This is a genomic window from Phytohabitans aurantiacus, from assembly GCF_027923225.1.
In the GTDB taxonomy this organism is placed as follows: Bacteria; Actinomycetota; Actinomycetes; order Mycobacteriales; family Micromonosporaceae; genus Phytohabitans; species Phytohabitans aurantiacus.
Genome location: NZ_BSDI01000032.1, coordinates 54243 through 135121 on the forward strand (window position 1 = coordinate 54243; position 80879 = coordinate 135121).

Here is an 80879-nt window from a genome sequence, read left to right on the forward strand (position 1 = left end):
GTACGAGGTGTCGCGCAGCCTCGCCGCCTGTGAGGGTGCCGTGCTGCTGGTCGACGCGGCCCAGGGGATCGAGGCGCAGACGCTCGCCAACCTGTACCTGGCGCTGGAGAACGACCTGCACGTCATCCCGGTGCTCAACAAGATCGACCTGCCGGCCGCCCAGCCGGAGAAGTACGCCGAGGAGCTGGCGCACCTGATCGGCTGCCAGCCGGAAGACTGCCTGCGGGTGTCGGGCAAGACCGGCGAGGGGGTGCCGCACCTGCTGGATGAGATCGTCCGCCAGTTCCAGCCGCCCACCGGCGATGCCGACGCACCCGCGCGCGCGATGATCTTCGACTCGGTCTACGACGTGTACCGCGGCGTGGTCACGTACGTCCGGGTGATCGACGGCCGCATCGAGGCTCGCGACCGCATCAAGATGATGTCCACCGGGGCCGTTCACGAGCTGCTGGAGTTGGGCGTCATCTCGCCGGAGATGGAGAAGGCGCAGGCGCTGGGCGTCGGCGAGGTCGGATACCTGATCACGGGTGTGAAGGATGTCCGGCAGTCGCGGGTCGGTGACACGGTGACGATCAACATCCGGCCGGCCAAGGAGGCGCTCGGCGGATACAAGGACCCGAAGCCGATGGTCTACTCCGGCCTGTACCCGATCGACGGCTCCGACTACCCGGGCCTGCGCGACGCGCTCGACAAGCTCAAGCTCAACGACGCGGCGCTCGGGTACGAGCCGGAGACCAGCGCCGCGCTGGGCTTCGGGTTCCGGTGCGGCTTCCTCGGCCTGCTGCACCTGGAGATCATCCAGGAGCGGCTGGAGCGCGAGTTCGGCCTCGACCTGATCTCCACCGCGCCCAACGTGGTCTATCGGGTGATCATGGAAGACGGCGCGGAGCACACGGTCACCAACCCGAGCGAGTACCCGACCGGCAAGGTCGCCGAGGTCTACGAGCCGGTGGTGCGGGCGACCGTGCTGACGCCCAACGACTTCGTCGGCGCCGTGATGGAGCTGTGCCAAGGCCGGCGCGGCACCCTGCTCGGCATGGACTACCTCTCGGCCGACCGGGTCGAGCTGCGCTACACGCTGCCGCTCGCCGAGATCATCTACGACTTCTTCGACCAGCTCAAGAGCCGCACGAAGGGGTACGCGAGCCTCGACTACGAGCCCAGCGGCGAGCAGAAGGCCGACCTCGTCAAGGTCGACATCCTGCTGCACGGCGAGGCCGTCGACGCGTTCAGCGCGATCGTGCACAAGGACAAGGCGTACAACTACGGCGTCACGATCGCGGCGAAGCTGCGCAACCTGATCCCGCGGCAGCAGTTCGAGGTACCGATCCAGGCCGCGATCGGCAACCGCGTGATCGCCCGCGAGACGATCCGCGCGATCCGCAAGGACGTGCTCGCCAAGTGCTACGGCGGTGACATCACCCGTAAGCGCAAGCTGCTGGAGAAGCAGAAGGAAGGCAAGAAGCGGATGAAGATGGTGGGCCGCGTCGAGGTGCCTCAGGAGGCATTCATCGCGGCGCTGTCCACCTCCGACAGCCCCGACGCAGGCAAGGGCGGCAAGAAGTAGTGTTCTGCCCGCGCTGCGGCCGGAAGCTCGAAAAGGCGCCGCCCACCACGTGTGGCGCCTGCGGGTACGCCCTCTTCGTCAACGCGCGCCCGACCGGCAGCCTGATCGTGCACGAGGATGGGCGGTTCCTGGCGCTCAGGCGCGCGCGAGAACCGCAGGCGGGGCTGTGGGAGACGCCCGGCGGGTTCTGCGACGGCTGGGAGGAGCCCGCGGCCGCCGCCGTGCGCGAGGGCCGCGAAGAGCTCGGCGTCGAGGTGACGCTCGGTGACTTCGTCGGCATGTACATCGGCAGCTACGCCTTCCAGGGCGAGCTTCTGCCGGTACTCGATTGCTTCTACCTGGCCACGCTCGACGGCGCGCGGGTGACCCTCGATCCGGACGAGTCCTCCGAGATGGCGTGGTTCCCGCTGGACCAGCCACCCAAGCTCGCCTTCGAGACGATGGACAAGGCGATCAGGGACGCGGCGCTGCGTTTGGGAACCTGAGCCCGGGGAAACGTTAGGCGGTAACGCTAACCCCCCGGATAAGGAGGCGACCGTGACTGCTAGCGGCATCATCTCCGCTCTGATCATCGGCTTGATCATCGGCGCGCTGGGTCGTCTGGTCGTACCAGGCCGCCAGAACATCCCGATCTGGCTCACCATGCTCATCGGCGTGGGCGCCGCCCTGCTCGGTACCGTCATCGCACGGGCCGCGGGCGTCGCCGACACGGCGGGCCTGGACTGGACCGAGATCCTGCTACAGGTGGTGCTCGCCGCTGTCGGCGTGGCGCTGGTGGCCGGAGTGGCCGGCCGCCGTGGAGTCAGTAGGTATTAACCGATCCCCAACCGGAAACAAACGTCCGCCGCCACCCAAAGACGGGTGGCGGCGGGCACTTTTCATCGGAGCCAGGGAATCCGCCGGTCGAGCAGCCCGCGCGACTTCAGTTCGGCGCGGAGCGGGATCTCGTCGTCGATGTACCCGTCCCAGTTGATGCCCCAGTAGTTGGCGGTGTGGGTGCCCTCGCCGCAGAGCTGCCGCTGCACCGGCGTGCGGCTCGCCCACCACGAGCCGTCCTCGTCGATGTGCAGCTCGTCCAGCGGCCGGATCCACCGGTACGTGTATCCGATGAAGAGCATCTTTCGGGTGACATTGGACAGGTTCGTCGAGCGCGAGTGCCACTGGCGGCGGTCGAAGATGAACGCGTCGCCGGGGTTCGCGGTGATCTCGACCGAGCCTTCCGGGTCGGGGTGGTGCACCGTGAGGTCGGTGGGCCGGGCCAGCGAGTTCCGCAGGTGGCTGCCCGGGATGACCTTGGTGGCGCCGCGGCCGGTCTCCGAGAGATCCGACAGTACGTAGGCGACCTTCAGGGAGAACATCGGGCGCGTCAGGTCCGGGTTCAGCGTCTCGGGGTCCGAGTTCTGCCGGTACCCGTCCTGGTGCCAACCCCAGTACGGCTTCTCCGGCTCCTTCGCCGGCGGGGTCACGTCGAGGTGGTTGTGGTGGCTGTAGATGTTCCACCCCGCGAGGCCCCACATGTACGGGAAGGTGATCGGGTGGGTCAGCAGGTCACCGAAGAGTTCGTCGCGGTCGAGGAAGCCCAGCAGGTGCAGCGGCTCGCCCGGCCTGCCCTCGTCGGTGTAGATCCGGTCGACCGCCCTTTCGAGCGCGACCCGGTGGTCCTCCGTCAACACGTTCCGTAGCAGGAGGAAGCCCTGATCGTGGAATTCCTTACGGTCGACATCGCTGATCGGCTCGTAGCCGGTGCGCCCGTCATAATCGAACACCGCGCTCGGTCCTCCCCCTTTAGTGCGGATTATTGCGCAACGCGGGGATGATCTTAGCCCGCAGGAAGTTGCCTGCTAGAGCTAAGTATGCGGACCTTATGAAAGACTCGTAAAAGGCTGTGAATAAGCTGCGAGTAGCGGGCCTTGTTGGGATAGCTGAGAAGGGCAAGTCCGATTTCGCTAAAGCCGTTTAATAGTCCACGCAACCAAATGCGCTCCGTACGCGTCCAGCCGCTCAGACCTCCTTGTAGACCTCGGCGATGACCTGGCCCGTCTCGGCCGACGACGCGTCGATCCGGGACCAGTTGCCCTCGTCGGCCGTCCACTCTAGATCACCGAATCGCACCCGTTTGACCCCGTGGTCGGTGGCGTGGGAAACCAGCCAGTGCGCGTATCGCCAGCCGGCCTGCGGGCTGCCCGCAGGCACCGCGAGACCGGTGAGCTCGGTCGGCGATCCGACCTCGAGCTTGCCCCAGTCGAGCTTCAGGTTGGCGCCCAGCGCCTGGGCGGCGGCCTGTCCGCGCACCGACGGCTCGCCGTCGACGCTGCAGGCCACCGCGCCGGTGGCGTTGCCCATCAGCGCCTTGGCCAGCACAGCGGACTCCTCGGCCCACTTCTCGTAAGCGTTGGGAAACGCCGAGCGCTGCACCCGCTGTGCCGCCTCGGTGATCCGCATGTTTTCCCAGCCACGCACCTTTTTGAGCGCGGCGTAGAACTTCGTGGACGCGTACCGCGGGTCGCTGATCTGCTCCACCGTGCCCCATCCCTGGCTGGGGCGCTGCTGGAACAGGCCGATGGAGTCGCGGTCGCCGCCGGACAGGTTTTCCAGCTTGGACTCCTGGAAGGCGGTCGCCAGCGCGACGACCACGGCGCGTTCGGGCATGTTTCGCCGGACGCCGACCGCGGCGATCGTGGCGGCGTTGGCCATCTGGCTGTAGTCGAGGGTGACCTGGCCATCGGCCTGGACGGTGCACCGGCGAGCCACCGTGGGGAGCTTGATGTCGACACCCCAGTCGCGCTTACCCACGTAGAGCCCGAGACCGGCGATTGCCGCGAGCGCCACGAAGACCGCCACGCCTGGCCGAATACGCACTGTCACCCCCACATGAGTCGTGCGTCCAGGGTACGCAACATTTGATGAGCGACCGTACAGGTGGGCGCTTTGGCACGTAAAGGGGAGCTACTCGTCGGGTACCCAGCGAGGAGAGCGTTTTTCGCGAAATGCCAGAACGCCCTCGCGGCCTTCATCAGAATCGAAGAATTCAGCCGATAGAGCAGCCAAATCCGCAAGATCTTCACGTACGGTAGCGGCCGCTGGGCGGTGCAGCACCCTTTTGGTACCGGCCACCGCCAGCGGCCCGCCACGCAGCAGGGCGCCACAGTACGAGGCGACCGTCGCGTCCAGCGCCTCGGCGGGCGCGGCGGCCGTCACCAGCCCGATCTCGGCGGCCCGCCGCCCGTCGAAGGCGTCACCGGTCAGGAAGAGCTCCGCCGCGGCGCGCGGTGCCAGCCGGCGCAGCACGGTGGCCGAGATGATCGCCGGCACCACCCCGATGCGAACCTCGCTGAACGCGAACGTGGCCTCCTCGGCACAGATCGCGATGTCGGCGGCCGCGACGAGCCCCAGGCCGCCCGCCCGCGCCGGCCCGCCGACCCGCGCCACGACCGGCTTGGGCGACTCCCAGATGGCCGTCAGGAGGCCGGCGAGCAGATCGGTGGGCGCCACGCCAGCGGCGGTCTCCTTGAGATCCGCCCCGGAGCAGAAGACCGGTCCGGTGTGGCTGAGCACCACCACCCGTACCGTCTCGTCGGCGACCGCGTTGTCGAGCTCGGCGAGGAGCTGGGTCATCAAGGGGGTGGAGAGCGCGTTGCGGTTGGGTGGGGAGTCCAGGGTGAGCGTCGCCACGCCACGTGCCCGGTCCACCTGAATCAGCTCCGTTGCTGCCATGCGGGCAGACTAGATCCCATGCCCGGTCAGCTCCCAGACGGCGACGCCGTACCGGCCGATGGCGCGCTGCCCGACGGCACCGCGCTCACCGGCCGGGGCTTCGGCGTGTACGTCCACGTGCCGTTCTGCGCCAGCCGCTGCGGGTACTGCGACTTCAACACGTACACGGCCGCTGAGCTGGGCGGGGGCGCGAGCCGCGACCAGTACGCGGACACCGTGCTCGCCGAGCTGGCGCTGGCCCGCCGCATCGTGAACCCCCCGCGTGTCGACACGGTGTTCTTCGGCGGCGGCACTCCCACGCTGCTGGACCCGGACGACCTGGGCCGCATCCTGGAGGCGATCGACCGCACCTGGGGGCTCGCCGGCGACGCGGAGGTGACCACCGAGGCAAACCCCGAGTCGGTCACGCCGGAGTCGCTGCGCCGGCTGCGCAAGGCCGGGTTCACTCGGATCTCCCTCGGCATGCAGTCGGCCGCGCTGGGCGTACTCGCGGTACTCGACAGGAAGCACACGCCGGGCCGTGCGCGGGCCGCGGCGCGGGAGGCACGAGAAGCCGGTTTCGACCACGTCAACCTCGATCTGATCTACGGGACGCCGGGGGAGTCCGTCGACGACTTCGCGGCCTCGCTGGCGGCGGCGGTCGGTGCGGGCGTCGATCACGTGAGCGCGTACGCGTTGATCGTCGAGGACGGCACCCGGCTCGCCACCCGGATGCGGCGCGGCGAGCTGCCGTACCCGTCGGACGATGTGGCGGCGGACCGTTACCTGGCCGCGGAGGCCGCCCTCGGCGCGGCCGGCTTCTCCTGGTACGAGGTGTCGAACTGGGCGACGAGCGAGGCGGCCCGATGCCGGCACAACCTGCTCTACTGGACCGGCGGTGACTGGTGGGGGCTCGGGCCGGGCGCGCACAGCCACGTCGGCGGCGTCCGCTGGTGGAACGTCAAGCACCCCTCGGCCTACGCGTCCCGCCTTGCCGACGGCCATTCGCCCGGCCACGCGCGGGAGGTCCTCACCGCCACCGACCGGCACGTGGAAGACGTCATGCTGCGGCTGCGGCTGTCGTCGGGACTGCCGCTGTCGGCGCTGGACGCAGCCGGGCGGGAGGCGGCGGCGCACGCCGTGAAGGATGGCCTGCTGGAGGAGCGCGACGACCGGCTCGTGCTCACCCTGCGGGGGCGGCTGCTCGCCGACGCGGTGGTGCGCGACCTGCTGCCGTGAGGCCCGGGCACTCGAAAGGCCCGGGCCGCACGTCTCACTTCACCAGAGGTGCGCTCATCGGGTACCGGTAGAGCTGGCCGTCGTTGGCCTTCACGCCGCCGATGATGCCGAAGATGATCGCGATGAGCGTCGCGATCGGGGCGAGGATGAAGCCGATCAGGGCGCACGCCAGGATCCAGCAGACGACCGTGATGATCGACCACAGCAGCTGGAAGTTGAGCGCGGCGATCGCGTGGGCCCGCACCGTGGGCGACTGGTTGCCCTTGGCGAGCATGGCCACGAGCGGCCCTACCCAGCCCAGCGTGCCGCCGCCGACCAGCGCGCCGGCAGCGCCACCGAAGTGGGCGACGAGCGCCCAGGTCTTTTCGTCGTTGTTCGCGTAGCCAGCGGGCGCCGGGCCGCCGTAGTAGGCACCGGGTGGCGGTCCCTGCGGCGGGTATCCGGGCTGCTGAGGCGGTGGGTAGCCAGCCCCTCCGAACGGTGGTGGAGGGGATGACGGTGGCGGCTCCGCCGCGGACGGCGGTGGCGGCTCCGCCGCTGACTGCGGCGGCGCGTAGCCGGGAGAGGGATCCTCGCCCGGCATCGAATAGGACGCTGGGGGTGTAGGTGGAGAGGTCGGTTCGTCCTCTCCAGAAGGGCGAGGTGCTTCGGTCATGCAGGTCACGGTAGGGGTATCGATCAACCTGCGCCAGACAACACACACGTCCAGTCATGGACATTATGCCCAAAGTGATCATCGCGGAGGTTGGGGGATGCGCCGTAGACTGGCACTCGTTACAGTCGAGTGCCAGCGACATCCGCGGGAGGTGACATGAGTCTCGATGAGCGCAAGCTCGATGTCCTGCGGGCGATCGTCGAAGATTACGTTTCCACCCAGGAGCCGGTCGGCAGCAAGGCGCTGGTCGAGCGCCACAACCTCGGTGTGTCTCCGGCGACGGTCCGCAACGACATGGCCGTCCTCGAGGAAGAGGGCTACATCCGGCAGCCGCACACCAGCGCCGGCCGGGTGCCCACCGACCGCGGCTACCGGCTCTTCGTCGACCGGCTGTCCCGGATCAAGCCGCTGAGCCCGGCCGAGCGCCGGGCGATCGAGCGGTTCCTCGCGGGTGCCCTCGACCTCGACGACGTCGTGCACCGCACCGTGCGCCTGCTCGCGCAGCTCACCCGCCAGGTCGCGGTCGTGCAGTACCCCAGCCTGGCCCGCTCCTCGGTCCGCCACCTGGAGCTGGTGCCGATCTCGACCACCCGGTTGATGCTCGTCATGATCGCCGATACCGGGCGGGTGGAGCAGCGGCTCGTCGACCTGCCGGTCCCGGTGCCCGACGAGGCCGTGGCCGATCTGCGGCGCATGGTCAACGAAAAGCTCGTCGGCAAGCGGCTTTCCGACACTCCACCCCTGGTGCAAGCTCTGGTCGACGAGGTCGCCCCCGATGCCCGTAACACGATGGCCACATTGGCGAGTGTGTTGCTCGAAACACTTGTCGAGCGACACGAAGAGCGCATCGCCTTGGCCGGACGGGCTAACCTGACTCGGGGTAGCCTTCTGGACTTCCAGGGTTCATTGCGTCCGATCCTGGAGGCGTTGGAGGAGGAGGTCATCCTGCTCAAGCTGCTCGGTGAGGTTGACGCGAGCACCCTGCGGGTGCGCATCGGCGACGAAAACGAGATCGACAACCTGCGGTCCACCTCGGTTGTCAGCACCGGCTACGGCCCAGGCGCCACGATCGTTGGCAGCATGGGTGTGCTGGGGCCGACCAGAATGGACTACCCCGGCAACATCGCCACCGTGCGCGCCGTGGCACGCTACGTGGGCGAGCTGCTGGGCAACAACTAGCTGCTGAGCGACAACTAGGCAGTATTGACGGACGGCCCGGGGACAGCGCGAGAACGACATGAGGACACGGAACGCAGTGGCCAAGGACTACTACGGGATTCTCGGTGTAAACCGGGACGCATCCGACGACGAGATCAAGCGCGCCTACCGGAAGCTGGCCCGCCAGTACCACCCGGATGTCAACCCGGACCCGGAAGCGCACGAGAAGTTCAAGGACATCAACGCCGCCTACGAGGTGCTCTCCGACGATCAGAAGCGCCAGATCGTCGACCTCGGCGGTGACCCGCTCGCGCCCGGTGGCGGCGGGCCGGGTGGCGGCCCAGGTGCCGGACCGTTCGTCGGTTTCCAGGACATCATGGACGCGTTCTTCGGCTCGGCCGGTGCGACCCGCGGGCCCCGCTCGCGCACGCGGCCCGGCGCCGACGCGATCCTCCGGCTCGAGCTCGAGCTCACCGAGACCGCGTTCGGCGTCGAGGCGCCGATCACCGTCGACACGGCTGTGCTCTGCACCACCTGTGCCGGCGCCGGCACCGCAGCCGGCACCCACCTCGCCACCTGCGAGGCGTGCGGCGGGCGCGGCGAGGTGCAGTCCGTCCAGCGCACCTTCCTCGGCCAGGTCGTCTCGTCCCGGCCCTGCTCGGTCTGCCAGGGCTACGGCACGGTCATCCCGCACGCCTGCCCCACCTGCGCCGGCGACGGCCGGGTCCGCACCCGCCGCTCGCTCACCGTCAAGATCCCGGCCGGCGTCGAAGACGGCATGCGCATCCGCCTGGCCCAGCAGGGCGAGGTCGGCCCCGGCGGCGGCACGGCCGGCGACCTGTACGTCGAGATCCACGAGCGGCCCCACGACGTCTACTCCCGCAAGGGCGACGACCTGCACTGCCGCGTCACGGTCCCGATGACCGCCGCCGCGCTCGGCACCCGGCTGACCATCAAGACCCTCGACAGCGAAGAGCAGCTCGACGTCAAGCCCGGCACCCAGCCCGGCGCCACCCTCCGGCTGCGCGCCCGGGGCGTGCCCCACCTGCGCGGCACCGGTCGCGGCGACCTCTTCGTCCACCTCGACGTGCGCACGCCCGCCAAGCTCGATCCCGAGCAGGAACGGCTGCTGCGCGAGTTCGCGAAGAGCCGCGGCGAAGAGGTCGCCGAGCTCAGCAAGCAGGGCGGATTCTTCTCCCGGGTCCGCGACGCCTTCAACGGCCACGCTTGAGGGGCCTTGCTTGAGCGCGCCGCTCTTCCTGGTCGGGTCGCTGCCGGCCGGGGACTCGTGGCGTCTGGACGGCCCGGAGGGCCATCACGCGGCCACCGTCCAACGCCTGCGCGTCGGCGAGGAACTGATCCTCGCCGACGGTCAGGGAAGCACAGCCACCGCGGTCGTCCAGGCCGTCGGCCGCGGCACGCTCGATCTCACCATCGCCTCGCGGGGGTACGCGGACAGACGTCATCCCCTCCTGGTGGTGATCCAGGGCATCGCCAAGGGTGACCGTGGTGAACTGGCGGTGCAGGCGATGACCGAGGTCGGGGTAGACGAAATCGTCCCCTGGGCGGCGGCCCGCTCGGTGGTGCAGTGGCGCGGCGAACGAGGCGTTCGCGCACACGAAAAGTGGGCGGCGACAGCCCGCGAAGCGGCGAAACAGGCCCGGCGGGCGTGGCTTCCCGTGGTGGCGCCCGCCGCGTCCACCCGCGAGGCGGCGGCGCGGGCAACGTTCGTGCTCCATGAGGAAGCGACCGCCCGCCTCTCCACAGTCGACCTACCAGCGACCGGTGAGATCGTCCTGGTGGTGGGTCCCGAGGGCGGCATAGCTCCCGAAGAACTGTCACAGTTCGAGAAGGCGGGCGCGATCCCGGTGCGCCTGGGCGACACCGTCCTGCGCACGTCGACGGCCGGCGTGGCGGCCCTATCCGTCCTGGCCACCCGCCTATCCCGCTGGTAACCCCGTTAGGGGGAGATCCTCGCTGTTAGGTGAGGGGTTGTCAGGGAGTGGGAGGCTTCTACCCGGTACTCGCCCGGGACGGTCTGCCAGCCGTCCTGCCAGATCTGGAAGGTGCGAGCCGGCAACGGGATGCGCACCGTAGCGGTGTCGCCTGGAGCGGCCGTCGCTGCCGCGAAGCCGGCCAGCCAGCGGTCCGGGCGGTTGGGGTCGAGGGGTTCGGGGGCCACGTAGACCTGTACGACCTCGCGACCCGGGCGCTTGCCCGTGTTGCGGACCACCACGACGGCGTCGCCGTCCTCGATGGACAGTGACTCGTACGCCCACGTCGTGTAGCCCAGCCCGTGCCCGAACGGGAAGAGCGGCTCGGCCCGCCACCCGCGGTACCCCACGAAGACGCCCTCGTCGTACGGGAGTGCGCCGTCGACGGGCTCGGTCGAGAGGACCGGGAGGTCTGACACGTGGCGGGGCCAGGTGGTGGGCAGCCGCCCGCCCGGCTCGGCGACGCCAAGCAGGACGTCGGCCAAGGCGGCTCCCGCCTCCTGCCCAGGGAACCAGGTCAGCAGGATCGCCGCCACCTCGTCGGCCCACGGCATCAGTACCGGCGAGCCGGCGTTGACCACGACGACGGTGCGCGGGTTGGCGGCCGCGACGCGGGAGACGAGTTCGTCCTGGCGGCCGGGGAGTGCGAGCGTCTGGCGGTCGAAGCCCTCCGACTCGACCTCCTCGGTGGTGCCCACGACGACCACGGCCACGTCGGCATCGGCGGCGGCGCGGGCCGCCTCGTCGAGCAGCTCCTCCGGGGTACCGGTCGGCGGGGCGTGACCGAGGGTGAACGATACGAAGCCTGGCATGCCGACCCGCTGGGTCAGGGTCACCTCGACGGGCGCGCCGGCGGTGAGCTCGACCGGGAATCGCCGCTCCTCCGATGACAGGAACACCAGCGCCGGGTCGTCTTCGCGGAACACCGGGCCTTCGAAGAGCACGGTGTCTGCGGCGCTGAGCGTGAACTCGCCGAACCCGACGATCGCGAGCTGGTGCATGCCGTCCGCCGCCGGGGTGAGGCGCGCGGTCAGCTCGATCGTGGCCAGCTCGTACGGGTCGACGCCGGGCGGCAGGTCGCCCATCCATCGCACCGTCGCGGTGTGGAGGGGTGTGCGGTACAGCTCGCGGCCGTCCTCCGAACGCAGCGTCGCGACGATGTCGCTCCACTGCGGAGCGGTCGCCGCCGGCACTCTCCGGCGGGGGTCGGCGCCGATCGAGTACGACACGGCGGTGCCGGGGAGGGCGGCGGTGAGCCCGTCGAGGGGTGACACGACGTACGGCGGGTACACCTGCGCGCTGCCGCCACCCTGTACGCGGGCGTCCACGGCGAGCGCACCGGACACCGCCACCCGACCGGCGTTCTCCAGAGGCAGCAGGTCGCCCTCGTTGCGGGCCAGCACGAACGACCTCGTGGCGATCTCGCGGGCCACCGCCGCACCATCCAAAGAGGACAGTGCTGGTTCGGTGGGGGAACCGAGCGCGCCCACCCGGGCGGCGAGCCGCAGCACCCGGCGTACCTTGTCGTCGATCACCTCTTCCGGGACGGTGCCGGCGCGTACCGCCGCGACCAGCTCGTAGCCCCAGGGGTCACCAAAGGCCGGCATGACCACGTCGAGGCCACCGGACGCGCTGGCTTCGGTGGTGCGGGCGGCGGTCCAGTCGGAGACGATGAAGCCGTCGAAGCCCCACTCGCCCTTGAGTACGCCGTTCTGCAACGTGTCGTGCTCGGTCATCGTGGTGCCGTTGACGCTGTTGTAAGCCGCCATGACGCCCCAGGCGCCGGCCTCGACGATCGCCTCGAACGGCGCCAGGTACAGCTCGCGCAGCGCCCGCTCGCCGACCCGTACGTCCACAGTGAACCGGTCGGTCTCGGAGTCGTTGCACACGAAGTGTTTGACGGTGGTGCCGACGCCTTGGTCCTGCACGCCGAGCACGTACTGGATGCCGATCCGGGCGGTCAGCAACGGGTCTTCGGAGTAGCACTCGAAGTGCCGCCCGCCGAGCGGGCTGCGGTGCAGGTTGACGGTGGGCGCGAGGAGCACGTGCACGCCTTTGCGCCGGGCCTCCTGGCCGAGCAGGCGTCCTGCCGTGCGGGCCAGGTCGGGATCCCAGGTGGCGGCGAGCGCGGTCGGGCTCGGCAGCGCGATCGACGGGTCGTCCGGCGTCCAGCCGATGCCGCGTACCCCGATGGGGCCATCAGACATCACGAGCGAACGCAGACCGATCTCCGGCACCGCCGGAAGCGTCCAGAAGTCCTTGCCGGACAGGAGCTTGACCTTGGTTTCCAGGTCGAGCGCGGCGAGCGCCGCTTCGATGTCTGACATCAACCGACCCTACAACCGATCACGTCCGCAGGTACGAGGCTCCGTTGAGGTCGATGATGGTGCCCGATGCCCATTCGGCGGCCGGTGAGGCGAGCCAGTGCACGGCGGCGGCGATCTCGCTGGCGGCGGCCACCCGGTTGAAGGGGCTCTGCGCCCGGATGTCCGCGCCGCGTTCGGATTTGAGGTGCGCGTTGGTCATGTCGGTCTCGACGTAGCCGGGTGCGACGGCGGCCACCGCGATGCCGTACGGGGCAAGGGCGACCGCCATCGACTGGGTGAGCGAGTTCAGCCCGGCTTTGCTGGCACCGTACGCGGCCTGGCCCGGCTCGCCCCGAAAGGCGCCCCGCGACGAGACGTTGACGATGCGGCCGCCGCGTTCGCGCATGTGTCGAGCGGCGCACCAGATGGTGTTGGCGGCGCCGATCAGGTTGGTGTCGAGGGTGCGGCGCCACTCGTGCTGCCATTGCTCGTACGAGGTTTCCAGCACCGGGTGCGGTGTGTAGACGCCCGCGTTGTTGACCAGTACGTCGAGCCCGTCGAGCCGCTCCGCCGCCTCGTCGACCATGGCGCGTACCGCGTCCGGGTCCGTGAGGTCCGCCAGTACCGCGACGTGGCCATCGCCGGGGAGCGAGGGGAGCGGCGCGGACCCCCGGTGGTGGATGGCGACGCGGTCGCCGCTCTCGGCGAACGCGATCGCCACCGCGCGCCCGATGCCCCGGGTCGCGCCTGTCACCAGCACTGATCTTCTCGTCACCGGACCATCATCCACGATCACGGGGCGATCCCCCGGGGGAAGGGAACGCCCCGTGACCGCACCGGGTCAGCCGCCGAGGGACGCGGCGGCCGAGGCGATCGCCGAGGCGAAGGTGCTCACCTCGGTGTAGACGCCGGGGTACCCGGCCCGCGCGCAGCCGTAGCCCCAACTCGTGATGCCCACCTGAACCCAGGCGTTGCTGGCATTACGCCGGAACATCGGGCCGCCGGAGTCGCCCTGACACGTGTCGGTGCCCCCCGACGCGTACCCGGCGCAGATCTCCTCGTTCGGGATGAGGTCGCCGCCGTACGACGAGTTGCAGCTGCTGTCGCTGACGAACGGCACCTGGGCCTTCAGCAGGTACCGCTGCTGCGCGCCGTTTTCACGCGCGGCGCCCCACCCGGCGATCGTGAACGTCCCGCTGTTGTTCGCGGTGTTCGTCGCGATCGGCAGGGTGGCGAGAGTGGTGACGGGGCTGGCCAGGCGGATCAGCGCCCAGTCCTTGCCGCTTCCGTTGTAACCCGGTGCCCGGTACACGTAGTTGGACCGCACCTGGATGCGGCCCGTCGTCGACTGCAGGTCGACGACGCCGAGCGTGGCGGTGATGCTCGTGTTCGTGCCGGTGCCGCCCACGCAGTGCGCGGCCGTGAGCACGAGCCGCGAGCTGTAGAGCGCGCCGCCACAGCCCATCGACAGCCGCACCATGAACGGGAACTCGCCCTGCGCGGCCCGAGTACCACCCACGATGTACGGCCCGATGTCGGCGGAGGCCGGTGCCGTCAGCGCCATTGTGCCCACGGCGGCCGCGGCCATCGCGGCGGCGGCAAGTCTGCGAAGCATTTCTGACCCCTCCCCAGTGTTGATTCACGCGCCTTGTGGGCGCGCTATTGCGGGGAGCGTACGGATTGCGATTCAGGGATGGCAATGAGTCAATGGCATCCCAAGTGCGTCATATCAGCGGCTGAGGTTGACGCGCACCTCGTGAAGGAATCGCACGAACTGCTCGCGTTCGGCACTGTCCAGTGTGGCCAGGGCGCGCTCGCTGAGGGTCGCGGCCTCTTTTGCGATGATGTCTTTCAGTTCCCAACCGCGCTCGGTGAGGCGAAGCCGGACCAGGCGCGCGTCGGTCGGGTGCGGCTCGCGGCGCAGGATGCCGGCGTTTTCCATCCGGGTGGCGGTGCGGGTGACCGTCGGCACCGAGAGTTCGAGCCGGCGGGCCAGCTCGCCCGGCGTGAGGCCGTCTTCCTTCCAGAGCTGATGCAGGATGAACTGCTGGCCGGCTCGGACGCCATGCCGGCTGTACGCCTCTTCGGCGGCGGTCATCACGGCGCGCTTGGCGGCCCAGAACGCGGGCTGGAAGTCGGCGCTCACAAAACCACCTTGTCGAGAGATCGTTAGCCGGCTAACGTAAGTCGTTGTACGGCTAATGATAACTCGGGGGAGACATGCGTACTCTCATCACCGGCGCCACCGGCCGCGTGGGCAGCCGCTACGCCGGCCAGCAACTAGCGCACCGGCAGCCGATCCGGGTGCTGGTACAGACCGAGGACCAGGCCGCCGCCTGGTGGAACCGTGGCGCCGAGGTCATCGTCGGCGACCTGTGCGACACCGACGCGGTGAAGCTGGCCGTGACGGGGGTCGACGCGATCGTGCACCTCGCCGCCGCGCTCGACGACTACGCCACCACCGGACTGGCCGAGGCCGCGCGCGACGCGGGAGTGCCCAGGCTGGTGTGCGTGAGTACCAACCTCGTGTCCGGGCCGGAGCATACGATGAGCTTCGTGACGATGGACTGCCTCTTCTGCCGGATCGTGTCGGGCGAGATCCCGGCGACCCTGGTTCGCGAAACAGACACCACGCTGGCCTTCCGTGACATCATGCCCAAGGCGGTTTCGCACATCCTGGTGATCCCGAAGGAGCACTACGCCGACGTCGCGACGCTCGCGCAGGCCGACGCCAAGCTGGCCAGCGACGTGCTGGAGACAGTCGCCATCGTGGCCGAGCACGAGGGTCTCGTGGCTGACGGCTTTCGGGTGATCTTCAACACCGGCGAGTACGCCGGGCAGGAGGTCTCCCACGTCCACGCGCACGTGTTGGGCGGCGAACCTCTGGGTCCTATGCTCGCTACATGATCAAGGCTGAGCGGCTTGCCCGGAAGGTACAGGCCGAGGCGCGGGTGCCCGCGCTGTCCGTCGCGCTGCACCGCGCCGACCGTCCGTTGTGGCAGGTCCAGATCGGTGCGGCCGAGCCAGACAGCCAGTTCCGGATCGGGTCGGTCACCAAGACCTTCACATCGGTACTGGTCATGCAGTGCCGCGACGAGGGCCTGCTCGACCTCGATGACCCGATCGGGCGGCACCTCGACGTGCCGGCGCAGGGCGATCTGACGATACGGCGGCTGCTGTCGCACACCTCCGGCATCCAGCGCGAGCCCCACGGCGACGTGTGGGACACCCTCATCGCGCCCGACGCGGCGCAGATGCTCGCCGAGCTCGATCGCGTCGAGCGGGTGCTGCCGCCCGGCCGCCGGTACCACTACTCCAACCTCGGGCTGTCGCTGCTCGGGCACCTCGTCGGGCGGCTGCGCGGCGGCACCTGGGCCGAGGTACTCGCCGACCGCGTGCTGCGCCCGCTGGGCCTGACCGGCACCACTGTCGCGCCGACCGAGCGGGCGGTGACCGGGTACCTCGTCGACGCGTACTCGGATCACGCAAGGCCGGAGCCGCCGCTCGACGCGGGCGGCATCGGGCCGGCCTCCCAGCTCTGGAGCACCGCGTCCGACATGGCGCGCTGGGCGGCGTTCCTGGCCGACCCGGCGGCGCTCGATCCCGACGCCGCGGTGCTGCGCCCGGCGACGCTCGACGAGATGCGCTGGCCGCTGACCACGACCGACGAGGCGCTGTGGATGGCCGGGTTCGGGCTGGGCCTGATCCTGGTCCCGCAGGGAGACCGGGTCACGCACGTCGGGCACGACGGTGCGATGCCCGGCTTCATCGCCGGCGTGTACGGGCGGCGGGGCGGCGAGGGCACGGCGGCCGCGATGGGTGCCGCGGCGCTCGGTTCGTCGGGCACCGCCGCCAAGATCTTCGAGCTGCCGCACCAGCTGCTCGCGACCGCCGCCGAAGACGACCCGGCGGACATCGCACCGTGGACGCCCGGCGAGCCGGTGCCCGAGGAGTACCGGTCGGTGCTGGGCCGCTGGTGGAGCGAGGGGTTCGAGTACGTCTTCTTCTGGCGGGACGGTGCGCTGCGCGGGCGCGGCGCGGACGACCCCGCTGGCAAGCCACCGGCGGTGTTCGCGCCGGAGCCGGGCCAGCCGGATGTGCTGCGCACCGCCTCCGGGCGGGAGGCGGGCGAACTGCTGCGGCTGACCCGGAACGGTGCCGGCGTGGTGGAGCGCATGCACTGGTCGACGTACCGCTTCACCCGCGTCCAGGAGACCTTCGAGGGTTTCTCCCCCTCAGCGTGATCAGGGCGTCCCTCAAGTCGTCCTAACGACTTGAGGGACGCCCTGATCACGGGTTAGAGGGTGTGGCGGCCGCCGCCTGTCGGGGTGAACAGGGACTGGGAGGCCTGCTCGTGGGCGGTCTCTCCGTCGATCAGCTCGGTCATCCGGCGCAGCGTCGGGTCGCCCTCGTCGGCCACGTAGTCGTGCTCGCGGGTGCGGTCACGCCCGTCCGGTACCCCGAGCGCCCGCAGCAGCGGCGTCGCGAGCGCGGCCACCACCAGGTTGGCCGCCAGCGCCACCACACCCACGTAGATCGTGCTGCGGGTGTCGAAGCCCACGTTGCTCAGCGGCCACGCGGACCCGCCGAAGTGTTCCCGGACGATGTTGCCGTCGGCGCCGCGCTGCGGGATCTGGTACAGCATCACGAGGCCCGTGGTGAGCCCGCCGATGATGCCCGCGACCAGCGCCCACCGGTGCAGCCAGGCGGTGAAGAGCCCGATGGCGACCGCCGGCAGCGTCTGCATGACGAAGACGCCGCCGATGAGCTGGAGGTCGATGGCGAACTGGGTGTTGAGCATCAGGATGCAGATCACCGCGCCGAACTTCATGGCCAGCGAGGTGATCTTGCTGACCAGGGTCTCCTCGGCGGGGGTAGCCTGCGGGCGGATGAACTCCTTGTAGATGTCGCGGGTGAAGAGGTTCGCCGCGGCGATCGACATGATGGCGGCGGGCACCATCGCGCCCACCCCGATCGCGGCGAACGCCAGCCCCGCACTCCAGTCCGGGAAGTTCGCGTCGAACCACAGCGGCACGACCGTGTTGCGGTCACCGCCGATCGGCTGGATGTCGCTGAGGATCGCCGCGAAACCGACCAGCATCAGCACGCCGAGCGTCAGCGTGTACAGGGGCAGTACCGACAGGTTGCGGCGCAGCGTGGCCCGGTTGCGGGAGGCGAGCACGCCGGTCAGCGTGTGCGGGTACAGGAACAGCGCGACCGCCGATCCGATGGCCAGCGTGACGTAGTTGAGCTGGCTGCTGGAGGCCAGCAGGAGCCCGTCGGTCGTGCTCTCCGACGTGGCGTACTTCGTCTCCGCGACCCGGAAGACCGTCTCCCAGCCGCCGGAGTGCGAGGCCACGATCAGGAACGCCGCCAGCACCGTCCACAGCACCAGCGAGTCCTTGACGATCGAGATCAGCGCCGGCGCCCGCAGGCCGGAGTTGAACGTGTACAGCGCGAGGACGATGAACGCGGCGGTGAGCGGCCACCCCTCCGGCAGCCCCATCACCTTGAACACCGCCTCGATGCCGATGAGCTGCAGCGCGATGTACGGCATCGTGGCCAGGATGCCGGTCACGGCGACGCCGAGCGCGAGCGTCCGGGAGCCGAACCGGGCCCGGACGAACTCCGCCGGCGTCACGAACCCGTGCACGTGGCACACCGACCAGAAGCGGGCCAGTACCACGAAGAGCATCGGGTACACGATCACCAGGAACGGCATCGGGAAGAAGCCGGAGGCGCCGACGCCGAAGACCAGCGTGGGCACCGCCACGAACGTGTAGGCGGTGTAGACGTCGCCGCTGAGGAGGAAGAAGGTGACCCAGTTGCCGAAGGCGCGGCCGCCGAGTCCCCACTCCTCGAGCGTGTGGATGTTGTCTGGGCGGCGCCATCGGGCGGCCCAGAAGCCCATGACGGTCACCAGACCAAACATGAACGCGAAGATCCAAAACTCGACCTGGTGGTCGGCGAATGTGGGCATGTCCCTACTTGTCTTTGGTGGCGACGTGCACGATCGCGATGATCACCGAGGCTAGGAGGGCGAACGCGAGCTGGCACCAGTAGAAGAACGGCAGCCCCAGCAGCGTCGGCTCGATCCGGTTGTAGAGCGGCGTCAGGAGCGGCACGACGATCGGAATAAGAAGCAGCCAGTGCCACGGGCTTGAGTCGGCACGGCGCTGCGGGCGGACCGGTGTAGGCCGGCTCGCCTGGTATTCCGGCTTGTGGGGTGGCCACTGCCCGGGGCGGTTCGGCGGCCACGGGTGGCCCGGCGCGGCTCCGGGGGTACGGCGCTGCTCGGCCACAAGTGCCTCCGTAAGAGTGATTTGTCCAGGAGTGACGCAGGTCACCGCTCGTGATACTGGAAAAGCGTCCGAGATCGCGAATCCACCGTTTGGTGGAGGTGGTATCCACCGAACGTTCTGAAAACATTTCGGTCGCCGTCCGTCACCAAACATCCGTCCGAGCGGAAATGGGCGCGGTAGTGACGGCGTTAAGCCGATAAGATAAGGGGTACTTCAGCAGCACGCGATCCAGCCGTGCACAGAGATGGAAGCGGGTGGCATTGGCCCACGGGCCAGACCTATGACGACAGCATCCCCCACCGGGCAGACCCGCGTGCAGACCAAGATCACGGTTCCTGACTCGCAGATCATGGTGAACCTGCTCGGCGCCGGGGATGAGATCCTTCGGCTCGTCGAGCGGTCCCTGCGAAGCGATGTCCACGTCCGCGGCAACGAGATCACCATTACCGGAGTGCCGGCCGACAACGCGCTGGCCGAGCGCCTGTTCACCGAGTTGCTCGAGCTGATCGAGAAGGGCGAGACACTGACCACCGACGCTGTGCGGCGTACCGTCGGCATGCTCGAGCAGGGCACGTCCGAGCGGCCCGCCGAGGTTCTCACGCTCAACATCCTGTCCCGGCGCGGCCGCACCATCCGGCCGAAGACGCTGGGGCAGAAGCGCTACGTCGACGCGATCGACGGGCACACCATCGTGTTCGGCATCGGCCCGGCGGGTACCGGCAAGACGTACCTCGCGATGGCCAAGGCCGTGCAGGCGCTCCAGGCCAAGCAGGTCAACCGGATCATCCTGACCCGGCCGGCGGTCGAGGCCGGGGAGCGGCTCGGCTTTCTGCCCGGCACGCTGTACGAGAAGATCGACCCGTACCTGCGGCCGCTGTACGACGCGCTGCACGACATGCTCGACCCCGAGTCGATCCCGCGGCTGATGCAGGCGGGCACGATCGAGGTCGCGCCCCTGGCGTACATGCGTGGTCGCACGCTCAACGACGCGTTCATCATTCTCGACGAGGCGCAGAACACCACGCCCGAGCAGATGAAGATGTTCCTGACCCGGCTCGGCTTCGGCTCCAGGATCGTCGTGACCGGCGATGTCACCCAGGTCGACTTGCCGGGCGGCACCACCAGCGGGCTCAAGGTCGTCCGTGACATCCTGGAGGGCGTCGAAGACGTCCACTTCGCGCAGCTCTCCAGCTCTGACGTGGTGCGCCACCGGCTGGTCAGCGACATTGTCGACGCGTACGCCCGGTGGGACGCCGAGCGCGAGTCGAGTGGCCAGGGCGTGCACGCCGTGCCCGGACGCACCGCGCGCGCGGGCCGGCGTCGCTGATTCGATCCGTGGAAAAGCCGTAAACCGGGAGAAAAGCGCGTTGTCCATCGAGATCGCCAACGAGTCCGGCATCAGCGTCGACACCGACGCGGTGCTGGCCGTCGCCAGGCACACCCTCGACGAGATGGGTGTCAACCCGCTCGCCGAGCTGTCCGTGTTGCTTGTCGACATCGAATACATGACCGAGCTGAACCATCGCTGGATGGGCAGCGACGGCCCGACCGATGTGCTCGCGTTCCCTATGGACGAGGGCAGCGTCGACCACGGCCCAGGTGAGGCCGGTTCCGGTGAGCCGGCCCTGCTCGGCGACATCGTGTTGTGCCCGGAGGTGGCGGCCAAGCAGGCGGCCACCGCCGGTCACTCCGCGGCCGACGAGCTGCACCTGCTGACCGTCCACGGCGCCCTGCACCTGCTCGGCTATGACCACGCCGAGCCGGAGGAGGAGCGGGAGATGTTCGCGCTGCAGGCTCGTCTGCTGTCCAGCTGGCGGGCCAGCCGGGCCTGACAATGATTCTTGCGGAGGCCGCCGCGGCGGGTGGCTTACCAGACATCCAGCTCCTGCTGGCCGCCGCCGGGCTGGTCGTTCTCGCGGGCATCTTCGCGATGACCGACGCCGCGCTCGGCGCCGTCTCGCACGCGCGCGCCGCCGAGCTGGCCAGAGAAGGTGTACGCGGAGCGCGTGCCCTCCAGATCGTGGCGTCCGACGTCGTCCGGCACCTCAACCTGCTGCTCCTGCTGCGGTTGCTCTGCGAGCTGACCGCCACCACGCTGGTCGCGCTGGTGGCGGTCGACACGTTCGACGCCGGCTGGACCGCCGCGCTGGTCACGGCGGGCGCGATGACGGTGGTCAGCTTCGTCGTCGTCGGAGTCGGCCCGCGCACGATCGGGCGCCAGCACGCGTACGCCGTCGGGCGCGCCACCGCCCCGCTGGTGCGCTGGCTGGGCCGCGCGCTCGGTCCGCTCGCGTCACTGCTGATCCTGATCGGCAACGCGGTGACACCCGGCCGCGGCTTCCGGGAGGGCCCGTTCGCCACCCAGGTGGAGCTGCGCGAGCTGGTCGACCTCGCCGAGCAGCGCGGCGTGGTGGAGCACGGCGAGCGGCAGATGATCCACTCGGTGTTCGCGCTGGGCGAGACCATCGCGCGCGAGGTCATGGTGCCGCGTACCGAGATGGTGTGGATCGAGTCGCACAAGTCGCTGCGGCAGGCGCTCGTGCTCTTCATGCGCTCCGGCTTCTCGCGCATCCCGGTGATAGGGGAGAGCGTCGACGACGTGCTCGGCATCCTGTACCTGAAGGACGTGGTGCGCCGCACCCAGAGCGGTGACCCGGCGGCCGAGGCGATGGCGGTCGCCGACCTGATGCGCGAGGCGACCTTCGTTCCCGAGTCCAAGCCGGTCGACGACCTGCTCTCCGAGATGCAGGCCGCCCGCACGCACCTGGTGATCGTCGTCGACGAGTACGGCGGCACGGGCGGACTTGTCACGATCGAAGACATCCTGGAGGAGATCGTCGGCGAGATCACCGACGAGTACGACGTGGAGCGCCCGCCGGTCGAGCGGCTCGGCGACGGCGCGGTCCGCGTCACCGCCCGCCTGCCCGTCGAAGACCTCGGCGAGCTGTTCGACGTCGAGCTGCCCGCCGACGAGGTCGAGACCGTGGGAGGTCTGCTCGCACAGGCCCTGGGCCGCGTACCGATCCCGGGCGCGGAGGCTACGGTGGGCGGGCTGCGGCTCGTCGCCGAAGGCACCACGGGCAGGCGCAACCACATCGACTCCGTCCTCGTCCGCCGCGACCTCGATGTCGAGGTCCCGGCCGAAGTACCCGAACAGGAGAGGCAACCCGCAGATGCCTGAGCCCACTGCTGCGCCCGCCGCGCTGGAGGCGGAAGACGCCAAGCTGGTCACGCTCGCCCGCGGCGCGCGGGCCCGGATAGGCGCCGTCGAGGGCGCCGCCGTGCGCGACCAGGACGGGCGCACGTACGCGGCGGCGAACGTGGCGCTGCCCTCGCTCACGCTCACCGCGCTCCAGCTCGCCGTGGCGTCCGCCGTGGCCGCCGGTGCGACCCGGCTCGAGGCCGCGGCCGTGGTGACCGAGGCGTCCACTCTCGACGGTGCCGGTCACGCCGCCGTGCGCGACCTGGCCGCCGAGGCGCCCATCCACGTGGTGGCCCCCAGCGGCACCATCCTCGGCACGGTGACTTCGTGACGTACCGGGCGGGGTTTGCCTGCTTCGTCGGGCGGCCGAACGCCGGCAAGTCGACGCTGATGAACGCGATCATCGGGCAGAAGATCGCCATCACGTCAAACAAGCCGCAGACGACCCGGCACGTCATCCGGGGGGTGCTGCACCGCCCCGAGGCACAGGTCGTACTCGTCGACACCCCCGGCCTGCACCGCCCGCGCACGCTGCTCGGCGAGCGCCTCAACGACCTCGTGCGGTCGACCTGGAGCGAGGTCGACGTGATCGGCCTGTGCATCCCGGCCGACGAGGCGATCGGCCGGGGCGACCGGTTCATCACCGGCGAGCTTGCCGAGCTCAAGGCGTCCGTGCTCGCCGTGGTCACCAAGGCCGACCTGGTCGACAAGAAGCGGCTCGCCGAGCAGCTCGTCGCGGTCAGCGAGCTGGGCGAGTTCGCCGAGGTGGTGCCGGTCAGCGCCGTTTCGGGGTACCAGGTGGAGACGCTGATCGACGTGATCTCCGGGTACCTGCCCGAGTCACCGCAGCTCTACCCCGACGACATGCTCACCGACGAGCCCGAGCAGGTGCTGATCGCCGAGCTGATCCGCGAGGCGGCGCTCGAGGGCGTCCGCGACGAGCTGCCGCACTCGATCGCCGTCGTGGTCGAGGAGATGATGCGCGAGGGCGCGCTCACCAAGATCTACGCCGACGTGTACGTGGAGCGGCAGAGCCAAAAGGCGATCGTGATCGGTGCGAGGGCCAGCCGGCTCAAAGAGGTCGGCACCCGTGCCCGCCACGAGATCGAGGGGCTGATCGGCGGCAAGGTGTACCTCGACCTGCACGTCCGGGTGGCCAAAGACTGGCAGCGCGATCCGAAGCAGCTTCGCAAGCTGGGCTTCTAAATGGGCGGGCGGCTACTCGTCACCGGCTCGGCCGGTCGCGTCGGCCGCCTGCTCCGGCCCCGGCTGGCCCGCCCCGGCCGCGAGCTGCGCCTGCTCGACCTGGCACCCCAGGAGCCGGCCACTCCCGGCGAGACGCTGATCGAAGGCGACCTGACCGACGCTGAGACGCTCGCGCGGGCGGTCGCCAATGTCGACGCGGTGCTGCACCTGGCGGCGTACCCGGTGGAGCGGAGCTGGGCGGACCTGCAGCGACTCAACGTGGATGGCACCCGCGCGGTGCTCGAAGCCGCGCGCGAAGCCGGCGTCCGCCGCGTGTTGCTGGCTTCGACCATCCACGCCGCGGGTTTCTACCCGCGAAGTGACGTGCTGCCGGCGAGCGTGCCGGCCCGGCCAGACACGTACTACGGCTGGAGCAAGGCGGCGGTGGAGTCGCTCGGCAGCCTGTACGCCGACCGGTTCGGCATGAGAGTGTTCGCGCTGCGGCTCGGTGCCTGCTTCGCCCGGCCGCTGGGTGACCTGCTCGACGTGTGGCTCTCCCCGGACGACTGCGCCCGCCTGGTCGAGGCGTGCCTGGCCACCGACCGCACCGGTTACCGGGTGGTGTGGGGGATCAGCCGGAACACCCGCCGCTGGCTGTCGCTGGCCGAGGGCGAGGAGATCGGCTACCACCCGCGAGACGACGCGGAGGCGTACGCCGCGTCGCTGAACCCGGTCGACGGCGATCGGCTCGGCGGCTTCTTCTGCGACCACCCCTTAGGCGACCCCCTCTAACGCCCCCGCCCCGCCGCGTTAGGCGCGGGCCCGTTCGATGATCTCTTCGGCGGTGAGTGGGCTCTTGGGGTGGTGGCTGAGGCAGAGCGGCGCCTGCAGCTTCTGGAACTCGGCCCCTTCGATCGCCGCGTAGAACTGGCCCGTGCCCAGCCGGCCGACGTCGGAGATGTCGCTGCCCTTCGCGCGTGCCAGCTCTCGCGCCGCGCCGATCTGCGTCGGGTGGTTGAGCAGGCCGAACAGTTGGGTGGCGGCGTTGCCGGTGACCCGGTTGTGCAGGCCCTTCGGCGCCTGGGTGGCGAAGATCAGCCCGAGCCCGTACTTGCGCGCCTGCGATGCGAGCGCGAGCGTGCTCTGGGTGCAGGCGGTCATCGCGCCGGACGGGGCGAGCGTCTGGGCCTCGTCCATGACGAGCAGGCCGCCGAGAGGGCGGTCGCCGGCCGGGTGCTGCTTGATCCAGGCGAAGAGCGCGAGCTGGAGCTGGTTGACGAAGCTCTGCCGCTGCTCGTCGTCGGGAAGGCCGATGAGGCTGATCACCGAGACGCGGGCACGCCGCCCCGAGCTGGGTGTCAGCAACACTCCGGGGTCGACCGGCGTGCCGCTGCCGCCGAAGAGCGGATCGTTGACCATGGTCGCCTTCAGCAGCTGGGCCATCTCCGCCGCCATCTTGCCGGCACCGTCGAGCGCGCTCACTCCGTCGGGCAGGTCGTTGAGCAGGTCGACGAAGTCGCCCAGGTCGCTGGCGCCGGTGCGGGCGTAGTACCCGAGTGCCTCGCGCAGGACGGCCTGGCTCTTGGCCGCCTTCGCGGTCGAGCCGTCGGCCTTGGCCCGGGGCGCGAGCGAGGCGGTGGCCGCGTCGACCGCCGCGCCGAACGCGTCGCGGTCGTCGAGGATGCCGGCGAAGTCGGGCAGGGGCCGGAAGGCTAGCGGGCGGCCGCTTTCCCGCCGCGGGGTCCAGATTACGACCTCGGTGGTACGCAGGTACTCCTCGGCGCGGGCGATCTCGGTCGCGTCCCAGCCCTCAGGCGGCGCCGGCCACGCCTCACCGAGGCGCGCCAGGTCGTTGTTGGGGTCGAGCACGATCGCGGAGACACCGCGCAACGCGCACTCCTCGACCAGCCGCCGGATCAGCACTGTCTTGCCGGAACCGGAGCCGGCGAAGATGGCGGTGTGGCGCCGGAGCGCTTCCAGGTCGACGCTGACGGGGCTGGCGTAGTCGGTGTCGAATCCCAGGGTGATCCGCCGCTCGTCGTGGTCGGGCGCCTTCGGACCCGCTTCCGGCACGTCGACGTCGATAGGCGCCGGGGCTTCGGTAAGCGCCGCGCTGAGGAACTCGACCTCCCGGGTCGGCTGCCGGGACGCGAACCAGGGTTGCAGCGTCTCGTACCCGTACCGCTTGATCATGCCCTGCAGCGCCAGCAGGATGGCGATGTCGCGGTCGCCGAAGCGCAGCTGCCTGCCGCCCGCCTTCTCGAAGGCCCGGAGCACCTCCTGCGTGCGAGCGCCCTGCGAGTACTCCGGGTTGCGGAGGAGGAAGAGCTTGCGCCGCGTGACGCCCTCGGTAAGCCCCGCCGCCCGGACGGCGTTGCGGATGCGGTTGAGCGCTGAAATGTGATGCTTGGCGGCGATCGCTCGGAACGCCCAGTGCTCCTCGTCTTCGGTTTCGTCGCCGAACGTACGCCGGAGGCGGGCGTGCAGTGCCGGCTTGCCACCGGGCTGCGGGTCGTTCCAGTAGGCGTCGCGCGCGTCACCCCGTTCCGCGATCCATGCGGTGAGACCGGCTTCGAGGAGCGCCGGCAGCACGGTGTCTTCGGAGCGCTCGTCGAGTGCGGGAGCCGGATCGGCCTCGGCGATCAGCACGGCGAAGCGGGTGTCGTACTCCTCGAACGCGGCGGTCGGCTGCGAGACGGCGTCCTGACGGGGCGGACCCGCCGCCTCCACGGGCTTCTGGAGGAGGCTGACCATCTCCCGAACCTCGCCGGTGGCGACGCAGGCTCGCATGTGCGAGTCGACCACGCGTAGCAATTCGCGCGGCGTGAACTGACGCGCGTCCTTGAAAGCATCCGGCGACACGGGCCAACTCGGATACGGCGGTGTGAAGCCAACCTCGTCGAACTTCGCGGCGAACCGCTTCTCGATCAGCTCGCGGCCGATCTCCGCGGACGGGATGTCCGCGAGGTGAACCGCTTCTCGGAACCTGTCTTGCACGGTGTCGGTGACCTGAGTCTTGATCTGCTCCCAGGTGACTGGAAGGCAGCTGACGACCGAAAGGGTCCGGCGCGTGGTGTCGCGGAGCTGCATCAGACCACCGGCGATCTGTTCCAGCAGGAGCGCGGTGCGCCACTCCTCGCGTACGTCACCCGCCGTGCTCTTGGCCGACTGCGCCACGAGGACATCGATCTGATCCACCGCCACCACGGTCGGCCCCGTGAGCGCCAGCAAACGGGAGATGTCGCGCACGATCTCCTGAGCCGAGCGTTTGCTCCTTCGCATTCCCCAGCGTGCCCGCTCGCCGGGCTCCACCTCATCGTTGGAGCAGAGGAAGTCGTAGCCGATGTTTTCGTGGCTGGCACTCTTCGACGCGTACAGCACCAGGGCGCGAGCGGTGTCCTGGCACTCGGTGCCGACCTGGCGATCGGCCTTGCGCAGGAGGTCTATCACGGCGTCGAGCGCTGGGCGGGAGAGTGGCGTCTCACTCTCGCCGGTCATCGCACGACGGACGGCGCGCGGTGCGTCGATCCGGTCGGCGAGCCGGCGGAGGAAGACCCGGAGCTGGCTTTCGTCGCCGGCCGGCTCCCGGGAAAACCCGTCCAACATGGACAGTGCCAGGCTGCCCCAGAACGCGCTCGCCTCCATCACGCTGACGAGGAAGAAGTAGCCGCCGTCGGCTTGGACCCGCTCGCGGACCGAGCCGAGCAGGTGGGTCTTGCCGGCGCCGCGCTGGCCGAGCACCACGACGCCAACCGGGCTGGACTCGGTGCTGTCGCGCGCCTCCGCGACGCTCTCCATGACCGTCCGGGTCACGTCGCGGTGCAGCCCGTCCACGTGGTGTGGGGACGATCGCCACACGTCATCCGGCGTCGGCGCCCAGTTGAACCGGAGCGCCGTGAGCGCCATCCGCTCTGACTCGTCCATCAGACACCGATAGCGATGAGGTGCTTGTCCTGGTTGCCGATGCTGATTGCGGCCGCGCGCTCGGCGTCGGTGAGGACCTTCTGGTTGGACTCGGGCACCAGTCGCACGTCGGGCGCGCCGTGGAGGCGCATGAGGGCGTTGTCGACCTCGGCCCGGGGCAGGGAACCGAGCGACCGGCGGAGCTTGTCGAGGGTGATCCATTCGCCGGCGCGCGGTGCCAACTCGCCGTACGCCTTACGGATGCGCGCCTCGAGATCGGGCTCGACGTCGACCTCGGCGGGCGTCGTGAAAAAGTCAGCGGCGGCCGTGCCGGACCGGTCGAGGAACTGCCCGACCTTCTCCAGCATGGCGTAGAGCGCGGCACCGGCCGAGCCCGCGCGTTGAGGAACGGGCTTTCCGAATTCGTCGATCGCGCGCCGCCAGCCTTTGTCGGTCAACTCGATGGAAACGGGGCCGCCCCTGCGCGCCTGCCGCACATTGATGAGTCCCGCTTTTTGGAGCGGATCGCGGTGCTCCTTCTTCTTCAGGGCGAGCCCGCGAACCTTTTCCAGGTGGGCGTTTGGGACTTCGCGGGCTTCGGCCATGAGGACCAACAATGCATACCGCTGTACCAATGTCAGGTCTATGTCCGACATGCCGGCGCTCCTCCGCTTGGCTGTGCGACGGGCCTGATTCTGCCGACGCCGACGGTGATGTCGCAAGGTCCACTGTGGGATTTCATATATCTGACAGCGGCCCCGCTCGCGGATCTTATTACGCCCAGCAAGAACGCGATATTAGTACGCGTGTCCACGTACTCGAAAAGGGGATCTTGAAATGGGGTATTGCCCACGATCAAGGTTACGTGCACGATTGCGACCGGCTATGCGGGCCGGAGTGGAGGTGACGCCCATGTCATCCGAGATCGTCCGCTACCGGGTCGACGGCGAAACGGTGGCCCAGTTCGAGATCGAGCCAGCCCCGGGATTTCACCCTGCCGGGCCCAGTGACGTGGCGGGCAAGGTCTGGGAAGCGGCGGGTCCGGCGGTCGAGGCGGCGATGGCGGTGATGGACCGGGTCCGGCAGATGAGCCCCGACGCCGTCGAGATCACGTTCGGGGTCAAGGTGACCGGCACGGTCGACTGGCTCGTGGCGAAGGCGGCGAGCGAGGGCAACTTCCAGATCACACTTTCGTGGCAGCCCGGGGCGCGGTGACGTCGCGGTGACCAAGCCACCGCCCGATCCCTGGACCGTCGCCATCCACGCGACGGCCGCCGACCATCACCCGATCGGTGCCGGCGTCGTGATCGACGACAAGCTCGTGCTGACCTGTGAGCACGTGGTGTTCAAGGACGGTGGGCTCCTCGACGAGATCTGGATCGCGTTTCCGAAGGCGTCCACGGTCTCGTGGAGCAACCGCCGGCGGGTGAGCCGGTGCCTCCACAACGGGCGCCCCGAGCACAACCTCGACGTCGTGCTCCTGGAGCTCGCGGAACCGGTACCGGGCGGTGTCACGCCCGCGCGGCTGCGCTGCGTCAGCCCCGACGACCTCGCCGCCGGAGCATGGTGGACGTTCGGCTTCCCGAACGGCGCGGAATCCGGCAGTTCGGCCCGGGGCACCGTGGGTGACCCGCTCGCGCAGGGGCTGATCCATCTCGAACGCGACTCCAAGTCGGTCCTCGCGCCCGGCTTCAGTGGAAGTCCACTGTGGTCTGCCGAGTACGAGGCGGTCGTCGGGCTGGTCGTGGCGGCGGAGAAAACCGGTCCCACGGCCGGCAATGGCCACGCGCTGGCACTGTCTCATGTAGAGAATCACATGCCCGACATGAAGCTCTCCACATTGGCCGGTTGGCGTGCCGAAGACGCCGACGACACGGCGCTTTCGGCGTGGGGCTGGATGCTCTCGACCGACCAGGAGGCGGGGCGGCACTGGCTCCCGCGCGCCCGTGGCGTGGCCAGCGACACCGAGCGGGGGCACCGGTTCCGTGGGCGGGCAGCCGCTCTGCGCCGCCTCGTGGAGTGGCTCGACCTGGCCGCGCCCGACGGGCGGCCGATGGTGGTCACCGGTTCGCCCGGGGTCGGCAAGTCGGCGGTACTCGGCCGCATCGTCACCACGGCCGACCGCCGCATCAGCGAGTCCCTGGCCCCGGACGACGACGCCGTACGGGCCACAGTCGGATCGGTGGCCTGTGCGGTACACGCCAAGGGGAAGACCGCGAGCGAGGTGGCCGCCGAGATAGCGCGCGCCGCGTCCGTCAGCATTCCCGTCACGCCGGCCGACCTGGCACCCATCCTGCGGGAGCGGCTGGCCCGCCGGCCCGAACGGTTCAATGTGGTCATCGACGCCCTCGACGAAGCCGCCACGACGTCCGAGGCGCGCCAACTCGTCCATGACGTGGTCCTGCCGGTCGCCCGGGGATGCGCTCGTTTCGGCGTGCAGGTGGTGGTGGGCACCCGGCGGGCCGACGACGCGGGTGACCTGTTGACCCAGTTCGGATCGGCGATCGAGCTGGTCGACCTGGACGACGTGCGGTACTTCACCGAGGCCGATCTCGCCGACTACGCCCTGGCGACCCTTCGCGGCGTCGGTGCGGGCGAGCCACTCAGCCCGTACTCGGAAGACGAGATCGCGGGGCCGGTGGCCCGGCGGATAGCGATGCTGGCCGAGGGGAACTTCCTCGTTGCCGGTCTTGTCGCCCGGGCACGGGCGCTGCGGGACACGGCGCCGGTCGATCCCGACCAGGTCTCGTTCGCGGCGACCGTTGGCGCCGCGCTCGACTCGTACGTCGCGGGGCTTCCCGACGCCGGCACGACGAGCCCGCGCCTGGCGCTGACGGCGCTCGCCTTCGCCGAGACGCCCGGCCTGCCGCTGCCGCTGTGGCGGGCCGCCGTGGCCACCCTCGGCGGCAGCGCGACCGAGGACGAGCTGGCGGTGTTCGCCCAGCGTTCGGCGGCGAACTTCCTGGTCGAGACCGGCAGCCCCACCGCACCCGTCTACCGCCTGTTTCACCAGGCGCTCAACGAGGCGCTGCTCGGCGCCCGGGCCAAGGTCTCGCCGCGGCGGGTGGACGAGCGGGAGCTGCTCTTCGCCTGGGTGCGCTGCGGTCACCGCGCGGGCTGGGCGGAGGCGCCCGAGTACCTGTTGCGCTCGCTACCGCAGCACGCCGCCCGCGCACGCGAGATCGACACGCTGCTGAACGACCACGAGTACCTGCTCCACGCCAACCTGGAGCGACTGCTGCCGGCGGCCGAGGACGCCGCGACCGGCGTGGGCCGGGCGCGGGCGCAGCTGCTGCAGCGTACGCCGAGCGCCGTCACCGCCGACGCCGCCGAACGGGCCGCTCTGTTCTCCGTCGTCGATCGCCTCGACGGGCTCGGCAGCATGCTCGAACCGAGCCCCGACGCGCCTTACTTCGCGCGCTGGGCCCGCACGCCCGCCCGCCTGGAACGCACCGTCCTCGAAGGACACTCGGACGCGGTCTGCGACGTCTGCGCGGTGCCGGCCGACGGGCGCAGCTTCCTGGCATCGGCCGGCGAGGACGGCACCGTGCGGCTCTGGGATCCGCTCACCAGCCAGACCGAACGCGTTCTCGACTGTCACGACGACTGCATTCGAGGCGTGTACGCGGTCGGAGACGGCAACCGCACGCTGCTCGCCACCGCTGGGCACGACTCGACCATCGGGCTCTGGGACCCGCGTACGGGCGCGCACGTGCGCACACTGCACGGGCACGGTGACTGGGTGCGCAACCTCTGCGCCGTGCCGATGGCAAGCGGGCGGAGCCTGCTCGCGTCCGCCAGCGACGACCGGACCGTCCGGCTCTGGGATCCGGCCACCGGCGCGCTCCTCCACGTGCTCCGCGGCCACGCGGGATGGGTCACGGCCGTCACGCATGTGGCGGCGGGTCCACATGGGATGGTCGCCTCGACGGGTTTCGACGGCACGATCCGCCTGTGGGATCCGGAGAGCGGGCAGGCCCTCGCGACGCTCACCGGGCACGACGGCTGGGTCACCACCCTCTGCGAAGTGGGCACCCCACGCGGTGCTCTGCTCGCCTCGGCCGGCTACGACGGCACGGTCCGGCTCTGGGATCCGGTCTCCGGCACACAGCAATGGCGGATCGACGTCGGCGCCGGCCCACTCACAGACGTGTGCGCGCTGCAGAGCGATGGGCGGGTCCTGCTCTGCTCGACCGGAGAAGACGGCGTGATCCGGATCTGGGACACCGCGACCGGCGAGCCGCTGCCCGAGCTTCGCGGTCACGTCAACTGGATCCGCGCGATCTGCGCCTTGCCGGTCGGCGGTCGCCAGCGCCTGGCCACCGCCGGTGACGACGGCACGGTACGACTGTGGGATCCGCTGACCGGGCTGCTGCCGGAGCAGGTGATGGATACCGGTCACCTAGGCCCGATCGCCGCGGTGTGCGCCGCGCCGTCCGCCGCCGGTGACGCGGTGGCCTCGGCGGGCAGCGACGGGGCCGTCCGACTCTGGGACCCGCGCACCGGTGCCGCCCGCGCCGAGTTGCGCGCGCACGTCGCGGCCAGCACCGACGTGTGCTCCGTCGTCGACGAGGGTCGCTATCTGCTGGTCGCGGCCAGCGAAAACCCCGCCGTGGCGATGTGGGACCTGGACGCGGACGACTTCATGTACACGCTCGAAGGGCACCACGAGCGGGTCAACGCCGTCTGCGCGCTGGATGTCGACGGCCGCCCGCTCCTGGCATCGGCGGCCGACGACGAGACGATCCGCGTCTGGGAACCGGGCTCCGGTGTCGTGCGCGACGTGCTCCTCGGGCACCGCAACTGGGTGACCGCCCTGGCCGCGGTGACGGTGCGCGGTCGCCAGATGCTGGCTTCGGCCGACAAGAACGGCATCGTGCGGCTGTGGGACCACGACGGCGGGTGCGCCTGGGAGAACCACGGCCACCACGACGCGGTAAACGCCCTCTGCGCCGTCACCAGCAACGACCGCGAGGTGCTGGTCTCCGCCGGCGCGGACTGCGTGATCCGGCTCTGGGACCCGGACGGTGGGCGGCCGCTGCCGGGCTTTACCGGTCACAGCGGCCCGGTGACCGGCGCCTGCCCGGTGCCATACGGTGGCCGGCAACTCCTGGCGTCCACCAGCCTCGACCGCACCGTGCGGCTCTGGGACCCGGCCACGGGCAGGGCACTCCGGTCGATACCGGTGCATCACCGGGCGCTCGCTTGCCGGTACGTCGATGGGACGCTGATCCTGGGACTCGACCGCGGCCTGCTGGCGCTCGCGCTCCCTGGACGATCTGCCCCAGAGGGAGATCTGGTCCAAACCAGGATTTGAGCTGCCGCGATGCCCGTCGTGCCTCAGACCGTCGCTCCCGCGGCCTCACCCTCCGCGTCCAGTCACGCTCAAGATCCGTCAAGGCCCATCGCCGCGCGCGGCCACCGCAAGCGGCTGAGACGAAAGGCCCGCTGGGGGCCCACGGCCTCCGACGCAGGATGCCATGGGGGCGCGTGCGCGGCCTCCGACGAAAGAGCCCGTGGGGGCGTGCGCGGCCTTCGCGATCAAGGGCAGTTGCATGGATCAAGGGCAAATGCACGCGGAAATGCGATCCAACCGCGTGCGTTCGCCCTTGATCGGCGCGCCCGGCGTGGCGACACGCCGTCACGGGGCGGGCGGCGGCGGCCGAGGGGAGGACGGGCGCGGGCTGGGTTGCCACCTCTTTCACCCACCTGCGGGTGGCCTGCAGCGCCAGGGCTTCTTGATCGGCGGGTTGTGTGGCGGCGGAGGGTGAGGCCGCGGGAGCAACGGCATGGACCGCCGCGGACGTCGCGGTAGCTCGGAATCTCTTGGGCTTTTAGGCGGTGTTGACCGTGATGTTGCCGCTGTCGGTGCTCAGGTCCAGTAGGTGCTTGCCGTCGGCAAGGTCTGGCACCTCGATGTTGGTGCGTCCGGAGTCGGTGCGCGCATCGACCTGGTAGCTGTCCGACGGCACGCGTACCCGGATGTTGCCGCTGTCGGCCTGGGCCGTGACCGCGCCGGGCGCGATGAGCTCGAGCCCGATGTTGCCGGAGTCGGCGCGCGCGGTGTTCTGCGGGCCGCCCAGCCGGTCGGCGTCGATGTTGCCGGAGCCGGTCTTCAGGTCGACACCGCCCGTCGCGCCCCTCACGATCACGTTGCCCGAGTCGGTCTGGGCGGTCACCTTGCCGGTCGCGTCGGTCACCGTGATGTTGCCCGAGTCGATTGTCATGTCCACGGTGGACACCCCGGACAGGTTGACATTGCCGGAGTCGCCGCCGCCCCGCACCGCCACGCCCTTCGGAGCCGTCACCTCGAAGGTGACCGAGCACCAGTTCCCGCAGTCGGTGGCGAGCACCAGCGTCGTGCCCTCGATCTTGTACAGAGTGTCGGGCTCGTTGGAGCGGTATCGCACCATGCGGCGGATCTCCACCTGCTTGGTGTCGCCGGTCTTCACCGTGAGGTCGCCGCTGCCCGGCTCGACGCGGATCTCCGTGATCGCGACGTTTTCGGTGTCGTTGAACTCGAGTCGGGTGTAGGCCACCTCGCCGCAGGCGGCGAGCGTGGCGACCAGAGCCGCACCCAGGACGGCGGCGGGCAGCACGCGGGAAACCATGACTGGACCGTATGCCGCCGGCCCGGAGGCCACATCAGGATCAGTACCCGATAAGACCCTGAGATTTATCGGTGCAGAATGGTTCCGTGCCTGGATATAGCAAGCCGCTCTACCGCGACGACGCGGTGGTGCTGCGCGTGCAGAAGCTGGGCGAGTCGGACCGGATCATCACGCTGCTGACCCGCCGGCACGGCCGCATCCGGGCGGTGGCGCGAGGCGTACGGCGGACCACGTCGCGGTTCGGTGGCCGGCTGGAGCCGTTCGGGCATGTCGACCTGCAGCTCGCCGAGGGCACGGGGCTGCACACCGTGCGGCAGGTCGAGGGCATCGAGCTGTACGCGAAACGGTTCCTCGACGACTACCCCCGGTACACGACGGCCAGCGCGATCGCCGAGACGGCCGAGCGGCTCACCCCGGTGGAGTCCGAGCCGACGCTGCGCCTGTTCCTGCTGACCCTGGGCGCCCTGCGTGCGCTCGCCGAGGGCGCGCACGCCAACACGCTGATCCTCGACGCGTACCTGCTGCGCGGCATGGGGCTCGCCGGCTGGGCGCCCGCGCTGGCCGAGTGCGCGGTCTGCGGCACCGCCGGGCGGCACGGCGCGTTCTCGGTACCCGCCGGCGGGTCCGTCTGCCCCGACTGCCGGCCGCCGGGAGCGGCGCACCCCGCACCCGCCACGATCGACCTCATGTCCGCGCTCGCGACCGGCAACTGGCGGATAGCCGACGGTACCGAAAACGCGACCCGCCGGGAGTGCAGTGGCCTGGTCGCGGCGCATTTGCAGTGGCACCTGGAGCGCGGGTTACGCTCGCTGCCGCTCGTTGATAGGGGTTGACCTTGATCCGTTCCCGTTCCCGTTCGCTCCGCCGGGAGCCCGTCTCGCCCACGCCGCACCCGTCGGGTGCCCGCCCGCCGGCACTGCCGAAAGACAGCCTGCCGCGGCACGTGGCGATGGTCATGGACGGCAACGGCCGATGGGCCAAGGACCGCGGTCTACCCCGGACAAAAGGGCACGAGCAGGGCGAATACTCGCTCTTCGACGCCATCGAGGGCGCCATCGAGCTGGGCATCCCGTACCTGTCGGCGTACGCGTTCTCGACCGAGAACTGGCGGCGCTCGCCCGACGAGGTGCGCTTCCTGATGGGCTTCAACCGCGACGTCATCCGCCGGCGCCGCGACCAACTGGTCGACCTGGGCGTACGGGTCGTGTGGTCGGGCCGGCCCGGGCGACTCTGGAAGAGCGTGATCTCCGAGCTGGTGACCGCCGAGGAGATGTCGCGGCAAAATTCGACGCTGACCCTGCAGTTCTGTGTCAACTACGGCGGCCAGGCCGAGATCGCCGACGCGGCGGCCGCCATCGCGCGGGACGTGGCAGCGGGCAAGGTCGACCCTGACAAGGTCAACGAGAAGATGATGGCGCGCTACCTGTACCACCCTGAGGTGCCCGAGGTGGACCTCTTCCTGAGGCCGTCGGGGGAGCAGCGTACGTCGAACTTCCTGCTCTGGCAGAGCGCGTACGCCGAGATGGTCTTCCTCGACACGCTCTGGCCCGACTTCGACCGCCGCCACCTGTGGTACGCCTGCGAGCTGTACGCCCAACGCGACCGCCGCTTCGGCGGCGCCCTCCCCAACCCCGTAGCCCCACCAGCGCCCTAACCCACCGTGTGCCGCGCGGTGCGCGACACGCGCTGTTGCGGCCGCAGGCCGCCGTCTTGTCGCCGATCAAGGGCGAATGCACGTGGTTGGATCTCTTTTCCGCGTGCGTTCGCCCTTGATCCATGCAGAGCGCCTTGATCGGCGCCGGCGAGCTAGGCGATTCAGCGTCGCGTCACGGTCCATCGCCGCGGTCCGCCGGGCGCCGCTCGCGCGCGCCCGCCGGACCGACCAGTTTGCCCCTTTCGCGCTGCCGTCACTCGGGCTGTGAACGTTTATGGCTGCTCCAGCAGCCATAAACGTTCACAGCCCCTCGGTAGAACGGTGACCGACCTTGGGGCCGCTTGATCAAGTCCCAATCTCGGCGACACGACGGAGCTGAACCGGTTCCGCCGCGCGGGCGCGGCGGGTGTGCAGGGGGCAGCGCCGGCGAAACGGCCCAGGCTTGATCAAGCAGGTGCCCGCACGCCGCCGGTCGGGAGTGGTGCCGCGGGGTGGCACATACGGTGTGGAACGCGTGACGAGCTAAGAGAGGTCGTCGGTGGGGATCGTGGCGTGCGAGAAGAGGACCGGTGCGACCTTTGCGGCCGATTTGGGGGATTCGGTCGCGCGTGGGGGTTCGGGAGTCACCGGTGACCGTAGGGCGGGTGGCGCTGGCTCGTGGTGCTCGCCGGTCAGGACCAGCAGCTCGTACGCCCGTTCGACGGTGATCCGGCCGGTGGTGATCGCTAGCCGGAGTGGCACTGGCCGGGTGTTCGCGAAGGCGGCAACTGGCAGGTCCAGTACGCGGGGCTCGACGCCGCGCTCCACCAGGTAGGCGGCCGTGGCCGGGTCCATGTCTTGCCAGGGGCGCAGGGTCTCCGCGTCGAAGCCGTGTGCGCTCCACTCGTCGGCCTGCGCTGTCACTCGGCTGGCCACGTGGGCCGGTACGACGTCGCGGCCGCCCAGATCGTCGCTGAGCAGGGCGCGGGCCAGGGGCGAGAGCTCCTCCACCGGCACCCACTTGGTGCGTGGCCCCGCTGGCCGCCGCGTGGGCTGCTCACGGCGAGTGTCGGGGTCGGGCTGTACCGGCATGTCACCAATCAAAACATGATCGACCCTCGCTGTTCGGACGGGGTGGCGCTTTCCCGCAGGTAGTACGCCCACCATCCGGACCCGTACGGACCGTGCCGCGATCAAGGCCAACCCCGTCGATCAAGGGCAAATGCACGCGGATTGAGATCAAACCGCGTGCATTCGCCCTTGATCGACGAAAAAGGGCGTCGGGCTTAGGCGGGTGGGCCCGCCAGGAGACGGACGACTGCATCGATGTCGGCCAGGTTGTCGAGTACCACGTGTGCCCCGGCGGCGGCCAGGTCAGCGGCCATGGTGCCGCCCGTGGCGACCGCGATCGCCGTCACGCCGTTGGCCAGCGCGGCGGTCACGTCGTGCACGGTGTCGCCGACCACCAGTACATCGGCGGGCTGGAACTCGCCGTGCCGCGCGATCGCGCGTTCCAGGCTGCGCCGCACGAGCGTGGCGCGCACGACGTCTTCGGTGCCGTACCCGCCGATCTCCACGTCGACCAGGTCGGTCAGCCCGAACGCGGCGAGCTTGGCCTCGGCGATCGGCCGCAGGTTTCCCGTGACGAGGGTCTGCACCACGTGCGGCTGGGTGCCGAGCGCGGCCAGCACGTCGGGCACGCCGGGCATCAGATAGCCCTTTTCGCGTACCAGGTGGCGGCGGGTCAGGAATTCGGCGATCACCGCGTCGAAGAAGCTGTCGAGGTGTGGCTCATAGTCCGCGACGCCGTGGAGCGTGAACGTCTGCACCGCGATGTCGCGGTCGGTGCGCCCGGCCATCAGGGCCGTTTCGCGGTACGGAATGCCGGTGGCCGCGGTGAACGCGGCACCGAAGGCAATCTGTCCCACCCCTCCGGCGTACATGAGTGTGTGGTCGATGTCCCACATGACGAGGCGGCGCATGCCCTCGATAGTGCCAGCACGTTTGATCCACTACGGCGTGGGTAGGGCGGGCAGATGAGCCGACCAAAGATCGTGATCATCGGTGCCGGCTTCGCCGGGTACCAGGCAGCCCGCAAACTGAGCAGGCTCGCACGGGGCGCGGCCGAGATCGTGCTGCTGAACCCGACCGACTACTTCCTCTACGTACCGCTGCTGCCCGAGGTGGCCACCGGTGTCCTGGAGCCGCGGCGGGTGTCTGTGTCGCTGCCCGCGACGCTGCCGGGCGTGCGGCTGGTGCTCGGCGAGGCGTCCGGCATCGACCTGGAGCGCCGCAAGGTCATCTATGCCGACGCCGAGGGCCGGTACCGCGATCTGAGCTACAACCGGCTCGTGCTCGCCGCCGGCAGCGTCAACAAGCTGCTGCCGATCCCCGGGGTCGCCGAGCACGCGCACGGCTTCCGCGGCCTGCCGGAGGCGTTGTACCTGCGCGACCACGTCACCCGCCAGATCGAGATGGCCGACCTGACCGATGACCCGGACGAGCGCGCCGCCCGGTGCACGTTCGTCGTGGTCGGAGCCGGCTATACGGGTACCGAGGTGGCGGCGCACGGCGCGCTCTTCACCGGTGACCTGGTCAAGGGCCATGGCCGGCTGCTCGACCAGCCAGTGCGCTGGATGCTGCTCGACGTGGCCGACCGGGTGCTGCCCGAGCTGGACCAGCGGTTGTCGAGGACCGCCGACCGGGTACTGCGCGAGCGCGACGTGGACGTGCGCATGGGTACCTCGGTCAAGGAGGCCACCCACGACGGCGTACACCTCACCGACGGCACCTTCGTGTCGACGCGCACGCTGATCTGGTGCGTCGGCGTGCGGCCGGACCCGCTGGTCGCCGACCTCGGGCTGCCCACCACGAAGGGGCGGCTGGTGGTCGACGAGTACCTCAACGTGCCCGGTCACCCGGAGGTCTTCGCGTGCGGCGACGCGGCGGCGGTGCCCGACCTGACCCGGCCCGGCGAGATAACCACGATGACCGCGCAACACGCCAGCCGGCAGGGCAAGCTTGTGGCGCGCAACATCGCCGCGTCGTACGGCCAGGGCAGGAAGCGGGCGTACAAGCACAACGATCTCGGGTTCGTCGTGGACCTCGGAGGCTGGCAGGCGACCGCGAACCCGTTGCGGATACCGCTCGCCGGGCTGCCCGCCAAGCTCGTCACGTCGGGCTACCACCTGCTGGCGATGCCGGGCAACCGGCTGCGCACCGCCGTCGACTGGGCGCTCGACGCCGTCCTGCCACGCCAGACCGTCCAATTAGGACTCGTACCGGAGTCGGCCACCCGATTGGACGTGACCTCCGCGTCCTAGACAGCCCGCCATGATCAGGGCGTCCCTCAAGTAGTCCTAACGACTTGAGGGACGCCCTGATCACGATTTGGTGGGGGTGAGGCGGAAGACGTGGATGTCGCGGCCGCCGGCCCGCTTCACGTACGCCTCGTACGGCGGCCACTCGGTGGTGACCAACTGCCACAGGCGGTCACGCTCGGCGCCCGTGGCAAGGTGCGCCTCGACCGGTACCTGGCGGCCCTTGACCGTCACCGTGGCCCGGGGGTTGGCGAGCAGGTTGAGCGCCCAGGCCGGCTGGTGGGTCTGGCCCCAGTTCGAGCCGGTCACCACCCAACCGTCGCCGTCCCGGACGAACAGCAGCGGCTGGGTGCGCGGCTGGCCGGAGCGCCGGCCGGTGGTGGTGAGCAGCAGCGACGGGACGATGCCGAGCGCGACGACCCGACCACCGGTGAGCCGGCCGACCAGGCGGTCGGCCGGCACCAGGATCCGGCCGGTGTTGGCGAACCAGGCGGCTCCACCGAGCCGACGGGCGAGGGAACGGATGCCTGCCATCGGCACAGTGTGAACTACGTCATGCGGCGCCGTTCGATTGGCAGCCGGGAGCGGGTCAGCAGGCCCGCCCCGAGCATCGCGAGCAGCGGTACCACCAGTACGACCGCGAGCGAGTCCCACGGCACGCCGATCGGGTACGGCTGCTCACCCGGCCACATGTCCGCGCTGGCCTGGTTGAAGGCGTACAGCACCGCCGCCGACGCGCCCAGGCCGGCGAGTACCCCGAGCACCGAACCGAGCCCGGCGATCACGCCCGACTGGCTCAGCGACAGCCGCCGGCGTACCCCTGGACTGGCACCAACCGCGGCGAGCGTGGACAGGTCCGCGCGGCCATCCGCGGCCGCGAGGCCCGTCGCGATGCTCGCCGCGCCGAGCGTGATCAGCCCGGCCGCCGCGGCCAGGATCAGCAGCGTCGGGTCGTCGCTGCTCGCCGGCGGCCCGGTCTCCACCATCGACTGAAGGCCGGGGTCCAGGTCGCGGAGCCCGGCGGCCAGCCCGTCCCGTTCGGCCTGGCTCGGCATCCGGCTGGTGGCGACCACGACGCCATACGTCGCGTGGCCGAATCCGACTTTGGCGATCGCGGCCGGCGAGATGATCGTGCCGGCCAGCGGCGTTCCCGTCGTCATGGCGTACCCCGGCACCGTGACGGTGCGCAGCTTCTGCTGGCGGTCCCGCGTGATGGTGCCGTCGGTGGACGGGTCGTAGATCTCGAGGGTCACGTTGCCGTCCACGAGGTACTTGGCCTCGTCGACGAGCACGCCGCCGTTCGCCAATGTGGACTTCGCCCGAGCGAGGTCATCGCCGGTGGCCCCGGTCAGGGCGCTCACCACCTCCGGCCCGCCGACCGCCAGCCCGTACCCGCCGCTGGTCCAGGTGTAGGTGGCCACGTCGCACCGGGGGTCCTTGCGGGCGGCCCGCTGCTCGTCGCGGCTCAGTGGCCCGGGCGCGTCGATCCACGGGCAGGCCCGCTCCTCGGGGATGCGAGGGCTGGCGCCGCAGGATTCCTCGGGTTTCGCGCCGGGGCAGGTCACCCGCCCGATCGGTACGACCTCGGAGGCCGGTAGCGAGTCCTTGACGATCGCGGTGACCCGATCGAAGTCCGGCGCCTTCTGCGCGGGGTCGGTTGGGTTCATCGGGTAGTACTGGACCAGCGCGTTTCCGGTCACCAGGGTTGGCCGGTACCCGAGATGGTTTCGCTCCTCGTCAGCGGTGAGCACGACGCCGAGGGCGACGCTGCCCGCGACCGCGGCCATGACCGCGGCGATCGCCGGCGCGGAGGCGGCCCGGTTGCGCGCGGTGTCGCGCAGGGCGATCCGCGGGGCGAGCGGCAGCACCCGGCCGAGCCGGGCGATCAGCCCGACCAGCGACGGCGTGCAGAGCACCAGGCCGAGTTCGCCGACGATGAGGCCGAGCAGGATCACGTTCGACGAGACGCGCCAGGCGCCGAACGTCGCGGCCGCCGTACCGATCGCGGTGAGCGCGATGCCGAGCACCAGCCACCGCTTGCGGGAGCGCAGGACGCCGCGACGTCCGGTCAGGGCGGCGACCACGTCCGCGCGGGCAGCCGTGAACGCGGGCACGAGCGCGGCGAGCAGCCCGGTCAGGACCGCTATTCCGGCGATGGCGGCCAGGGCGAGCGGGAAGATGCGGTACCCGCCGGCCCGCGCGTGAATGACGTACTCCTCGATCAGCGGGCGGCCCGCGAACGCGGCCAGTACACCGATCACCAACCCGGCGACGGCGCCGACCGTGCCCAGCACGACACCGTCGGCCAGCACGATGCGCCGCAGGTGCGCCGGCGTACCGCCGTTGGCGGCGACGAGCGCGAGGTCGCGCTGGCGGCGGCGCGCGCCCACCGCGAACGCCGGACCGGCGAGCAGCACCACCTCGAGGACGCCCAGACCGGCGATCAGGCCGCCCACGGCGAACGCCTCGGCGTTGGCATCGCCCTCGCCGTACGAGATGGCGATCTCGCTGGGGGGTGGCGGGTCGAGTATGACCGCGCGGGACTTGATGACCATGCCGCGCTCGTTGAGCTGTTTGACCTGCGTCCACGTGACCGGGGTTGGCGCGTCCCACAGCCAGCGGTTCACGCTCCACTCCCCGGCGCGCGTGGGCATCTTCCCGCTCGGGAACACCACGTTCTGGTGGAGACCGGAGGGGATCTCGACGAACCCGGTGACTTTCCAGGAGCGGCTGCGGTCAGCGTTCTGGATGGTGTCGCCGATCCCGGCGTCCAGCCGTTTCCCGGCGTTCTTGGTGATCGCCACCTCGGCGTCGCCGGACGGTGCGCGCCCTTCCAGCAGCTCGATGTACCCGGCGGCGAGCGGGTCGGCCACGTCCATGCCGTACGAGTTGAGGTTGCCGACCCCGGTCGCGGTGCGGAACTCGACGATCCCCTCCTGCGACTGGACGATCCGGCTGCCGGCGGGCAGCGCGCCGAGCAGCTCGGTGCCGCTGATCGGGGTCGTGCGGGGCTCGCCCTCCGAGCCGTAGGCGTCGCCGGTGGGGGACTGCTCCACCCGGCCGCTGTACGCCCACTCGACCAGCGCGTCGGCGCTGCCGAGTTCGCGGTTGGCCTCCTCCTCGGGCCTGAGGTCGAACATGTCGTAGCTGGCGGCGGCGAAGCTCAGCGCCAGTACCGGCAGCATGATCATCGCGACGACGAGTGCCGAGCGCCCCTTGGCCCGCCGCGCCTCGCGGCTGGCGATCCGCAGGGCGGTGCGCCAGCCGCTCACGAAACCGTTCATGAGGCGGGCTCGAGGAGCTGTTCGGCCTCGGTCAGCGGGCCGGACGTGTCGACGATGACGCCGTCACGCAGGAACACCACCCGGTCGGCCCAGGCGGCGTGCCGCGCCTCGTGTGTGACCAGTACACCGGCGGCGCCCGCGTCCACGCGGGTGCGCAACAGGCGCAGCACGGCCTCGCCGGTCTGCGAGTCCAGGGCGCCGGTTGGCTCGTCCGCCAGGACGAGGCGCCGGTCGCCGATCAGCGCGCGGGCGATGGCCACGCGCTGCTGCTGGCCGCCGGACATCTCGTCGGGGAAGCGCGGCGCGAGCTCGCTCAGGCCGACCTCGCCGAGCGCCGCGATGGCCTGCTGGCGCGCCTTGCGTACACCTACCCCGTCCAGTTCGAGGGGGAGCGCCACGTTTTCCGCGGCGGTCAGGCTGGGCAGCAGGTTCAGGTCCTGGAAGACGTACCCGATGGAGCGCCGACGCATCGCGGCGAGCTGGCGCCGGGACATGGCGCCGATCTGCTGGCCCTCGACGAACACGTCGCCGCGGCTGGGGCGGTCGAGCCCGCCCGCGAGGTTGAGCAGCGTGGACTTGCCCGAACCGGACGGTCCCATCACGGCCACCAACTCGCGCGGCGCGACGGTCAGCGTGACCCCGCGCAGCGCGTGCACGGAAGCCTCGCCGGTGCCGTGCGTGCGATACGCGTCGCGGATCTCAAGAACGTTCATACGTCACCTCGCTGTGTTCCGGCGCCGGGCGGGACGTTGCGGATGTGGGTCGGGGCGTGCGCGTATGTCGGACGAGGCTGGCCTCGCAGTGGTCGAGCCACCGCACCTCGGCCTCGGCCTGGAAGATCATGGCGTCGAGCACCAGCCGCCAGGGCAGGTCAAGGTCGTCGTCGCCACGCGTCTTGAGCCGCGTGTACTCCTGCAGCGCGCGCATGGTCGCGGTGCGCTGGGTCTGCACCACCGTCTTCACGTCGACCCCCGGGGTCGTGATCGCGAGTGCCAGCTTGATCGCCAGCTCGTCGCGCGGGCGGTCGGTGCGGTTGATCGGGGTGGCGAACCAGACCGCAAGGTCGGCTCGTCCATTTTCGGTGATTTCGTACGGCCGCTGCCCCCCGTCGTTCTCCGGCAGCGGACGGACGAGGCCGTCCCGTTCCAGGCGATTGAGCGTGGTGTAGACCTGCCCGATGTTGAGGGGCCAGGTAGCGCCGGTCGACTCCTCGAAAGCGGCGCGGAGCTGGTAGCCGTACATCGGGCCGCGCTCCAGCAGGGCGAGCAGGCCATGGCGGATGGACATGGCTACCGAGTATGCATACTCGGTATGCCGCAAGCAAGTTTCCTGTGGTCAGGGGCGGCCCGGGTAGGGGACGGTGGCGGGGGTCAGGGCCGCGGCGCGGCGCCAGCGAGTCGCGCGGACCGCCGCGTCGGTCAGGCCCGCCAGCGCCGTCGCCCGGTCGGTGCCGGTCGTGGTCGGCAGGCAGCCCCGCCAGACCGCCGCCGTCCGATCCTCGATCTCCACGGCGAGGCGGAGGGCGCTCGCCTGGTCGGTGACCGGAAAGGGCAGCGTGTACGCGGGCGCGGCCGGTGCCGGCGTCGCACCCTCGCCCGTCAGCTTGAGGATCAGCGCGTCCCGCCGGGACCGGTGCGCCGCCTCGGCCGAGCGGGCGGCGGTGACGGCGGCGGCCGTGAGGCGCGCCCCGATCGGCCCGTACGCGTAGATCGCGGCGTGCTCGGCGGCCAGCGCGTCAGCCAAGGTGGTCATGCGTGCCCCCTGCGGAGGTGCGGTGCTTCATCGGACCACTTCCAGATGGGTGGCGCGGGCGGCGGAGATCGAGCCGAGCAGGGCGGCCCGTTCGGCGGGCGCGGCGAGGCAGGCGTCGGCGGCGCTCTTCTGGCCCTGCTGCTCGGCCGTGCGCAGGGCGGCGAGGGTGGCCTTGACGTCACCCGCGGGTGTCGCCGCTGGCGTGGTCGCTGCCGGAGACGGCGTCGCGGCTCCCGTCAGCTTGGCCAGATCGGCCGCGTGCTGGCGGTGCGCTTCCAGTACCGGGGTCAGGCGGCCGGCCAGTTCGGGGTACGCGGCGATGGCCGCCTCGTGCCGCGCGGCGAGGTCGAGCGTCCCGGCGAGCAGCGGGGCGAGCGGGTCCGGGCTGGCCACCGGCTCCGGCTCGGATTCGAAGAGGTCACAGCCCGCCAGCGGGGCCACGGCCACCGCCAGAAGGGTGGCGCGCAGCACGCCCCGGCGCTCCGGCCGGTAGGCGGCGCGCGGTCGATCATTCGGCCAGCTCTGCACCGGCCAAGTCTGCCGTACCCGGACCAGTCGGTGCGCCGGCCGCTCCGAAGGTGCGCCGGCGCGTTACGCTCTGCGCAGCCACCGGGCGCGTGGGTCCGGTGGCACGAAGCCGTGGCTGCTGACAGGGGCTTCACCGAGGTTAAGGGGTGCGGAGATGACGGAGCGTGGCCGCACCACCCGCGTACCGCCACGAGTCTCGGCCGACCGCGTGCGCGCCGTCGTCGAGCCCGTGGTCGCCGCGGCCGGGTACGACCTGGAGGAGTTCGCCGTCTCCCGAGTGGGCCGGCGCCACGTCGTACGGGTTGCCATCGACGGCGACGGCGGGGTGAGCCTCGACGCGATCGCTGACGTGTCCCGGGCGATGTCCGCCGCCCTCGACGCGGCCGAGGAGGCCGAGGGCGACCTGCTGCCGGGCGAGTACGAGTTGGAGGTCGGCTCCCGTGGGGTCAGCCGGCCGCTGAGCCTTCCCCGGCACTGGCGCCGGAACACGGGCCGGCTGGTCAAGGTGACCGCCGCCGGCCGCTCGCTGACCGGCCGGATCGTCGCGGCCGACGACGCCGGTGTAGTCCTGGACGTAGACGGCGTCCATCACGAGACGGCGTACGCCGACCTCGGTCCGGGACGGATCGAGGTCGAGTTCAGCCGTGGCGGCGATGAAGACGACGAGATCGATGATGACGACGAGATCGAGGAGGACGACGAGAGGTGAACATCGACCTCGCGGCCCTGCGCGCCTTGGAGCGCGAGCGGGAGATCCCGTTCGACACGATCCTCGCGGCCATCGAGACAGCGCTGCTGACCGCATACCGCCACACCGAGGGCGCCCAGCCGCACGCCCGGGTGGAGATCGACCGCAAGACCGGCGCGGCCCTGGTGTACGCGCAGGAGTTCGACGCTGACGGCGATGTCGTCCGGGAGTGGGACGACACCCCGCACGACTTCGGCCGCATCGCCGCGATGACCGCCAAGCAGGTGATCCTCCAGCGACTGCGGGAGGCCACCGACGAGGTGCACTTCGGGGAGTACGTCGGGCGCGACGGCGACCTGGTGACCGGTGTCGTGCAGGCGCACGAGGCACGCGCCGAGAAGGGCATCGTCACCGTCGACCTGGGCAAGCTGGAGGCGGTACTGCCGCACTCCGAGCAGGTGCCCGGCGAGATCTACGCGCACGGCCAGCGCATCCGGTGCGTCGTGGTACACGTCGCGAAGGGATTCCGCGGGCCGCAGATCACCCTCTCGCGGTCGCATCCGAACCTCGTCAAGAAGCTCTTCGCGCTGGAGGTACCGGAGATCGCCGACGGCACGGTCGAGATCGCCGCGATCGCCCGTGAGGCGGGCCACCGTACCAAGATCGCTGTCCGGTCGACGGCGCCCGGCGTCAACGCGAAGGGCGCGTGCATCGGGCCGATGGGCCAGCGGGTGCGCGCCGTCATGAGCGAGCTGCACGGCGAGAAGATCGACATCATCGACTGGTCGGACGATCCCGCCGCGTTCGTCGGCAACGCGCTCTCGCCGGCCAAGGCGCTGCGCGTCGAGGTCGTCGACGCGGCGTCCCGCACGGCCCGGGTGACGGTCCCGGACTTCCAGCTCTCCCTGGCGATCGGCAGGGAGGGGCAGAACGCCCGCCTCGCCGCCCGCCTCACCGGTTGGCGGATCGACATCCGGCCCGATACCGACCAGGCGCCGGCGGCCGGTGCGCCGCGGCACGGCGGTAATGATCACGCGACCGAACCAGGCGGAGCGGTCGCCGAGGCTTAGGGGTAGACTTTCCTTTGGTACGACGTGCGCGGCCGGTACGTACTTGTGTGGGTTGCCGGCAGCGTGCGCCGGCCGCTGAGTTGCTGCGGGTTGTCGCGGTCGCCAGTGAGGCTGGCCACAGCCTCATGCCCGATTCGACCCGTAGACTGCCGGGTCGGGGAGCACATGTGCATCCTGATCCGGCTTGCTTCGCGCTGGCGGAGCGGCGTCGTGCCTTTGGCAGGGCGCTTCGCGTCACCGGGGTCCTTGACACCGGTGCGTTGGCCGAGCACCTCCGTGCGGTAACCACTACGACCGGCCACCAGGTCGGGCGAGGGTCGCAGACAGAGCAAGGTAGGACGACCGACATGAGCACACGATGAAGTCGCTGAAATGACCAGGCTTCAAGTGCAGGAGTGAGGTCGCTGCGGGTGCCGCCCGCACGACCTCGGAGTGAGGAGTGCAGTGGCAGGCAAGGCCCGCGTACACGAGCTTGCGAAAGAGCTCGGGGTCGAAAGTAAGACCGTTCTCGCCAAGTTGAAAGAGATGGGCGAGTTCGTCAAGTCCGCATCCAGCACGGTCGAGGCACCCGTCGCACGCCGCCTGCGTGGCGCGTTCGCGGCGGGCGGCAGCGCGCCCGCGGCACCGAGGGAGGCGGCCTCTCCGGCAGCCCCACCGGCAGCCCCGGCGCCGGCCGCGGCCCGCGTTTCGGCCCGACCGGCACCGCCGAGGCGGGTGACGCCATCGGCGCCACCAGCACCGTCGTCGCCGGCAGCACCCGCGGTTCCCGCGGGCGGCGGCCGTCCGCGTGGCCCGGTGCCCGCGCCGCCACCACCGGCCCCGGTGGCGAAACCGGCCAGTGCCCACGACATCGAGGTCGCCGCGGCTGAGGAGCGTGCGGCCCGACTGAAGAAGGAGCAGGAGGCCGCGGTCAAGGCCGCGCAGCAGGCTGCTCAGCAGCGCGACACCGCCCGGCGCGAGCCGCCGGCCGACGGCGCCACCCGGCCGAGGCCCGGCCCGGGTGCGATCCCGCCGCGGCCCGGTTCGCCGGCGGCCCGTCCGTCCGGTCCCGGTGGTCCTGGTGGGCCCGGCGCCGGCCAGGGTCGGCCCGGCCCTCGTCCGGGTGGTCGCAGCGGTGGCAACAACCCGTTCGGCATCACGCCCAGCGGCCAGCGTCCGGCAGCGTCCGGTGGGCCTCGGCCCAACCCGGCGTCGATGCCGCCGCGGCCGAGCCCGGCGTCGATGCCGCCGCGGCCCAGCCCGGCGTCCATGCCGAGCCAGCGTCCGGGACGTCCCGGTGGCGGTGGCCCCGGCCGGCCCGGTGGCGGTCCCGGTGGCGGCGGTGGCGGCGGCGGTCGCACCGGCGGTGGCGGTGGCTTCCGTCCCGGTGGCGGCGGCGGTGGCGGTGGCTTCCGCGGCGGTGCCGGCGGTGGCGGCGGCGGTGGCGGTGGCTTCCGTCCCGGTGGCGGCGGCGGTCCCGGTGGTGGCGGCGGCGGTGGTTACCGCGGCGGTCCCGGCGGTGGTCCGGGCGCGCCGGCCGGCGGCGGTGGCCGTCCCGGTGGCGGCGGGCGCGGGCGTGGCGGCGGTGCCGCGGGCGCCTTCGGCCGTCCGGGTGGCAAGCCGACCCGTGGTCGCAAGTCGAAGAAGCAGCGCAGACAAGAGTTCGACAATCTGTCCGCGCCGACCATGAGCTCTGGCGCTCCGCGCGGCAGTGGTCAGGCGATTCGCCTGTCGCGGGGTGCCTCGCTCTCGGACTTCGCAGACAAGATCAACGCGAACCCGGGCGCGCTCGTCCAGGAGATGTTCAACCTGGGCGAGATGGTCACGGCCACCCAGTCGTGCTCCGACCAGACCCTGCTGCTGCTCGGTGAGCACCTCGGGTTCGACGTGCAGATCGTCAGCCCCGAAGACGAGGATCGCGAGCTGCTCGCGCAGTTCAACATCGACCTCGACGCGGCGGTCGACGAAGACCGGCTGGTCAGCCGGCCACCGGTCGTGACCGTCATGGGCCACGTCGACCACGGTAAGACGAAGCTGCTCGACGCGATCCGCAAGACCAACATGGTCGCGGGTGAGGCCGGCGGCATCACCCAGCACATCGGTGCGTACCAGGTCATGGTGGAGCACGACGGCAACGAGCGGGCGATCACCTTCATCGACACCCCGGGTCACGAGGCGTTCACCGCCATGCGTGCCCGTGGTGCCCAGGTGACCGACATCGTCATCCTGGTCGTGGCGGCCGACGACGGCGTCATGCCTCAGACGATCGAGGCGTTGAACCACGCCAAGGCGGCCGAGGTGCCGATCGTGGTCGCGGTCAACAAGGTCGACAAGCCGGAGGCCAACCCCGACAAGGTGCGCCAGCAGCTCACCGAGTACGGGCTGGTGGCTGAGGAGTACGGCGGCGACACGATGTTCGTCAACGTGGCCGCCAAGCCGGGCATCGGCATCGACGAGCTCCTCGAGGCCGTCCTGCTGACCGCCGACGCGTCGCTCGAACTGACCGCCCCGATCGACGGCCCCGCCCAGGGTGTCGCGATCGAGGCGCACCTCGACAAGGGTCGGGGCGCGGTGGCTACGGTGCTGGTCCAGAAGGGCACCCTGCGTGCCGGCGACTCGATCGTCGCCGGTGGGGCGCACGGCCGCGTCCGGGCCATGCTGGACGAGAATTTCCAGCCGGTCTCCGAGGCCGGTCCGGCTCGTCCGGTGCAGGTGCTTGGCCTGACGGCTGTCCCGGGGGCGGGCGACACGTTCCTCGCCGCCGCGGACGACCGCACGGTCCGGCAGATCGCCGAGCAGCGGCAGGCACGGCGGCGCGCGGCCAGCTTCGCCAACCGTGGTTCCCGGGTCACGCTCGAGAACCTCCTTGAGCAGATCAAGGAAGGCGAGAAGACCACGCTCAACCTCATCCTCAAGGGTGACGTCTCCGGTTCGGTGGAGGCCCTGGAGGATGCGCTGTTCAAGATCGAGATTCCGGACGAGGTACAGCTCAAGATCCTCGACCGGGGTGTCGGTGCGATCACCGAGAGCAACGTCATGCTCGCCAGTGCCTCGTCCGAGGCCGCGACGATCATCGGCTTCAACGTGCGGGCCTCCAACAAGGTCCGCGAGATAGCCGACCGCGAAGGCGTGGAGATCCGGTACTACACGGTCATCTACCAGGCCATCGAGGAGATCGACGCGGCGCTCAAGGGCCTGCTCAAGCCGGAGTACGAAGAGGTCGACCTCGGGTCGGCGGAGATCCGCGATGTCTTCCGCTCGTCCAAGGTCGGCAACATCGCCGGCTGTCTGGTCCGGTCGGGGCTCATGCGCCGCAACGCCAAGGCGCGCCTCCTGCGCGATGGCGCCGTGGTCGCCGACAACCTCACCATCAGCTCGCTGAAGAGGTTCAAGGACGACGCGACCGAGGTCCGCGAGGGCTTCGAGTGCGGTCTGACCCTGCAGGGTTACAACAACCTTCAGGTTGGTGACGTCATCGAGACGTTCGAGATGCGCGAGAAGAAGCGCGCCTGACGGATCGACGCGAACGCGGCCACCCCGCCCCTCCAGGCGGGAGCTGGCCGCGTTCGCGTAGATTTCCTCGCCGTGTATACCGGTACGGCAGTCTTCGACGTCCTGCTTCCTGGCGACTCGCGGTCGCTGAAGGAGAAGCGTTCCTACGTGCGACCGATCATTGCGGCGCTGCGCCGTTTCGAGGTGTCGGTGGCTGAGGTGGGTGCGCTCGACCTCCACGCCCGCGCCGAGATCGGCGTCGCGGTGGTGGCCGCCGAGCCGCGCCACGTGGGCGAGGTGCTCGACTCGTGCGAGCGGGCGGTGGCCGGGCGGCCGGAGCTCGAATTGCTCTCCGTCAGGCGCCGGCTACACGGTGACGATGAGTAGGCAGGGCCCTGGACCTGGGTACTCACACAGGTAGTGTTCAGGGTTGTTAACCGTGCTGCGGAGGTGACGAGATGACGGACCCAGCCAAGGTGCGCCGGCACGCGGAGCGTGTGCGGGAGCTGGTGGCGTCGGTGGTGCGTACCCAGATCAAGGATCCGCGGCTTGGCATGATCACGATCACCGACGCGCGGATCACGGCCGACCTGCGCGACGCCACGGTGTTCTACACGGTCCTCGGTGACGCCGCCGCCCAAGCGGGCACGGCCGCCGCGCTCGACAGCGCCAAGGGCATGGTGCGCAGCACCGTGGGCAAGGCGCTCGGGCTGCGGCACTCGCCGACGCTGACGTTCGTCCACGACGACGTGCAGGAGCACGCCAAGCACATGGACGACCTGCTGGCCCAGGCCCGCATGGCCGACGCCGAGGTGCAGCGGATCGCGGCCGGCAAGACGTACGCCGGCGACGCCCACCCGTACCGCGAAGACGACGACGAGTCGGCCGACGAGTCGACCGAAGAGGACGAACGGTGACAACGCTCGCCGAGCCGGCGGCCGACACGTCGGGGCCGTCCGCCGCTGAGTGGGCGGCGGCGGTCGCGGCGGTACGCGACCTGCCGTCCGACGCCCGGGTCCTGCTGGTCTGCCACGTCAACCCCGACGGTGACGCGCTCGGCAGCATGCTGGGCTTCACGCTGGGCCTGCGCCGGCTGGGTCTGCTCCGGTCACAGGCCACGTTCCCGGGCCCGTTCGAGGTGCCGCCGCCGTTCCGGGGGCTGCCGGGGCTCGACCTGCTCGTGCCGGAGGCAGAGGCCGACCCCGACCCGGATCTGCTGGTCTGCTTCGACGCGGCGAGCGCCTCACGGCTCGGCGGGCTTGTCGACCGGCTCGACACGGCCGGCGCCTCGATCGTGCTCGACCACCACGCCTCCAACCCCGGCTTCGGCTATATCAACCTGATCGACCCCACGGCCGCCGCCACCTCGGTGGTGGCCGAGCAGCTGCTGGCGCGGCTGGGCGTGGCGCTCGACGCGGAGATCGCCGAGTGCCTGTACGTGGCGCTGGCCACCGACACCGGCTCGTTCCGCTTCGACATGACCACCCCCGCGGTGCACGAGATGGCCGCCCGGCTGATCGCCACCGGCATCAGCCCCGGTGAGATATCCCGGCGGATCTTCGACACCCGGCCGTTCGGGGCGATCCGGCTGTACGGCGACGTGCTCCAGCGCGCCCAGCTCGAACCGGACGTGGCCGGCGGTCTCGGCTTGGCGTGGACGTACGCGACCCTCGACGACCTCGCCCGGTACGACCAGAAGCCCTACGTGCTGGAGGCGCTCATCGACTCGGTGCGCATCGCCGCCGAGGCCGACGTGAGCTGCCTGGTCAAGCAGGTTCGCCCGCACGAGTGGGCGGTGTCGATGCGCAGCAAGGGCGCGGTCGACGTGAGCCGCGTCGCCGTGGCGCTGGGCGGCGGCGGGCACCGGCTGGCGGCCGGGTTCACCGGGCGCGGCACGATCGACGAGGTGATGGCCGCGATCCGGGCCGAGCTGGCGGGTATCGACTCCAGCGGATAGCCCGGCGACAATCGACCTATGGTCGAGGAGGACGTCGCCGTCCCGGCACCACGTTCCTGGGACCGCCCGGCGGTCACCGTGCCGGTCTTCGCCGCGCTCGCCGCGGTCGGTGGTCAGTTTCCGGGCTTTACGCGCCAGGCCAATCTCTTCATCCTCGCCGTCGGCGGGGTCTTTGTCTGGGTGGGGTTGGCAGGCTGGGTACGCCAGCCGGCGCGGCCGCTGATCGGAAGGCGGGCCTCCGCGGCGTGGTGGTGGCTGCTGCCCGCCGCTGTCTTCGGTGTACTGGAGAGCGCCACGTTCCTGCTCGGCTCCAGCGACAGCTATCCGACGTTCTCCCGGCTCGCCGACCCGCTGCTGGAGCGCGAGGTGGTCCGCTCGGTGGGCTACTTCGGCTGGTTGGCCGCGTTCTGGGGGCTGGTGCGGCGGTGAGTCTCACCAGGGCGGTCGCGATCGGTGGGTTCGTGCTTGCTATGGGGCTCTTCGTCGCGGTGGAGTGGGCGGCGCGGCGAGAGGGTTCGCGCATCCCGACGCTCGGCGACGTGTGTGGGGCCGTGATGCGCGCCGAGGTCGGGCGGGTGCCAGTGGGCCGGATCGTGCTGCTCGTCTTCTGGTGGTGGATCGGCTGGCACTTCCTTGCACGCTGATGAACCTGAGACTACCGGTCCGTATCGCGGGAACCACGCGCGGTGGCTCCTGACTGAACGCTAACTTGGTTTCCTGAACGACCGTTGCTGTGCCCTCCAGGGTCCTACCCGACCCGGGCCGGCGCCCCGGCCACCTCTCCGGCGATCCCGGAGTGCTGTCCGTCGGTGTCACGCTCAATCGCCCGCAGTGCGGGTGCGCCGCCGGCGCGCCGCACGCACCCTGGAAGGACCCGGTCTCATGGCGAGCAAGCCAAAGCCGGAGACGACTGAAGAGGCCCGCGAGCAGGCTCGCCGCGCTCTTCAGACGTCGATGGACACCCGTCAGTAAGTCTCCCCGCCCCGTTGCCCCGCCCTGTCACCATGCCGGGGTATGAGAGTCCACGGCCCTGATGGGCGCCGTTGGTGGGTCGGGCGTCGCTGGCTTCCCTGGCGCCCCAGGGCCCGCAAGATCGATCGCGAGTTCCACGACTTCGCGACCGTTGGCGCTGACGAGCCGATCTCGTTCCTGATTGGCCTTGGCCTGACGGTCGCGTTGCTGCTCGTGCCGATCGTCCTCGTGGGCGTGATTCTCGTCGCCGAATGGTTGATCCTGCTGCTTCTGTTGCCCCTGGCGACGCTTGTGCGGATCGCCTTCGGCATGCCCTGGACGGTGGTCGCGCGCTCCCGCGCTCCGTACGCCCGCTACGCCGGCCGGGCACACGGCTGGGGTGAGTCGCGGGCGCTCATCGACTCGGTGGCCGAGGAGATCGCCCGCGACGGGGCACCTCGCACGATGGAGCGCCTCAGCGCTGCTCGGTGAGGGCGCTGGTCACCTTGGCCGCGTCGAAGCGGGCCGGATCGAAGTCGGCCGGGTCGTCGAAACCCATCCACTCCATCGCGGTTTCGTGGTCGTCGTGAGTGGGATCGGCGAGCGCTTCCATCAGGCCCTCGTATCCCCACACCCCGCCGCAGTCGTCGGGCGGCGCCGCACGCCGGCCGCCCGTGCACCGCGGGTAGACGGCGCCGCGCTTGGGCTCGCCGAGCTTCTCGACCAGGATCTCGTGTTCCCAGTTGTCGCCGAAGTCGTACGTGTACGTGATTTCGCTGCCCGCGCCGGGCGCCACCTGCTCCAGCGTGACCCGGCTCTCCGCCTGGTGGCCGAGCTCGACGTCGGGCGTGCCGAACTGGCCGTACGGGGTGTCGAAGACGTGCATGTGGCTGTCGTCCCAGTCGAACGCGATCTGAAGCACATCGTGGAGCACGGGGAGGCTGATGTCGCCCGGCACCTCCAGCCGGCGCCAGATCGGCGGCCGCGCGCCGCTCAGGGTCACCTTGATCTGGTAGATCGGCGCTGGACCCATGGACTTCTTGCGCTTCGTGGGCAGCTTGGCCACGCGTGAGCGGCTCGCACCGCGCCCAATCCCTTGACCGCCGTGCGGCGCGGGCGGCTTCGTGGGCGCGGGGAGTGCGCTCATCCGCTTCCGCACGAGCGTGGCCATGGGCAGGTACCCGGGGCCGTCCTCGTCGTACAGGGGCTCGTCCTCGTCGATACCGTTTTCGGCGTCGTGTACCGCGCGAGCGTCCAGGGCCGTTTCGACCCGCCAGCGGAACTCCGCCGGATCCAGGGCTTCGGGGGACCGGCGGCTGCCCGCCTGCGCCGCCTTGAGTACGACGGGGATCTGATCGGGGTCGAGCAGCAGGATGTCGGCGGCCGCGCCGCAGTCCTCCTCGTCGACCATGACGATCAGGCCGTGTGCGTGCCCCGAGCGGTGGAAGGTGCAGGACAGCAAGGACGCGGTGCCTGACTTGTCCGCAAGGCTCTTGTAGTCGGTGGCCGTCACCGGTGCGTTGATCTCGTCGGCCCACGGCGGTGGCGTGACGCCGGCTGTTCGCATCTGGTCGGCGCCTGCCATGGCGGACTCGGCCAGCGAGTCCTGTGCCACGGCGGCGAATGCCAGCAGCAAGGCCAGTGCTTCGCGGGACCCACGCTCCGCGATCTTCAAGATGATCTCGTGCGCCGCCTCACCCAGGTCTTCGGCGGCGACCGCGAACGTGGCGGTCATGATCGCGCCCAGCAGTTCCGCCGCGATCGGGTCTTCCTCGTCGAGGAGGCTGGCCGCGGTGCCGACCATGTCGTCGATCATCTGATCCGGGTCGACATCTTCGCCGCTGCAGGCCGGGCAATCGCAGTCCTCGGCGGGTGGGGCGATGACGGCGAGTGGCTCGGAGCGGCCGGTCGACCTCTTGCCGCGCTTGCGGCCGCGGCTCACAGGGCTCATTCGCCACAGTGTGCCCGATACGCGTGCGCCGCCTGACAAGGGGACGGTGGTAAGTATCCAACGGGCTTGTGGTCATTACCTGAGCGATGCCAGGATGGCGAGCGATGTCCGAGTACTCCCTGCGTCGCGTCGCGAGCCTCGCGCTGCCCGCGCTCGTGGTGCTCGCCGCCGAGCCGCTGTACGTGCTCGTGGACACGGCGGTCGTCGGTCACCTCGGCAGGCTGCCGCTGGCGGCGCTCGCCATCGGGGGCACCGTCATGTCGGTCGCCGCGTGGCTCGGCGCGATCATGGCGTACGGCACCACCGGGCGGGCCGCTCGCCGGTACGGCTCGGGCGATCGCGCCGCGGCGGTGGCCGAAGGGGTACAGGCGTCGTGGCTGGCGCTGGGAGCGGGCGTCGCTCTGGCGGTGGCCATGCAGGTGGCGGCCGGGCCGCTGGCCAGTACCCTCGCCGGAGCTGAATCCGACGTTGCTGGCGCGGCCGCGCAATGGTTGCGGATCGCGGCGCTGGGCGCCCCTGGTCTGCTCCTCGCCGCCGCGGGCAACGGCTGGATGCGCGGGGTGCAGGACACCCGCCGCCCGCTGCGCTACGTGCTCGGTGCCAACGTGCTCTCGGCCGCGCTGTGCCCGGTGCTCGTGTATCCGCTGGGCATGGGCCTGCACGGGTCGGCGGTCGCCAACGCGGTCGCGCAGACCGTGTCCGGTGTGCTGTTCGTGCGGGCGATCGTCGTCGAGGGGGTGCCGCTGCGGCCGCAGCCCGCGATGATGCGCCAGCAGGTGATGCTCGGGCGCGACCTGCTGATCAGGGGCGCGGCGTTTCAGGCCAGCTTCCTGTCGGCCACCGCTGTCGCGGCGCGCTTCGGCACCGCCGTGGTGGCCGCTCACCAGATCACTCTCCAGCTGTGGTTCTTCTGCGCGCTCGCCCTGGACGCGGTCGCCATCGCCGCTCAGTCGCTGGTCGGCGCAGCCCTCGGCGCCGGACAGGAGGCCGAAGCGCGCGACCTGGGACGCCGGATCGCGGTGATGGGCGGCGTCTGCGGGGTCGGGTTCGCGATCCTGGTCGGGGCGGGTGCTGGTGTGGTGCCAGGATGGTTCAGCTCCGACCCGGCCGTGCACGAGCAGGCGATGGTCGCGTGGCCGTGGTTCGTGGGGCTGCTGCCGCTCGCGGGCGTCGTGTACGCGCTCGACGGCGTGCTGATCGGCGCCGGCGACGCCCGATTCCTACGCAACGCGACGATCGTGGCGGCCGTGGGTGGGTTCCTGCCGGCGATCTGGCTGGCGTACGCGCTGGAGGCTGGCCTTGGCGGGATCTGGGCTGGGTTGGCGCTCTTCATCGTGCTCCGCCTGGCCACCCTCCTCACCCGCCTCCGCTCCGGCGCCTGGGCAATAGCAGGCGCCGTCCGCTGAACCCGCCTTTCTCAGGCCAGGACGTACGACTCGTCGCCGAAATCGGCCACGATCTTCAGCTTGCCGCCCAACGCCTGCACGTAGGCGGCGAGGGTGTCGACCTCGCTCCGCGAGATCTGGCCTTTTTCGATGCGCGACACCCGGGCCTGGGTGACTCCCATCGCCTTGGCCACTTCGACCTGCGTCGTGCGCTGGCGGCGGCGAACCTCGGCCAGCCGGTAGGCGCGTGACTCGGCGATCAGCCGCTGCGCGCCCTCGCCGATCTCCTCCAGCTCGGCCTCGGTGAAGCCGAGCTCGGCCTTCATGTCACCCCATGTCCGGGCGTCCGGATCCCGCAGGTGGTCGTTCATCTGCCCCTCCCTCCATCCGCTTCAGATGTTCCGCGTACGCCGCCTCGGCCAGCGGTATCGCGCTGCGATACCAGCTGCGCCACTTTCCGGCCTTGTCGCCGCCGACCAGGATTACCGCGTGTCGTTCCGGGTCGAAGACGAACAGCAACCGGACCTTGCTTGCCCCCGAGGAGCCGGGCCGGAGCTCCTTGAGGTTTGACAGCGACGAACCCGTCACGCTGTCGACCAGCGGGCGTCCCAACGCCGGGCCTTCGATGCTGAGCGCTTCGAGAGCCTGGCTGACGAGTTGGAGCGTCCGGCGGTCGGTGCGGCGTAGCGAATGCAGCCACGAGCGCGCCGGTTCTACGACGACGATGAGCCAACTCATTCGCGATCCTCACCTCTCTCACTATAACGCTGACAGCATATGTTGCCTAGGTTGTTGTTCGCTGTCCCGGTCTGAGAGGGTGAGGGGGTGAGTGATGGGCTTGTGGTGGTGGACAAGGCGCCGGGGATGACGTCGCACGATGTGGTGGCGCGGGTGCGGCGGTTGGCGCGGACGCGGCGGGTCGGGCATGGGGGGACGCTCGACCCGATGGCCACGGGCGTGCTCGTGATCGGGGTTGGCCGGGCGACGCGGCTGCTCACCTACGTGATCGGGTCGGCGAAGGGGTACGCGGCGACGATCCGGCTCGGGCAGAGCACGGTCACGGACGACGCCGAGGGCGAGGTGGTCGCGACCGCGCCGGCCGGTCACGTCACCGATGATGCGGTACGTGAAGGGCTTGCCGCCCTCACCGGTGAGATCGACCAGGTGCCCAGCGCCGTGAGCGCGATCAAGATCGACGGCAAGCGGGCCTACAAGCGGGTACGCGAGGGGGAGCAGGTCGAGCTTGCCGCGCGCCGGGTCACGGTGTCGCGCCTCGACGTGCTGGCGATCCGGCGAGCCGGGGAGACCGTTGACGTCGACGTCGATCTGGAGTGCTCGTCGGGCACCTACGTGCGCGCGATCGCCCGCGACCTCGGTGCCGCGCTGGGCGTCGGCGGGCACCTGACCGCGCTGCGGCGTACGACGGTTGGTGGCTTCACGCTGGCCGAGGCGTCCACGTTGGACGAGTTGGAGAAGGTCGCGCCCGACGTGGTCAACCTGCCGCTCGCCGGTGCGGCACGGCGGTTCTTCGCCACCCGCGAGGCCGACCCTGTCGAGGCGAAGACGCTGTCGCACGGCGGTCCACTATCGACGGTCGGCATCGACGGGCCGTACGCGGTGTTCGCCCCGGACGGCGGTCTCCTGGCGGTGGTGAGCGAGCGGGACGGGAAGGCCCGGCCCGAGGTGGTCTTCACCGGGTAGTGGGGCTGTCGTCCCAGGCACTGCGCACTGTGCTGCCCTCGCCGAGGTCGTTTTCGCCGAGCACCCGCGCCTGCCGCCGGTACACGTTGACGATCACCCCGGCGACCCCGGCCAGCGGCCCCAGGTCGAGCGGGTCACGCCCGTGGTGGTGCAGCTCGATCATCGGTACCTCGGTGCCGGCGAGCGCCGACAGATCGGGCGGCTCTCCAAAGTGGACACACAGGTGCTCCAGGGCGGGCGCCACCGGCAGCTCCAGGGTGGTGCCCATCCCCTCGACGGTGAGGTCGAGCCGCGTCAGCCGCGGCAGCCGCACCTGTGCCAGCGGCGCCATGTCGCCCGCCCGGTACAGCGACAGCCGCCGCAGGCGCGGCCACTCCAGGGTGCCGGTCCGGTAGAACGGCCCCGCCTCCATGCCCAGGATCGACAGGTCGAGCTCGGCCAGCAACTGACCGTTGGACACCTCGCCGCGCACGTCGAGCTGCGTGAGCTGCGGCATGCGCGCGATCGGCGCGAGATCGAGCGTGCGGCTGGCAGAGGTGACGCGAAGGCTGTCGAGGGCACAGCTCGCGAGCGGGCCGGCGTCGGCGCAGTTGGACACCGACAGGTGCCGCAGGCTGGTCAGGTCTCGCACGAACCCGAGGTCGACCGGTTCCAGGTCGAGCGACGACACCGTCAGGTACCGGAGCCGGCGCAGGTGCCGCAGCGTGGGCAGCAGGCCGCGGTCGTCGACCACCAGCTCACCGGCGCGCAGCGGCGAATCGCGGAGCACGATCCGGGCGTAGTCATCGGGGTCGAAGCGCGGCCACGCCTGGGTCAGGGCGTCGACGACGGCGAGCCGGGAGTCGCCGCCCAGCCTGGCGAGCAGCGGGAGCGCGGCGGGATCGGCGGTCGCCGCGGCGGCTTTGACGGTGAGGACCCGCGCGTACTCGTTGGGCGGGACGGGCGCCGCGATCAGCAGGTCGAGTGCGAACGGTCCGGCCCGGCCCAGCGCCATGGCCGCGGCCTCCGTGCGTGGCGGGAGAAGGTTGACGGTGGCCTTCCGGATCGCCGCTTCCAGCTCGGGTCCGCGCTCCGGTGAGGTCTCCAGGCAGGCCAGGGCGATCAACCGCAGCAGGTCGCGGTGTGTGCGATCGGTGTCGGCGGCGCCGCGGTCGAGCAGCCCGTACAGCAGGGTGTCGCGGGCGCTCGCGCTGGCGTGGCCGGCGGCCATCACCACCACCTCGTGCCACGCGGGCAGGTGCGCGTGCGCCGTCAGCACCCCGAAGTCGCCCTCGTCGACCGCCTGCTTGGCGGCCAGGTACTCCTGGAAGGAGCGGTGCACGAAGTCGACCCGCTCGGCGACCTGCTCCCTGAGCAGGCCGCTGCGTTCGAGCAGTACCCGATAAACCTGATCCGGCGCGGCCGTGACCTGCGGCATGGCCCGGAGTTTCGCGGCGATCCGGCCGACCGCGTCGGCGCGGGCGGCGTCGGACCACCCGTTGCGGATCAGCCAGTACGCGAGGTCGCACAGCAGCAGCGTCTGCTCGGTGCGGCCGAGCGCGGGCCGCGCGTCGATGCGGCGTTCGCGGTCGCGGCGCTCCAGCAGCATGTGCAGCGCCACCTCGTACAGCTCCATGCGGTTGCCGGGGAGCTGGCCGCGCCGGTCCCGGTGCAGGGCGCAGAGCAGCGCGCACAGCAGCGGGTACCCGGCGAGCTGGCGCAGGTGGCGGTGCTGGTCCAGGGCGGCGAGCAGGCGGCGTTCCTGCTCGGTGACCTCGTCGCGGTCGGGCTCGGTGCGGCAGCCGCTGCGCATCGCCTCGTGCCAGCGGCCCACGAAGATCCGCACCTGTGCGGGCGTCATCGGCTCCAGCTCGGCCGGGAGGAAGCCGTCGTTGTCGAGCCAGTCGTGCGGCGCCGCGGCCGGGCGGGACGTGACCACGTACCGAGCGTGCGGGAACGCGTCGATCAGGTCGCGCAGCCACCGGCGCACCTCGTCACGCCGCTCCTCGGCCAGCTCGTCGACGCCGTCGACGAGCACGATCGCCCCACCCCGCGTCCGGAGCTGGCGCTGCACCCAGCCGGGCGGCATCTCCTCGGCGATGTGCCGGCCCACCTCGTTGAGGAAGTCTTCGGGTGCGGGCAGAGTCGCGGTGGCGTACCGGCGCAGCGGCAGGAAGAAGGGCACCGCGCCGCCGTCCGCGTCCCGCGCGGCCCGCACCGCGATCCAGTGCAGCAGCGTCGTCTTGCCGATGCCGGCCTGGCCGCGTACGAAGATCCGGTCGGAGCGGGCCAGCACGCGCTCCACGGGAGCCGCGCCCTCGACGGCCTCGCGCGCGGTCAGGCTCAGATAGGCGACGGAGAGCGGGTACCGCCGGCTGGACTCGCTGAGCGTCGCGCCGAAGAACTCGACCCGGTCGAGCCGGTTGGCGACGAGCTGGCGATAGTCGCGTTCGAAATCCTCGACGCCGCGGCGCTCGGGCAGCCGCGCCAGCACTTCCGCCACGTCGTCGATGATCTGGCGATCGCGGCGCAGCAGCTCGGCCAGGCCCGCGATGCCGGCGCCGGGCAGCGTGCGGGCCACCTCGATCGTGTACGCCGAGCACTCCCGCAGCACCAGGTCGTAGAGCCGGACACCACCGTCGCCGAGCCCCGCGCGCGCCGTGCGGTCCGGGTCCTGCGAGCGCAGGTACCGGTCGAGGTAACCGGCGTCCAGATCCTGCTTGAACAGGTCGTCTTCGGTGAGGGTGGCCGCCTCGAAGGTGTCACGCACGGCGTCGACCGCGGCCCGCCGCTCGTGCTCCGGCAGGTCGCCGAACTCCCGCTCCACCAGCGGCTGCACCCGGTCGGCGACGAGGTCGGCGGTCTCGTCCCGTACCCGCTGGAGCCGGCGCCGTTCGCGCTCGCTGGTGAGCTTCTGCGCGGCCAGGTCGATCGCGCTGCCGCCGACCTCGGAAACGAGCTTCGCGTCGCCGAACCAGACACCGAACGCCGCTCTCACCACCGCCGCGCCGAGTGTGATCGCGGCCACCTCAAGCCCTGGCACGCGCCGAGGATGTCACACGCGGGCAAGGCTCACCTCCCCCGCGGCCTAAGCTGGGCGGCATGCAGAGGTGGCGTGGCTACGAGGCGGTACCGAGCGGGTTCGGCCGTTCGGTGATCACCATCGGCGTGTTCGACGGCGTGCACCGTGGGCACCAGGCGACCATCGGGCACGCGGTGTCCCGGGCGCGTGAGCTGGGCCTTCAGTCCGTCGTGGTGACCTTCGACCCGCACCCGTCCGAGGTGGTCCGGCCGGGCACGCACCCGGCGGTACTGACGGAGCCGCACCGCAAGGCCGAGCTCATCGAGCAGCTGGGCGTCGACGTGCTCTGTGTGGTGCCGTTCACAGTCGACTTCTCGAAGCTGTCGCCGCAGCAGTTCGTCCACGACGTACTTGTCGAACACCTGCACGCCGCGGTCGTCGTGGTGGGTGAGAACTTCCGCTTCGGGCACCGGGCCGCCGGTGACCGGGCGCTGCTGTCGGAGTTGGGCCGCACCTTCGGGTTCACGGTCGACGACTCGCCGCTGGTGGCGGAGCACGGCACGGTGTTCTCCTCGACGTACATCCGCGCCTGTGTCGACGCCGGCGACGTGGCGGCGGCGGCCGAGGCGCTCGGGCGCCCCCACCGGGTGGAGGGCGTGGTCGTCCGCGGCGACCAGCGCGGCCGGCAGCTCGGCTTCCCGACCGCCAACTTCCTCACCGGCACCTACACCTCGATCCCCGCCGACGGCGTGTACGCCGGCTGGGTGATCCGGCGTGGCGAGCGGCTGCCGGCGGCGGCGTCGGTGGGGACGAACCCGACGTTCTCCGGCACCGAGCGCCGCGTCGAGGCGCACATCCTCGACTTCGACGACGATCTGTACGGCGAGCGCCTGGAACTGGAATTCGTCGACCGGCGGCGCGGGCAGGTCAAGTTCGACGGGGTCGAGCCATTGATCGCGCAGATGAAGGAAGACGTGGCCCAGATCCGGTCGGTGCTGGAGCGGTAACCCGGCCTGGTAATGTGGGGAAGACGTCGGGTCACCGACGCACGGCTCCGCGTGCCTGCACGACGCCGCGGGTGCGGGGTCTGGATTCCCACAGAAACCCACAGAAACAGGGAGAAAATGGCGCTCGACCAGCAAGCCAAGGCCAAGATCAGGGCAGATTACGCGACCGTCGAGGGCGACACCGGTTCGCCCGAGGTCCAGGTGGCAGTGCTCACCAAGCGGATCGCCGACCTCACCGAGCACCTCAAGGTGCACAAGCACGACCACCACAGCCGTCGTGGTCTGCTGCTCCTGGTGGGTCGTCGCCGCCGGCTGCTCAACTACATGGCCAAGAAGGACATCAACCGCTACCGGTCGATCATCGAGCGGCTCGGCCTGCGGCGATGAACAATTGCGGGGAGTGGCACGATGCCGCTCCCCGCATTCACAACCACACAGGGGTCCGAGAGCCGATTCGGCGCACCGGTCCTCGGTAGTGGCCCCCGGGCCCGCCGGCACGCCGCCGGCCCTCCGTCCCGGGCGCTTCGATCGAAGACCGGCCCGCTAGAGCAGCTCTCCAGGTGTGACCCCACCTTCAGAAGGAGAGCAACACGCACATGACCGAGAAGACACTCGGCAACCACACCAGCACAGCGGTGATCGACAACGGGTCGTTCGGCACCCGCGAGATCACCTTCTCCACCGGGCGGCTGGCCCGGCAGGCAGCCGGCTCGGTGATCGCGCAGCTCGGCGACACCGTCGTGCTGTCCGCCACCACGGCGAGCAAGAACCCGAAGGACCAGTTCGACTTCTTCCCGCTGACGGTCGACGTCGAGGAGCGGATGTACGCCGCGGGCCGCATTCCCGGCTCGTTCTTCCGCCGCGAGGGTCGCCCCAGCGAAGACGCCATCCTCACCTGCCGCCTGACCGACCGGCCGCTGCGCCCCAGCTTCGTCAAGGGCCTGCGCAACGAGGTTCAGGTCGTCGCGACGATCCTGGCACTCGACCCGGCCCACCCGTACGACGTGATCGCCATCAACGCCGCGTCGATGTCGACCAAGCTGTCCGGCCTGCCGTTCTCCGGCCCCATCGGTGCGACCCGCATGGCGCACATCGACGGCCAGTGGGTCGCGTTCCCGACCCACGAGGAGCTGACCCGGGCCACCTTCGACATGGTCGTGGCCGGCCGCGTGCTGGCCGACGGCGATGTCGCGATCATGATGGTCGAGGCCGAGGCGACGCCGAACGCGGTGTCGCTGATCGCCGCTGGCGCCACCGCGCCGACCGAAGAGGTCGTGGCCGGCGGTCTCGAGGCCGCCAAGCCCGCCATCCGCGAGCTGTGCCGGGCTCAGAGCGAGGTGGCGGCCGTCGCGGCCAAGCCGATCGCGGAGTTCCCGGTCTTCCTGGACTACCAGGACGACGTCTACACGGCCGTCGCCGGCGTGGCCAAGTCCGAGGTGGCCGAGGCGCTGAAGATCGCCTCCAAGGCCGAGCGCGAGGACGCCCTCGACCGCGTCAAGGACAAGGCGCACGAGGAAGTGGGCGGCCAGTTCGAGGGCCGTGAGAAGGAGATCAGCGCCGCGTTCCGGTCGCTGGTCAAGTCCGAGGTCCGGTCCCGCGTGCTGCGCGAGCAGGTGCGCATCGACGGCCGTGGCCCGCGCGACATCCGGCCGCTGACCGCCGAGACCCAGGTGCTGCCGCGCGTGCACGGCTCGGCGCTGTTCGAGCGGGGCGAGACGCAGATCCTCGGCGTCACCACGCTCAACATGCTCCGCATGGAGCAGCAGCTCGACACGCTGTCGCCGGAAAAGCACAAGCGCTACATGCACAACTACAACTTCCCGCCCTACTCGACCGGTGAGACCGGCCGGGTCGGTGCGCCGAAGCGGCGCGAGATCGGGCACGGCGCGCTCGCCGAGCGGGCCCTGATCCCGGTGCTGCCGAGCCGCGAGGAGTTCCCCTACGCGATCCGCCAGGTGTCCGAGGCGCTCGGCTCCAACGGCTCGACCTCGATGGGCTCGGTCTGCGCGTCCACGATGTCGCTGCTGTCGGCCGGTGTGCCGCTGAAGGCGCCGGTCGCGGGCATCGCGATGGGCCTGATCTCCGACGAGGTCGAGGGCAAGACGCAGTACGTCACGCTGACCGACATCCTCGGCGCCGAAGACGCGTACGGCGACATGGACTTCAAGGTCGCCGGCACCCGCGAGTTCGTGACCGCGCTCCAGCTCGACACCAAGCTCGACGGCATCCCGTCCGACGTGCTGGCTGGCGCGCTGCAGCAGGCACACGAGGCCCGGTTCACGATCCTCGACGTGATGCAGGCGGCCATCGAGGCGCCGGCCAGCATGTCGGAGTACGCGCCGCGCGTCACCTCCGTCAAGATCCCGGTCGACAAGATCGGCATGGTGATCGGGCCCAAGGGCCAGACCATCAACGCGATCCAGGACGAGACCGGCGCCGAGATCTCGATCGAAGACGACGGCACGATCTACGTCGGTGCCACCGACGGCCCGTCCGCCGAGGCGGCGGTCGAGCGGATCAACGCCATCGCCAACCCGACGCTGCCGAAGGTCGGCGACAAGTTCCTCGGCACCGTGGTGAAGACGGCCGCGTTCGGCGCGTTCATCTCGCTGCTGCCCGGCCGCGACGGCCTGCTGCACATCTCCAAGGTGGGCAACGGCAAGCGGGTCGAGAAGGTCGAGGACTTCCTCAACGTCGGCGACAAGGTCGAGGTACAGATCGCCGACATCGACCAGCGCGGCAAGATCTACCTGGACAAGGTGCGTCCGGAGGGTGAGGAGGCGCCGGCTCCGTCCGAGGAGGCCGGCTCCGAGCGGCCCGCCGGGCGTGACGGCGACCGTGGCCCGCGCGACCGGGGCGACCGCGACCGCGGCGACCGCGGTCCGAGCCGCGGCGAGCGGTCCGAGGGCGGCGAGGGCGACAGCGAGGGCGGCCAGCCCCGCCGGCGCCGGCACCGCCGCTGATGGCGTTGGATTTACGAGACGGAGGCAGCACGGTACGCCGTACCGTGCTGCCTTCGGGCCTTCGGGTACTGACCGAGGCGATCCCGTCGATGCGGAGCGTCTCGTTCGGCATCTGGGTCGCGGTCGGCTCGCGCGACGAGCCCGACGGTCTCGGCGGCGTGTCGCACTTCCTGGAGCACCTGCTCTTCAAGGGCACCAACAAGCGCACCGCGCTCGACATCTCCGCGCAGATCGAGGCGGTGGGCGGCGAGACCAACGCGTTCACCACCAAGGAGTACACCTGCTACTACGCGCGGGTGCTCGACGAAGACATGCCGCTGGCCATCGACGTGATGTGCGACCTGGTCGCCGACTCGGTGCTGGAGGCGGCTGACGTCGAGACCGAGCGTGGGGTGATCCTCGAAGAGATCGCCATGCACGACGACGAGCCCGGCGACGAGGTACACGACGTGTTCGCCGAGGCGATCTACGGCGACCACCCGCTCGGGCGGCTCGTCTCGGGCACCGAAGACACCATCTCGCCGATGAGTCGCGGGCAGATCTTCGACTTCTACCGGTCGCGATACACGGCATCGTCCATTGTGGTCGCCGCCGCGGGCAACCTCGATCACGACGTGGTCGTGGATCTGGTCTCGCAGGCGCTTTTCGACGGCAATGGCGTCCCCGCGCCGCTGCGGCCCACCCTGGCGGTGCCGACCCGGCCCGCCGACACCGTCATCCGCGTCAAGGACACCGAGCAGGCCCACCTCGTGCTCGGTGCGCCCGGCATCGCCCGCCTCGACGAGCGCCGGTTCGCTCTCGGAGTGCTCAACAACGTGCTCGGCGGCGGCATGTCGAGCCGGCTCTTCCAGGAGATCCGGGAAAAGCGCGGGCTGGCCTACTCGGTCTACTCGTACTCCGGCCAGTACGCCGACAGCGGGCTGTTCGCGGTATACGCGGGCTGCGCCCCCGGCAAGGTCGACGAGGTACTCGAACTGACCCGGGCCGAACTGGCGGCGGTCGCCGAAAAGGGGCTGACCGAGGCGGAACTGGCCCGTGGCAAGGGGATGGCCAAGGGCGGGCACGTGCTCGGCCTGGAAGACACCGGGTCGCGGATGAGCCGCCTGGCGAAGGGCGAGCTCCTGTACGGCGACGTCCTCGCCGTCGACGATCTGCTGTCGCGAGTCGACGCGGTGACCCTGGACGAGGTCAACGTCCTAGCGGCCGACCTCCTGACCCGCGACATGTCGCTGGCCGCGATCGGCCCCCTCTGACCCCACCCGAGCGCCATTTCGAGCGGCGCTCTCCGCGCGCTGCCGCTGTGCGGCGCTCTCCGCGCGCTGCCGCTGTGCGGCGCCTCCTCCCGTCGATCAAGGGCGAATACACGTGGTTGGATCTCTTTTCCGCGTGCATTCGCCCTTGATCCATGCAGATCTCCTTGATCGGCGCCGGTCGGGCGCCGCTGGCGCCCGACCGGCGATCGGTTTGCCCCTTTCGTGCTGCCGCCGCCCGTGCTGTGAACGTTTAGTGCTGCTCTGGCAGCAATAACTGTTCAAGATCTCGGCGAATGAACGACGGTCCGGCGCCGCGTTCAGCGGGCGCCGCCACTCCTGACCGGTTTGCCCGGTTTCGCTCCGTAGGCCCAAGCGGAGCAACGACCCTGACCGCCGCCGGGTCGCCGGGCGCGGCGCGGCCCGGCCCGTCGGGCGCGGCCCGGCCCGTCGGGCGGCTTGGCCTGCCGTACGGCCGCTACTGGCGGAGCGGCCGGCTCGGAGGCTTGCTGCGCAGACCCGAGCCGCATGTTCGAGGAAGTCGCTGCTACAGCCCGGCCCGGAGGCAGCATTTCGGCGAAGTCGTGCGCCTGCGGCGCCCAGGCGCGAGCCAAGACCTCGGCGAACGACGGGGCGCGTGACCTGTGGGGCAGCCGCAAGGGGCGACCGTTCAGGTGAAGAAGTCGGCTAGCTCGCGGTCGCGGTCGGCTAGTTCTCGCGCCTCGGTGTCGTAGCGCATGTGGCCGGCGGTCAGCACGTACAGGTGCTTCGGGCCGGCCAAAGCTTGGAAGACCGCGAGCTGCCCCAGGGGCGGCACAGCCGGGTCGCGGCGCGCTACCGAGACGTAAACCGGGATGCGGATGCGGGTCGCGGCGGTCGCGGCGTCGAAATAGGCCAGCACCGACCGGAGCGAGGGATCGTGCGCGACCGCTTGGCGCACCGCCTCGCCGCTGCCGGTACAGGGCTGGCGCAGCCGCGCCGGATGGTGGCCGAAGCTGGGCAGGTACAGGTGGGCGCGGCCGAACCGGTCGTCCCACGGCAGGGCGAGCGCGCCGATCCCGCCGCCGAAGCTGCCGCCCGCGTAGTCGAGCGGCGCCTCGATCGACGGGAAACGGTGCAGCAGAACGGATCCGGCCCGCCAGACGTCGGCCGCGCAGAAGCGGTGCACGTACGTCTCGCGGGACCGGATGCCGTGCAGCACGTGCTCGGCGGGTGCCGCTGGGATGGTCGGCGACAGGCTCCGGGGCAGGCCCGGCGCGCACGGGAAAATCTTCGCCGCGGACGGGATCGGCACGTACTCGTCAGGCCCGTCGTCGCGTCCCTGGTACCCATGGCCGATCACCACGCCGCGCCGGATCACGCCGCCCGCTGGGTACGTGATCCACGCGAACGCCCGCTCGCCCGTCGCGGACTCGAACGTCACCTCTTCCACCCGCCGCCGAAGCCGCGCGTCGTCGTACTCCCGCTCGACCTGCCAACGCAGGGGCGGCTTCGTCAACTCGGCATGCGTCGAGCGCCAGAAGTCGTCAAAGTCTGGCGGGGCCGGAGGGGGATCGGCGTCCATCGCATCCATCGTGGATGATCGCGCGACGGTGCGGGAACCCTCCAGACAGCCAGCGCGCTCGTGCACGCACGCTCCAGCGCCATGTGCATGTACGTGCACATCAAGGTCTTATGTGCGCGTACGTGCGCATCGGGGTGGCTACGCGCTGGCTAGCACGGCCCGGCACATGTCGGCCCGCTTGGCCACCTGGTCGACCAGCCGCCCGGGCATCGAGCTCCCGAGCGCGGCCACGTCCGGGTCACTCGCGGTCATGATCGCGACTCGGGAGTGTCGCGGCGGAAGCGCTTGAGGTATTCGTCGAGGTCGAGGTCGAGATCCGCTTCCTGCGGCCGAAGGTCCAGTACGAGGCCCAGCGTGTTCAGGGTCCGGAGGACGAGGCCCAACTCAGTGGTGGCCTTCCCGGACTCGAGGTCGGACAGCCAGCGGCGACTGACGCCGGCTGACGTAGCGAGCTGGCTCTGCGTCAGCCCCAGCTGGCGGCGGCGCTCCTGGACGTAGCGTCCGACGTCGGCGGGCTCTCCGATCCGCATCCGGGCCGCTCCTTCCAGGGCGTGTGCGCGTACGTGCACGCCGTTCGAACGGCGCGGGAGTGTCCGCCAGCGCCTACCGGTGGGATAGGTTGTCCCGCGTGAGTGACGAGCGCGAACCCATTCGCGTCGGTGTGCTGGGCGCCCGCGGGCGCATGGGCGCCGAGGTGTGCAAGGCGGTCGATGCCGCCGACGATCTCGAAGTGGTCGCGATGATCGACCAGGGCGATTGGCTGTTCAACGCCTCCGACGCCGGGGCCGAGGTGATCGTCGATTTCACCACGCCCGACGTGGTGATGGACCACCTGCACTGGTGCATCGACCAGGGGATCAACGTGGTGGTCGGCACCAGCGGTTTCACCGAGCAGCGGTTCGAGCGGGTGCGCAGCTGGCTGCAGCACAAACCCGAGGTGGGCGTGGTCATCGCGCCGAACTTCGGCGTGGGCGCGGTACTGATGATGGAGTTCGCGGCGCGGGCCGCCCGGTTCTTCGAATCGGTGGAGATCATCGAGCAGCACCACCCGCGCAAGCTGGACGCGCCGAGCGGCACGGCCACGCACACGGCGCGCCTCGTCGCCGAGGCGCGGGCCGCGGCCGGGATGGCCGCGATGCCCGACGCGACGAAGGACGAGATCGCCGGTGCGCGGGGCGCCGAGATCGACGGGGTGCGGGTGCATTCGGTACGCGCCAGCGGGCTCGTCGCCCACCAGGAGGTGCTCTTCGGCACGGCCGGGGAGACGCTCACGATCCGGCACGACTCGTTCGACCGGGCGTCGTTCATGCCCGGCGTGCTGCTGGCGATCCGGTCAGTGATCAGCCGCCCCGGCCTGACCATCGGCCTGAACCCACTGCTCGGCCCGTGATCAGGGCGTCCCTCAAGCCGCTCTAACGACTTGAGGGACGCCCTGATCACTGGTGAGGTGGGTTTCGCCCGTCGCGTCGACGTCCGCGTCTACCGATCGGCCCGCTAGGCGCAGGCTGCGGGCGGACAGAGGGCCCAAGGGGATGCCTGGGCGGAGCGTGACGCGTCCGTTCGGCACGTCCGGGTCGAGGCCCAGCGCCGCGTGCAGGATGACCACGGCGGCCGCCGCCGACCACGCCTGGGGCCGGCAGGCCGCCGGGTACGGCACGGGACGTCCCACGGCCGTGCGGGCGTCGCCGCCGTACAGCTCCGGAATCCGGTACTCGAACGCCTCGCCCGCCGCGAGCAGCCCGTCGGCGAGCCCTGCCGCCGCCGACGTGTGACCGGCGCGCGCCAGGCCGGCGAGCACGATCGCGGTGTCGTGCGCCCAGATCGATCCACAGTGGTATGACAGTGGACTGAAGCCACCGTCCAGTTCGGACATGGTACGCAGCCCGAAGCCGCTGGACATGGCGGGCGCCGACAGCACCGAGGCGACGGCGGCTTCCTCGGCTCGCGACAGCAGGCCGGTGCCGAGCAGGTGCCCGATGTTACTGGTGAGCGCGTCGACCGGCTCGCCCTTGCCGTCCAGGGCGAGCGCTGGGTACCCGTCCACCCAGTACGCGGCGCGGAACCGGTCCGCGAGCCCGGCCGCGTACTCGCGCAGCCTGTCACCGCCGGGGCGGCCGAACGCGTCGAGCAGCGCCGCGCCGTTCATGGCCGCCTCGTACGCGTACCCCTGCACCTCGACCAGCGCGATGGGCGGCTCGGCGCGGCTGCCGTCCCGGAAGCGCACCGCGTCGCCGGAGTCCTTCCAGCCCTGGTTGGCGAGCCCGCGCCCGGTGCTGTCGACGTACCGGAGGAAGTCGGTGTGGCCGGTGATCCAGCCGAGGGCGGCCTCCATCGCGGGCAGCAGCGCCTCGACCTCGGCGGCCGGCATGCCCCAGCGCCAAGCGTCGTGGAGCAGGCTGACCCAGAGCGGCGTGGCATCGACGGTGCCGAAGTACGTGGGGGGTAGCACGATGCCGCGGCTCACCAGGTGCAGTTCGCGCCGGCGCAGCTCGTGCATGATCTTGCCGGGTGCCTCCTCGGAGTTTGGGTCGTCGGTGCGGCCCTGGCGGCGGGCGAGTACGCGGAGGGTGCCGGCGGCCAGCTCGGTGCCGAGCGGCAGCAGCATGCGAGCGGCCCAGATGCTGTCCCTTCCGAAGAGCGTCAGGAACCACGGCACCCCCGCTCCCAGGAAGGTGCCGTGACCGTCCGTCAGCCGCAACGAGGCGAGATCGTCGAGGGACTGGTCGAGCAGGCGGGTCAGGCGATGGTCGGCGGCGGTGACCTCGGGCCGCGCCCACTCGACCGGTCCGTGCGGCGCGGACACGACCGCACCCGGGTCGTCGACGCGCAGCTCCCACCGCAGCGTCGTGCTTCCGCGTGGAGGCAGGTCGACCTCCCAGCGCCGCTCGGGCGTGACGGTGAGAGAGACGCCCTCGGTCGGCGCGGCGGTGGTCCCCGACTTGACCGCTTCCATCGGCGCCATGTCGGACGCGATCTCCAGCGTGACGGTGGCTCGCACCGGCACGCTCGCGGTGGAGCTGATCCGGATCTCCTCGGCCAGCCCGCCGGGCACCACCCTGCGGTACCTGTCGATGCGCACGGTCGGGTCGGGGATCGGGTCGCCGAGCCACCGCGCCAGCGACACGAACCGGGCGGCGCCGGGACCGTCAGGCGCGTACTGGATCGGTTCCGGCTCACGCCCGTCGACGAGCAGTCGCGCCTCGGCCAGTACCCGGGTGTCGGCGTGGAAGACGCCCTGCACGCCGGTGGCTCTGATCTGCCCGTCCCGCCCGCTCAGCGTGGTGGTCGGCGCCGCGGTGGTCGGCACCAGGTCGTGGAGCAGCGGTTGGAGCATGCGGTCAGGCACGAGCGGAACTCCTTGACAGGTCGCCTGCCGACGGCGTGGCCCTCACTAGTGGAAGGTGGTGCGGAGGCGGAGCTGGTCGATCAGCTGGTCGTCGACGTCGAGCGCGCGGGCGGCGCCGTCGGGCTCCCACCCGGCCGACTCCAGAAACTTCCGGCTCGCGGCATCGCCGTCGTACACCCACGCCACCGCCTGCGCCACACCGTCCTCGCGCCATAGGTCGACGGTCGCCGCGAGCAGCCGGCTGCCGTGCCCGCGCCGCCCCCACCGCGGCTCCACCAGCAACTCCGTAAAGGCCGCGACGTCCGCGCCCAGTGCCGGCTCGTCGGGCGCGAGCGCTTGCTCGTCGGCGGGGCCGCTCGCCGCGAACCCGACCAGGTGCTGCGCCTGTTCAGCCTGTTCGACGGCCACGAGTACGCGGTGCCGCGGCGACGGCGGTGCCTCGACGGCCTGGGTCCACTGTCGCGTGATCCACGCCTCGTCGAGCCGGTCGAGAGCCCGTTTCGGGAGCACCCGGCGGTAAGCGGTCCGCCACGTCTCCAGTTGGATGCGTGCGATTTCGGCGGCGTCTACGGGACGCGCTGGCCGGACATACCCGAGCGCCATGACCGATGAGCCTACGACTCACCCCCTCCCTCCCCCTCCCCACCCCTCCGCCCTCCCCACGGCCCTTCCCGCGGCCCTTCCGCGGCCCTTCCCGCGGCTCTTCGCGCCGCTCCGCCCACGGCTCTTCGCGCCGATCAAGGGCGAATACACGTGGTTGGATCTCATTTCCGCGTGCGTTTGCCCTTGATCCATGCGATCGCCCTCGATCGGCGGAGCTAGCTCGCGAGGCGGGTGCGTGCGGCGGACAGGCCGGAGCGGATGGTGCGGGCCGTCTCGTACGCGCCCAGGCCGGCGAGGCGGGCGGCGGGCGTGAGGGTCTCGACCACGTCGCGCTCGTCGAGCAGGCCGCTCGCGACGAGCCGGCCAAGACGGCGGGTGGCCGAGTACAGCGTGTTGTTGCGGGTCCCCACCGGTGCGCGGCGCACCCGGTCGGCCTCGTTGTCGAGCGCGGCGGACGCATATCGCGACGGGTGGTGGATCTCCGCGAGCGGCCTCGGCGGCGGCTCCGGCGGCGGCGCGACCAGCGCGCGGAGCACCGGCGGGCACAGCGGTGCGGGTCCGCGCGAGATCCACCTGTATCGCTCACCGCTCGCGTGCGTCGATGGTGGCGCCACCACGTATCCGTCGACGCCACGCCAGTCGACGCCAGGAAGCACGCGCACCCTGTTGGGCAGGCCGGTGGCGGCAAAGTACAGGTGGAGGCCGCCGGAGCCGGTGCGCACGGTGGGCACCTCGCAGTCGACCAGCGCCTGCACGAGCCGCAGGCCATCGGCGGTGTCAACATCACACACGTCGACCACGACACCGGTGCGCAGCCCCACATTGGCCGCCGGCCAGGTGGCCCACCAGCGCCGGAGCACCGCCGGGTCGGTGCTGGCCTGGTGCAATCCCGCGGTGATCAGGCGCGGATGCCAACGCGGATGCTTACCAGGGCGGTCGCACTGTGGCCGGCGGCAGGAGCAGCCACCGCCGCCGGTGCCGGTGTGCAGCGGCAACACCGGGACGCCGGCCGCCGCGTAGCGGAGCGCACTGGCGAGCATACGGTCAGTGTATCGAACACCAGTACTAATTGCTGCTCCTGTAAATGTCGTACCCATGGATTAGCGTTCGACGCGATGGCAGTACACGAATCGCTCTCGATCGCTCAGGCCCGCCGGATCGCTCTGGCCGCCCAGGGCTTCACCGATCCCGCGCCAGCGGGGTCGGTCACGATGCGTCACCTGCGCCGCGTCCTGGGCCGGGTGGGGCTCATCCAGATGGACTCCGTCAACGTCCTCCAGCGGGCCCACTACCTGCCGCTCTACAGCCGGCTCGGGCCCTACCCGGTCGAGCTGCTCGACCGCGCGGCCTACCGCCGGCCCCGCGAGCTTTTCGAGTACTGGGGGCATGAGGCGTCGCTGATCCCGGTCGATCTGCAGCCCAGCCTGCGGTGGCGCATGGCGGCCGCGCAGACCGACTCGTGGGGCGGCATGCGCCGGATCGCCGAAGAGCAGCCCGAGCTGGTCAAATGGGTCCACGATGAGGTTCGCGTCAATGGGCCGCTGACCGCCGCCGAGATCGAGCACGACGCGCCGCGCGAGACCGGCAACTGGGGGTGGAACTGGTCGTCGGTCAAGCGGGCGCTGGAGTTCCTGTTCTGGGCCGGTGAGGTGACCGCCGGCGCGCGCAACGGCAGCTTCGCACGCGTCTACGACCTGCCCGAGCGCGTGCTTCCCGCCCACGTGGTGGCCGCGCCCACGCCCGAGCCCGCCGAAGCGCACCGCACGCTGGTCGCCGTGGCCGCCCGTTCGCTGGGTGTCGCCGCCGAGTTCGAGCTGCGTGACTACTTCCGGCTGCCTGTCGCTGCCGCCCGCACCGCTATCGCCGAGCTGGTCGAGTCGGGCGAGCTGATTCCGGTCGAGGTGCGCGGCTGGCGGCAGCAGGCATATCTGCACCCCGAGGCCAAACGCCCCCGTCGCGTGCACGCACAGACGTTGATCAGCCCGTTCGACCCGCTGATCTGGGAGCGGGCGCGCACCGAGCGGCTGTTCGACTTCACGTACCGCATCGAGATCTACGTGCCGGCGCCCCAACGGGTGTATGGGTACTACGTGCTGCCGTTCCTGCAGGGCGACCGGTTTACGGCCCGCGTCGACCTCAAGGCCGACCGCAAGGCGGGCGTCCTGCGCGTGCCGGCCGCGTGGCTCGAGCCAGGCGCCGATCCCGCCACCACGGCGCCAGCGCTGGCCGCGGAGCTGCACAGGCTGGCCGGATGGCTCGGTCTGTCCGCGGTCGCTCCGCCCGAGGGAGGCGATCTCCGTTTGCCCGCCGGTGTACCGTGACAGCGTGACGAGCGTGGTGAGCCCCGAAACGCCGTATTACGTGCCGCCACCGCCCAACCGCTTCACGCGCTTGGTGGCCCGGTCGCCGCGCTGGCTGGCCCCGGTGGCCGCGCTCGGCTGCATGGCGAGCGCCGTCGGATACGTGATGATCGCCGACCCGACCGACAGCACCGCCGACGCCGCGCCGACCTGCCTGCTCAAGCTGACGACCGGCTTCGACTGCCCGGGATGCGGCGGGACGCGCGCGTTCTGGTACGTGTTGCACGGCAACCTGCCCGCCGCCGCGCGGCACCACATCCTGTTCATCTTCGCGCTCCCGTTCCTGCTGTACATGTACGTGGCGTGGGCCGGGCAGCGGGTGTTCGGGCGGAAGCTGCCGCAGTTGCGCATCTCCCCGAAGACCATCGGGGTGTTTTTGGGCGTGTGGTTCGTCTTCACCATCGCCCGCAACCTCCCGTGGGCCCCTTTCACCTGGCTCTACGTCTAACCCCGCTCCACCCCTCTTCCCGCGCTTCCGCGCACGCTATTCCCGCGCTCTCTTCCTCACGTTCTCCCGCGCGCTTCTCGCGCGCTTCCCGCGGGTTCTTCCCGCGCACTCTCTCTCGCCGTCCGGCGTTGCGCGCGAGATCTCGTCGCCGATCAAGGACGAATGCACGTGGTTGGATCTCCGATCCACGCGCGGGCGCCGCTCGGCCAGCGCGGCACGGCGTGTCGCCACGCCGGTTGCGCCGATCAAGGGCGAATGCACGTGGTTGGACCTCTTTCCGCGTGCATTCGCCCTTGGTCCATGCGCATGCCCTTGATCGACGCGGTTGGGTATCTGGCGCCGTGGCCAACCGTGGCCGGCCTGGCGCCGCTGGGCGCTGCCCACCAACCCAGATGGTCCCGATCCGCGCGGCAACCTCTCGGGCTGTGAACGTTTATGGCTGCTCCAGCAGCCATAAACGTTCACAGCCCGTCGCGGAACGGCTCTGGCCCGCGTTTGAATCGAGGGCGATGTTCCTTGGACCCGGCGGGCGACGGGATTGGCGGGTGTGGCGCGGTCCGCTACCCCGCGGTACGAGGCGCCGCAGCGCCCTGACCGCGCCCGAGAGCCTGTACGGCACGAAAGCAGGAAAGTGCGGCCCCGAGCCTCGGCCAGCCGGGCCGGATGGTTGCAAGCTCCGCGGTTTGCCGACGTCGCCGCGCGCAGAGCGCAGGGCCGAATGTGTGCTGAATCTTGGAGGCCCACCGTCGCTATAGCGACGGTGGGCCTCCAAGACCGGGTGTGGCTTCGATGCGGCTTGGTGGGGTGAGCTGGGATCTTCCGCCCGGATGTATCCGGACATAGCTGGGCGCAAGATCCCGCTACGCCCCACCAAGCCGCTGCGGCTCCAACCGCGATCCAACGGCGGACGCGGCTGGCGTGGCGCGGCGTCTGCCGCGCGGCGCCGGTCACGCCGCCGCGCCCGCCTGGCGTTGCCGCTTCGCCCAACCCTCCGCAGCGTCGCCGTACCTGCGGCTTTGTCGCTTGGCCGCCCTGTGTCGCTCGGCTCGCGGCCGCCCTCGCTCGGCTCGCGGCCGCGCTCGGCCGGCTCGCGGCCGTCCTCGTTAGCCCGCGGCCGTGTCGGTTGGCCCGCTTCGTGTCGTGGCCCGCGGTCGCCCTCGGCTGGCCTGCCCGGTGTCGCTTGGCCGCCTCCGTGTCGCTCGGCCATGCGGCGTGGCTGGACCGGCGGCTGGTCCGGCCACGCCGGACCAGCCGGCGCGTCGGGTGCGCTCCTGGCGGCCGTCGATCAAGGCCAATCCCGTCGATCAAGGGCAAAGGCACGCGGAATTGAGATCGAACCACGTGCATTCGCCCTTGATCGGCGGCAAGGTCGGTGGGGGGAGGGGTGGGGGCGGAAGGGGTACGGGTTGTGGGTAACGAGGGGGGAGTGGGGTGGGTGGTAGCGTGCGGGGCATGCCGGAAGTTGTCCAGCCCCAGGTCAAGCTCATCGCATGGACCCACTTCGAGCCGCCGGACGACGTGCCGTGGTCGACTGACGCTGAGGGTGGCCAGGCGCTTGCCGAGTTTGCGGGGCGGGCCTGCTACCAGTCCTGGAAGAAGCCCAACCCGGTGACGGCGACCAACGCGGGCTACCTCAACCATATTCTCGACTCGGCTCACTTGTCGGTGCTCGAGCACGGTTCGGTGACGTTCTACATGACGGGCGTGTCCCGGTCGCTCACCCATGAGCTGATCCGTCACCGGCACTTCTCGTACTCGCAGCTCTCCCAGCGGTACGTGCCGGAGCGCGACGCGGCCATGGTCGAGCCGAGTGTGATCGCCGATGACCCTGAGCTGCACAAGAGGTTCGTCGAGGCCGCGGAGGCCAGCGTCCAGGCGTACACGGAACTGCTGGAGGGGTTGGAGCGCAAGTTTGCCGACGAGCCCAGCCCGACGCTGCGCCGCAAGCGCGCGCGCCAGGCGGCGCGTGCCGTCCTGCCGAACGCGACCGAGACCCGGATCGTGGTCACCGGCAACTACCGGGCGTGGCGGCATTTCATCGCGATGCGCGCCACGGAGGCCGCTGACGTGGAGATTCGCGAGTTGGCGATCGATTGTCTGCGCCAGCTTCAAGGCGTCGCGCCGAACGTTTTCGCAGACTTCACCATCTCGACGCTCGACGACGGCTCTGAGGTCGCGTCGAGCCCGTATGCGCAGGTGTCCTGAACCATTCGGGGAGCACTGCGCCGGTCCGCTAGGTTGTCAAGCATGACGCACGACCATCGACCGTTCGGGCGGCTGATCACCGCCATGGTCAGCCCGTTCCACGATGACGGCTCGCTCAACGCCGAGGGGGCGGCTCGCCTCGCCACCTACCTGGTGGATGAGCAGGCCAATGACACGCTGGTGATCAATGGGACCGCTGGCGAGTCGCCCACCACGTCCGACGGGGAGAAGGAGACCCTGGTACGGGCGGTCGTGGAGGCGGTGGGCGACCGTGCCAAGGTGGTCGCCGGCGTCGGCACCAACGACACCCGGCACACGATCGAGTTGGCCGCCGCCGCCGAAAAGGCGGGCGCGCACGGCCTGCTCGTGGTGACGCCGTACTACAACAAGCCGACGCAGGCGGGCCTGGTCAGGCACTTTACGGCCGTGGCCGACACGACCGGCCTGCCGGTGATGCTTTACGACATCCCGCACCGTTCGGGCGTCGAGATCACCACCGAGACGCTGGTCAAGCTGGCCGAGCACCCCCGGATCGTGGGCGTCAAGGACGCGAAGGGCAACCTGACCGCCACCTCGTGGGTCAAGCGCCGTGCCGACCTGGCTTACTACTCCGGCGACGACGCGCTGACCCTGCCGCTGCTGGCCATCGGTGGCGTGGGCGTGGTGGGCACGTCCACGCACCTCTGCGGTCCCGAGACCAAGGAGATGATCGAGGCGTACGAGCGCGGCGACGTCACCACCGCGGGTGAGCTGCACCGCCGGCTGTTGCCGCTGTACACGGGCATCTTCAAGCTGCCGGGCACGATCATGGTCAAGGCGGCGTTGAAGGTGCGCGGCCTGCCGGCGGGCCCGGTACGGTCGCCGCTGGTGGACGCCACCGACGCTGAGCTGGCTGAGCTTCGCGACGACTGCGCGGCCGCGGGGCTCGCCCTATGACGGCGGCGCACGTCGAGCTCGACGCACCACCGCCGCTTCCGGAGGGTGGCCTTCGGGTCATCCCGCTGGGTGGTTTGGGCGCGATCGGTCGCAACATGACGGTTTTCGAGTACAGCGGCAAGATGCTCATTGTCGACTGTGGAGTCTTGTTTCCCGATGTCGAGCAGCCAGGTGTCGACCTGATCCTGCCCGACTTCCAGCCGATCCTCGACCGGCTGGCTGACGTACAGGCGATCGTGCTGACCCACGGTCACGAAGACCACATCGGCGCGGTGCCGTACCTGCTCGCCCACAAGCCCGACATCCCGCTGGTGGGCTCGCAGTTCACGCTGGCGCTGGTGGAGGCCAAGCTTGCGGAGCGGCGGATCGAGCCGTACACGCTGACCGTGCGCGAGGGGCAGCGGGAGCGGCTGGGGCCGTTCGAGTGCGAGTTCTTCGCGGTCAACCACTCGATCCCGGACGCGCTGGCGGTAGCCATCCGTACGCCGGCCGGGTTGGTGCTGCACACCGGCGACTTCAAGATGGACCAGCTTCCGCTCGACGGCCGGATCACCGACCTAGCCGGGTTCGCGCGGCTGGGCGCCGAGGGCGTCGACCTGCTGCTGTCCGACTCGACGAACGCGGAGATGCCTGGCTTCGTCACCTCGGAGCGTGACATCGGCCCGGTACTCGACTCGATCTTCGCCAAGGCGAAGGGCCGCATCATCGTGGCCAGCTTCGCGTCGCACGTGCACCGGGTGCAGCAGGTGCTCGACTCGGCGTTCGAGTACGAGCGCAAGGTCGCCTTCATCGGACGGTCCATGGTGCGCAACATGGGCATCGCCCGCGACCTGGGCCTGCTGCGCATCCCGGGTGGGCTGGTGGTCGGGCTCGACGAGGCCGCCACGCTGCCGCCGGACGAGATCGTGCTGATGTCGACCGGTTCGCAGGGCGAGCCGATGAGTGCCCTGGGCCGCATGGCCACCGGCGACCACCGGCACATCACGATCGCCCCCGGCGACACCGTGGTACTGGCCAGCTCGCTGGTACCGGGCAACGAGACGTCCGTGTACCGGGTGATCAACAAGCTTTCCCGCGCCGGCGCGACGGTGATCCACAAAGACGTGGCGAAGGTGCACGTCTCCGGTCACGCCCCGGCCGGTGAGCTGCTCTACCTGCTCAACATGGTCAAGCCGAGCAACCTCATGCCCGTACACGGGGAGTGGCGCCACCTGCGCGCGCACGCCCGGCTGGGCATCGAGTCCGGCGTCGAGGCAGACCGCGTGGTCCTGTGCGAAGACGGCGACGTCGTCGACCTGGTCGACGGTCGGGCGCAGTTGGTCGGACACGTCAAAAGCCGGTACATCTACGTCGACGGCCTGGCGGTCGGCGACGTGGGCGAGTCGTTGCTGACCGAGCGGCGCATCCTGGGCGACGGCGGCTTCATCGCGGCGACCGTGGTAGTCGACTCGGTCACGGGCAAGGTCGTCGGTGGCCCGGCCGTGTCCGCGAAGGGCTTCTCGGAGGACCCGGAGGCGTTCAACGCGGTGGTCCCCTTGATCACCGAGGCGCTCGACCGGGCCGCACTCGACGGCATCAGCGATCCGCACCAGCTCCAGCAGATCGTTCGCCGCGTCGTCGGCCGCTGGGTCAATGAGGCGTACCGCCGCCGCCCGATGATCGTGCCAACGGTCGTCGAGGTGTAGCGGTTTCGCATTCTGCCATATTGCAGTTCGCCCTATGGCGATCACGGATGGCGCCGGCTCATACTGGCGCCATCAAGAGGCGGTGCCCGGCTCCACCCGGGCACCGCGGGGGCCTCACCCACTGCCAAGAGGGGCGGGCCGGACTCTTAGCCATCTTGGCCTAGCCGCCTCCTTCTTGGCAATGTTCGAAGGAGGTGGCGCGCGATGACCGTCTTCTACCGGGGTCCCTGCATTGTGATCACGCATCGGGACTTCCGCATCTTGCGTCCGCACCCGCGAGTCTTTCCCATTCGCGACCTTCGCGGTGTACACGTCGTGGTAATAGATCGCTCCGGTGTTTCGATCACTGTGGGTTCGAGCGGGATGGCGGGCGTGGCCGTGGTGGTGATCGCGACTGGCGGCCTGGACCTGCCCGCGCCGCTGGCGCTCATTGGAGGCGTGGCGCTGTTTGCCGTGGCCACGCTGGCGGGCGAATGCTTCCGGGCATCCGCGCGGCGGTACGAACTGCGCGCCGTCTGCCGCAGCGAGCCGGTGCTTCTCTTCGCAACGTCGGATGTCCGCACATTTGGCCAGGTCAAACGCGGATTGATAAGGGCCTTGCAGGCGTACGACGGATAGCGGACTACAACATGCATGCGACGTCCTTCCCCTTGGATGCGACCGGGTGTACCGTCACTGCGTCATGTCGTTCGGAAGCATCGCCCTCTGCCGTACCGCAGACGGCCACCTGGCAAAGGACAGGCGTTACCGCGATGGTCACTGGGGAGTCCCCTGCCGCCGCGCGCCGGCGCGTAAGGCTCACGCTTCGCAAGGCGCGTGAGTCGCGAGGACTTACCCAGGGACAGGTCGCTGCCGAGCTGGACTGGTCCCTGTCAAAGGTAAACCGGCTCGAAAAGGGCGAAGTGACCGTCTCCCGGACAGACCTGGTCGCCCTGCTGGAGCTGTACGGCGTCACCGACAGTGTCACCATCGATGATTTGATCAAGGCGGCCCGCACGTCGCGGCTGCGCGGGTGGTATGACGAGCCGCGTTACCGCGAGCATCTGACGCCGGCGATGCTGCAGCTCTATCAGTTCGAGACGCAAGCGACGGCGATCCGCTTCTACCACCCGACCCTGCTGCCTGGGCTGCTGCAGACGCGGGCGTACGCCGAGTTCGTGCTCAACTTCTGGCAGGGAGACCTTTCGCAGGCGGTCCGTGACGCGCGGCTCGAGACACGTATCCAGCGCCGTGGCCACGTGCTCGACCGCGAAGACCCGGCGCCGTATCTGTTGATCCTCGACGAAACGGTGCTGCAGCGGATCGTCGGCGGACCCGAGATCATGGTCGGCCAGCTTCGCGATCTGCTGGAGACGATGCGCAGGCCCAACGTGAGCGTGCGCATCCTGCCACTCGACGAAGCGGCGATCCTCGCCATGCTCGGGCCCTTCACCCTCTTTGATCTGGGTGAGGAGGAGAATGCCGTTCTCTACCGGGAAAGCGTGCTCAAAGACGAGATCCTGTTCGCGGGCGAAGCGATTGATCGTCACCGCCGATACTTCGAACAAATGTGGGAGCGGTCGCTCTCAGAGGAGGCGTCAGCACATTTGATCGAGGCTCGTGTAGCCAGATTGGTTTCCGACCTCGACCGATATCGTCCTACCTAGCCAACCCCCTTGCTGCGGCGGAGTTGGCTAGTGGGGAACCCCTTCCTTCGTCGCGTTCGAACCTGGAGCAATCCAGTCCGTTAACCGATTCAGTGAAGGGAAAAGAACGCTACAATGTCGCAGAATATCTTGGCTTGGCGGAAGAGCCGGCGGTGCGAGTCGAACGCGTGTGTCGAGTGGGCGCGAACAGACGAGGGCGTAGCACTTCGCGACTCAAAGGACCCGCACGGACCGGTCTTGCGCTTCTCGTCTTCTGAGTGGACGCATTTTGTCGCGGACCTGAAGCAGTCCGACGAGTCGTCGCGCTGATTCCGTCCGGCAGATAAGTAGCGGCTTGTCGACCATGGTCGACAAGCCGC

74 protein-coding genes and 2 pseudogenes (1 of these 76 only partly in view) are annotated in these 80879 nt (G+C 70.4%); 46 read left to right on the plus strand and 30 right to left on the minus strand.

Going from position 1 to position 80879, the window contains the following annotated elements; all coding sequences use genetic code 11:
* The 3 genes in view from lepA to QMG73_RS28120 are tightly spaced (at most 52 nt apart) and all read left to right on the plus strand, a layout consistent with a single transcriptional unit that may run on beyond the window.
* Nucleotides 1-1567 carry the 3' portion of a translation elongation factor 4 gene (gene lepA / locus QMG73_RS28110; RefSeq protein WP_281900585.1) on the plus strand. It extends 305 nt beyond the left edge of the window, so 1567 of the gene's 1872 nt are visible here — the last part of the coding sequence; the start codon falls outside the window, past its left edge; its stop codon occupies nt 1565-1567.
* Entirely contained in the window at nt 1567-2052 is a 486-nt protein-coding gene (locus QMG73_RS28115) for an NUDIX hydrolase (RefSeq protein WP_281900586.1), read from the plus strand. Before lepA ends, QMG73_RS28115 begins: the two co-directional genes overlap by 1 nt.
* A gap of 52 nt (nt 2053-2104) precedes the next feature.
* Nucleotides 2105-2383: a GlsB/YeaQ/YmgE family stress response membrane protein gene (locus QMG73_RS28120; protein WP_265252078.1), complete on the plus strand. Its 279-nt coding sequence runs from the start codon at nt 2105-2107 to the stop codon at nt 2381-2383.
* A 62-nt stretch (nt 2384-2445) separates the two neighbouring features.
* Here QMG73_RS28120 and QMG73_RS28125 read toward each other — a convergent pair whose 3' ends face one another.
* The 3 genes from QMG73_RS28125 to QMG73_RS28135 form a co-directional block, all read right to left on the minus strand.
* Nucleotides 2446-3333, minus strand: a complete 888-nt coding sequence (locus QMG73_RS28125; RefSeq protein ID WP_281900588.1) for a phytanoyl-CoA dioxygenase family protein — start codon at nt 3331-3333, stop codon at nt 2446-2448.
* Between the two features lie 235 nt (nt 3334-3568).
* Complete coding sequence (locus QMG73_RS28130; protein WP_407676870.1) at nt 3569-4432, minus strand: hypothetical protein; 864 nt, start codon at nt 4430-4432, stop codon at nt 3569-3571.
* An 81-nt stretch (nt 4433-4513) separates the two neighbouring features.
* Nucleotides 4514-5281 carry an enoyl-CoA hydratase-related protein gene (locus QMG73_RS28135; RefSeq protein WP_281900592.1) on the minus strand — a complete coding sequence of 256 codons (768 nt, stop codon included), beginning with the start codon at nt 5279-5281 and terminating at the stop codon, nt 4514-4516.
* Nucleotides 5282-5299: 18 nt separating this feature from the next.
* On the opposite strand from QMG73_RS28135, the gene hemW reads away from it, so the two are divergent.
* On the plus strand, nt 5300-6499 hold the full coding sequence (hemW, locus tag QMG73_RS28140; protein WP_281900594.1) for a radical SAM family heme chaperone HemW: 1200 nt from the start codon (nt 5300-5302) through the stop codon (nt 6497-6499).
* A gap of 34 nt (nt 6500-6533) precedes the next feature.
* Here hemW and QMG73_RS28145 read toward each other — a convergent pair whose 3' ends face one another.
* On the minus strand, nt 6534-7082 hold the full coding sequence (locus QMG73_RS28145) for a DUF4870 domain-containing protein (protein ID WP_281900595.1): 549 nt from the start codon (nt 7080-7082) through the stop codon (nt 6534-6536).
* A gap of 228 nt (nt 7083-7310) precedes the next feature.
* On the opposite strand from QMG73_RS28145, the gene hrcA reads away from it, so the two are divergent.
* From hrcA to QMG73_RS28160, 3 genes are all read left to right on the plus strand, one after another.
* A complete protein-coding gene (gene hrcA / locus QMG73_RS28150; protein WP_281900596.1) occupies nt 7311-8333 on the plus strand; it encodes a heat-inducible transcriptional repressor HrcA in 1023 nt (340 codons plus the stop codon).
* A 76-nt stretch (nt 8334-8409) separates the two neighbouring features.
* Complete coding sequence (gene dnaJ / locus QMG73_RS28155; protein ID WP_281900864.1) at nt 8410-9543, plus strand: molecular chaperone DnaJ; 1134 nt, start codon at nt 8410-8412, stop codon at nt 9541-9543.
* Nucleotides 9544-9553: 10 nt separating this feature from the next.
* Nucleotides 9554-10267 carry a 16S rRNA (uracil(1498)-N(3))-methyltransferase gene (locus tag QMG73_RS28160; protein WP_281900598.1) on the plus strand — a complete coding sequence of 238 codons (714 nt, stop codon included), beginning with the start codon at nt 9554-9556 and terminating at the stop codon, nt 10265-10267.
* 5 nt (nt 10268-10272) lie between these two features.
* Here QMG73_RS28160 and QMG73_RS28165 read toward each other — a convergent pair whose 3' ends face one another.
* The 4 genes from QMG73_RS28165 to QMG73_RS28180 all read right to left on the minus strand — a co-directional run bounded on the left by QMG73_RS28165 (nt 10273) and on the right by QMG73_RS28180 (nt 14758).
* On the minus strand, nt 10273-12633 hold the full coding sequence (locus QMG73_RS28165; RefSeq protein ID WP_281900600.1) for a beta-glucosidase: 2361 nt from the start codon (nt 12631-12633) through the stop codon (nt 10273-10275).
* 19 nt (nt 12634-12652) lie between these two features.
* Nucleotides 12653-13387 (minus strand): SDR family NAD(P)-dependent oxidoreductase, encoded by a 735-nt coding sequence (locus QMG73_RS28170; RefSeq protein WP_281900602.1) that lies wholly within the window; start codon nt 13385-13387, stop codon nt 12653-12655.
* A 66-nt stretch (nt 13388-13453) separates the two neighbouring features.
* Entirely contained in the window at nt 13454-14227 is a 774-nt protein-coding gene (locus QMG73_RS28175; RefSeq protein ID WP_281900604.1) for a S1 family peptidase, read from the minus strand.
* 114 nt (nt 14228-14341) lie between these two features.
* Complete coding sequence (locus tag QMG73_RS28180) at nt 14342-14758, minus strand: MarR family winged helix-turn-helix transcriptional regulator (protein ID WP_281900606.1); 417 nt, start codon at nt 14756-14758, stop codon at nt 14342-14344.
* 74 nt (nt 14759-14832) lie between these two features.
* Between QMG73_RS28180 and QMG73_RS28185 the strand changes: the two are divergent.
* From QMG73_RS28185 to QMG73_RS28195, 3 genes and pseudogenes are all read left to right on the plus strand, one after another.
* Nucleotides 14833-15147 (plus strand): annotated as a pseudogene (locus QMG73_RS28185) (SDR family oxidoreductase); the annotation flags it as partial.
* A gap of 27 nt (nt 15148-15174) precedes the next feature.
* On the plus strand, nt 15175-15519 hold the full coding sequence (locus tag QMG73_RS28190; RefSeq protein ID WP_281900866.1) for a histidine triad nucleotide-binding protein: 345 nt from the start codon (nt 15175-15177) through the stop codon (nt 15517-15519).
* The gene (locus QMG73_RS28195) at nt 15516-16856 is read left to right on the plus strand and encodes a serine hydrolase domain-containing protein (protein WP_281900608.1); all 1341 of its coding nucleotides are present in this window, start codon (nt 15516-15518) and stop codon (nt 16854-16856) included. Before QMG73_RS28190 ends, QMG73_RS28195 begins: the two co-directional genes overlap by 4 nt.
* A 53-nt stretch (nt 16857-16909) precedes the next feature.
* Here the strand turns inward: QMG73_RS28195 and mctP are convergent, their stop codons facing one another.
* Together mctP and QMG73_RS46480 are read right to left on the minus strand one after the other, a co-directional pair.
* Entirely contained in the window at nt 16910-18592 is a 1683-nt protein-coding gene (mctP, locus tag QMG73_RS28200; RefSeq protein ID WP_281900609.1) for a monocarboxylate uptake permease MctP, read from the minus strand.
* A 4-nt stretch (nt 18593-18596) separates the two neighbouring features.
* Nucleotides 18597-18914 (minus strand): DUF3311 domain-containing protein, encoded by a 318-nt coding sequence (locus QMG73_RS46480; RefSeq protein WP_407676871.1) that lies wholly within the window; start codon nt 18912-18914, stop codon nt 18597-18599.
* Between the two features lie 280 nt (nt 18915-19194).
* Between QMG73_RS46480 and QMG73_RS28210 the strand changes: the two genes are divergently transcribed.
* From QMG73_RS28210 to QMG73_RS28235, 6 genes are read left to right on the plus strand one after another with little or no spacing between them, the layout of a single operon-like run.
* Entirely contained in the window at nt 19195-20241 is a 1047-nt protein-coding gene (locus tag QMG73_RS28210; RefSeq protein WP_281900610.1) for a PhoH family protein, read from the plus strand.
* 40 nt (nt 20242-20281) lie between these two features.
* Nucleotides 20282-20746, plus strand: coding sequence for an rRNA maturation RNase YbeY (gene ybeY / locus QMG73_RS28215; protein WP_281900611.1), 465 nt, complete (start codon nt 20282-20284; stop codon nt 20744-20746).
* A 2-nt stretch (nt 20747-20748) separates the two neighbouring features.
* A complete protein-coding gene (locus QMG73_RS28220) occupies nt 20749-22095 on the plus strand; it encodes a hemolysin family protein (protein ID WP_309299534.1) in 1347 nt (448 codons plus the stop codon).
* Nucleotides 22088-22447: a cytidine deaminase gene (locus QMG73_RS28225; protein WP_281900613.1), complete on the plus strand. Its 360-nt coding sequence runs from the start codon at nt 22088-22090 to the stop codon at nt 22445-22447. Before QMG73_RS28220 ends, QMG73_RS28225 begins: the two co-directional genes overlap by 8 nt.
* Nucleotides 22444-23322, plus strand: a complete 879-nt coding sequence (era, locus tag QMG73_RS28230) for a GTPase Era (protein ID WP_281900615.1) — start codon at nt 22444-22446, stop codon at nt 23320-23322. Before QMG73_RS28225 ends, era begins: the two co-directional genes overlap by 4 nt.
* Nucleotides 23323-24093, plus strand: a complete 771-nt coding sequence (locus QMG73_RS28235) for an NAD-dependent epimerase/dehydratase family protein (RefSeq protein WP_281900617.1) — start codon at nt 23323-23325, stop codon at nt 24091-24093.
* 18 nt (nt 24094-24111) lie between these two features.
* On the opposite strand, the gene QMG73_RS28240 is transcribed toward QMG73_RS28235, so the two are convergent.
* Both QMG73_RS28240 and QMG73_RS28245 read right to left on the minus strand, forming a co-directional pair.
* Entirely contained in the window at nt 24112-27225 is a 3114-nt protein-coding gene (locus QMG73_RS28240) for a helicase HerA domain-containing protein (RefSeq protein WP_281900619.1), read from the minus strand.
* Entirely contained in the window at nt 27225-27809 is a 585-nt protein-coding gene (locus QMG73_RS28245; RefSeq protein WP_281900620.1) for a hypothetical protein, read from the minus strand. The genes QMG73_RS28240 and QMG73_RS28245 overlap by 1 nt, the downstream gene beginning before the upstream one ends.
* Nucleotides 27810-28116: 307 nt before the next feature.
* Between QMG73_RS28245 and QMG73_RS28250 the strand changes: the two genes are divergently transcribed.
* A complete protein-coding gene (locus QMG73_RS28250) occupies nt 28117-28419 on the plus strand; it encodes a CU044_2847 family protein (protein WP_281900621.1) in 303 nt (100 codons plus the stop codon).
* 7 nt (nt 28420-28426) lie between these two features.
* A complete protein-coding gene (locus QMG73_RS28255) occupies nt 28427-32521 on the plus strand; it encodes a trypsin-like peptidase domain-containing protein (RefSeq protein ID WP_281900622.1) in 4095 nt (1364 codons plus the stop codon).
* 517 nt (nt 32522-33038) lie between these two features.
* Here QMG73_RS28255 and QMG73_RS28260 read toward each other — a convergent pair.
* Nucleotides 33039-33815, minus strand: coding sequence for a DUF4097 family beta strand repeat-containing protein (locus tag QMG73_RS28260; protein WP_281900623.1), 777 nt, complete (start codon nt 33813-33815; stop codon nt 33039-33041).
* Nucleotides 33816-33901: 86 nt separating this feature from the next.
* On the opposite strand from QMG73_RS28260, the gene recO reads away from it, so the two are divergent.
* Nucleotides 33902-34648, plus strand: coding sequence for a DNA repair protein RecO (recO, locus tag QMG73_RS28265; protein WP_281900625.1), 747 nt, complete (start codon nt 33902-33904; stop codon nt 34646-34648).
* A gap of 2 nt (nt 34649-34650) precedes the next feature.
* Nucleotides 34651-35469 carry an isoprenyl transferase gene (locus tag QMG73_RS28270; protein WP_281900626.1) on the plus strand — a complete coding sequence of 273 codons (819 nt, stop codon included), beginning with the start codon at nt 34651-34653 and terminating at the stop codon, nt 35467-35469.
* A 522-nt stretch (nt 35470-35991) separates the two neighbouring features.
* Here QMG73_RS28270 and QMG73_RS28275 read toward each other — a convergent pair.
* Both QMG73_RS28275 and QMG73_RS28280 read right to left on the minus strand, forming a co-directional pair.
* Nucleotides 35992-36540 carry a hypothetical protein gene (locus QMG73_RS28275; RefSeq protein WP_281900628.1) on the minus strand — a complete coding sequence of 183 codons (549 nt, stop codon included), beginning with the start codon at nt 36538-36540 and terminating at the stop codon, nt 35992-35994.
* A gap of 194 nt (nt 36541-36734) precedes the next feature.
* Entirely contained in the window at nt 36735-37430 is a 696-nt protein-coding gene (locus QMG73_RS28280) for an HAD family hydrolase (RefSeq protein ID WP_281900629.1), read from the minus strand.
* Between the two features lie 54 nt (nt 37431-37484).
* Here QMG73_RS28280 and QMG73_RS28285 point away from each other — a divergent pair, with 54 nt between their 5' ends.
* The gene (locus tag QMG73_RS28285) at nt 37485-38771 is read left to right on the plus strand and encodes an NAD(P)/FAD-dependent oxidoreductase (RefSeq protein ID WP_281900631.1); all 1287 of its coding nucleotides are present in this window, start codon (nt 37485-37487) and stop codon (nt 38769-38771) included.
* Nucleotides 38772-38831: 60 nt separating this feature from the next.
* On the opposite strand, the gene QMG73_RS28290 is transcribed toward QMG73_RS28285, so the two are convergent.
* Genes QMG73_RS28290 through QMG73_RS28315 form a run of 6 tightly spaced genes read right to left on the minus strand, consistent with a single transcriptional unit; the run spans nt 38832 to nt 44245 of the window.
* The gene (locus QMG73_RS28290; RefSeq protein WP_281900633.1) at nt 38832-39302 is read right to left on the minus strand and encodes a nitroreductase/quinone reductase family protein; all 471 of its coding nucleotides are present in this window, start codon (nt 39300-39302) and stop codon (nt 38832-38834) included.
* A gap of 14 nt (nt 39303-39316) precedes the next feature.
* Complete coding sequence (locus QMG73_RS28295; RefSeq protein ID WP_281900635.1) at nt 39317-42052, minus strand: ABC transporter permease; 2736 nt, start codon at nt 42050-42052, stop codon at nt 39317-39319.
* Complete coding sequence (locus tag QMG73_RS28300; RefSeq protein ID WP_281900637.1) at nt 42049-42765, minus strand: ABC transporter ATP-binding protein; 717 nt, start codon at nt 42763-42765, stop codon at nt 42049-42051. Before QMG73_RS28300 ends, QMG73_RS28295 begins: the two co-directional genes overlap by 4 nt.
* On the minus strand, nt 42752-43339 hold the full coding sequence (locus tag QMG73_RS28305; RefSeq protein WP_281900639.1) for a PadR family transcriptional regulator: 588 nt from the start codon (nt 43337-43339) through the stop codon (nt 42752-42754). The genes QMG73_RS28300 and QMG73_RS28305 overlap by 14 nt, the downstream gene beginning before the upstream one ends.
* A gap of 48 nt (nt 43340-43387) precedes the next feature.
* Entirely contained in the window at nt 43388-43804 is a 417-nt protein-coding gene (locus tag QMG73_RS28310) for a ferritin-like domain-containing protein (protein ID WP_281900641.1), read from the minus strand.
* A gap of 27 nt (nt 43805-43831) precedes the next feature.
* Complete coding sequence (locus QMG73_RS28315) at nt 43832-44245, minus strand: hypothetical protein (protein WP_281900869.1); 414 nt, start codon at nt 44243-44245, stop codon at nt 43832-43834.
* A gap of 241 nt (nt 44246-44486) precedes the next feature.
* Between QMG73_RS28315 and rimP the strand changes: the two genes are divergently transcribed.
* From rimP to QMG73_RS28365, 10 genes and pseudogenes are all read left to right on the plus strand, one after another.
* Complete coding sequence (rimP, locus tag QMG73_RS28320) at nt 44487-45041, plus strand: ribosome maturation factor RimP (protein ID WP_281900643.1); 555 nt, start codon at nt 44487-44489, stop codon at nt 45039-45041.
* Nucleotides 45038-46090, plus strand: a complete 1053-nt coding sequence (gene nusA, locus QMG73_RS28325) for a transcription termination factor NusA (protein ID WP_281900645.1) — start codon at nt 45038-45040, stop codon at nt 46088-46090. The genes rimP and nusA overlap by 4 nt, the downstream gene beginning before the upstream one ends.
* 14 nt (nt 46091-46104) lie before the next feature.
* A pseudogene (locus tag QMG73_RS28330) lies at nt 46105-46441 on the plus strand (YlxR family protein).
* A 93-nt stretch (nt 46442-46534) separates the two neighbouring features.
* On the plus strand, nt 46535-49582 hold the full coding sequence (infB, locus tag QMG73_RS28335; protein ID WP_281900648.1) for a translation initiation factor IF-2: 3048 nt from the start codon (nt 46535-46537) through the stop codon (nt 49580-49582).
* A gap of 72 nt (nt 49583-49654) precedes the next feature.
* The gene (locus tag QMG73_RS28340; RefSeq protein ID WP_281900650.1) at nt 49655-49948 is read left to right on the plus strand and encodes a DUF503 domain-containing protein; all 294 of its coding nucleotides are present in this window, start codon (nt 49655-49657) and stop codon (nt 49946-49948) included.
* Nucleotides 49949-50019: 71 nt separating this feature from the next.
* Nucleotides 50020-50478, plus strand: coding sequence for a 30S ribosome-binding factor RbfA (gene rbfA / locus QMG73_RS28345; protein WP_281900651.1), 459 nt, complete (start codon nt 50020-50022; stop codon nt 50476-50478).
* Nucleotides 50475-51518 carry a DHH family phosphoesterase gene (locus QMG73_RS28350; protein ID WP_281900653.1) on the plus strand — a complete coding sequence of 348 codons (1044 nt, stop codon included), beginning with the start codon at nt 50475-50477 and terminating at the stop codon, nt 51516-51518. The genes rbfA and QMG73_RS28350 overlap by 4 nt, the downstream gene beginning before the upstream one ends.
* A gap of 18 nt (nt 51519-51536) precedes the next feature.
* On the plus strand, nt 51537-51947 hold the full coding sequence (locus QMG73_RS28355) for a hypothetical protein (RefSeq protein ID WP_281900654.1): 411 nt from the start codon (nt 51537-51539) through the stop codon (nt 51945-51947).
* 41 nt (nt 51948-51988) lie between these two features.
* A complete protein-coding gene (locus tag QMG73_RS28360) occupies nt 51989-52162 on the plus strand; it encodes a DUF6186 family protein (RefSeq protein ID WP_281900870.1) in 174 nt (57 codons plus the stop codon).
* Between the two features lie 370 nt (nt 52163-52532).
* On the plus strand, nt 52533-52961 hold the full coding sequence (locus tag QMG73_RS28365) for a hypothetical protein (protein WP_281900656.1): 429 nt from the start codon (nt 52533-52535) through the stop codon (nt 52959-52961).
* Here QMG73_RS28365 and QMG73_RS28370 read toward each other — a convergent pair.
* Complete coding sequence (locus QMG73_RS28370) at nt 52945-54420, minus strand: plasmid pRiA4b ORF-3 family protein (RefSeq protein WP_281900658.1); 1476 nt, start codon at nt 54418-54420, stop codon at nt 52945-52947. The genes QMG73_RS28365 and QMG73_RS28370 overlap by 17 nt on opposite strands.
* Nucleotides 54421-54524: 104 nt before the next feature.
* Between QMG73_RS28370 and QMG73_RS28375 the strand changes: the two genes are divergently transcribed.
* Complete coding sequence (locus tag QMG73_RS28375; RefSeq protein WP_281900659.1) at nt 54525-55826, plus strand: MATE family efflux transporter; 1302 nt, start codon at nt 54525-54527, stop codon at nt 55824-55826.
* A gap of 11 nt (nt 55827-55837) precedes the next feature.
* Here the strand turns inward: QMG73_RS28375 and QMG73_RS28380 are convergent, their stop codons facing one another.
* A complete protein-coding gene (locus QMG73_RS28380; RefSeq protein ID WP_281900661.1) occupies nt 55838-56176 on the minus strand; it encodes an XRE family transcriptional regulator in 339 nt (112 codons plus the stop codon).
* Nucleotides 56133-56543 carry a type II toxin-antitoxin system RelE/ParE family toxin gene (locus QMG73_RS28385; RefSeq protein ID WP_281900663.1) on the minus strand — a complete coding sequence of 137 codons (411 nt, stop codon included), beginning with the start codon at nt 56541-56543 and terminating at the stop codon, nt 56133-56135. Before QMG73_RS28385 ends, QMG73_RS28380 begins: the two co-directional genes overlap by 44 nt.
* 87 nt (nt 56544-56630) lie before the next feature.
* Here QMG73_RS28385 and truB point away from each other — a divergent pair, with 87 nt between their 5' ends.
* Nucleotides 56631-57506 carry a tRNA pseudouridine(55) synthase TruB gene (gene truB, locus QMG73_RS28390; RefSeq protein WP_281900665.1) on the plus strand — a complete coding sequence of 292 codons (876 nt, stop codon included), beginning with the start codon at nt 56631-56633 and terminating at the stop codon, nt 57504-57506.
* Here the strand turns inward: truB and QMG73_RS28395 are convergent.
* Entirely contained in the window at nt 57496-60528 is a 3033-nt protein-coding gene (locus tag QMG73_RS28395; RefSeq protein ID WP_281900666.1) for an NACHT domain-containing protein, read from the minus strand. The genes truB and QMG73_RS28395 overlap by 11 nt on opposite strands.
* Nucleotides 60529-60587: 59 nt before the next feature.
* Here QMG73_RS28395 and QMG73_RS28400 point away from each other — a divergent pair, with 59 nt between their 5' ends.
* From QMG73_RS28400 to QMG73_RS28415, 4 genes are all read left to right on the plus strand, one after another.
* The gene (locus QMG73_RS28400) at nt 60588-61514 is read left to right on the plus strand and encodes a bifunctional riboflavin kinase/FAD synthetase (protein WP_281900668.1); all 927 of its coding nucleotides are present in this window, start codon (nt 60588-60590) and stop codon (nt 61512-61514) included.
* A gap of 117 nt (nt 61515-61631) precedes the next feature.
* Complete coding sequence (rpsO, locus tag QMG73_RS28405; RefSeq protein ID WP_265250039.1) at nt 61632-61901, plus strand: 30S ribosomal protein S15; 270 nt, start codon at nt 61632-61634, stop codon at nt 61899-61901.
* Nucleotides 61902-62110: 209 nt separating this feature from the next.
* Nucleotides 62111-64477, plus strand: a complete 2367-nt coding sequence (locus QMG73_RS28410) for a polyribonucleotide nucleotidyltransferase (protein WP_281900672.1) — start codon at nt 62111-62113, stop codon at nt 64475-64477.
* The gene (locus QMG73_RS28415) at nt 64477-65730 is read left to right on the plus strand and encodes a M16 family metallopeptidase (protein ID WP_281900675.1); all 1254 of its coding nucleotides are present in this window, start codon (nt 64477-64479) and stop codon (nt 65728-65730) included. The genes QMG73_RS28410 and QMG73_RS28415 overlap by 1 nt, the downstream gene beginning before the upstream one ends.
* A gap of 667 nt (nt 65731-66397) precedes the next feature.
* On the opposite strand, the gene QMG73_RS28420 is transcribed toward QMG73_RS28415, so the two are convergent.
* Complete coding sequence (locus QMG73_RS28420; protein WP_281900677.1) at nt 66398-67291, minus strand: acetylxylan esterase; 894 nt, start codon at nt 67289-67291, stop codon at nt 66398-66400.
* Between the two features lie 248 nt (nt 67292-67539).
* Entirely contained in the window at nt 67540-67821 is a 282-nt protein-coding gene (locus QMG73_RS28425; RefSeq protein WP_281900679.1) for a helix-turn-helix domain-containing protein, read from the minus strand.
* 89 nt (nt 67822-67910) lie between these two features.
* Between QMG73_RS28425 and dapB the strand changes: the two genes are divergently transcribed.
* Nucleotides 67911-68681, plus strand: coding sequence for a 4-hydroxy-tetrahydrodipicolinate reductase (gene dapB, locus QMG73_RS28430; RefSeq protein ID WP_407676872.1), 771 nt, complete (start codon nt 67911-67913; stop codon nt 68679-68681).
* Nucleotides 68682-68693: 12 nt separating this feature from the next.
* Here dapB and QMG73_RS28435 read toward each other — a convergent pair whose 3' ends face one another.
* The 3 genes from QMG73_RS28435 to QMG73_RS28445 all read right to left on the minus strand — a co-directional run bounded on the left by QMG73_RS28435 (nt 68694) and on the right by QMG73_RS28445 (nt 72280).
* Nucleotides 68694-70637: an amylo-alpha-1,6-glucosidase gene (locus QMG73_RS28435; protein ID WP_281900684.1), complete on the minus strand. Its 1944-nt coding sequence runs from the start codon at nt 70635-70637 to the stop codon at nt 68694-68696.
* A gap of 45 nt (nt 70638-70682) precedes the next feature.
* On the minus strand, nt 70683-71240 hold the full coding sequence (locus QMG73_RS28440) for a GNAT family N-acetyltransferase (protein WP_281900686.1): 558 nt from the start codon (nt 71238-71240) through the stop codon (nt 70683-70685).
* Between the two features lie 215 nt (nt 71241-71455).
* Nucleotides 71456-72280 carry a bifunctional DNA primase/polymerase gene (locus QMG73_RS28445; RefSeq protein ID WP_281900687.1) on the minus strand — a complete coding sequence of 275 codons (825 nt, stop codon included), beginning with the start codon at nt 72278-72280 and terminating at the stop codon, nt 71456-71458.
* Between the two features lie 75 nt (nt 72281-72355).
* Here QMG73_RS28445 and QMG73_RS28450 point away from each other — a divergent pair, with 75 nt between their 5' ends.
* The 8 genes from QMG73_RS28450 (at nt 72356) to QMG73_RS28485 (ending at nt 80829) form a co-directional block, all read left to right on the plus strand.
* The gene (locus tag QMG73_RS28450) at nt 72356-73561 is read left to right on the plus strand and encodes a winged helix-turn-helix domain-containing protein (protein WP_281900689.1); all 1206 of its coding nucleotides are present in this window, start codon (nt 72356-72358) and stop codon (nt 73559-73561) included.
* 4 nt (nt 73562-73565) lie between these two features.
* On the plus strand, nt 73566-74048 hold the full coding sequence (locus tag QMG73_RS28455; RefSeq protein ID WP_407676873.1) for a DUF2752 domain-containing protein: 483 nt from the start codon (nt 73566-73568) through the stop codon (nt 74046-74048).
* Between the two features lie 1452 nt (nt 74049-75500).
* The gene (gene thyX / locus QMG73_RS28460; protein ID WP_281900691.1) at nt 75501-76253 is read left to right on the plus strand and encodes an FAD-dependent thymidylate synthase; all 753 of its coding nucleotides are present in this window, start codon (nt 75501-75503) and stop codon (nt 76251-76253) included.
* A 42-nt stretch (nt 76254-76295) separates the two neighbouring features.
* On the plus strand, nt 76296-77189 hold the full coding sequence (gene dapA / locus QMG73_RS28465) for a 4-hydroxy-tetrahydrodipicolinate synthase (protein WP_281900693.1): 894 nt from the start codon (nt 76296-76298) through the stop codon (nt 77187-77189).
* Nucleotides 77186-78874 carry a ribonuclease J gene (locus QMG73_RS28470; RefSeq protein ID WP_281900694.1) on the plus strand — a complete coding sequence of 563 codons (1689 nt, stop codon included), beginning with the start codon at nt 77186-77188 and terminating at the stop codon, nt 78872-78874. Before dapA ends, QMG73_RS28470 begins: the two co-directional genes overlap by 4 nt.
* Nucleotides 78875-79078: 204 nt before the next feature.
* Nucleotides 79079-79492, plus strand: a complete 414-nt coding sequence (locus QMG73_RS28475; RefSeq protein WP_281900696.1) for a DUF6232 family protein — start codon at nt 79079-79081, stop codon at nt 79490-79492.
* Between the two features lie 134 nt (nt 79493-79626).
* A complete protein-coding gene (locus QMG73_RS28480) occupies nt 79627-80520 on the plus strand; it encodes a helix-turn-helix domain-containing protein (RefSeq protein ID WP_281900698.1) in 894 nt (297 codons plus the stop codon).
* Between the two features lie 114 nt (nt 80521-80634).
* Nucleotides 80635-80829: a DUF397 domain-containing protein gene (locus QMG73_RS28485; RefSeq protein WP_281900699.1), complete on the plus strand. Its 195-nt coding sequence runs from the start codon at nt 80635-80637 to the stop codon at nt 80827-80829.
* The last annotated feature ends 50 nt before the right edge of the window (nt 80830-80879 follow it).

Excerpts from the sequence above, each read along its gene's own strand:
- QMG73_RS28135 (WP_281900592.1), bottom strand. The coding sequence starts at position 5,281 with ATGGCAGCAACGGAGCTGATTCAGGTGGACCGGGCACGTGGCGTGGCG.
- hemW (WP_281900594.1), top strand. The coding sequence starts at position 5,300 with ATGCCCGGTCAGCTCCCAGACGGCGACGCCGTACCGGCCGATGGCGCG.
- QMG73_RS28145 (WP_281900595.1), bottom strand. The coding sequence starts at position 7,082 with ATGCCGGGCGAGGATCCCTCTCCCGGCTACGCGCCGCCGCAGTCAGCG.
- hrcA (WP_281900596.1), top strand. The coding sequence starts at position 7,311 with ATGAGTCTCGATGAGCGCAAGCTCGATGTCCTGCGGGCGATCGTCGAA.
- QMG73_RS28165 (WP_281900600.1), bottom strand. The coding sequence starts at position 12,633 with ATGTCAGACATCGAAGCGGCGCTCGCCGCGCTCGACCTGGAAACCAAG.
- QMG73_RS28175 (WP_281900604.1), bottom strand. The coding sequence starts at position 14,227 with ATGCTTCGCAGACTTGCCGCCGCCGCGATGGCCGCGGCCGCCGTGGGC.
- QMG73_RS28190 (WP_281900866.1), top strand. The coding sequence starts at position 15,175 with ATGGACTGCCTCTTCTGCCGGATCGTGTCGGGCGAGATCCCGGCGACC.
- QMG73_RS28195 (WP_281900608.1), top strand. The coding sequence starts at position 15,516 with ATGATCAAGGCTGAGCGGCTTGCCCGGAAGGTACAGGCCGAGGCGCGG.
- mctP (WP_281900609.1), bottom strand. The coding sequence starts at position 18,592 with ATGCCCACATTCGCCGACCACCAGGTCGAGTTTTGGATCTTCGCGTTC.
- QMG73_RS28210 (WP_281900610.1), top strand. The coding sequence starts at position 19,195 with ATGACGACAGCATCCCCCACCGGGCAGACCCGCGTGCAGACCAAGATC.
- QMG73_RS28220 (WP_309299534.1), top strand. The coding sequence starts at position 20,749 with ATGATTCTTGCGGAGGCCGCCGCGGCGGGTGGCTTACCAGACATCCAG.
- QMG73_RS28225 (WP_281900613.1), top strand. The coding sequence starts at position 22,088 with ATGCCTGAGCCCACTGCTGCGCCCGCCGCGCTGGAGGCGGAAGACGCC.
- QMG73_RS28235 (WP_281900617.1), top strand. The coding sequence starts at position 23,323 with ATGGGCGGGCGGCTACTCGTCACCGGCTCGGCCGGTCGCGTCGGCCGC.
- QMG73_RS28240 (WP_281900619.1), bottom strand. The coding sequence starts at position 27,225 with ATGGACGAGTCAGAGCGGATGGCGCTCACGGCGCTCCGGTTCAACTGG.
- QMG73_RS28245 (WP_281900620.1), bottom strand. The coding sequence starts at position 27,809 with ATGGCCGAAGCCCGCGAAGTCCCAAACGCCCACCTGGAAAAGGTTCGC.
- QMG73_RS28250 (WP_281900621.1), top strand. The coding sequence starts at position 28,117 with ATGTCATCCGAGATCGTCCGCTACCGGGTCGACGGCGAAACGGTGGCC.
- QMG73_RS28260 (WP_281900623.1), bottom strand. The coding sequence starts at position 33,815 with ATGGTTTCCCGCGTGCTGCCCGCCGCCGTCCTGGGTGCGGCTCTGGTC.
- QMG73_RS28275 (WP_281900628.1), bottom strand. The coding sequence starts at position 36,540 with ATGCCGGTACAGCCCGACCCCGACACTCGCCGTGAGCAGCCCACGCGG.
- QMG73_RS28280 (WP_281900629.1), bottom strand. The coding sequence starts at position 37,430 with ATGCGCCGCCTCGTCATGTGGGACATCGACCACACACTCATGTACGCC.
- QMG73_RS28285 (WP_281900631.1), top strand. The coding sequence starts at position 37,485 with ATGAGCCGACCAAAGATCGTGATCATCGGTGCCGGCTTCGCCGGGTAC.
- QMG73_RS28290 (WP_281900633.1), bottom strand. The coding sequence starts at position 39,302 with ATGGCAGGCATCCGTTCCCTCGCCCGTCGGCTCGGTGGAGCCGCCTGG.
- QMG73_RS28295 (WP_281900635.1), bottom strand. The coding sequence starts at position 42,052 with ATGAACGGTTTCGTGAGCGGCTGGCGCACCGCCCTGCGGATCGCCAGC.
- QMG73_RS28300 (WP_281900637.1), bottom strand. The coding sequence starts at position 42,765 with ATGAACGTTCTTGAGATCCGCGACGCGTATCGCACGCACGGCACCGGC.
- QMG73_RS28305 (WP_281900639.1), bottom strand. The coding sequence starts at position 43,339 with ATGTCCATCCGCCATGGCCTGCTCGCCCTGCTGGAGCGCGGCCCGATG.
- QMG73_RS28310 (WP_281900641.1), bottom strand. The coding sequence starts at position 43,804 with ATGACCACCTTGGCTGACGCGCTGGCCGCCGAGCACGCCGCGATCTAC.
- rimP (WP_281900643.1), top strand. The coding sequence starts at position 44,487 with ATGACGGAGCGTGGCCGCACCACCCGCGTACCGCCACGAGTCTCGGCC.
- rbfA (WP_281900651.1), top strand. The coding sequence starts at position 50,020 with ATGACGGACCCAGCCAAGGTGCGCCGGCACGCGGAGCGTGTGCGGGAG.
- QMG73_RS28355 (WP_281900654.1), top strand. The coding sequence starts at position 51,537 with ATGGTCGAGGAGGACGTCGCCGTCCCGGCACCACGTTCCTGGGACCGC.
- QMG73_RS28360 (WP_281900870.1), top strand. The coding sequence starts at position 51,989 with ATGGGGCTCTTCGTCGCGGTGGAGTGGGCGGCGCGGCGAGAGGGTTCG.
- QMG73_RS28365 (WP_281900656.1), top strand. The coding sequence starts at position 52,533 with ATGAGAGTCCACGGCCCTGATGGGCGCCGTTGGTGGGTCGGGCGTCGC.
- QMG73_RS28370 (WP_281900658.1), bottom strand. The coding sequence starts at position 54,420 with ATGAGCCCTGTGAGCCGCGGCCGCAAGCGCGGCAAGAGGTCGACCGGC.
- QMG73_RS28375 (WP_281900659.1), top strand. The coding sequence starts at position 54,525 with ATGTCCGAGTACTCCCTGCGTCGCGTCGCGAGCCTCGCGCTGCCCGCG.
- QMG73_RS28380 (WP_281900661.1), bottom strand. The coding sequence starts at position 56,176 with ATGAACGACCACCTGCGGGATCCGGACGCCCGGACATGGGGTGACATG.
- QMG73_RS28385 (WP_281900663.1), bottom strand. The coding sequence starts at position 56,543 with ATGAGTTGGCTCATCGTCGTCGTAGAACCGGCGCGCTCGTGGCTGCAT.
- QMG73_RS28400 (WP_281900668.1), top strand. The coding sequence starts at position 60,588 with ATGCAGAGGTGGCGTGGCTACGAGGCGGTACCGAGCGGGTTCGGCCGT.
- rpsO (WP_265250039.1), top strand. The coding sequence starts at position 61,632 with ATGGCGCTCGACCAGCAAGCCAAGGCCAAGATCAGGGCAGATTACGCG.
- QMG73_RS28410 (WP_281900672.1), top strand. The coding sequence starts at position 62,111 with ATGACCGAGAAGACACTCGGCAACCACACCAGCACAGCGGTGATCGAC.
- QMG73_RS28415 (WP_281900675.1), top strand. The coding sequence starts at position 64,477 with ATGGCGTTGGATTTACGAGACGGAGGCAGCACGGTACGCCGTACCGTG.
- QMG73_RS28420 (WP_281900677.1), bottom strand. The coding sequence starts at position 67,291 with ATGGACGCCGATCCCCCTCCGGCCCCGCCAGACTTTGACGACTTCTGG.
- QMG73_RS28425 (WP_281900679.1), bottom strand. The coding sequence starts at position 67,821 with ATGCGGATCGGAGAGCCCGCCGACGTCGGACGCTACGTCCAGGAGCGC.
- QMG73_RS28440 (WP_281900686.1), bottom strand. The coding sequence starts at position 71,240 with ATGGCGCTCGGGTATGTCCGGCCAGCGCGTCCCGTAGACGCCGCCGAA.
- QMG73_RS28445 (WP_281900687.1), bottom strand. The coding sequence starts at position 72,280 with ATGCTCGCCAGTGCGCTCCGCTACGCGGCGGCCGGCGTCCCGGTGTTG.
- QMG73_RS28450 (WP_281900689.1), top strand. The coding sequence starts at position 72,356 with ATGGCAGTACACGAATCGCTCTCGATCGCTCAGGCCCGCCGGATCGCT.
- thyX (WP_281900691.1), top strand. The coding sequence starts at position 75,501 with ATGCCGGAAGTTGTCCAGCCCCAGGTCAAGCTCATCGCATGGACCCAC.
- dapA (WP_281900693.1), top strand. The coding sequence starts at position 76,296 with ATGACGCACGACCATCGACCGTTCGGGCGGCTGATCACCGCCATGGTC.
- QMG73_RS28470 (WP_281900694.1), top strand. The coding sequence starts at position 77,186 with ATGACGGCGGCGCACGTCGAGCTCGACGCACCACCGCCGCTTCCGGAG.
- QMG73_RS28475 (WP_281900696.1), top strand. The coding sequence starts at position 79,079 with ATGACCGTCTTCTACCGGGGTCCCTGCATTGTGATCACGCATCGGGAC.
- QMG73_RS28480 (WP_281900698.1), top strand. The coding sequence starts at position 79,627 with ATGGTCACTGGGGAGTCCCCTGCCGCCGCGCGCCGGCGCGTAAGGCTC.
- QMG73_RS28485 (WP_281900699.1), top strand. The coding sequence starts at position 80,635 with ATGTCGCAGAATATCTTGGCTTGGCGGAAGAGCCGGCGGTGCGAGTCG.